This is a genomic window from Antrihabitans auranticaus (genome assembly GCF_016481275.1).
GTDB lineage: Bacteria > Actinomycetota > Actinomycetes > Mycobacteriales > Mycobacteriaceae > Antrihabitans.
In genome coordinates, this window is sequence record NZ_JAEMNW010000007.1 from 57473 (window position 1) to 168937 (window position 111465).

Genomic DNA, 111465 nt, shown 5'->3' on the forward strand with positions numbered 1-111465 from the left:
ATCACAGAAGTCCGCAACGACGAGCTCAGCACCGAAGATCTCTGGGCCGCGCGCTTGGTCAAGGCACGAGACCGGGACGATACCGGCCGCCGACTGCTCGCGTCCTCCGCGAAGATGTCCTACGACCCCATGGTGGAAGTCGACTGGGAAGCGCCGGTCCCCACCGACAAGTACGGCATGACGCCCGAGTGGAGCAGCCTCTACGGCACGCCGCTCTGGGACACGATGACCGAAGAGCAGAAGATCACGCTCACCAAGCACGAAGCCGCCAGCATCGCCGGCACCGGGCTGTGGTTCGAAATGATCCTCATGCAGATGTTGCTGCGCGACGTCTACGACCAGGATCCGTCCAGCCCGCACGTCCAGTTCGCACTCGCCGAGATCGCCGACGAATGCCGGCACTCCACGATGTTCGCGCGCTCGGCCGAGCGGTTCGGCATCCCGTCCTACCGGCCGAAGTGGTGGGTCCACCAGGCGGCGCGCGTGTTCAAGACCGTCGCGAGCGGTTCGCTCGCCTACGGTGGCACGCTGTTCGCCGAAGAGGTTCTCGACATGATGCAGCGCGACTTCATGCGTGACGATCGCGTGCAACCGATCACCAGGACCGTGAGCAAGATTCACGTCCTCGAGGAAGCCCGCCACATCCGGTTCGCCCGCGAAGAGACGGTCCGCCGCCTCGAGGAGAGCAACCCGATCGGCCGCGCCGGTGTGCAGTTGGTCCTCGGCGTCACCGCTTACTTCATCCTGACCAGCCTCGTACACGACGACGTGTACAAGGCCGCCGGTCTCGACGTGAAGGAAGCCAAGAAGGCTGCGCGCGAGAACGAGCACTACCACCGCAAGCTCCGCGAGGGTTGCAGCAAGACCGTCGAGTTTCTCGACGCTGTCGGGCTGATCGGTGGCCCTGCCAAGTTCCTGCTGCGCCGCGCGCACGCACTCTGACGACATGGTCAACTTCCTGGCAAGCGAGTCCGCGCGTGTGCTGCGCGGGCTCGCCGGCGTGCTGGCTCCACCGGCATCGTCACAAACTCGACCGGCGGACTCGACCGAGTACCGCATCGACGATCTTGCGCGCGAGGCAGGCGTCAGCGTGCGGAATGTCCGGGTCTATCAGGACCGCGGGCTGCTGCCGCCGCCGCGCCGCGAGGGCCGCACGGGCTGGTACAGCGAGTCGCATCTCGCGCGCCTCAACCTGATCAACCGGATGCTCGACCGCGGCTACACGTTCGCGACTATCAGCGAATTGCTCACCGCGGCCCAGTACGGCATGCGTGTCGAGGAGGTTCTCGACACCGACCGACTGGACAAGGCCGCGGCGGGGCCGACCGCGGTAACCCCTGAGGAGCTCCGTGAGCTCTTCGGTGACGCCGACTTCGATGCGAACATCGTTCGTGCGCAGAAGAGTGGTTTGCTCAAGCGTGAGGGACAGGGCTACCGGATCGCGAATCCTCGCCTCGTCGAGGCGACAAAGCTGCTGACCGACGCGGGTGTGCCCATCGACCGCGTCCTCGACAACGCGGGTGTGGTTCGAATGGACCTGCGCGATGTCGCCGACCGTTTTGTGAAACTGGTCACAGATCAGTACATCCCGGCCGACGGCGAGCCCTTCACGCTGGACGAAGAGGCAATCGCGCGGCTCGCCGACCTCAGTAACAAGGGCCGTGCGCTGGTACACGACGTGGTTCACTCTTTGCTGGTCGACGTCATGGAAGAGGCAATTTCCGCCGCCGTCGAGCAGGCGGTGCAAGGACTTTCCGTACCGCGCGCCGAAGAAAAATCGCCTGCGGCAGTTAACGATCCGGCCAAGAAACCCGAATAGCTAGCGAGCAGTCGTAACGCTAAGGTGTGATGGCTGCAACACAAAGGAGTGTTAATGAGCACACAACGAAGTCGTGCGCGCGCGCTGGTCGAGTCGGGTCTGGGAACAGTCGAATCGTTCGTCAAGCGGCACGGTCCGACGGACCGCCATTGGAACGACGAGCTGCTGCGCGATGCGCAGGCGGCCGATGTGATCGATGTCGTGACCACGGACGGCGCCAAGCTTCGCGTGCACGCATACGGACCGGCCACCGCCGATCCGATTGTGCTCATCCACGGGTGGACCTGCCGCATCGAGTACTGGAACCCGCAGATCAACGTCCTTTCTTCGAAGCACCGCGTCATCGTTTTCGATCAGCGTGGGCATGGCAAGAGCGATCTCGGCAAGCGGAAGGCATCCGCGGAGGTTCTCGCCGACGACCTCGCCGCAGTGCTGCAGGCAACGATTCGCCCGCGCAAGAAGGCAGTCCTCGTCGGTCACAGCATGGGCGGCATGACGATCATGGCCTGGGCGGCCAAGTACCCCGAGCAGGTCAGCCGCTATGCGAGTGCTGCGATCCTGACCAACACCGGTGCCGACGAATTGCTGTCGAACACGACCGTGATCCCGTTCCTGTCATCGGTCAAGAACGTTCAGAAGGCCGTCGGCCGCTATGTCATCGGGGCGCCCGTGCCGCTCGCACCGGTTCGTCCGCTGACTCACTCGGTTTTCAAGGCGCGGATCATGAGCCCGACGTCGTCGCGCGAGCAAGTAGATTTCTGTCTCCGGATCGCGACCGCATGCAAGGGTCGCGCACGCGGCGCCTGGGGCATCGCGCTCGCTGATATCGACGTCGTCGCCGGCTTGCGGAACCTCGCCGTACCGACCTCGGTTGTCGGCGGTTCGGTCGACAATCTGACCCCGCCGAGCCACTCGGTCCGGCTGGCAGAGGCGCTCGATGCAGCAGGTCACTTGGACCGGCTCACGATCCTGCCCGGCATCGGCCACATGGGAAATGTCGAAGCGCCCGAAGCGTTCAACGCCGAGGTCGTCCGGATGCGCACGCTGTCGAAGCGTCGCCGCGCACGCACCACGGCAGCTGCTGCAGGATAGCTAGCTGAAGACCACGGTCTTGCCGCCGTGGACGAGGATGCGGTCTTCGAGATGCCAACGTAGACCGCGCGCCAACACCAGCTTCTCGATGTCGCGACCCTGGCGAACCATGTCGCGAATCTCGTCGGCGTGATCGACGCGAATGACGTCCTGCTCGATGATCGGTCCGGCATCGAGGTCGGCCGTGACGTAGTGGCACGTTGCGCCGATCAACTTCACCCCACGCGCGAATGCCTGGTGGTAGGGCCGTGCGCCGACGAACGACGGCAAGAAGCTGTGATGGATATTGAGGGCTCGCCCGGCCCATTGCACGCACAGTTCCGGCGGTAGCACCTGCATGAACCGTGCCAGGACGACAGCGTCAGGATTGTGCTCGTCGACGAGATCGCGCATCCGGTCGAAGGCCGGACCCCGCTCCGCTGGATCACGCGGGAACGGGACGTGGTGGAACTTCACGCCGTGCGCCTCGACCACCCCGGCGAGGTCGGCGTGGTTGCCGATGACCGCGGCGATCGTCGCGGGAAGTTCCCCACCTGCCGCCCTGCCCAGCAGGTCGTGCAAGCAGTGCGCTTCCTTGCTGACCAGTAGAACGATCTTCTTTGTCGCGCCCGAGTCGGTCAGCGCCCAGTCGGTTTCCGGACCGAACTCGGCGGCGAGCCGGGCGAAGCGTTCCCGCAGTTCGTCGACATCGCTGGTGACCGACGACGCGCGGACCGCCTGGCGCGTGAAGAACCAGCCGGTGTCCGGGTCCGCGTGGTAGCCGGCTTCGACGATCGAGCCGCCCTGTTCGGCGATGAACGTGCTGATCCGAGCCACAATGCCGACCGCGTCTGGGCAGCCGAGCGTGACGACGTAGCGACGGTCGTCTGCGGTAGTGGGCGCAACCATGCCGCCCAGTGTCTCAGGTGGTCCGACGGTCTACGACGGCCGTGCCCACGATCGTTCCCGCGTCGACGGTGTGGACACCGCGATCGGTCAGCAGCTCGATGAACTGCTCCCGCACCGCGCGGACCGTGTCCTCGTCGAGTTCGGCCAGGGGAGCACGGAGTCCGCTGCCGAGGACGAACTCCCACGCGAACTCGTCGGTCGCCGGCAGGTAGTTGGACAGCTCGGTGACACGGACGTCGGTCGTTCCGAGGCTCGTCAGCCACGCGCTCAGCTTGTCCGCGGTGTTGATGCGGTCGGCGGCATCCCGGGCCGTTTCAGCGGCACCCTCAGCAACCGCAGGCTTGCCGGGAACTGCCTGTGGCGCGACCTTGCCCAGTGCTTCGAAGAACGGGTGGGTGAAGTCGTCGAGTGCGTGCTCACGCCACACGGTCACGCCGATGCGGCCGCCGGGCCGCAAGAGACGTGTCAGGCGCGCGAACGACGAATCCATATGCGGGAGAAAGAAAACGCCGTACGAGCTGGCGAGGACGTCGTAGCCCGCCGCGGGCACAGTACTCGGGGGTTCCCACTTCGTTGCGTCGGCGGCCACGAAGTCGATGTTCTGCAACGCCCACTCGGACGCGACCAGCCGGCCCTCCTCGAGGAGGTCGTCGGCGAGGTCGATCGCATGGACTCGCCCGGCCGGGCCGACCGCCCGCGCGGCCGCGAGGGCTGAACTGCCCGCACCTGCGCAGACGTCGAGGACCACTTCGCCGGCACGTAGCTCGAGCGCGAACACCAGCGCATGACCGGCCACGTTCCAGACCCGCGGTGCGATCTTCGCGAAATCGGAGTGCGCCGCGTTGAAGGTGGTCCGGTATTCCACGGTGGTCATGTCCCGAACTTACAGCCCGTAGAACGGTGCAGCGTAGCGGAATTCCCCGACGATCGCCGAGTCGTAAGCCGCAAGCGTGCGGACTTGGAAATGGCTCGCCCACTCGGGTTCGCTCGGCGCAATGCCGACCGTGTCACCCGGCACGAACCCGAAGCGCGGGTAGTACTCGAGATGGCCGAGTAGCCCGACAAGTGGCAGGTCGAGTGCGTCGGCAGCCGCCAGGACACCGTGCATGAGCGCCGACCCGATACCCCTGCCCTGGATGTCGCTGCGTACGCCGATCGGTCCGAGGGCACCCACACGCTGCTGCCCGATCGTGGCCGCGGTGATGCACACATGCCCGACCGTCGCGCCATCGCGCACCGCGACCAACGAAAGCCGCGGCAGCCACGCCTCGCTCGCACGCAGGGCCGCTACTATCGCGACCTCACCGGGCTCTTCGCCGTCGGCCGTGGCGAATGCACTTCGGTGTACCGCTGCGATGTCCTCGACATCCCCAGGTTGTTCTCTGCACACCAACATAGGGCGAGTGTGACAGGCTCTGTCGTCATGTCCGACCGAATATTCACCCGTGCCGAAATCGCCGGAATGATCGACCACACCCTGCTCAAGCCGGAAGCCACCGGCGCAGACGTCGAGGCGCTGATCGCCGACGCTCGCGACCTCGGTGTGTACGCGGTGTGTGTGTCGCCGTCGATGCTGCCGATCGATGCCCCGGGTCTCGCGGTCGCGGCCGTCGTCGGGTTCCCATCCGGCAAGCACGACTCGTCGGTGAAAGCGGCCGAGGCCGCGCTCGCGGTGGCACGCGGCGCGGTCGAGATCGACATGGTGATCGATGTCGGTGCTGCGGTGGCGGGGCATTACGACGTCGTGCGCGACGACATCGCGGCGGTCCGCGCCGCGACGGACGGCGTTCTCAAAGTAATTCTCGAGTCAGCCGTTCTGAGCGACGACGCCATCGTCGCCGTGTGCCGCGCAGCCGAAGCGGCAGGCGCGGACTTCGTCAAAACCTCGACCGGCTTTCACCCGGCGGGTGGCGCGTCGGTCCACGCGGTTTCTCTGCTGGCCGAAACGGTCGGCGGGCGCCTCGGCGTCAAAGCGAGCGGCGGCATCCGCACCGCTGCGGCGGCACTCGACATGATCGCCGCCGGCGCGACGCGGCTCGGGCTCTCCGCGTCGCGGGCGATTCTCGACGAACTCAGCTGAGCACACCGCAGCTTTCGGTTCCGCTCGGCCGCGGCGGCATCGTGAAGTTGCCACCGGCAAGCGACATTTCGAGTCCTTCGTCGGTGACCTTCAACGACTTCGGCGTCATCCCGATCGGATAGACCTGCAGGCTGTCGGTGATCACCTTGACGACGCCGTCGACCAGCTCGGTCGGCAAGCCGATTACCAGGACCCGCGCATTCATCGTCTCGACCTCGACGCGCCCGCCTTGGATGTAGGGCCGGACCGTGAGCTCAGCGAGTGGACCGACCTCGAAGCGGAGGGTGCCGTCGGTCTTGTTCGCCGTCACGCCGGTGATCATGCCGAACAGTGGCTGGTCCTGCATCGTCGCGGTGATGCCGGCGGTCGGCCAGTCGATATCGGCGGACGAGCTGCCGATCGTGCCGCTGCTGTTCGACGAGTCCGTGATGACGATGTCGTCGACCCGAGCGTGGACCTGCATGTCCTTCGCCGGACCGAAGGCGGTGTCATCACTGTCCACCGTGATGTAGGGGACTTCCTTGTCGACGAGCTGCAAAAGCATCGGCTTGGCGCTGAGCCCGATGTCGACGTTTGTGCCCAGGTCCGTTTCGAACTGCTCCGCCATGCACTTCTTGACGGTGTGCCTGGCCAGGAACTCGCCCGCGAGGAGGGCCGCGACCAACGCCACGACCACCAGACTCGATATCAGCACCACTCGATTTCGCATTCGCCCAGTGTGCTCGATTTTTCTTAGGCGTCTCTGTGAATGGTCTGGCAGCTGCGCTGTGATGGCCGACACAAATTTGCCCGCTTCGTCGCGCCGGGGATTGTTCGCGGAGGATCGGGTTTCGTGGCATGGTTCAGAAATGGGCGAACTCGAGGACGCACCGGTCGGCATCGCACTCCCATTGAGCAGACCGGGCCGCAGCGCAACCGAGTTCGCCAAGGCTGTTCTTGCCGATGCCGTCCGTCCCTACGATGCGGACCTTTCGCAAGCGATCGAGTCGGCGCGGTCTTGGCGCTCGGAGTACATGAGTGCATTGCGCGCGATCACGGCTGTCTGTGCGTCGTCGCCCAGCGCGGCAGTCGGCATCGCGGCGGAAGGTCTGCGATCGGCGCACGCGCTGGTGCGCTTCGTCGACGGATCCGTCGAGGGACCGTTGAACAGTGAGTCGTGGCGGTCGGCACCCGACGACCCGTTCGAGACGGCTGTCGTCGAGGGCTCGAGCGAACCGCCCGACGAATTGCGGGTCCCGGTCGACGGCGTCGTGCTCAGCGGGCAAGCGCTGCGCGACAAGCTCGTCGACTGGCGCAATCGCGGCGTCGTGGAGCCGAGTTTCGTCCTCGCGCTCGAGCGCGTGATCGAGAATCCGAAATGGTTGCGGCTGCCCGGCTACCAAGCGATCGTCGTCGGCGCGAGCGAGGAACTCGGCCCGTACCGCTCGCTGGTCGAATGGGGTGCCGATGTGCTCGCGATCGATGCGGTCGGCCCGAACATGTGGCGCGACATACTCGACGTCGCCAAGCGCGGCGCGGGCACGGTCACCTATCCGACCGGCGTGCGCGGCCCGGGCGCCGACCTCGCCCACGAGTTCCCCAAGCTGCTGAAATGGATCTACGCCAACACGAGCAAACGCAAGAAACAGGTCCTCGGTACCTACACGCTCGGTGATCGCGGCGGCCACATCGAGGCCACGCTCGCTGCCGACGTCATCGCGTCCGATCTGCTCGAGAACCGGCCGAACACCACGTTGGCCTACCTCACGACGCCCACCGACTGCTTCGCTGTGAAGGCCGATGTGATGGCCGAGGCGCGGCGGCGCTGGGCGGACCGCGGCATCAAGGGTCCGCTCGAAAACGCGCTGCGATTCGCCTCGCGTTCGGCACTGTTCAAGCCCAACTACGTCGACGAGGTTGTGGACTACGAAGGCAACCACTGGGGGATGGCGAACGCGCTCATCGGGGCGCAGGGCCCCGAATTCGCGCTCGCGCGCCGGTTGCAACGATGGCGTGCCGCGCTTGCCCGCGACGCCGGCCGACCCGTGTCGTTCGGCGTGGCTCCGGCCTCGCTGACGAAGGCTGTCACGCGCAACAGACTGCTGACCTCCGCATATCACGGCGCTGGAAAACTGGGCGTCGAGGTTTTCGAGCCGGAAACGACGCGTGTGCTGATGGCCGCCAAGCTGGTCAGCGACCTGTTTGCGCCCGCCCCGGTCGACCCGCACTCGAACCCCGAAGAGCTGTTCTACGAGGGCGCCGCACACGGCGGGCTGTGGCGCCAGCCGTTCGAGCCGATGTCCGCGCTCTCGGTCGCCGTCGCGTCCGGCTACCCGTACTCGCTGTTTCGCCGGAAGTAGCCGTGCCTAGAACCACGCGTCCTGCATGTCGAGGGCGGTGCGGTCGAGGCGCGCCAGGAGGTCGAGCCCCGGACCCGTCTTCGGTAGCTCGAAGGCGAAGAAGTACCGGCCTGCTTGACGTTTGCCGTCGTAGAAGTCGCCGGTCCGGCCCTCGGTTGCGAGCATCTGCTCGAGCCAGATCCAGGCGATGACGATGTGGCCGAAGGTTTCCAGATAGACGGAACTGTTGGCGAGCGCAGCTTCGATGTCGCCCGATCCGAACATCGCCGCGGTGGTCGAGACTAGCCGTTGCCACGATGAATCCAGTTGTGCCGCAAGGTCGGACAGCTCGCCGCCGACCTCCTGGGCTGCACCGATCGTGCCGCCGATCTTTGTGCCCAGCGCGGCAAGTGACGCACCCGATTGTGCAACGACCTTCCGCCCCAACAGATCCAGGCCCTGAATGCCGTGCGTGCCTTCGTGAATCGGGTTGAGCCGGTTGTCGCGGTAGTGCTGCTCGACGTCGTACTCGCGGGTGTAGCCATAGCCGCCGTGGACCTGGATGGCGAGACTGTTCGCCTCCAGACACCATTGGGAGGGCCAGCTTTTCGCGATCGGCGTCAATATGTCGAGCAACAGGCCCTGCTGCCGGTGCTCTTCCTCGGATTCCGCGGTCTTCTCGAAATCCACCAAACGCGAGCAGTACAGCACCATCGCAAGTGCACCCTCGACATAAGACTTCTGTGCCAGCAGCATTCGCTTGACGTCCGCGTGTGCCGTGATCGGGACCTGCTGTGCCGTCGGGTCTTTGGCCAGCGGCGATCTGCCTTGCAGGCGGGTCCGCGCGTAGTCCAGGGACTTGAGATAGCCGGTGTAGCCGAGTGCTGTGGCGCACAGGCCGACTCCGAGGCGGGCCTCGTTCATCATGTGGAACATGTAGGAAAGGCCACGGTTCGCCTCGCCGATGAGGTAGCCGACCGCCCCCGGCTCGCCGTCCGGTGTGAACTGACCCTCGCCGAAATTGAGTACCGTGTTCGTCGTTCCCCGAAAGCCCATCTTGTGATTGAGACCGGCGAGGACGACGTCGTTGTGCGGACCGACGCTGCCGTCGGGTTGCACAAGGAATTTCGGCACGATGAACAGCGAAATGCCCTTGGTACCAGGCGGACTGCCCGGAATCTTTGCCAGCACGAGGTGCACGATGTTCTCGCTGAGGTCGTGCTCCCCGCCCGAGATCCACATCTTCGAGCCGAACAGCCGGTATGTGCCGTCGGTGCTCGGCTCGGCGCGGGTGGTCACGTCGGCAAGCGACGAACCCGCCTGCGTTTCCGACAGGCACATCGTGCCGAAGAACCGGCCTTCGATCATCGGCCGCACGAACGTGTCGATCTGTTCCGGCGACGCGTGTGCGAGTAGTAGATTGGCATTTCCGAGCGTGAGGAACGGATAGCCGGATGTTCCGACATTCGCAGCCTGGAACCAGGCGAAGCTCGCCGTCCCGACCGTGTGCGGCACCTGTGCGCCGCCGAATTCCTCGTCCATGGTGATACCGAGCAGATCGGCCTTCGCGAAAGCCGCCAGTGCCTGCGCGACCTCCGGAATGATCGTCACGGTCTTACCGTCGAACGTCGGCTCGTGCGCATCGTTCTTCTTGTTGTGCGTCGCGAAATAGCGCGTCGCGATCTGTTCGGCGAGGTCCAGAACGCCGTCGAAAGTCTCGCGGGAATGCTCGGCGAAGCGTGTGCGCTTCGTCAGACCCTCGACGTCGAGCCACTCGTAGAGCAGGAAGTCGAGGTCACGGCGAGACAGCAGAGTCGAGCGCATGCACGCCACCTTAGGCCTGCGGTGCGACACTGCTCCAGGGCACGGTCAGGACGCAATCGCGCATCCGGCGACGCGGATCGGCGAGACCGAGCAGTCGCAGCGTTTCGCGCCACCGCACGCGCGGCCCGAACGGTGCGTGGGTGGCCGCAGTCGCCCACGCGCGATCTGCCGCGATGAGCAGACCGTGGATGCGCTCGCCGGGAACGTTGCGATGAATCAACGCCTTCGGGAGTCGTTCGGCGATGTCGGACGGTCGGGCCGTCGTGAAGGGATCCCAGGCAAGGGTCAGCGACAGTGGTCCGTCGGCGTCCAGCACGATCCACGCGCAGCGGCGGCCCAGTTCGTCGCATGTGCCGTCCACGATCAGCCCGGACGGCCCCAGGGCGGCCTGCATCGTCGACCACGCCGTGCCTACCGCGTCTTCGGGGTATTGCCGCAGCACGTTGAAAGCGCGCACCAGCACCGGCCGCAGACCTGCCAACTCGAAGCCGCCCCTGGCAAAACTCACACCGTCGCGACCCTCGACCACGCGGGCTGGGTCGATTTCCAGTCCGACCACGCGAGTGTCGGGCCGAACGGTCCGTAGGCGTGCGGCCAGCTCCAGCGTGGTCACGGGAAGCGCGCCGTAGCCGAGGTCGACGACCAGCGGATCGACAGCACCGAGCAACACCGTTCGGACCTGCTCGTTGTGGACGAGCCAGCGGTCACTGCGCCTGAGCCGGTTGATTCCGGTCGTGCCGCGGGTGATGACTCCCTGCGGCGTCAGCCTGCTGTTAGCTTGTCCAGCCACCGGACGGTGACCTCGGCCTCGCCGCGGAAGAGATCGATCAGGTTGACGAGCATCATCTGCTCGAGCTTGGGCCCGACACCCGGGATGTAGACCTTTGCCTCGGACGAGGTCCGCAGCGTGCAGCCGGTATCGGTGCTGAACAGGCGCATGGTTCCGGTCAGGCTGCCCGGGCCTGCGGGGACCGAAGCCTCGTACTTGCCGGTCACCTCTTCACCGAACGGGCCGAAGCTCTGCTTACGGGTGATGACCATGTCTTTGCGCATGACGACCTGCGCGATCTCAGGCAGCATCTCCCGCGGCAGGATGTGGTGGAACACCAATTCGACGCCGGACTCGTCGGCTTTGAAGCTCTCGATGTGGTTCGGGGAGAACTTGCGCATCTCCTCGACGATCTCTTCCCAGTACGCCCGCTGCATGAGGGCGGAATACACCTGCTCTGGGGTGTACCGGTACCGGGCGGAGTAGTCGATTCGACGGGCCATGGCTGTGTACGTTACCGGTCGACGCCACTCGAGCTGAACAAGCGTCTAGGAATGTGCCGCCGTCCAGGCCTCGGTGAAATCGTCTTCCTTGCGCATCAATCGCTTCAGCTGCTCCACGATTGCCTCCTCGATGCGCCCGCCGAAAAGGGGCACGCTGACCGAGACGTCGCCGTCGACGGTCAGCACCGAGCCCGAACCGGAGGCCGCGAGGGTGAGCGAGCCGGAGATCTTTCCCGGGGCACCGCTGACGTCGACCGTGAAGCTGCCCGTTGCTCTGTTGTCGATCAGTGGACCCCAGGCTTCGGTTCTGTTGATCTTCAAGTCGCCTCGCCTGATTCGGGAAACCAGCGGCGGCAGGTACTTCTCGGCGACGACCTGGATCATCTCGACCCGGAACTGCCCATCGACTGTCTCGACCTTCCGCAGTTCCGCACCCGGACCGCCGATTTCTGCGAGCCGGTCGGTCCAGTAATTCTTGGCTGTGAACGCCGAGTGCACCGCGACAACAGCTTTCGAGTGCTGTGCCGAATGGTCGATTCTGTGTCCCATGTGCGGCACGCTACCGTTTGCAATCGTGCTGCTTCCACAGGTCCGCGACGAGTTGGAACGATCCGGCGCGCAACTGCGCGCGAACGTGTCACTTGCCGGACTGACAACGCTTCGCGTCGGCGGACCGGCGCGTGTTCTCGCCGAATGCACGACGACAGACGCTCTGGTCGGCACGGTCCGTGCACTCGACGCCGCCGGGGTGCCCACGTTGGTGGTTGCCGGCGGTTCGAACCTGCTGATCGCCGATGCGGGATTCGACGGTGTGGTCGTCCGGGTCGCCACCACGGACGTGCGGATCGACGGCAGCCTGGTCACTGCGCAGGCGGGTGCGGAATGGGACGCGGTTGTCGCCCAGTCGATCGCCGCCGGTCTCGGCGGCATCGAATGCCTGTCCGGGATTCCTGGCTCGGCCGGTGCGACGCCCGTGCAGAACGTCGGCGCGTACGGCGTCGAGATCTCGTCGGTCCTGCGCAGCGTCGATCTGCTGGACCGGACGACGGGCGAGGTCCGCCGTGTGGCGCCTGCCGAACTTGGCCTGGGCTACCGCACCAGCGTCCTCAAGCATTCCGATCGCGCACTGGTGCTGGCTGCCGAGTTCGAGCTGCGACGCGACGGGTCGAGTGCGCCGATCGCCTATCGCGAGTTGGCCGGGGTACTCGGGGTGGAGCAGGGCGACTCGCTTGCCCCCGAGAAGGTCCGCGAGGCGGTTCTGCGGCTGCGGCGCGGTAAAGGCATGGTCCTTGCCGCCGACGACAACGACACCTGGAGCGCGGGCTCGTTCTTCACGAATCCGATCGTCACGCAGGACCACCTTCCCGGGGTTCTCGAGGCGATCGCGGCCAAGGTGGGCGATGTCACGGTGCCGCAATATCCGGCTGCCGGTGGCGTGAAACTGTCGGCAGGCTGGCTCATCGAGCGAGCCGGGTACGAGAAGGGATTTCCCGGGGTCGATGCGCCCGCTCGCCTGTCCACAAAACACACTCTGGCCTTGACGAACAGGGGCAATGCAAGCGCCGGTGACATCGTTGCGCTTGCGCAGACCGTACGCGACGGAGTGCGCGCCGTATTCGGGGTCACGCTCGAACCGGAACCGGTTGCCGTCGGCGTGACCGTGTAGCTCGTTCGGGGTGCCGGGCGGTCGCGCGCAGGTACCGTGGAGCGGGTGTATATCCGAAAAGCTTGGCATGCAACGTTTGCCGCGCTGGTCGCCCTACTGGCTGCGATCACGCTCGTTGCTGGCTGCTCGGACGGCGGAATCGGCGGTACGTCGGAGGGCCCGCCGGACCCGGAGATCACCTTCACTCCGGCCGACGAGGCCGAGGACGTCAGCCCGGTCGCACCGATCTCCGTGCAGGTGGAAGACGGCACGATCGCGCAGGTCGAGCTGACCAACCCGTCCGGCAAGGCGGTCAAGGGCGCGCTGAATGCCGACAAGACCAAGTGGACGGTCGGCGAGCCGCTCGGCTACGGCATCACCTATACGTGGTCGGGCAACGCGGTCGGCGCCGAGAACAAGACCGTCACCATCGAAGGCAGTTTCACGACCGTGTCGCCGGATTCGACGACGTCGGCCCAGGTGCAGCTTGCCGACGGGCAGGAGGTCGGCATCGCGGCGCCGATCATCATCCAGTTCGACGCCCACGTCGAGGACAAGGCCGCCGTCGAACGGGCGCTGAAGGTCACGACGACCCCGCAGACCGAAGGATCGTGGGCGTGGTTGCCCGACGACAACGGTTCACGCGTCCACTGGCGGCCGAAGGAGTACTGGACGCCTGGCACCAAGGTGAACCTGGACGCGAAGCTCTATGGCGTGGATTACGGCGACGGCGCCTACGGCGATTCCGACGTCACCCTGGACTTCACCATCGGCCGCAGCCAGATCGTCAAGGCGAACGCGCCGAGCCATCGGATGCAGGTGATTCGCGACGGGCAGACGGTGTTCGACTTCGCCGTCAGCTACGGCGAAGGCAACGAAGCTCGCAACGTCACCCGCAGCGGGACACACGTGGTGTCGGAAAAACACGAAGACTTCCTGATGTCGAACCCACCGTTCTACGAGAACGTGCGCGAACGCTGGGCGGTCCGCATCTCGAACAACGGTGAATTCATCCATGCGAACCCGGAGACGACCGGCGCGCAGGGCTCGGCGAACGTCACCAACGGGTGTATCAACCTCGCACCCGAGGATGCCCAGGCCTATTTCCCGACTGCGCTGTACGGCGACCCGGTAGAGGTGACCGGAACGTCGATCGATCTCTCCGCGGCTGATGGCGACATCTTCGACTGGACGATGGACTGGGAGACCTGGAAGTCCTACTCCGCACTGGCCGAGGACCCGGGCCAATCGCTCACCGCAACTCCGCGCAAGCCGGAACCGGCCGGCGGAAACTAGGTCCGTCGGTTGAACCGGCCCGATTCGGCCTGATCGCGCGGCTTGACGACGATCTGATCGAGGTTCACGTGCGGCGGTCGTGACGCGACGAATCCGACGATCTCGGCGATGTCGGAGGCCACTAACGGATCGATGCCCTTGTAGACGGCGGCGGCCCGCTCCGCGTCACCCTCGAAGCGCACGAGTGAGAACTCGGTTTCGACGGCTCCGGGTGCGATCTCGGTGAGCCGAACGGGCTGGCCGAGCAATTCGCCGCGCAAGGTCCGGTGCAGCAGTGCCTGCGCGTGTTTGGCAGAGGTGTAACCGGCGCCGTTGTCGTATGAGCCGAGCGCCGCGACCGAGGTGATCGTGACGATCAGACCGTCGCCGGATTCGATGAGCTTCGGCAGCAGTGCTTTCGTGATCCGAAGCGTGCCCATGACGTTCGTTTCCCACATCCAGCGCCAGTCGTCCAGGTCGGCTTCGGCGACCGGGGCCAAACCCTTTGCCCCACCGGCGTTGTTGACCAAAACGTCGACACGGGGAATGACTGCGGTGAAGGCCGCCACGGAATCCTCGTCGGTGACATCGAGTTGCAGCGCCGTTCCGCCGATCTCGGCGGCCAGTTCCTCGAGACGGTCGACCCGCCGCGCACCCACGACGACATGAAACCCCTGGGCGGCCAGCGTCCGAGCCGTCGCTGCGCCGATTCCAGAACTGGCACCGGTCACGACAGCTGTGCGGTTCGTAGTCATGCAGCGATCGTAGAGGGCACAGCACAGGGTGTGCTGGGTCACGCCGCAACGCCCTGGCTTGGCGTCACGCTCCACGTTTGCTAACTTTGCGACATGTCTTCCGGCGTATCGACCGCGCTGCGGGTCACCTATGTGACGTCCGCATTGGGTTCGCGCCTGCCTTTTGCTCGGGAACTGTGTTGTTCCTGCTGTTGTCTCTGAGGCTGATTCACGTTCTCTGAACGACCTCATTTCGACGCAGCTTCGGATGCCGTCAGCACGACATTTCCCCCCGATTCGTGGGGTCTCGAGCAAGGAATTTCATGTCTACGCCTACTCTCGCATCGCCGGCACTGGTCACTCGACTGGGCGCTACCGGCCGACCTGCCGCGCGAATCCAGTTGGTACCACCGGACTTTCGGATCGCTGACAACCCCACCGCCGCGGTTCTGCGCGCCGCATCCGCGCACGGACCCATCTCGCGCGATGCCGCAGCCAGGGCAACGGGGTTGAGTATTGCAACGGTGAACCGGCAAGTCGCGGGGCTGCTCGGAGCAAACCTGCTCCGCGAGCGCGCCGACCTCACGGCGGCCGGCGCCATCGGCCGGCCACGGGTGCCGTTCGAGGTGAACCACGAGCCGTACCTGACGGTCGGCATCCACATCGGTGCCGTGGTCACGAGCATCATTGCCAGCGACTTGCGCGGCCGCATTCTCGGCGGTGTCGAAATCCCGACACCGCGCACGGGTCAGGACGCCGCACTCGCCGTCATTGCCCGCAGCGCAAAGACATTCACCGCCCGCTGGCACCGGCGCCGTCCGCTGTGGGTGGGCGTCGCACTCGGCGGCCGCGTCGATTCGGCGACCGGCACAGCTGACCACCCCCGCCTCGGTTGGCGCCGCGCCCGAATCAGCGCGATCGTCGGCGAATCGCTCGGCCTGCCAGTCTCGGTATCGGCGCACGTCGAAGCGATGGCCGCCGCCGAACTGCTGCTCGCCCCGAAGACCGCCGAAGAGCGGACGCCCGGCGCGGCCTCGCTCTACTTCTATGCACGTGAAACGGCGGGAATCGCGCTCACCATCGACGATCGGGTCCACACCCCGAACAACGGTCCGGGCTCGATCGTGCACCTACCGACCGGCTCCGACGCCGTGTGCGAATGCGGCAAGCGCGGCTGCCTCGAGGCGACCGTCAGTGACCGGGCGGTGCTCGACAAAGCGCGCAGCCTCGGCATCCTGACCGGCGACTCGCGGCCTGCGATCAGTGCGCTCTACGAAGCGGCGCGCGGAGGTTCCCTTGCGGCGCACAGGCTTCTGGTCGAGCGTGCCGAAGTGCTCGGCCGGACGGTCGCAATGCTCCGCGACCTCTTCAACCCCGACCGCGTAGTTCTCGGCGGGCAGGCGTTCACCGAATACCCGTCGGTGATTCCTCATGTCGCGGAAGCATTTGCCGGGGCTTCGACGTTGGCGCACAAAGATATTCGCATCAGCGGCTTCGGTAACCGGGTCCAGGAGTTCGCCGCGAGCGTGACGTCGCTGAGTGCGATCTATGCGGATCCACTCACCTCGATGCGACGCGCGGTGTCGTAGGCCCCGCGCTTCGGGCGCAACGGCTTTCACGCTCGCGGTTTGGTGTCCCGCTCGCGTAATAACGCGAGCGGGCCGCAAGAAGGCGAGCGCGGTGGTGCGCCCCTAGGCAACAGGCGGAGCTGCCGCGGGATCGGTACTCGCGCGACGCTCATGTTCCTCCCGGGCGCGCTCGAAACCGCCGTATTCCAGTGCGGCGATAGTTGATTCGCCACTCCACGAGATCTCGGCACGCCGCCGCAGCGTCACGTGCATTCGGGCGCCGAGGTGGACGATCGCGGCGGGTGCGTTCTTCTCGTCGTCGAGGGATGGCGCGGGCAACACGAACGCCGCGTCGAGGGGTGAACTACCTTCGATCTCGATGCCGGACATCGGACTTCGACCGTGCAGCGAGAACTTCTCTTCGTCGACGTGTGCTCGGACGTGGGAGGTGCGCGGACCGCCGAACCGCAGTACGGCGCCGTTCGGGAGTCGGATGACGACGAGGGTCGTCTCGATTCGCATCCTGCCGGAAGTGAAGGCGCCACCGGCGAAGGAGACGCAAGTGCCGTCGTCGAAACCCTGCGCCTGACCGCACCACCATTTCTCGGGGAAAGCGCCTGACCCCCAGCGCTTTTCGGCGTAGACCTCGGCGCCCGTGAGGTCCCATGTCTCGCCTCCGACGACGGCGGTCCCTTCGACCTTTCCGCCGAACAACCACGGGTGCCAGCGGTGCGCGACGCCGGGGATCGACTGGAAGAAGCTGGCGCCGCCGAATGCGCGCCGTGGCCATTCGATCCGGTCGGTGATACGAACGTCGAGTTGCGCGTCCGGCCCGAGATCGACCTGCACGCCGTCGACGTCAGCCCTCAGTACTTTCCCGGCTTCGGCGCCCAGGCGATGCGGGTCGGCAACGCCTTCGGGTACTGCCGCTGTGCGGACGAACCCGTTCGGGTGGGCCGCGAAACTCACAGTCGACCAGGGGCCGTCGGCGCCGCGGTTCACCCCGACGAAGACGGTCAGCGAGCGCCCGGTGCCCGGCTGGCTGAACCGCCAGAAGTAGCCCTCCGACGCAACGCCGTGGGCGGGCAGCGGATCGCCGAACGGCAGATCCGCGCCGGTGGACCGGAAACGGTCGAGAAGACTCGGCATGTACGACAGGCTAACCACCCGAACCTATCTCGGGGTGAGCACGGCCTGGGATTGCGTCGCCCGGGCGACTGCGCCCATGGTGTCGGCGAGGGTCATGATCGCGCCACCGTGCATACCACCGCCGGTCCTCGTGAGGGGTTCGGCCCGGCATCGTCGAGATACGTCTGCGAGGTTCATGACCTCGAAGGATGGCCAGAAAAGTAAACGAGGGTTCGCATTCCGGCGACGGGCTGATACGGTGCGGAAATGACATCGAAGTCGGATCAGCTCAACGGTCGTGTCGTCGCCATCACCGGCGGCGCACGGGGTATCGGCAAGGCCACCGCGGAGGCGCTGGTGGCTGCAGGCGCCAAGGTCGTGATCGGCGATCTCGACGCCGACCTGGTTGCGGCGTCGGCCGCGGAGATCGGCGGCGGAACTGTCGGTTTGCCGCTCGACGTGACCGATCGGGAATCCTTCGAGCAGTTCTTCGACGCTGCCGAAGCTGCCTCGGGCACGATCGACGTCTTGATCAACAACGCGGGCATCATGCCGGTCGGGCGGTTCTTGGAAGAGGACGACGCCACGGCTCGCAGGCAGATCGACGTCAACGTCCACGGCGTCCTGTTCGGTATGAAGATCGCGCTGCCACGGTTCGTCGAGCGCGGCAACGGCCACCTGATCAATATCGCTTCTGCGGCCGGCAAGGGCGGCTTCCCCGGCGTCGCGACCTATTCCGGAACCAAACACTTCGTGGTCGGCGTGAGCGAAGCGGCACGGCTCGAGTTGCGTGGTTCCGGCGTCGACATCTCGTGTGTGATGCCGAACATCGTCAACACCGACCTCGGTTCCGGCATCGGTCAGGCGCGGTTCGTGCCCAAGAGCGAGCCGCAGGACGTGGCGAACGCGATCGTCGCGACCATCAAGAAGCCGCATTTCGACGTGTACGTCCCGGCGTTCCTCGGCCCGCTCGCGCAGGTCGTGAACACGTTGCCGCGGTCCGGTCGCGAAGGACTCATGCGGTTCCTGAAGGCTGACACCGTGATCCTCGACGGCGACTGGGACGCGCGGAAGTCCTACGAGGATCGCGCATCGAAGTCGGATCCGAAGCACGAAAAGCTCTAGTGCCGATCGCGGAGGTCCTGTCCGGTGACGGGACACCCATCGTCTATCACGTGAGCGGTCCCGTCGACGGCCGGCCCATCGTGCTCCTGCACGGGTGGGCGGCATCGATGCGGTGCTGGGGCGACGACGTCGTCGGCCCGCTCACGGACCGCTATCGCGTCATCACGGTCGACCTGCGGGGGCATGGCTACTCGGGCGCTCCGGAGGCGGGTTACGACGACCCGGAGAACTGGGCGTCCGATGTCGCCGCAGTCCTGGCCGCCGAGCAGATCACGACCGGCGCGGTGCTTCTCGGTTGGTCCTACGGCGGCCTCGTCGTCTCCGACTACCTTGCCCGCCGCGGCACGTCCGCGGTCGCTGGGATCGTTCTCGTCAGTGCGATCACGGCCATCGGACGTGGTCGATCGGGCGGTCGGGTCGGCTCAGCCATGCGCGCGGCAATACCCGACGTCTACTCGGAGAAACCGGGCCACGCGCTGCGCGGATTCATGAAGTTCGGCGACGCGAACACGGGTTCGGCCACCGACAAGGGTGCGACCGCCCAGTTGCTCTTCGGGATCAGTTTGAGCACGCCGCCGCGGGTTCGCCAAGCCCTGTTCGACCGGACGGCGGGCAACGACGACCTGCTTCGGAGTCTCGACGTGCCGGTCCTGGTAGTGCATGGAACGGCCGACCCCGTCGTCGAGATCAGTGCGGGGGAGTACGCCGCAGCGACGATTCCGAACGCGCGGATATCGGTCTGGGACGGCGCCAAACATGCGCCGTTCGTCGAAGATCCAGCGCGGTTCGTCGCCGATGTCACCGGGTTCGTCGACTCGTTGGTTCAGCGATTCCACTGACAGTGCACTATGGAGTGGTGAGTTCGTTGCCAAGCAGCCGGTGCAAGCGAGTTGCGGTGCTTTCGGTACACACCTCACCACTTGCGCAACCAGGCACCGGCGACGCGGGTGGCATGAATGTCTACGTGCTCCAGACCGCCATTCAAATGGCGCGCCGGGGCGTCGAAGTGGAGATCTTCACGAGAGCGACATCGTCGACGGATCCCGCGGTGGTCGAAGCTGTGCCCGGCGTTCTGGTTCGAAACGTCGTCGCCGGACCGTTCGAGGGACTCGACAAGCATGACCTGCCGACCCAGCTGTGTGCGTTCGCCGCCGGGGTGCTGCGCGAAGAAGCGCGCCACGAGGTCGGTCACTACGACATGATCCACTCGCACTACTGGCTGTCGGGGCAGGTCGGCTGGCTCGCGCGCGACCGCTGGGGTGTCCCGCTCGTCCATACTGCGCACACGCTGGCCGCGGTCAAGAACGCGGCGCTCGCCGAGGGCGATACACCGGAGCCCGCGGCCCGTGAGATCGGCGAGCGGCAGGTCGTCGTCGAAGCGGATCGCCTGATCGCGAATACCGACGAAGAAGCAAAGCAGCTGATCGAGACATACTCGGCACCACCCGACAAGATCGATGTGGTCGCCCCCGGTGCCGATCTGACGCGGTACAGCCCCGGTGACCGTCTCGCCGCGCGGAAACGCTTCGGGATCAGGCCGGACGAATCGGTGGTTACCTTCGTCGGCCGGATTCAGCCGTTGAAGGCACCGGACGTGCTGTTGCGCGCCGCTGCCCATTTGCTGACGAAGAAATCGAACAGCACGTTGCGTGTGCTGGTCGTGGGCGGGCCGTCGGGTACCGGGCTCGCACGACCGGATTCGCTGATCGACCTGGCTCGATCGCTCGGAATCACCGATCACGTAACGTTCCTGCCGCCACAACAGCCCGAGCAGCTTGTCGAGATCTACCGCGCGTCCGATCTTGTTGCGGTACCCAGCTATTCGGAGTCCTTCGGCTTGGTGGCGATCGAGGCGCAGGCCTGCGGAACGCCGGTTGTCGCGGCCGATGTCGGCGGCCTCGGTACCGCTGTGAAGAATCGCGAGACCGGGCTCCTGGTGCAGGGCCACCGGACCGACGACTGGGCCGCAGCCATTGGCTGGCTACTTGCCGATCGAGAGGAATTGACGCGAATGGGGGAACGCGCGCATCGGCACGCATCGAACTTTTCCTGGGAGCGGACCGCCGAGGGTCTGCTCGCGAGCTACGCCAAAACCAGCGAGACCTATCACGGACCCGCCCGCCAGCAGACCACGTCGAAGGCCGACACCGCGCCGCGCATGGCGTGGTTGACGAAGCTGCGACGTGGAGTGCGCACATGACGGACACCCTGAACGACGTCGTCGATACAACGCTGCGCGATCGGGAACTCGAGTTCTCCCGGCCTGGCGCAGACACGTTCGTCGTCGAACTGCCTGGCGAGAAGAAGCTCAAGACGACCTGCATGCTGACGCTCGGGAATCACGGGCTGCGCATCGAAGCGTTCGTGTGCCGGCGGCCGGACGAGAACGACGGTGCAGTGCACCGCTACCTGCTGCGGCGAAATCGGCGCCTGTACGGCGTCGCGTACACGATCGACCGGATCGGCGACATCTACCTGGTCGGGCGGGTCGCGGCACACGCCGTGACGCCCGAGGAACTCGACCGCATACTGGGCCAGGTCCTCGAGGCGGCGGACGGTGACTTCAACACGCTGCTCGAGCTCGGGTTTGCGGAATCGATTCGCCGCGAATGGAAATGGCGCGTGTCGCGCGGTGAGTCGCTGGCGAATCTGAAAGCCTTCGAGCACCTCGTGGACGATGCGCAAGACGGGCACAACAACGGCATGCCAGGATAAAGGTCATGACTGGCACTCTTGTGTTGCTGCGCCACGGCGAAAGCGAATGGAACGCGCTGAACCTGTTCACCGGCTGGGTGGACGTCCACCTCACGGACAAGGGAATCGGCGAGGGCAAGCGCGCCGGGAATCTCATGAAGGACCAGGGCGTCCTTCCCGACATCGTCTACACGTCGGTGCTGCGCCGTGCGATCAACACGGCGAACATCGCGCTCGATGCCGCGGACCGGCACTGGATTCCCGTGGTTCGCGACTGGCGTCTGAACGAGCGCCACTACGGCAAGCTCCAGGGCCTCAACAAGGCGCAGATCCGGGACGAGTACGGCGACGAGCAGTTCATGCTGTGGCGCCGCAGCTACGACACGCCGCCACCGCCGATCGAGCCCGGCACGGAGTACGCACAGGACGGCGACCCGCGCTACGACGGCATCCCGGTCCCCGAGACCGAGTGCCTGAAGGATGTCGTCGCACGCATGATCCCGTACTGGGAGGAGACGATCTCGCAGGACCTGCTCGCGGGGAAGAACGTTCTCGTCGCCGCCCACGGCAACTCGTTGCGTGCGCTCGTCAAGCATCTCGACGGCATCTCCGACGACGACATCGCGGGTCTGAACATCCCCACCGGCATTCCGCTGCGCTACGACCTCGACGAGAACTTGACGCCGCTGAACCCGGGCGGCACCTACCTCGATCCGGAAGCCGCGGCGGCAGGCGCGGCCGCGGTCGCCAACCAGGGCGCGAAGTAGCAGCCGCCGAGCAATTCACCGGTTGTCGGCCCGTTCGCCCTGAGCTTGGCCAACAACCGGTGAACGCGGGGCGAATATTGGCGATCAACCATGTGACCTGGGCCAAAATGGCTGCACCCTGCGTTTGTGGGCTCGCAATCGAACGTACGATTCTGTCGTGAGTGTCGTTCAAGCGGTGTTGCTGGCGTTGGTCGTCGGTGCCGTCGGCGTCGCTGCAGGAGCCCTCATCGCCCCGCGTTTTTCCAGCAAACAATCGGAGAAGCGGCAGGCGCAGTCCGGACTGACGATGTCGCAGGTGCTGGACCTCATCGTGCTGGCCTCCGAGAGCGGCATCGCAGTCGTCGACAAGCATCGCGACGTAGTCCTCTTCAATCCCCGTGCCGAAGAACTCGGGATGGTGCGGAACCGGTTGATCGACGAACGGGCCTGGCTCGCTGCGCAGCGTGTGCTGCAGACCGGCAATCCCGCCGAAGCCGATCTGAGCACGAAGAACAGGTCCGGACGCGAGCGAATCGCGGTCCGCTGTGTCGCTCGGATGCTGAGCCGGGAAGAGACGAGTTTCGTGGTGCTTTTCGCCGACGACGACTCCGAGCAGGTACGCATGGAGGCGACGCGCCGCGACTTCGTCGCGAACGTCAGCCACGAACTCAAGACGCCGGTCGGGGCAATGGGGTTGTTGGCCGAGGCTTTGCTGGAGTCTGCCGACGACCCCGATTCGGTCCGGCATTTCGGCCAGCGCGTCCTCGCGGAATCCATTCGGTTGGGCAGCATGGTCAACGAACTCATTGCCCTCTCCCGACTGCAGGGCGCGGAGAAGTTGCCCGACCTGGACGTCGTCGATGTCGATCAGGTCGTTGCCGAAGCGGTGGACCGGTCGCGAACCACAGCCGAGGCCGCCGATATAACGGTCAACACCGATCACCCGAGTGGGCTCGAAGTACTGGGCGATCAGACCCTCCTCGTGACCGCGCTGTCGAACCTTGTCGAGAACGCAATTGCCTACTCGCCCAAGGGTTCCTTCGTGTCGGTCAGCCGGTCGATCCGGGCCGGGAAAGTTGCGATCGCCGTCACGGACCGTGGCATCGGCATCGCGAAGGAAGATCAGGAGCGCGTGTTCGAGCGCTTCTTCCGAGTCGACAAGGCGCGATCGCGCGCGACCGGCGGCACCGGCCTCGGACTGGCGATCGCCAAACATGTAGCGGCCAACCACAACGGCGAGATCACGCTGTGGAGCAAGCTCGGGACCGGGTCCACGTTCACCCTGCGCATCCCAGCGCATCTCGAGGAAGACCACGACGAGCACGAACCTGTGCGAGCTGTAGAGAAGAGAGACGTGATGTCACAAGCGCGCGGTAACACGATGAACAAGAGTGCGGAGGCGAACAGATGACTTCCGAAGGCGACGTAGTAGTGAGCATCGCAGCGCGGAACGAGCGCGGCCCGCAGCGACGAGGAGCCGGGAAATGACATCGGTTTTGATCGTGGAAGACGAAGAGTCGCTGGCAGATCCGCTGGCGTTTCTGCTCAAGAAGGAAGGCTTCGAGGTAACGGTCGTCGCCGACGGGCCGTCGGCCCTCGCCGAATTCGACCGGTCCGGTGCCGACATCGTCCTGCTCGACCTGATGCTGCCCGGCATGAGCGGCACCGATGTGTGCAAGCAGCTTCGGACCAGGTCCGGGGTTCCGGTCATCATGGTGACCGCGCGGGACAGCGAGATCGACAAGGTCGTCGGGCTCGAACTGGGTGCCGACGACTACGTCACCAAGCCGTACTCCGCGCGTGAACTCATCGCGCGGATCAGGGCAGTGCTGCGGCGCGGTACCGACAACGACCTCGACGGCGGTAGCGATACCGGTGTGCTCGAGGCGGGCCCGGTGCGGATGGACGTCGAGCGGCACATCGTGCTGGTCGGCGGTCAGCAGGTTACGTTGCCGCTCAAGGAGTTCGACCTCCTCGAGTACCTCCTGCGTAATTCGGGCAGGGTGCTGACGCGCGGTCAGCTGATCGACCGGGTCTGGGGCGCGGACTACGTCGGCGACACCAAGACGCTCGATGTCCACGTCAAGCGCCTGCGCTCCAAGATCGAGGCGGATCCAGCCAAGCCGGAGCATCTCGTGACGGTCCGCGGGCTGGGGTACAAGCTCGAGGCGTAGCGTCCTCGAGGTGTAGCGTGCTCAGTGCCGCTGGGCGTGGACTGTCGCCGGGTGAATAGCGATGAGCCCCAAGCCTTCACGCCGTTTGCAGAGGCGCGCGAGCTCCTTGTAGGCGGCCTTGCCGATGAGTTCGGTGAGTTCGGGCCCGTACGACTGCCAGACGGGTCTGGTGCCGACGTGTGCGTCGGGTGAGCCGCTGCAGTACCAGTTCAGGTCGGCGCCCCCCTCGCCCCAACCGCGTCGGTCGTACTCGGAAATCGTGGTGCGCAGAATGTCGACGCCGTCGGGGCGGGTGACCCAGTTCTGGGTTCGCCGAATCGGCAACTGCCAGCACACCTCTGGCTTCACCTCGAGCGGTTCGATGCCTTTCCGCATCGCCATGATGTGCAGCGAGCAACCGAGTCCGCCCTCGAACCCCGGGCGATTGAGGAAGATGCACGCGCCGTCGTAGCGGCGCGTCCTGTCGGCGGGTTCGTCTTCGAGTTCGTCCTGCTCGACGTAGCCCTTTTTGCCGAGGCCCTTGTCCATGAACTGCCAGTCGTCGCGTGTGAGCATCTTCACTGCGCGATCGAGCTTCGCGCGATCCTCGTCGTCGGACAGAAACGCGCCGTGGCTGCAGCAGCCGTCGTCGGGTCGGCCGGCGATGATTCCTTGACACGCGGGTGTGCCGAAGACGCAGGTCCAGCGCGAAAGCAGCCAGGTCATGTCGGCTGCGATGAGATGTTCGTCGTTGTCGGGATCCAGGAACTCGATCCACTCACGCGGGAAGTCCTGGTCGACCTCGGGCGTGGGAGTCATCTTGCGTGAACCCTGACCTGCACCTGCTGTCACAGTGCCCGACCGTAGACCCAGTACCGTAGCTGTGTGCGCCTAGGGGTACTCGACGTCGGAAGTAACACCGTTCACCTGCTTGTGGTGGACGCGCATCGTGGTGGGCACCCACTGCCGATGAGTTCCACGAAGGCCACCCTTCGCCTTTCCGAGAGCCTCGATGACGAGGGCCGAATCACCCGCGATGGCGCCGACAGGCTCATCGCAACGGTCGACGAGTTCGCGAGCATCGCGAAGACATCCGGCTGCGGCGAGTTGATGGCATTTGCCACCTCGGCGGTCCGTGACGCGGACAACTCGGAGGCCGTCCTTGCGAAGCTGCGTGACAAGACGGGGGTCGACCTGCAGGTGCTCGCGGGTACCGACGAAGCGCGACTCACCTTCCTCGCCGTGCGCCGCTGGTACGGCTGGAGCGCCGGGCGGATTCTGAATCTCGATATCGGCGGCGGCTCGCTCGAATTGAGCACGGGCGGCGACGAAGACCCGGATGTCGCTTTCTCACTGCAACTCGGCGCAGGCCGGTTGACGCGGGACTGGCTGCAGGCCGATCCGCCCGGCAAGCGCCGCGTCAACGTTCTGCGCGACTGGCTGGATGCCGAACTGGTCGAGCCCGTCAGGGAACTGAGGGCAGCCGGCGCACCGGACCTCGCGGTCGGTACGTCCAAGACCTTCCGATCATTGGCCCGGCTTACGGGTGCAGCGCCGTCGGGGGCGGGTCCGCGGGTGAAGCGGACGCTGACCAGCAACGGGCTGCGGCAACTTATTGCGTTCATATCCCGGATGACGTCGGCGGACCGTGCAGAATTGGAAGGCGTCAGCGTCGACAGGTCGCAACAGTTGGTGGCAGGCGCGCTGATAGCGGAGGCCAGTATGCGTGCGCTTGCCCTGGATTCGATCGATATCTGTCCGTGGGCACTTCGTGAAGGATTGATTCTGCGCAAGCTTGATACCGAGCCGAGCGACGAGCTTTTGGTGGCTGTCGAATGACGGGGCGCGAGACCGGGAAGGGAACTGTGACAGGCGAGGGCGCAGAAGCCGATACAGGACAGATATCCGTCGCTGAATTGTTGGCGCGGAACGGGCAGAAGGCAGCAACGCCGCCGGGAGGTCGCCGTCGACGCGGATCGCCGGGCGGCATTTCGGTTGCCGAGCTGACGGGCGATATCCCGATCGTTCGGGATACGAGCCACGCAATCGCCGAAGTCGCAGAACCCGAGGTCGTTGCCGAGCCGGCCCCGAAGCGTAAGGATCGCCGGGCGGAAGAACCCGTGCCATCGGTGCTGAAGCCGGAGATCAAGGAACCCGAAGCGCCCGCGGCCGAGGCCGTCGAAGCGAAGCCGGAACCTGCGGCGGAACCATTAGCCGAACCTGCGAAGGAACCGCAGCGCGAGCAGCCGGCGGCGTGGTCGTCGAACGAACGCGAGCCGCAGCTCCTGTCGGGTTCGACGGTCGCCGGTGATCTCATGCGCAAGGGCGCCCAGGACCGCGACGAGGCTGCTGAAAAGGCGGCTGAACAGGCCGCTGCACCGGCGCCTGCAACAGCGCCTGTTGCCGAGCGAGCGACGCGGTCGTCGCGCAAAGCGAAGGACAAGGACGCGGCGAAGGCCGAACGAAGCGCCGCACACCAGTGGTTGACGCTCGGCGCTCAGGCGGTCGTCGCAATTGTGGCTGGTGCGTTGATGTTCAAGGGCTTCGAGCGGCTGTGGGACATGATGCCCTGGGTGGCACTGGCCTTGTCGTTCATCGTGATCATCGGGCTCGTTGCCGTGGTGCGCGTACTCCGCAAAACCGACGACATGCTCAGCACAGTGATCGCAATTGTGGTGGGCTTGTTCGTGACGTTAGGTCCGCTCGCGTTCATGTTGAGTACTAGTTGAGGCAGGTGCAATGACTGGGCAGCCCCGGCGGCGCGAGGTTCTCGTGGGCTTGTCCACAGCGTCCGTCTATCCGCAGAACACAGAGGCGGCGTTCAGATACGCGGCCGAACTCGGATACGACGGCGTCGAACTCATGGTGTGGGCGGAGTCGGTCAGCCAGGACATCAACGAAGTCCGCGCGCTGGTCCGCAAGTACGCGGTACCGGTCCAGGCGGTCCATGCGCCGTGCCTGTTGATCTCGCAGCGCGTCTGGGGTGCTGATCCGGTCGCGAAGCTGGAGCGGTCGGTGCGCACAGCCGAAGCGCTCGGCGCGGGCACTGTCGTCGTCCATCCGCCGTTTCGGTGGCAACGGCGTTACGCCGAGGGGTTCGCCGCTCAGGTCGAGGAACTCGAAGCCGGCAGTGACGTCGTCGTCGCCGTGGAGAACATGTTCCCGATGCGGGCGGACAGCTTCTTCGGCCGCCGTGAAGCCGCGGTGGAACGGCTCAAGCGCCGCGGCGGTCCGGGGCTGGGACTGTCCGCGTTCAGCCCGTCCTACGACCCGACCGACTCCGATCATCAGCACTACACGCTCGACCTCTCGCACACCGCGACCGCGGGGATGGACGCCATGGCGTTGGCGGCCCGTATGGGAGGTCGGCTGGTGCACCTGCACCTCGCCGACGGTCGCGGCGCCGCGTACGACGAGCACCTGATTCCCGGCCATGGCACCCAACCCTGCGTCGAAGTCTGCGATTACCTGGTCAAGCGCGGTTTCGAGGGGCAAGCGGTCGTCGAGATCAATACGCAGAATGCCAGGACCACAGCCGAGCGGGCCTCGATGCTGCATCAGGCCCTGACGTTCGCGCGTATTCACCTGAACGGGCACACCCACCTCGCGATGTCACAGGTCGCCGATGCCAGCGACGAGGACGGAAACTCCTGACAGCACCAGCCCTGCTGTCAGGGCTGCGGCGCCGACCCAGATCATGGCGACCGACTTGTTCGGACGTTGTGGGTCGCTGCCGAGGACCGACAGGAAGAATCCGGCCGGTATGAAGATGGCGGCGGACAGCACCGTGATGGTCCCGGCGGCGGCCCAGGCGGCCGAGACGCCGGCAGCGCTCGTCAGCAGTCCGACTGCCACACCGAGCGTGACGAGCACGCCCGCATGTGCGTGACCGGCGCGGAAGAACGTCTTCTGCAGTTCGTTCGCGGGCTGACTGCCGGTCACGACGCGCAGCATGAACGTTCCGCCGAAGGCTATGCCGACCACGGTGAGAAGAGTCGCTCCGAGTACGACGGAGAGGAAGGGCGACATCAGGCCTCCTGCGAGAGATACGATCGGATAGTGCTACTCTCCAATAATGGATAGTGCAGGTATCCAATGTCAAGGGAGCTAACGTGCGGGTGTCCGAGCTGGTCGCGCAGACCGGTGTGCCGCTGGCGACCGTCAAGTATTACTTGCGTGAGGGCCTGCTCATGGCTGGCGACGCGACGAGCGCGACCCGAGCCGAGTACGGCGAGCGGCACGTGCACAGGCTCGTTCTGATCAAGGCCCTGTCGGGGTTGGGCCTGCCGATACCCAAGATCCGCGTTGTGCTGCAGTTGATCGATCACCCGCAGGATTCGCTCTTCGACACCCTGGGCGCGGCGATCGCCGCGCTGCCCCCGTACGTCGACGCGAATGCGGCCGAATTTCCCCGCGCAAAGTCGGTTCTCGATCGGCTGGGTCAGATCTACGACCCACAGTTCGTTGCCGTCGCGCAACTGGAAAGCGCCCTCGCCGCTGCAGAGGGCATCGGCATGCCGATGACCGGCGAACGAATCGATGCGTACGGTCGGCATATCCGCGGGATCGCAGAGGCCGACCTGGCACCGATCCCGCCGTCGACGGAAAGTGCGATCGAGTACGCAGTGCTCGGCACGGCGATCTACGAGCCGGTCATCGCGGCGATGCGCCGGCTCGCCCACCAGGACCTGATGTCGAAGATGCTCGATCCGAACCGAAAGGCGCCAACCTCGTGACCGCTGAGCTGAGTGTGGAGACCAAGAACGACGCTGCGCCGTTTCGGACGCTGTGCACGCTTACCGACCTCGACGGCGGCTACGGTGCCGTCATAGATCCGATCTGGACGATCGGCAGCAAGGTCCACGGCGGCGCCATGCTCGCCGTGTGCGCAGCCGCCGCACGCAGGAAGCTGCGCGAAAGCGACGGACCCGCCGCGGCGCTGCAGCCGATCTCCGTCAGCGTCGACTATCTGGGCGCGCCGGATCCGGGCGAGGTCACCCTGACGGTCGCGGTGCGGAAGATGGGCCGCCAGATCTGTCTCGCCGACGTGGACCTGATCCAGAACGGCCGTACAGCGGTCCGCGCGGTCGTGACACTCGGCAACCTCGACATCGATCCACCCGTCCATCAGCTGGAGGCGTTGACCGACATGCCACCGGAACCGCCGCACGACGCGTTCCGCTACGACGGGGACAGCCCACTCGGCAAGGTGGTGAATATCGCCAAGGGGTGTGAGCTTCGGCTCGATCCGACGTCTGCGCCCTTCATCAAGGGCAAGATCGGCGAACCGACGCTGCGGCTCTGGGTGCGTCCCTTCGCCGACGACGAGGCCGATCCCGACATCGTTGCGCTGTTCGCGATGATGACCGGCGACATCAGTCCGCCGGTGGTATTCAATCTCGGAATGTTCGGGTGGGCGCCCACAATTCAGCTCACGACCTACCTGCAACGCCGGCCTGCGCCGGGCTGGCTGCGGGTCTTGTCGAGCAGCAAATCCATCGGCTCACGCATGTTCGACGAAGATCACCTGATTCTCGATTCGACCGGGGCGGTCGTCGTCCAGAGCCGTCAACTCGCGTTGGCTCCCGCGGCACCCACCCGCCGGTAGGGCGGCTACGCTCCCCACCCATGACGAGAATCGCAGTAGTCGGTGGGGGCAAGATCGGTGAGGCATTGCTCGCGGGTCTGCTCGAGGCGGGGACCGCAACCAAGGATCTTGTTGTCGCCGAGCCGATGGCGGCACGCGCGGAGGAACTCGCGCGGCTGTTCGGGATTCGGGTCACGACGGTCGCCGATGCGGCCGAGGGTGCGGACATCATCGTCGTCGCGGTGAAGCCCAGCGATGTGGACTCGGTGCTTGCCGACCTCTCCAGCGTCGACCTCGACAGCGAGCGCGAGCAACTCCTCGTGTCGCTCGCAGCGGGTGTGCCGACGAGCAAGTTCGAGCCGAAGCTGCCCGCCGGCTTCCCGGTCATTCGCGCGATGCCGAACACGCCGATGCTCGTCGGCGAGGGCATGACTGTGATCGCGCCCGGCCGGTATGCGAAGGATTCGCATCTGGCGCTGGTGCGAGACGTGATGAGCTCGGTCGGCAAGGTCGTCGTTGTCGCCGAGCATCAAATGGATGCCGTGACGGCGGTATCCGGGTCCGGTCCGGCGTACTTCTTCCTGATCGTCGAGGCCATGATCGACGCCGCGGTAAGCCTCGGATTGACCCGGAAAACGGCCGGTGAATTGGTTGTTCAGACCCTGATCGGGTCCGCTGCGATGCTCGACCGGTCCGATGAGAGCCCGCAGGACCTCCGGGCGGCGGTAACTTCGCCCGCTGGCACAACGGCGGCGGCTCTGCGAGAATTCGAGCGAAACGGCCTCCGATCAGGCTTTATGGAGGCAATGCACGCTGCGCGCGACCGATCGGCCCAGCAGGGCGCGCAATCTGATTGAGATCTTTTCCCCACACCCGTCGCAGTAACCCCACTAGTCCCGCTAAGCTCCATACAGCACGTGCGTGTCTGTTCCGTCGGTGGGGAAGCCGATGGCGCGAGACGTGCCGGAGGTATGTGACTTAATGGCGCCTGTAAACAAGCCGCCGCAGGGCCCGGGTTCGTCTTCGGACGGACAATCGGGTCTGGGCGCAACGCAGTTCTTGACCGTCGCAGAAGTGGCAAGCCTTATGCGGGTTTCCAAGATGACGGTCTACCGACTCGTACACGGTGGTGAACTTCCGGCAGTGCGTGTCGGTCGGTCATTCCGCGTGCACGCTAAGGCGGTGCACGACTACTTGGAAACCTCGTACTTCGACGCCGGCTGATCCACCTCGGTTTCGTTTCGCGACCGATGCCCCGGTACGATGAACTCTCGTCGTGGCGCCGGTCGATTCAGTCCGCGCTAAGCAGTAAGCACGTGTGCGCGGATCGGCGTACGCAGCCAGGCCAACAGAGAACGTGAGGGTTGCCCACCATGGGTTCAGTGATCAAGAAGCGCCGCAAGCGCATGTCGAAGAAGAAGCACCGCAAGCTGCTTCGTCGCACACGCGTTCAGCGTAGGAAACTCGGTAAGTAGCCCGAGTGACTTCGATGCCCGTTGCCGATCACGGCAGCGGGCATCGGCGCTTGTTGGTCGTCTGCCCAATTTTTGGACACGATTCTCATGATGTGGACCGCGCACATTAACTCTTCGTTAGAACTCGGTTAAGACCTGTCGACACCGGATTCCAATGGCTAGGCTCTATGCGGTAACGACAGCAAGGGGAATGAGTGACTACGAACGAACGGGGTGTGCACACACCCAAGGTCGTGCTTGTCACTGGAGCCAGCCGCTACATTGCGGGCTATCTCGTGTCGAAACTCGCGCAGAACCCATCGATCGACCGGGTCATCGCCGTCGACATGAAGTCGCCGAGCAAAGACCTGCTCCGCAAGATGGGCCGGGCGGAATTCGTTCGCGCCGATATTCGCAATCCCCTTATCAGCAAGGTGATTTCGACGAACCTGGTCGATACGGTCGTGCATGCGTCGATGCTGACGCACCCCCCCAAAGCCGGCAGTCGCGCGGCAATGAAGGACCAGAACGTCCTCGGTGCGATGCAGCTCTTCGCGGCCTGCCAGAAGGCGCCGAGCGTCCGCAAGGTCGTCCTCAAATCGTCCAGCGCGGTCTACGGCTGCAGTGCCAAGGACCCGATCAAATTCTCCGAACAGATGAGTGCGCGCAAGCCACCTCGTGGCGGCTTTGCCCTCGACACCATCGAAGTCGAAGCTTTCGCGCGCGGGCTGGGGCGGCGCCGTCCCGAAATTGCGGTGTCGACGTTGCGGCTGAGCCCACTCGTCGGGCCACGGTTGAACTCCGCGGTCTCGCGGTACTTCGCGTCGCCGGTCGTTCCCACAATTCTCGGCCGCGACGCCCGAATGCAGCTGTTGCACGAGGAAGACGCGCTGGCGGTGCTCGAACACGGAACTGTGTCGGGACCCGCAGGTACCTTCAACGTCGCAGGTGACGGCGTGATCATGATGTCGCAAGGGGTCAGGAGGGCTGGACGTGTCGAGGCACCGATGCCGTTCTTTCTCTTCAAGAGTGCCGGGCGCGCATTGATGGGTCCGATCATGCGCGAGTTCTCGAAAGAACAGCTCGACTACTTCAACTTCGGCTGTGGTCTGGATACGACCAGAATGCGGACCGAGTTGGGTTTCGAACCGCGCTGGACGACGCTCCAGGCGTTCGACGACTTCGTCAAGGGCGCATCGCTGCGACCGGTGATCAAACCCGAATGGATCGATTCGGCTCAGGACAAACTTTTGGAGCTCGTAGGAGCTCCCGTGGGAGCACAGCGATGAACGAAGTAGCAAAAGTAATTCAGCTGCGTACCGACGCAGCCGAGTCGCCACCGCGCGCGCGTCGACGCAGTTCGCTCGAACGTGTGGACGTCCTGCGCGAGGTCACGTCCATCACCGAGCGCATCGAAGAGGCGAATCCGCCGCAGACGCTCGGCGAGGCCGCGCGCCGCAGACTGACGCGGACCATCACGGGCACCGCTGATTTCCTGCGCCGCCGCATCACCGGTGACTACCACGTCGACGAGTTCGGCTTCGATCAGCACTGGCTCGAATCGGTGCTGCTGCCGGTCGTCCGGCCCATCTACGACGCCTGGTTCCGGGTCGAGGTGCGCGGCATCGAGAACCTGCCGGTGCGTGGCGCCGGCCTCGTCGTGGCGAACCATGCCGGTGTCGTTCCGCTCGACGGCCTGATGATGTCTGTCGCGGTGCACGACAACCATCCCGTGCACCGCGCGCTGCGCCTCCTCGCGGCGGACCTCATCTTCGAGACGCCTGTCGTAGGCACGATCGCCCGCAAGGCCGGGCACACGCTGGCATGCACCGCAGACGCCGAGCGTCTGCTCCGCAGCGGCGAATTGACCGGCGTCTTTCCAGAAGGCTTCAAGGGTGTCGGCAAGCCCTACAGCGAGCGCTACAAGCTGCAGCGGTTCGGCCGTGGTGGCTTCGTGTCGGCCGCCATCAAGACCGGTGCGCCGATCATCCCGTGCTCGATCGTCGGATCCGAGGAGACGTACCCGAAGCTCGGCGATCTCGCGCCGTTGGCGCGCTTGCTGGGGCTGCCCTACTTCCCGGTCACCCCGCTGTTCCCGCACCTTGGTCCGCTGGGCATGATCCCGATGCCGTCGAAGTGGTACATCGAGTTCGGCGAGCCGATCCCGACCGACTCCTACGACCCGTCCGACGCTGACGACCCGATGGTGACCTTCGAGGTCACCGACCAGGTGCGGGAGACGATCCAGCAGACGCTCTACCGCCAATTGGCAAAGCGCCGCAGCGTCTTCCTGGGCTGATCAGCTCGCGATCGGTACTTTCCGCCGTGTGATCACGGCGGCAAGTGCGCCGCCGGCGGCACCGAGGACCAGGGCGGTCGGCACGCCGACCTTGGCGGCCTTGCGTGCGGTCCGGAAGTCACGGATTTCCCAACCGCGATTCTTGGCCAGTTCGCGCAGGTCCGAATCAGGGTTGATGGCGACCGCGGTGCCGCACAGCGAAAGCATCGGTACGTCGTTGTGGCTGTCGGAATACGCGGTACAGCGCTTGAGGTTCAGGCCTTCCCTGATCGCCAGCGTGCGGACCGCGTGGGCCTTGCCGAGGCCGTGCAGAATGTCGCCAACGAGCCGACCGGTGAAGAGTCCGTTCTCGCTTTCGGCAACTGTGCCGAGAGCACCCGTGAGGCCGAGTCGTTTGGCGATCACCTGCGCGAGTTCGACCGGTGTGGCGGTGACGAGCCAGACCTGCTGGCCCGCGTCGAGATGCATCTGCGCCAGCGCGCGCGTGCCAGGCCAGATCTTGTCGGCGATGATCTCGTCGTAGATCTCCTCGCCGAGCCGGGCAAGCTCCGCGGTGGACCTGCCCCGGATGAACGACAGCGCCTTCTCGCGGCCGCTCGCCACGTCGGTGCTGCTCTCCTTGCCGGTCACACGGAACTTGACCTGCTTCCACGCGAAGTCCACGAGGTCTGCGGTGTTGAGGTATTTGCGCGCCGCAAGTCCGCGGGCGAAGTGCACGATCGACGCGCCCTGCACCATCGTGTTGTCGACGTCGAAGAAGGCTGCCGCTGTGAGGTCGCGGGGGACTGCGGTCTCATCGGCTGCGGGCTCGGCAGGTGTGATACTGCTCTCGAGTTCGTGCAGCGCAAGGGCGGCGTCCGCACTCGCCTCACCGGCGAGGTTCGCGCGCACCTCGGCCTCGGTAGGACCCAGCGGGTTGCGGTTGCGGCGCCGGCCACCGTCGAACACGCCGACCACCGACACCCCGAACACAGTCACACGTAACAGCGTGGCCATTGGCCCCGTATGCCCCGGCACTCGCACCTCCCGTTAGCAACCCAAGACAACAGTAGCCCGGTTCACAGACGGTGATGGCAGAGTGATCGCCATGAGTCCGGCCACACATTCCGTCGTTCTTCTGACCCGTGCTGGTTGCAGCCTTTGCGACAAGGCAGCGGTGACTTTGCAGGCGATTTGCGACGACTTCGGGATCGCGGTCGAGAGCATCGACATCGATGCAATTGCACAGGTAAAGCCGCAATTGCGCGCAGAATACGGCGATCGTGTTCCCGTCGTGTTGCTCGACGGTGCAGAGCACAGCTATTGGGAAGTCGACGAACCGCGCTTGCGAAGCGACCTTCGCAGCTGACGGTATCTGCGCAATCTTGCGTCGCGAATCCGGTCCGCGAGCGCCCTTGCAGGTGGGAATGTAGATCGGCAGGAAATCCGCCGACTTTGGGAATGGCTTCACAAGCAGTTACCGTGGTGTGAACGATTCCCCGGATCAGCGTTGTCTCCGGCGAAAAACCTCCCGGACGAGGAGCTACAAACGTGACAGAAGAGCACCAGACGCCTCGGACTCGTGGCATGTCTGGAGCACTGCACGACAGCAAGGACATACCGCCGGCGACTGTGTCCCGGCTCGCGACCTACCTTCGTGTGCTCGGCGTCATGGTCGACGCTGGAACCCTCATCGTATCGAGTGAGGAACTGGCTGCCGCAGCGGGTGTCGGCTCGGCGAAGTTACGTAAAGATCTCTCTTTTCTGGGACCCAACGGTGTTCGCGGCGTCGGCTACGACGTTGCTCGGCTGCGCTCGCGGATCGAACGCGCGCTCGGCCTCGAGCAGGGCCACCGCGTGATCCTCGTCGGTGTCGGCAACCTCGGCCGCGCGCTCGCGGGATACGGCGGTTTCGCCCGGCGCGGCTTCACGATGGTCGGCCTCTTCGACACTGCTCCTGAACTGATCGGTACCTCCGTCGGTGAGCTGCCGGTCCGCGACGTCGCAGACCTCATGCCCGCGTGCGTCGAACTCGAACCGACAATCGCCGTCGTCGCGGTTCCCGACGAAGCCGCACAGCTCACCTGCGATCGATTGGTCGAAGCGGGTGTGCGTTGCGTGCTCAGCTTCTCACCGCTCGCGTTGGATGTGCCCGGCCACGTCGAGGTTCGCAGGGTCGACCTGGCGGTCGAGATGCAGATGTTGTCTTTCAGCAATACCCGGAATGGGCTGGCAGCGAGCATGGGGGCTTCGCGCCTCGCGCATCGCCGCGGCCTGAGTGAGGGATCGGTGGTATCGCAATGAGTGTTCTGCTCGTCGGGATCTCGCATCGGAGCGCCCCCGTCGCAGTGCTGGAGCGCGTCGCGATCACCGACACGGACCGGCCGAAGATGACGGAGAAGATGCTGGCCTCGAGCCACATCTCGGAGGTCATGATCGTTTCGACCTGCAACCGCGTGGAGATCTACGCGGTGGTCGACGCCTTCCACGGTGCACTTGCGGAGGTCGGCGAACTGCTGGCCAAGCATTCGGGCATGCCGCTCGCGGACCTCACCAAGCACGCTTATGTGCGTTACAGCGAGGCCGCGGCGGAACATCTGTTCGCAGTGGCGAGCGGCCTCGATTCGATGGTGATCGGCGAGCAGCAGGTCCTCGGTCAGATTCGCGCCGCGTACGCGTCTTCGGATGCGCAGCAGGCGGCGGGACGGGTACTGCACGAGCTCGCGCAGCAGGCGCTTCGCGTCGGTAAGCGAGTGCACTCGGAGACCGGTATCGATTCGGCGGGTGCGTCGGTCGTTTCGGTCGCGCTCGAACGCGCGTCGGCGCAGCTGGCAGTGACCGGTGGTAGCGACCTTGTCGGTCGGACCGGTGTCGTCGTCGGTGCCGGTGCCATGGGCGGCCTGGCGGTCGCCCACCTGATTCGCGCGGGCATCGGCGAGATCGTGGTCGTCAACCGCACACAGGACCGTGGCCAGCGGCTCGCGGACACGGCAAGTGCGCAGGGCGTTACCGCCCGCGCCGTCGCGCTCGACCACCTGACCGAAGCGATGTCGAACGCCGACGTGCTGATCACCTGTACCGGCGCGGTCGGTGCGGTTGTGACGCTCGCCGATGCGCATCGCGCGCTGGCAAAGCGTGACTGTGCCGACCGCCTGATGGTGATCTGTGACCTCGGTCTGCCGCGCGATGTCGAGCACGCGGTAGCGGGTCTGCCGGGAATCTTCGTCATCGACATGGAGACGCTGCAGCACGATCCTGCTGCCGGCGCTGCTGCGGCGGATGCGGAGGCAGCGCGCGAGATCGTCGCCGGTGAGCTCGCGCAGTACCTCGCCAGCCAGCGCCTCGCGGAGGTCACACCGACTGTCACCGCGCTGCGCCAGCGCGCGGCGGAGGTCGTCGAGGCCGAACTCATGCGGCTCGAGACGCGCCTGCCGGGCCTGGACAATCCGCAGCGTGACGAGGTCGCACGGACCGTGCGCCGCGTCGTCGACAAGTTGCTGCACGCGCCGACGGTCCGCATCAAGCAGCTGGCCTCGTCGCCCGGTGGCGATACCTACGCGGAAGCCCTGCGTGAACTCTTCGAACTGAAACCCGGTGCGGCCCAAGCAGTTGCGACGCCGATGGAGATCAGCGCGGTCGAGCTGGCCGACGATTTCACCATCGCCCGGGAACAGCTCTTCGGTGATATCTCCGGTCTCGATCGGGGGGCTCTGTGAGTATTGCTCCCGACACCGCCGACGTGGCCGTCTCGGAGCGTCCCGTGTGGCGTATCGGCACGCGTGGCAGCCTGCTCGCGACCACCCAGGCCGGGACTGTGCGTGACGCATTGATCGCCGCCGGGCACAGCGCGGAGTTGGTCATCGTCAAGACCGCCGGTGACGAGTCGAGCGAACCCGTCGCGACGATCGGCGTCGGCGTCTTCACGACCGCCCTGCGCGATCAGCTCGCCGCAGACGCTGTCGACATCGCCGTGCACTCGTACAAAGACCTGCCCACAGCGCCGGACGAGCGATTCGAGATCGCCGCCATCCCGCAGCGGGAAGATCCGCGCGACGCGCTCGTCGCGCGCGACGGTCTCGTCCTCGGTGAACTGCCCGCCGGCTCGAAGGTCGGCACGTCCGCACCGCGGCGTATCGCGCAACTGCTCGCACTCGGCCTCGGGCTCGAGCTCGTTCCGCTTCGCGGCAACCTGGACACTCGACTGCGGAAGGTCGCCGACGGCGAACTCGATGCCGTCGTCGTCGCTCGCGCGGGCCTTTCGCGGATCGGCCGCCTCGACGCAGTCACCGAAGCGCTCGAACCCGTCCAGATGCTGCCTGCGCCTGCGCAGGGCGCGCTCGCGGTCGAATGCCGAGTCGCGGACACAGACCTCGTCGCCGCGCTGTCGGCACTCGACGATGCGCCGACGCGGGCTGCGGTCGTCGCAGAGCGCGCCGTTCTTGCCGAGCTCGAAGCCGGTTGTACCGCGCCCGTCGGTGCACTGGCAGAGGTAGTCGAATCGTTGGACGACGACGGTCGGATCTTCGACGAGCTGTCACTGCGCGCGTGCGTCGCAGCCGTCGACGGGTCCGATGCGATCCGCGCGTCCATCGTCGGTGCACCCGACGACGCCGAACAGTTGGGCCGGGCCCTGGCCCGGGAATTGCTGGACCTGGGAGCACGTGACCTGATGGTCGGGGGTGGGGGAGTTGCCTGATCCGGTGCCCCGAATAGCCGACGGCGCTAAACCGGACCGCCCAGTGGGCGGACCCCCGATCCCGAAGAATGCTCGAGAAACAAAAGCACTGGAGAACAATCGATGAGCCGAGCCCGTAAGAACACCCCTGGACGGATCCTGTTCGTAGGATCCGGCCCAGGCGATCCGGCCCTGCTCACCGTACGAGCACGGGAAGTGCTCGTCGGCGCGGAGCTGGCTTTCACCGATCCTGATGTCGACAGCGGGGTTGTCGCACTTATCGGCGCCGCGGCGCCCGAGGATGCGCCCGCCGAGGTGCGGCCCGCCCTGGGTGACCCGGGTGAGGTCGCCAAGACACTTGTCACCGAGGCGCGCAACGGCCACGACGTGGTCCGCGTTGTTTCCGGCGACCCGCTGACCACCGATTCGGTGATCGCCGAGGTCACCGCCGTGGCCCGCACGAACGTGCATTTCGAGGTCCTCCCGGGTCTGCCGGGCGGGTCGGCTGTGCCGAGCTACGCGGGCATGGCGCTCGGTTCGACGCATACCGAAGCGGATGTCCGCGGCGAGGTCGATTGGGCCGCGCTCGCGTCGGCTCCCGGTCCGCTCGTCCTGCACGCAACGTCGGGTCACCTCGCAGAGACGGCAAGCGCGCTCGTCGAGCACGGCCTTGCACCACAGACTCCGGCGGCGATCACCGTTCGCGGTACGACGCGGCAGCAGCGGACCATCGAGGCGACGCTCGCGACGCTGAACGATTCCGGTGCCGAGCTGGTCGGTCCGCTGGTCGTCACGGTCGGCAAGATCGTGACGCAGCGCGCCAAGATGTCGTGGTGGGAGTCGCGCGCGCTCTATGGCTGGACCGTCCTCGTGCCGCGCACGAAGGATCAGGCCGGCGAAATGAGCGAGCGTCTCGTGACGCACGGTGCCGTGCCGATCGAGGTTCCGACCATCGCGGTCGAGCCGCCGCGCAGTCCCGCGCAGATGGAACGCGCGGTCAAGGGCCTGGTCGACGGCCGCTACCAGTGGGTCGTCTTCACGTCGACCAACGCGGTCCGCGCCGTGTGGGAGAAGTTTGCCGAGTTCGGCCTGGACGCCCGCGCGTTCTCGGGCGTCAAGATCGCGTGCGTCGGGGAAGCGACCGCGGACAAGGTGCGCTCGTTCGGCATCAATCCGGAACTCGTGCCGAAGGGTGAGCAGAGCTCGCTCGGTCTGCTCGAGGAGTTCGCCGAGTACGACGAGGTCTTCGACCCGGTCAACCGGGTCCTGCTGCCGCGCGCCGACATTGCGACGGAAACGCTCGCCGAAGGACTGCGGGAACGCGGCTGGGAGATCGACGACGTCACCGCCTACCGCACGGTCCGGGCTGCTCCGCCGCCGGCGCAGACGCGCGAGATGATCAAGGCCGGCGGGTTCGACGCCGTTCTGTTCACCTCGTCGTCCACGGTCCGGAATCTGGTCGGCATCGCGGGCAAGCCGCATGCGCGGACGCTCGTCGCGTGTATCGGCCCGAAGACCGCCGAGACCGCGATCGAGTTCGGTCTGCGCGTCGATGTCCAGCCCGAGCTTGCTCAGGTCGGACCGCTCGTCGAGGCGCTCGCCGAGCACGCTGCGCGACTGCGCGCCGAGGGTGCGCTGCCGCCGCCGCGTAAGAAGAGCCGCAGGCGGTAAGCGCTCTGTTCCCCCTGGACCGCCCGCGGCGACTTCGCCGGACACCTGCACTGCGGCGCCTCGTCGCCGAGACGTCAGTGGAGCCGAGGCATCTTGTGCTCCCGATGTTCGTCGCCGACGGCATCGACGAGCCACGCGCAATTTCGTCGATGCCGGGTGTCGTGCAGCACACTCTCGATTCGCTGACGAAGGCCGCCACCGATGCAGTGTCGGCTGGTGTCGGTGGGCTGATGCTGTTCGGCGTTCCGACACCCGCGGACAAGGACGCAGACGGCTCCGCCGCGTCGGATCCCGACGGGATTCTGAATCGCGGACTCCGTACCTTGCGTGACGAGCTCGGGGACTCGACGGTCTTGATGGCCGACACCTGTCTCGACGAGTTCACCGATCACGGACATTGCGGTGTGCTCGCCGCGGACGGGTCGGTCGACAACGACGCGACTCTGCGCCGGTATGTCGACATGGCGCTCGCGCAAGCCGACGCCGGTGCGCACCTGCTCGGCACGAGCGGGATGATGGACGGCCAGGTCGGTGCGATTCGTGAAGCGCTCGATTCTTCCGGGCGCTCGGGTACGGGGATCATCGCGTACGCAGCGAAGTACGCGTCGGCGTTCTACGGACCGTTCCGCGAAGCCGTCGGGTCGTCGTTGCAAGGTGACCGCCGAACCTATCAGCAGGACGCGGCGAATCGACGCGAATCCTGGCGAGAGGTCGATCTGGACCTCGCCGAGGGTGCTGACATCGTCATGGTGAAACCCGCGATGAGCTACCTCGACGTCCTGCGAGAGGTCGCGGACCGATCGTCGGTTCCTGTTGCCGCATATCAGATTTCGGGCGAGTACGCGATGATCACCGCCGCCGCAGAGCGCGGCTGGATCGATCGCGATGCAGCGATTCTCGAATCGTTGACGAGTATCCGCCGTGCCGGCGCAGACATCGTCCTCACCTATTGGGCGGCGGAAGCTGCTCGCTGGCTGGGTAATTCGAGGTCGTAGTGGAAGTGCGGAAAGACGTTCGCGACGAACGGCCGGTGCCGGTCGACGTTACGACCGCGGCTCAACTCTGGTGGGGAGTAATAGCTTTCGGTGTCGTCAGTATGGCTGCGGGTGTCGTCGAGGGATACGGTCACCGCGCGGACCTTGCCGGTGCGAACGGGTCGACCCGGTTGGTCGTCATGATGCTCGGTGTATCGGTTGTGCTCGGCCTGCTCTTGTCGGCAGCGTTTCTTCTCGTACTCCGCAAATTGCAGCGAGCGCGCAATTGGGCGCGCATGATCGTCACGCTCGTCGGCGGGATTCTTGTGCTGGGTGCGCTGTTCAATGTGGTCGGTCTGGTTTCGCCCGACGGCCCTGTGTCCCTGGTGATCGGTGCGGCGGGGATCATTCAGGGCGTACTCGCGGCAGGGGCGATCTTTTTGTTGCACCGGGGTGAATCGAACTCGTATTTCCTGCGATTTCCGCCGTCGCAATAGGTTGCGGGCGCGCGGCCCGATTGGCTGCATCGAGCGGGCGCATGTAGTGTGAGAGGTATCACAAGGTTCGGTATTGGGCCAGGTACGCGACACGGAGTTGGTTATTGTCGCACGGTGGCCATGCTGGCCACGACGCGAAAGGGTGAGGTATGCGGGTTGTGATCCAGCAGCATCAGAGTCTGCGACGCGAGTTGCTGATCATCGGCCTTATCGTGTTGATAGGCATTTTGACAGTCGTATTGCTGATTGCCCCCGGGATGTTCGCCTGACCCTAGGTCGGCCGTATGTCGTTCGATACAGCAAGATTGACGCGTGACCACCCCTTCCGACAGTCGTCCGAAACTCGTTTCAATTGCCTATTGGCTCTGGCTCGTTGCCGCAATTGCCCTGTTTTTGTTCGGCATTCTTGCTGCCAGCGCGAACGGTGATTCGATTCGTGAGCGTTTGGCCGATCTCGACTACAGCACCGAAACCGCCGACGCATTTGTGCTGATGCTTCGCGTGACCGGCGGCATGTCGGTCGTCGTCGGATTGGCAATCGGATTCATGGCCGGACCGGTCCGTAATGGGCATTACCGCTTTCGGAGAGCCCTAGTCGCACTTTCTGCCATATTCGCGCTTTTTCAAGCGGGCGCGGTGCTGACAGGGATTAGCCCGGTGATCCTGTTGGTAGTTCCGGTGCTACTCGTCGCGGCGTCGGTTCTCGTTTATCGGCCCGGTGCGAAGGAATGGTTCGTGGATGAAACCTGAACCTCCCGTGCGATACCGCGAACCCGGCGCGAGGTGGCGTTCGGTCGCCTACGGCCCAGTCTTCTGCGCGGTAATACTCGTGATCGAAATTTCTTTCGGTGCGCCTGTGCACTGGTTCGGGTTGATTGCGTTTGCGGCACTCCTGGCGGGATTTGTCGCGCTGCAGGTGGTGGCCGGCAAGAAACACGTCAGTGTCGAACTCACGGACACGACGTTGCGGCAGGGCACCGAGGTGATTTCGCTGGCCGACATCGCGTATCTCTATCCCGAGGCCGACGACTATCGGCGACGGGAAGAGCCGTGGGAGGAAGCTCGTGCGTTGGGCGAGCTTTCGGATGTTCCGCGGGGTCGCACCGCGATCGGAGTGAAAATGCGCGGGGACATCATGGTCCGCGCGTGGGCGCGTAACGACGAGCGGTTGCGCGAGCATTTGACGAGCGCGCTGGAGCGCTTGCGTAAGGAGTCGTCGTGAAGCGGATCGTGATCGATGTCGTGGCCTGTGTGGTGCTCGTCGGGCTCGGTGTCTGGTGCTGGAACATCGGCGTCCAAACCACGCCGTTGTCCCCTGAGTTCGTCGGTGCATCGGGCGCAGACGGCACGTACTACTCCGGCGGCTGGATCGCCCTCGCTGCATGCCTGGTTGCGGCCGGCGGAGCGTTCCTCGTGGACGCGGTCGGGCGGCTGGTTCGACCCTCGCCTTAAGTACCTAAGGGGGGTATGGTAGTGCCATGAATTCGTACTCCCCCGAGAAGGACGAGCTGCTCAAGCGGCTGCGCCGAATCGAAGGGCAAGTTGCCGGCATCTCGCGCATGGTTGCCGACGATCGCTACTGCATCGACGTCCTGACGCAGGTCGCGGCGGCCACCTCGGCGCTGCAGTCGGTGTCGCTCAAGCTTCTGGACGCCCACATGGCGGGCTGCGTGGTCGAGGCGGCGAAGCGCGGTGGACCCGAGGCGGACGCAAAGATCAAGGAAGCGTCCGACGCGATTGCCCGGCTGGTGCGCTCGTAGCCGAGTAGCGTTGGCGTGATGAAGGCGCTTCCGTTCGTGGCTGTCGTAATTGCGAGTTTCGGGCTGGTCGCGTGCAGTTCCAGCGACGACGACGGTTCGGCCGCAATGAGTTCCGCCGTCGAGCGACCCGGCGCGCCGACTGCGGAGGACGCAACCACCATCGACGCGTGCGGCCTGCTCACCAGTGCCGATATCCAGAAATACATCGATGTCGACGTCGCAGGCAATCCGAACACAAGCGTTCCGGAAGCGCCGGGGTGTGTCTGGGAAAACCCTGACACCTACACATCGGTGACGGTCGACATCGGCGCGCCGGACACCGCCATCAACGGCACCCTGCCCGACCCGGAACCCGGTTTCGAGGGAAGGCCAGCTCCGGACGGAATGCGCTATTTCGCGACCGGCGTCGTCGACTTCGCTGCCGACAAGCGCGCCAACTCGGTTCAGGTCGCGAACCCGAACCTGTCGGCGGACGAAAGCGACGCGGCGGCGTTGGAACTGGCTCGCAAGGTTCAGGAACGACTTCAGCAGTAGCCGGGCTACTTCATCGAGCCTTCCGAGGTCCAGCCCGCGTCTCTGCGCCGATTTCCGCGCCGCGACGGCAACACCACAACCCGCAGCGCCGCCCGCAGACTCTCGTGGGTGTTGGCCCATGCCTCGGCCTCGTGTTCGCATGCGGCGGCTTCTTCGGCGTCGAGTGCGTCGCTCGCCGACCGTCGCCAGGAGATCTCCTGCTCCGAGCAGATCAGTAGGTATTCGAGGATCGAGTCGCGGTCGTTGTCGCAGATCGCCGCGACCTCGGACGCGTCCAGCTGATCGAGATGCAGGAGGCACTGCAGTGCCGCCGGCAAGCTTTGCGCCACATTGTCGACCTCGAGCTCGGAAGCAATGACCGGCGCGCCTTCGCGCATGAAGTGGATCCACTTCGCGAATGCAGATTCGAGGTTCTTCGCCACGAACACGGTCGCTTCGAGGCGCAGGACGCCGACCACCGCGTCGTCGACGATCCGCAGGTTCACGTCCGGCCACACCTGGCTGTGCTCCTCGAGTACGGCGGCCGCGTTGGTGGCGTCGCCGAGCACCGCATAGAACGCGATCGTGGGCTCGTCCACCCGCACGCACAGCAGTGACGACATGTCGCCGATCGTCAGCGGGATGTCCCCGTCTTCGTCACGCAGCACCGGTTCGCTCACGAGATCGCTCACGACCGCGGCAGCCAACTCCTGCAGATGGTCGCGGCCCCGCGGGGCAACTGCCACGATCGGCTCCGGCTCAGCCGGACCGCCCTCGGTCAAGAACGCGGGGTGAGGCACTTCCCACATGTCCCGAACGACGACGACGGCCAGCGCAGCGAGCTTGTCCGAGTACCGCCGGCCGAACTCGAGAACGACGCGCCCGTCCTTGCGTTGTTTCCACCCAGCCTCGAACATTGCGTCGAGGTCGGCGGTTTCCATGAATCGCAGCCGCGGGCCGGCGGGAATCTCGCACCGCACGCGGTTGGCCCCGGTGACAGTGAAAACTACCTCGGGCAGCGGGTAGATCACGTCGTAGCTGCAGGTCAGAACTATTTTTTCGCCCTTCGGCAGAGCAGCGAGGCGGTCGGCAAGGCAAGTGCGGAAGTCGGTCCATGCGGCGACGACAGTGGTATCGAAGTGTTCGAAGTCGGACTCGTTGAAATTGGACACGGGCACTCCTTGCACTAGGGACGCGGGGGAGCTGACCCAGGCTCCGACCCGCACCTACAACGTAGCGGGATGGTCCGACATATGCGCGGCACAGGTTTGCGCGACGGCCAGCCGGTGAATCCATAGGCGAAAGGTGGCGACCATGTCCCAAGAGACCAGTGATACCGATAAAGGCTCCCGTGCGGCGGATGCTGTCCAGCACCCGTGGTTCGAGAAGCTCGCGCGCGCCGGGCACGTCGTCAACGGCGTCCTGCACATCCTGATCGGCTACATCGCGATCCGGTTGGCGTTCGGCAAGGGCGGGAACGCCGACCAGTCCGGCGCGCTCGGCGAGCTGGCGTCGAAACCGGGCGGAGCCGTCGCCCTGTGGGTGGCCGTGGCCGCATTCGTCATGCTCGCACTCTGGCGGCTTGTCGAAACGGTCGGCGGCAAGGCGTCCGAATCCGATTCCGGCGATGCATTCGACAAGGTAAAGGCGCTTTCGCTGGCCGTCGTGTACTTCGCGTTCGCTTGGACCGCGTTCACGTTCGCGCGCGGATCCGGCAAGTCGAGCAGCGAGCAGAACGTCGGCCTCACTGCGCGCCTGATGGAGAACGGGTTCGGAAAGTTTGTCCTGATCGTCGCGGGTGGAGTAGTCATCGGCGTCGGTGGATACTTCGCCTACAAGGGCGCGACGAAGAAGTTTTTGAAAGATCTGTTGCCGACACGCAGTCGGTACGCCGAGCCTATCGGATTCGTCGGTTACATCGCCAAGGGTGCGGCGCTGCTCGGCGTCGGGACTTTGATCATCACGGCCGTCGTCACCGCAGATCCGGCCAAAGCCAAGGGCCTCGATGGCGCCATCAAGATCCTCGGTGAGCAGGCGTTCGGGACGGCACTGCTCGTCATCGCGGGTCTGGGTATCGCGGTCTACGGCGTCTACTCCTTCGTCATGGCGAAGGACGCGAGAATGTAGCCTTCTTGCATGCCCCGTTACGAATACCGATGCCGGAGCTGCGGCGACACGTTCGAAGTGACCCGCTCGATGTCCGAGTCCTCGATCGATACGCCGTGCCCGCAGGGGCACGACGACACGGTCAAGCTGCTGACCACCTTGGGACTGGCCGGCAAGTCGGCACCCGCGCCACAGCCGCAGGGCGGCGGTGGGTGCTGTGGCGGCGGTTGCTGTTCCTAGACCCGGACGGCCTTGCCGAAGCTCGCGTCGATACTGAACTTGCCTGCACCGGTGACGGCGATCAGCAGCGCGCCCACACCCAGGGCGACGACGAGCTCGTAGCCACCACCGCTGACGAAGACGCCGTTCTCGATGTGTACAAATGCGAATGCGCCGAGCATGTTCGCGAACAGGAGCAGGCCGGCGATCGAGGTCAGCACACCCGCGATCAACGCGATGCCGCCACCGAGTTCGACTGCTGCGGCGAAGATCGCCGATGCGCGCGGGGCGGGGATGTCCATGCCCCGAAAGCCTGTCGTCACGTTGTCCAGGCCAGTGGTGAAGAACTTCTGCCAGCCGTGCGCGACGAACACCACGCCGAGGCCTACGCGGGCGATCAGCAGGGCCAGGTCACGTTGTGTAGACGAATTCATGCACCAAGGGTGTCAAAATCTAATTCAATCCTCAACTAAAGTGCCCGGCCTCACTCGCTCTAGCGCCTGCGGGCCAGAGATTCGAGCAGCTCGATCGGCATCGGCAACAACAGCTGTCCGTCGGCGAAGTCGGACTCCGCTTTGGCGGCCGCGAACTCTTCGTGCAGCCGTTCCATCTTGACGTCCAACTTGTTGGCTGCCTCGGCCGCTTCCGTCAGCTCTTCGAGCAACGACGGCGGAATGTTGCCGCCGTACTTGTAGTAGATCTTGTGCTCGAGGCTCGCCCAGAAGTCCATGGCGATGGTCCGGATCTGCAGTTCGACGGGCACCTGCTGGACCCGATCGCTCATGAACACAGGAATCTCGGCCAGGATGTGCAGGCTCTTGTAGCCGTTGGGCTTGGGTGCGGCGATGTAATCGCGCACTTCGGTGACGGTGATGTCGTTCTGGCCGGTCAGCATGTCCGCGATGCGGTAGGTGTCCTTGATGAAGCTGCACGTGATGCGGACGCCTGCGATGTCGACGATCTGCTTTGCGAGGTCGTCGAACGTGATCGGGCAATTCTTGCGGTAGGCCTTCTGCAGGAGGCTCTCCGGCGATTTCAGGCGAGAGGCTACGTGCTCGATCGGGCTGTAGTGATGGATGTGGGTGAACTCGTCCTTGAGGATGTTCACCTTCGTCATCATCTCCGCGATGCCGAATTGGTACGGCATCATGAAGCGCGTGAACTCGGCGCGGTAGTGCGCCAGATCCTCCGCCCACACGCCGTCCAGAGATTCGGTCACGTTTATCGCCCGCCCTAAGTTGTCCGTTTTGTCGCAGTACAGTCTTTCATGTCAAGCTGAGACGGCACTGAGATCAGAAACGCACAGCCGCTGTCGGGCTACGGCTCCAGCATTGCGGCGTTGAGCAGATTATCGGGAACGCCGAGGCCGTCGACCAGTGACCGAGCGCGCGGGCGCAGCGTTCGGCACCGCTCGTTGATGGCCCGTCCGACAGCCTTCGACCGCTCGACCGAGATCAGGCGATGCTCCATGAACCAGGCTTTGTCCTCCTCGATGACCGACAGTGCGTACAGGTCACAGAGGTCCTCGAGCAGCTCCTTTGCCGCCTTGTCCTTGCACGCTTCGATGCCCGCGATGAACGCCTCCAGCGTCACTCGATCGATGTGTGCGCGCGCGGTGTGCATGACGTGGTCCTGCACGAAGTTGAACGCGTCGAACGGATCCTTCTCGCGTTTGGACGCACCCTGTAGACGCCGGGCGGCGGTCGAGATCAGGTATTCCTCACGATCCTCGAACATTCCGAGCTGGGTGCCGCGATTGAAGAGGCTGCCGTCTTCCTCGTTGTCCTGCCGCGTGTCGAGGAGCGTCTGAATGATCTGGAGTGCGGCGGTCCGGGTCTTGACGACGTCGCTGACCGTGACCGTCGCAAACTTCATCCACTCGACCGGGCTCATCCCGCGGACCTCGTCGGCGTAGGACGTCAGCAGTTCCTTCGCGACGAGCTGAGTCAGAACGTGGTTGTCGCCCTCGAACGTCGTGAACACGTCGGTGTCCGCCTTGAGCTGCACCAGACGGTTCTCCGTCAGATAGCCTGCGCCGCCGCATGCCTCGCGGCATTCCTGGATCGCACGCGTGGCGAATGCGGTGTTGGCGACCTTGAGCCCCGCCGCGCGGCTTTCCAGCTCGCGTTGGTCCTGCGGATCGGGCTCCTCGTCACTGCCTTGCAGGTCCTGCAGCTTGGCGATCAGCTCGTTCTGCGCGAAGCCGAGCGCATACGAGCGCGCGATCAACGGCAGCAGCCGGCGCTGGTGCACGAGGTAGTCCATGATGGGCACCTCGTCGTCGCTCTTCGGTGCACTGAACTGCCTGCGCTGCAACGCATATCGCGTCGCGATCGTCAACGCGACCTTCGCCGCAGCGGCAGCCGAACCGCCGACCGTGACGCGGCCGCGCACAAGCGTGCCGACCATCGTGAAGAACCGGCGGTTCGAACTTTCGATGGGAGAGCTGTAGACGCCGTCCGCGTCTACGTCGCCGTAGCGATTGAGCAGGTTGTCGCGCGGGATCCGGACATGGTCGAACATGATCCGGCCGTTGTCGACGCCGGTGAGCCCGCCCTTGTAGCCGCAGTCCGACGTCGTCACCCCTGGCAGATCGTTTCCGTGCTCGTCCCTGATCGGGACGACGAGACAGTGCACCCCATGGTTCTCGCCGGCCACGATGAGCTGCGCGAACACTGCTGCGACGGTGGCGTGCAGTGCCGCGCCGCCGATGTAGTCCTTGCGTGCGGAGGGCGTCGGCGAATGGATGACGAACTCGCCCTTCGCGGCGTCGTAGGTGGCCGTGGTCTCGAGTTCCTGGACGTCGCTGCCGTGACCCGTTTCGGTCATCGCGAAACAGCCGAGCAGTCCGAGGTTGATGGTGGGTTTCACATACAGCTCGTGGTGGCGCGCGGTGCCGAGATTCTCGATCGCGCCGCCCCAGAGACCCCACTGCACGCCGGCCTTCACCATCAGTGAAAGGTCCGCCATGGCAAGCATTTCGATGCTCGTGACGGCAGCGCCCGCGTCGCCGGTGCCGCCGTGTTCGGTCCGGAACCCGTTTGCCGCGTAACCGTCGCCCGCGAGCAGTTGCATCTGTTCGAGCGCGTGGGCGCGCGCTTCTTCGAGATCGGGAATGAAGCGCGGCGTGAACTGCTCGCGGCTCAGATCCACGCGTACCTTTTCGCGGGTGTCGTGGAACGGTCCGTCGAGCGTGATGCGCAAATGATCCGCGGTGATGGCCATGCCATGCACGTTACCGACGGATACGCTCAGTGGGCCGGAGTTCTCTGTGAATTCAGCCTCGATACGGCGGCGCGACGCCCCAGCCCCACCGTGGGACGGGCGCATGTGCGACGACGGCCGCGCCCTTCTGCGAGTTCTCCAGCGCGAGCCGGGTGCCCCACTCGACATACGCCATGAACGCGGAGCGAAATTCAGGGTCGGCGGGGAGGTCGGCGTCGTCGGCGGCGAGGCTCATCGTCGTGGCGAAGCGGTGCCGCTGCTGCGGGGTGATCCCGAGGTCGATGTGGTGAGCCAGCATGCGCTCGTAGCCGCCGAGCTCGTCGGTGTACCGCGGCGGACCGCCGAAAACCTCGCCCCACCACAACGTCACGTGCGCGCGATGGTCTTCGCTGACGCCGCCTGGAAACAGAGCGGAGAGAAGGTCGTCCTGCTCGACGCGGTCGTAGAAGGCGTCGATCAGCCGCCGGAAGGCGTCCCCGCCGCCGGCCCACTCGTAGAGGCTCGGATCTTCGTCAGCCACGGGATCGAGAGTATCGCCTACTCCGTAGGGTGGCTGCGTGACTTCTGGACTTGATCAGGATTCGTTTCCCCGCCAGTACGCGCGCACCGTTCGGTACACGGTCGGCGCGCCGCGTTCGTTCGCGGTTGCGGGCACCAAGGTCGTATTTCTGCGGTCGCGGTCGGGCAGCGACCGGGCGAACATGCTGTGGACTCTCGATACGGTTTCCGGGAAGGAACGCATCGCCGCCGACCCCGCGGTGCTGCTGCACGGCGGCGCGGAAGAACTCTCCGCGGCCGAGCAGGCCAGGCGGGAACGCAGCCGTGAAACGTCGGCGGGGATTGTCGGATTCGCGCTCGACGACGCCGGACGCCAGGCAGTGTTCGCGTTGTCCGGGCGATTGTTCGTGACCGATCTGGACAAGCGGGCCACGTCGGAGCTGCGTGTGCCGGGCCCGCTCGTCGATCCTCGCCTGTCGCCGGACGGCGCCTACGTCGCGTATGCGACTGTCGACGGCGAATTGCGGGTCATCGGCACGGACGGGTCGGGCGACGCGGCGCTCGGGCGTCCTGAACATCCCGGAGTCGTATGGGGCCAAGCCGAATTCATCGCCCAGGAGGAGATGGGCCGCAGCCGTGGCTACTGGTGGTCGCCCGACAGCGACAGGCTCCTCGCCGAGCGCTCCGACGACACTCCGGTCCGGCGCTGGTGGATTGCCGACCCCGCCAATCCCGAGCGCAGGCCCGCTGAGGTTGCCTATCCGGCTGCCGGGACTCCCAACGCCGACGTCGACCTGTGGTTATTCGATCTCGCTGGTTCGCGAACCGAAATAACCTGGGACAAAGCCGAATTCCCGTATCTGGCCCATGTGCACTGGTCCATCGGCGGACCTCCCCTGCTGCTCGTCCAGGCCCGGGATCAACGCAGTCAGCGCGTGCTGACCGTCGATATCGATTCGGGTGCAACGGATGTGGTGCTCGAAGAGAGTGACGACACCTGGCTCGATCTGTTTCCGGGCGTGCCGGCGTGGACGCCGGGCGGGGACGTGGTCCGCATCTCGGACGCGACAGGGGTGCGTTGCCTGGTGGTCGGGGACAGGGCGTTGACGGGTCCGGAGCTACATGTGCGGTCTGTTGTTGCGACGACAGAATCGACCGTCTACTTCACCGCATCGGGCGGAGTCGAGGAGACGGGGCCACGGCCCGGCTGGGTCGGTGTGGCGCGAATCGGTCTGGACGGTTCGGGCTTCGAGTGGGTGTCGACGACCGACGGCGTGTCGACCGCAGTGGTCGGCGACGGGATCACCGTCGTCTCGACGGCCCGCGTGGATAGGCCGGGCACGCAGGTGCGGGTGCTCGAAAGTGGTGCGACGATTGCGTCCCACGCCGAGCAGCCGATACTCGTCGCCCGGCCGCAGTTCCGATTTGCCGGCGCGCGCCGGATCCCGTCGGCGGTTTTCCTGCCGAGTGATTACGACGGTTCGGCGCTTTTGCCCGTCCTCATGGACCCCTACGGCGGGCCGCACGGGCAGCGTGTAGCGGCGGCCCACAATCCCCACCTGACGTCTCAGTGGTTCGCTGACCAGGGCTTTGCGGTGGTTGTCGCGGATGGGCGCGGTACGCCGGGGCGCAGTCCGGAGTGGGAGAAATCGATCGCGTTCGATTTTGCGGGTGCAACTCTCGACGATCAGGTCGAGGCGTTGCACGCGCTGGCGGAAGAGTTCCCGCTGGACCTCGGACGCGTCGGAATTCGGGGGTGGTCCTACGGCGGCTACCTGGCTGCGCTCGCGGTGCTGCGGCGTCCGGACGTGTTCCATGTCGGGGTCGCCGGCGCGCCGGTCACAGACTGGTCCCTGTACGACACGCACTACACGGAGCGCTACCTCGGGATGCCGGACAGCAAGGTCTACCCGGCCAATTCGCTCATCGACTATGCCCCCGAACTGGAACGGCCGTTGCTGCTCATTCACGGTCTTGCCGACGACAACGTGGTCGTCGCACATACCCTTCGCCTCTCGTCGGCGTTGCTGGCGGCAGGGCGGCCGTATTCGGTGCTGCCGCTTTCGGGGGTCACGCACATGGCCTCTCAGGAGGACATCGCGGAGAATCTGTTGAAGCTGCAGGTCGATTTCATCAAGAAGGGGCTCGGGTAACAGCCCTGGTCAGAGGGTCGTTCTTCTGATAGTGTAGAACGTATGTTCGAGCAGGGGGATTGGGGATCTGCTGCCGACTGGGCCGTCGCCCCGGTGGATCATTCGCGTCTGAAGCATCCGGTGCAGGCGCTGACGGCGATGGTGCTCGTCGCGCGGCAGGAGAATGCCGCGGCAGCGCAGAAGGTGTTCACTGCCGTCTGCGCCTACAGAATGGGAATCGCCGAAGACTTCGACCGCCTCGGTGAACAGGCCGCCGACTGGCTGGGGGTCGGCGCGGAAATGGAAGTCGCGCTCGTCCTCGGGGTCTCTGTGGGTACGGCCAGGAAGCTGATTTCCGTCGGCGTGACTCTCGACACGCGACTGCCGCTGGTGAAGGCGGCGTTCGTCGCGGGTGAGCTGGATTTCTCCAGGGTTCGGACGATTGTCGACGCGGTCGACGGTGTTTCGGAAGCGACCGTTTCCGCCGTCGAGGCGGCGATTGTCGACGCCGCTCTGCAGCGACCGCCGCGCGCGCTGGCAAACGAGATTGCGCGGCTGCTGATCGCAGCAAATCCCGACGACGCCGCAGAATCGCGCAAGAAGCGCGAAAAGCACTCACGCACTGTGAAAATTACGCCCGACTCGCACGGCATGGCCGCCCTGTTCGCAACCATGACAGCCGCGGAAGGTGTCGTGGTGTCGACCCGAATCGACGAGATGGCCGCGACCGTATGCCGACGGGATCCGCGCACGCCTGCAACGCTCCGCACGGATGCATTCGTCGCGCTTATCAATTGCGAAACGCATCTGGCGTGCAGATGTGAGACTGCGGACTGCCCATTCGCCCATCTGCCCGCGGCCGAACCCGCGACCGTCCACCTGCACGTGCATGTCGACGTGGAGACTCTGCTCGGCTTCGCGGACAATCCGGCGAACCTCGAAGGTCACGGCCCGATCGACCCGGACCTCGCCCGACGCTTCGCGCAGGACGCGACGTGGCAGGCAATCGTTGAAGAGACGCGTTCGCGGTGCCCGGCCAAAGCTCATCCGGCAGGCTTTGTGCCCACCGCGACAAAGCTTCTTCCACCGCCCGTACCGAGCGGAATCGGCGGCGCGATCGCCGACATCAAGGCGGCAATCGATGCGGACCCGAAGGTCCTCGACGGTGAGTTTCCCGACGGCCACGGCGGACTCGACGAACCACCACCCGGTGCGCTGTCGTATCGACCGCGCAAGGAGGTCAAAGACAAGGTCTACGCCAAGTATTCGACGTGCACCTTCCCGAATTGCTATGTGCCGGTCCGGAAATGCCAGTTCGATCACATCGAACCGTTCGACCACTCGGATCCTGAGCGCGGCGGTTGGACTATCGAATCGAACGGACATCCCGCGTGTCCGTACCACCACCAGGCCAAGACCGACGGGATCTTTCGCGTCGTCAGGATGGCGGGCGACGCCATCGTCTGGGTGTCGCGGAACGGCGCAGTCGGAATCACAATCCCGGAGGAGCTGGGCGGTAGCCACGAGCCCGAAGCGCGCAAGCCCGTCAAGCTGACTCGACCAGCGCCGGCCGAAGATCCGCCCGACGACGCCATCTACGACCCCACCTGGTGGGAGCAGCACATGCAGTCCGGCGACCGACCTCCGACACTGGCGGATATGGCGCAACTCACCGACCGGCGGCTGGCGGTTATCTATCGGGAACTCGGAACCCACTACGAAGAACACCTGGCGATACTCGCCGCGCGTGATCGCCATATGCCGCCGCCGTACTGATCCCAACTCTCTGAGAGACTGGACCCCGTGACTGTCTCTTCCGCCGCCTCTGCTCAATTGTTCGAGCGTGCGTCCGCGGTCATCCCTGGCGGCGTGAATTCGCCGGTCCGGGCCTTTCAATCGGTCGGCGGAACACCCCGCTTCATCAGCAAAGCTTCCGGTTACACGCTGACCGACGCGGACGGCAACGACTACGTCGACCTGATCTGTTCGTGGGGTCCGATGATCCTCGGCCACGCCCACCCGGCTGTGGTCGAAGCAGTGCAGAAGGCGGCATCGAGCGGGCTCTCGTTCGGCGCACCGACCGAGGCCGAGATCGAACTCGCCGAGGAGATCGTGGGCCGCGTCGAGCCGGTCGAGCAGGTTCGTCTCGTCAACTCCGGAACCGAAGCGACGATGAGCGCTGTGCGCCTCGCTCGCGGGTTCACCGGAAAAACCAAGATCATCAAGTTTGCCGGCTGCTACCACGGCCACGTCGACGCGCTTCTCGCCGACGCGGGGTCCGGCGTCGCGACCCTCGGCCTGCCGACCTCCCCAGGCGTCACCGGCGCGCAGGCGGCGGACACAATTGTCTTGCCCTACAACAACCTTGACGCGGTCGCGGACGCATTCGCGACGAACCAGGGCGAAATCGCGTGCATCATCACCGAAGCCGCCGCGGGCAACATGGGTGCGGTCGCACCGGCTGCCGGTTTCAACGAAGGGCTCCGGCGCCTCGCGAACGCTCACGACGCCCTGCTCATCATGGACGAGGTTATGACCGGTTTCCGGGTCAGCCCGTCGGGTTGGTACGGCCTCGAAGGCGTCGCGGGCGACCTGTACACGTTCGGCAAAGTGATGTCGGGTGGACTTCCCGCAGCAGCATTCGGCGGTCGTGCAGACGTGATGAGCCGCCTCGCGCCGGTGGGACCGGTCTATCAGGCAGGCACGTTGTCGGGTAACCCCGTGGCGGTCGCGGCTGGTTTGGCAACCCTGCGGGCAGCTGATCAGGAGGTCTACGCGGCCCTCGACCGCAACGCTGCGCGACTCGGGCAGCTGATCGGCGATTCGCTGACCGCGGAGGGCGTCGAGCACGTCGTCCAATTCGCGGGCAACATGGTGAGCGTGTTCTTCGCCGCCGACCCGGTCACCGACTACGCCGCCGCCAAGGCCAGCCAGACCTGGCGGTTCCCAGCCTTCTTCCATGCCCTGCTCGAACGCGGCGTGTACCCGCCGCCCAGCGCGTACGAGGCGTGGTTCGTTTCCGCGGCAATCGACGACCGCGCATTGGGCATCATCGAAGACGCACTACCTGCTGCCGCCAAGGCAGCCGCACAAGCGACAAAAGAGGGATCTACGACGTGACGTCACTCGACCAGCCAGCCATCAAGACGATCGTGCACGTTCTGCGGCACGGCGAGGTCCATAACCCGGACGGGATTCTGTACGGCCGGATCCCCGGCTTCCAGCTGTCCGACAACGGCCGCGCTCAGGCCGAGGCAGTTGCGAAAGTGCTTGCCAACCACGACATCACGCTGGTCGTAGCGTCACCGCTGCAGCGCGCCCAGGAAACGGCGGCGCCGATCGCGGCCGCCCACGGCCTGGAGATCCAGACCGACGACAACCTCATCGAAGCCGGGAACGCGTTCGAAGGTCTGCGTGTCGCTGTCGGCGACGGTGCCCTGAGCCGCCCTCGGCACTGGTGGAAGTTGCGCAACCCGTTCACGCCGTCGTGGGGCGAGCCGTACCTGCACATTGCGCATCGCATGCTCGCCGCGATCAACAAGGCGCGCGTGGACGGTGCCGGGCACGAGGTCGTGTGTGTGTCGCACCAACTCCCCGTGTGGACGCTGCGCAGGTTCCTGCAGGGCGAGCGCCTATGGCACGACCCCCGCCACAGGCAGTGCGGACTGGCCTCGTTGACGTCGTTGGTCTACAAAGGCGACACGCTTGTCGACATCATCTACTCCGAACCTGCGGGCGCATCGGATCCGAGGGTGACCGGCGCATGAAGCGGTTGCGGGCCGCGTGTTGCCTGCTCCTGATCGGGCTGGCCACGGCCGGCTGCGCTGGGACCGACGCGGTCGCGCAAGGCGGCACGTTCGACTTCGTTGCGCCGGGCGGCAAGACCGAGATCTTCTACGACCCGCCGGCGGACCGTGGCACGGTCGGCAAGCTGTCGGGTCCGGACCTCATGGTCGACGACAAGACGACGGCGCTCTCGGACTTCGCCGGTGAGGTCGTGGTGATCAATCTGTGGGGTCAGTGGTGCGGTCCGTGCCGGGGTGAGGCCGACGATCTCGAGCAGGTCGCCGAAGCGACGCGCAATCTCGGCGTGGCGTTCCTCGGCATCAACGTCCGCGACTATGCGAAGGACAAGGCGCAGGACTTCGTCAAGGACCGCGGCGTCAGCTACCCCTCGATCTACGACCCCGAGATGCGGACCGTCCTCGCGCTCGGTGGTGTGCCGACGACGACCCTGCCGACCACGCTGGTCCTCGACCGCCAGCACCGCGTCGCCGCTGTGTTCCTGAAGGAACTGCTCGCCGAAGATCTGCAGCCGGTCGTCGAGCGGATCGCGGGGGAGACCTCGTGAACCTCGCGAGCATCGGCGACACCTTCGAGTCCACCGCGTCCAGCGGTCCGTTGCTGCTCGCCCTCGGTGCCTGCGCGTTGGCCGGTCTCGTGTCCTTCGCTTCGCCCTGTGTGGTTCCGCTCGTCCCCGGTTACCTCTCCTACCTGGCGGGACTGGTCGGCGCGGACGCTCCGCCGGTGACTGCCGCCGAAGCTGTCGCGACCAAAACACGGACCGGACGCGCTCGGGTTGTCGGCGCATCCGCCCTGTTCGTCGCAGGGTTCACGGTGGTCTTCGTTCTCGCGTCGGTCACCGTCTTCGGGGTCGTCGAAACTCTTGTCATCAATCGTGAAGTGCTGCAACGCGTCGGCGGCGTGATCACGATCATCCTGGGCCTCGTGTTCGTCGGCCTGATACCTGCGCTGCAGCGGGACGTCCGATTCGAGCCACGCCGCGTCGGCAGTCTCGTCGGTGCGCCGTTGCTCGGCGCCGTGTTCGCACTCGGCTGGACGCCCTGCCTGGGCCCCACCCTGGGCGGCGTCATGTCTGTCGCGTCGGGAACCGAAGGCACTACCGCGGCGCGCGGAGTCGTGCTCATCATCGCGTACTGCGCGGGCCTGGGACTGCCGTTCGTGATCCTCGCCTTCGGGTCTGCGGGAGCGCTGCGCGGCGTCGGCTGGCTGCGCCGCCATGCACGCACTATCCAGATCTTCGGCGGGATCCTGCTGATCGCCGTCGGGATCGCCCTGGTGACGGGCCTGTGGGACCAGTTCGTCACATGGGTGAGGGATGCCTTCGTCTCGGATGCTGTTCTGCCGATATGACGACCACACAACTGCGGCCCGCAGCGCCGACCCCACCCCGCAAGCAATCCGCCTTCGGACGTGCCATCGCCCTGATCCGCAACACTTGGCGCGCGCTCACGAGCATGCGGACAGCGTTGATGCTGCTCTTCCTGCTCGCACTCGCAGCGATCCCTGGCGCTCTACTGCCCCAACGGAGCCTCAACCTCGGCAAGGTCGACGAATACATCGCCGATCGCCCGACCCTCGGTCCTTGGCTGGACCGCCTCGAACTGTTCGATGTCTTCTCGAGTTTCTGGTTCACGAGCATCTATGTGCTGCTGTTCATTTCGCTCGTCGGCTGCATCGTCCCGCGTTGCTTCGACCACGCGAAAGCCCTGCGGACGCAGCCCGTGCCGGCGCCCCGCAATCTCGGCCGGCTCCCGCACCATCACCGGACTGTCCTCGACGAGTCTCCCGAAGTTGTTGCAGAGCACATCCGTTCGGGCTTGCGCGGCTGGCGGGTCACGGTGCGGTCCAGCGAGACGGAGACGACGGTCTCGGCGGAGAAGGGCTACCTGCGCGAACTCGGCAACCTCGTCTTCCATCTCTCGCTGGTCGGTCTGCTGGTGGCGATCGCGGTCGGGAAGCTGTTCTCGTACGAGGGCAACGTCATCGTCATTGCCGACGGCGGTCCGGGGTTCTGCACGACGACGCCTGCGGTGTTCGACTCCTTCCGGGCGGGCAATATCGAGGACGGCACCGGACTGACCCCGATCTGTATCCGCGTCAAGAACTTCCACGCCGACTATCTCGACAACGGTCAGGCCGAGCAGTTCACGTCCGATATCAGCTACCAGGCCGGCGCGGACCTCGAGAACAACACCTGGCGCGATCAGACGCTGCAGGTGAACCATCCGCTTCGCGTTGCCGGCGACCGTGTCTACCTGCAGGGCCACGGCTATGCGCCGACGTTCACGGTCACGTTCCCGAAGGGTGAGACCCGCACCGAGACATTGCAGTGGCGGCCCGACGACGCGCGGACCTTCCTGAGCAGCGGCGCCATGCGGTTCGACCCGCCCGGCGGTCTGTATCCGAGCGAAGAAGAGCGGCGGAAGAACCAGATCGCGATCGAGGGCCTGTTCGCGCCGACCGCCGTCCTGCATGGTGAGCTGCTCTCGTCAGGTTTCCCCGAGATGATTCGACCTGCTGTCGCCATCGACATCTATCGCGGCGACACCGGCCTCGATACCGGGCTTCCGCAGTCGCTGTTCTCGCTGAACAAGGAACTGATCAACCAGGGCCGGCTCACCAAAGAGGCCCGCAAGAATCTCGAGCCCGGCCAGAGCGTCACCCTGAACGACGGCAAGACGACGGTCCGTTTCGACGGTGCGAAGGAGTTCGTCAACCTGCAGGTGTCCCACGACCCCGCGCAGCAGTGGGTACTGGTATCGGCGATCACGATGATGCTCGGTCTGCTCGTGTCGCTCGTCATCAAGAGACGCAGGGTCTGGGCGCGGATCCACATCGGCGAAGCCGTTGACGACGAGTCGAAACGACGTACTGTAGTAGAGCTTGGTGGGCTGGCCCGAACAGATCAGGCCGGTTGGGGCGACGAGTTCGATCGATTGTGCACACGCCTTTTGCCCACCACATCGTCTGGAAAAGCAGGAGACTGAACTGATGCCGATCAACGAGAACCTTGCCGCGTTCAGCGACCTCGCGTTTCGGACCGCCTTTCTGATCTACTTCCTCGCCTTCTGCCTGCTGATCGGTCAGTACGCGACGTCGCGGGTGAACAAGGTCGAAGCACGCGAACTGGTCGGCGTAGGCGCGGGTTCCGCTGTCCCGGGCCGCGTGATCGAAGCGCCTGCCAAGTCGTTGTCGGAGCGCCTCGGCAATATGAGCGTCTCGGTTCTGGTTGTCGGTTTCGCCTCGCACATTGCGTCGATCGTGCTGCGCGGATTCGCGACCGAACGGTTCCCGCTCGGCAACATGTACGAGTTCGTAACGATGGCCTGCGCTGCCGCCGTCGCTGTCGGACTGGTGATCATGCGCGGTCAGAAGTACCGCTCGATGTGGGTGTTCCTGCTCCCGCCGGTGATGATCCTGATGTTCCTCGCGGCGACCGTGCTCTATGCGGATGCCGCTCCGGTCGTGCCTGCCCTGCGGTCGTACTGGCTCCCGATCCACGTGACGATCGTGAGTGTCGGCAGCGGTGTGTTCATGGTCGCAGGCGTGGCGAGTGCGCTGTACCTGCTGCGCATGCGACAGCCCGCAGGGTCCGAAGCCGACGGGTTCGTCGGCAAGATTGCCCGCCGACTGCCCGATGCGCAGACCCTCGACCGCCTTGCCTACAAAACGACCATCATCGGCTTCCCGCTGTTCGGCGCCGGCGTCATCCTGGGTGCGATCTGGGCCGAGTCCGCGTGGGGCCGGTTCTGGGGTTGGGATCCCAAGGAGACGATGGCGTTCATCGCCTGGGTGATCTACGCGGCGTACCTCCACGCGCGCGCGACCTCCGGTTGGCGAGACACCAAAGCCGCGTGGATCAACGTGGCAGGATTCGTCGCGATGATCTTCAATCTCTTCGTGATCAACATGGTGGTGCAGGGGCTGCACTCGTACGCAGGACTGACCTAGGAGACTCGCCTTGGCGCTCGCGGATTTTCAGAACGAAATCTACTTCCAGGGCCTGGGCGGCGTAAGACCGGAGTTCCCAACAGATCTCACGAAACTGGAGGCGCTCGCCGAGCGGAAGTTGCCGCCCGAGGCGTTCGGTTACATCGCTGGATCAGCAGGTACGGAGTCGACCGCGCGCGCGAACCGCGAGGCATTCGACAAGGTCAAAATCGTGCCGCGAATGCTGCGCGACGTCGGTGTCCGGGACCTGAGCGTCGAGTTGTTCGGCCAGAAGCTGCCGGCGCCCGTCCTGCTTGCGCCGATCGGTGTGCTGTCGATTCTGCATCCCGAGGGCGAGTTGGCCGTCGCGAAAGCTGCCGCTTCCACGGGCGTGCCCATGATCCTCAGCACGGCCGCGTCGAACACGATGGAGGATGTCGCCGAAGCGAACGGCGACGGCTTGCGCTGGTACCAGCTGTACTGGCCGAAGGATCGCGAGCTTGCCGCCAGCTTCATGGCGCGAGCCAGAGCTGCGGGCTATACCGCGCTGGTTGTCACCCTGGACACTGTGAGCCTGGCTTGGCGTCCGCGTGATCTCGACCAGGCCTACCTGCCGTTCCTGCAGGGAATCGGCGTTGCGAACTACTTCGCCGATCCCGTGTTTCAGAAGGCCATCGGTGGACCCGTCACCGCAACGAATCGGCCGCAGGCGTTGCTGCACTGGATCGCGAATTTCAGCGACCCGACCAACACGTGGGACGACCTCGCGTTCATCCGCGAGCACTGGGATGGACCGGTCGTCCTCAAAGGCGTCCAGCACCCCGACGACGCGCGCCGAGCGGTCGATGCAGGCATGGACGGCGTGATCGTCTCCAACCACGGCGGACGTCAGGTGGACGGCGCGGTCGGGTCGCTCGAGATGCTCCCGGAAGTTGTCGCTGCGGTCGGCGATCAGACGACTGTGCTGTTCGACAGCGGAATCAGGTCCGGCTCCGACGTCGTCAAGGCGCTTGCAATCGGCGCACGGGCGGTGCTGCTCGCACGGCCCTACGGGTACGGCCTCGCGCTCGGGGGTGAGGCAGGTGTCCGCCACGTTGTCCGGTGTCTGCTCGCCGAGTTGGAACTGGCCATGACGCTGACCGGCGTCAAAGACATCGGCGAGCTGACGCCCGAAATTTTGCGGTCCTAGTTCACCGGATCGTTCGGCCCGGCTTCCGGTGTGTCCTTACCCGATCGCCGGGACTCGCGGTTCAAGCGCCACAGAAACTCGGGGTCGTCGTCCGGTCCCAGCGTGCGTCGCTGGTCGGCCGGCCTTATGTCCGGCCCGAATGCCTTCCAGAACAGCACCACGACTGTCACCAGTCCGACGGCTGCCAAAAGATAGATCACGACGCTTCACCTCCTTGACATGAGGGTAGTCGCGAACTGCTCAGTCGGCATCCAGCTGTTGAACGCCGAGTGGACTAGTGCCGCGCCTCGGTCGTCAGCGAGGCCAGAAGTTCCATGACTTCGGACTCACGGAACCGGCGGTGGCCACCGGGAGTGCGGAGCGAACCGAGCCGGCCTGCGTGCGCCCAACGGGTAACCGTCTTCGGATCGACGTGGAAGAGGGTAGCTACTTGACCAGGGGTCAAGAGTGCTTCGGAGCCTCGGTTGATTGCGGGTGCACTCATGGGACGGTCCTCCTGTGCTGACTGTTCTGCTCAGACACGCCCATATTGTCACCGGGACCCCTAGGTACTCGAACGATCTAAAGTTAGTAAAGGGGAGGTAATTCGCAAATCGGATAAGTGCGACAGGTCGAAATCAGGCGTTCGCGACGTATGTAACCTGATCGCGTGAGCGATGCGACCCCTGATCGAACCGCCCCAGCGTCGGCGGGAAGCAAACTTTTTCGCGACCTGGCGATCTTCACAGCCGCGCGGCTGCTTCTTGTGGCGGCCATCGCGGGGATCATCCTCGGCATCGGCAAGATCGTCGACGTCGAAATTCCGGGCCTCGTAGCCCTGATCTTTGCGATCGTCATCGCGCTGCCGTTGTCGATGGTCCTGTTCGCTGGGCTGCGCCGGAGGGTGAACGAGAGCATCGCGGCCGTCGACGAACGCCGAAGGCGCGACAAGGCCGATCTGCGCGCCAAGCTTCGTGGCGAAGACCGGACGGCCGAAGAGTGAACGTCTGCGACCGCAGTGGCCCCCGCGAGTGGGTGGACAACGCGGTCCGGCTCATCGACGCCGATACGCAACGCAGTGCGGACACGCACCTGCTCCGTTATCCGCTGCCGATCGATTGGAACGTGCAGCTTTACCTCAAAGACGAATCCACGCACATCACGGGCAGTCTGAAGCATCGGCTCGCGCGATCGCTGTTTCTGTACGCGATCTGCAACGGCTGGGTGAAGGAAGACACGACGGTCGTCGAGGCGTCGTCCGGATCGACCGCGGTCAGCGAGGCGTACTTCGCGAAGCTCCTCGGCCTGGACTTCGTCGCGGTGATGCCGGCGACTACCAGCCCGCAGAAGGTCGCGTTGATCGAAGCCCAGGGCGGCAGATGCCATTTCGCCAAGAATCCGGCGAAGCTGTACGAAGAGGCGGCCGACCTCGCCGCCGAGCACGGCGGTCACTACATGGACCAGTTCACGCACGCCGAGCGCGCAACGGACTGGCGGGGCAACAACAACATCGCCGAGTCGATCTTCCAGCAGATGCAACTGGAACGGCATCCGATACCCGATTGGATCGTGGTCGGCGCCGGGACCGGTGGCACAAGCGCGACGATCGGTCGCTACATCCGCTATCGCCGCCACGAGACCCGGCTGGCCGTTGTCGACCCGGAGAACTCCGCATTCTTCGGCGGCTACGAGGCGGGTAATGCGCGGTTCGAAACGGGAATGTCCTCACGCATCGAGGGAATCGGGCGACCACGTGTGGAGCCGTCCTTCGTCGGTCAGGTGGTGGACCGGATGATCCGGGTGCCCGACGCCGCATCGATCGCGACGGCCCGCCGCGCAAGCGAGGTGCTCGGCAAGCGGGTCGGCGGGTCGACGGGGACGAATCTGTGGGGTGCGTTCGGTGTGGTCGCCGAGATGCTCGCCGCAGGCCGCGGCGGCAGCGTCGTCACGTTGCTGTGCGATGGCGGTGACCGTTATGCGGGAACGTATTTCGACGACAGCTGGGTGGCGGCGCAGGGGATGGACCTGACCGTGCCGACGGCTGCGCTACTGGAGTTCGAAGCCACCGGTACCTGGGGCTGACGCCGACCGAAGGGTGTCAACCTGCCTTGACAACTCGTCGTTGTCAACCTAAATTGACAGCATGACCGAAGCGACAACTCTTGCGGCAGCCGCCGGCAGTCCCGATCCGCAGGTGGGCTTGCGCGCCGTTCTCGCCTTGCGCCGCCTGCTCGAACGGCTCGAAGCCATTCAGGTTGCCAACGCGCGCAACCAGGGCTGGTCGTGGCAGGCGATCGCGGACTCGCTCGAGGTCAGCAGGCAGGCAGTCCACCAGAAGCACAACAGGAGACGCTGATGTTCGAAAAGTTCAGCAGACCAGCACGAGTCGCTGTCGTCATCGCGCAAGAAGAAGCGCGGCAACTGGATTCGCCACAGATCGGGGTGGAGCACGTGCTGCTCGGCGTGCTCTACCAACCGGATGCACCCCTCCGTGCACTGCTGCGCGACGTCGGCCTCACGCTCGACGACGCCCGCGCACACTTGCGTACCCAACGCGCCGCAGAACCTTTCGGCGAGGAAGATGCCGAGGCGCTCAAGTCGATCGGTATCGACCTCGACGCGATCCGGGCGAGCCTCGAGGCCAGCTTCGGCGAGAACGCGCTCGACCGGGAAGCGCCCGGTGAGAAACGGGGATGGTTCGGCCGCGTCGGGTCGGGTCACATCCCCTTCACGCGCGAGGCGAAGAAGACTCTCGAACTCGCTCTGCGGGAAGCTCTGCTGCACAAGGACAGTCGCATCGGCTCCGAGCATGTCCTGCTCGGGATCCTCCGAGCGCCCAGCCCCGCGGCGCGCACGATCATCGAGGCACGCATTCCGTTGGCGGACTTGCGTGATCGGGTGGAGCAGTTGCTGGATCGAGCTGCTTGAACCGCGATGTTTGTGCCACCATTGACGCATGGTCCATCTGGTTCGGTTGGCAATCACCGCCTTTGCGATTTGGCTTGCGGCCCAATGGGTCAACGGCATCGACATCAAGGTTCCCGAAGATGCGGAGACGATTCAGAAGATAGCGGTCGTCGTCGGCATCGCCATCGTCTTCACGATCGTGAATGCGCTGGTCAAGCCGATAGTTCAGCTGCTGTCGCTCCCGCTCGTCATCCTCACCCTCGGTCTCTTCCTGCTGGTGATCAACGCACTGATGCTGCTGCTGACAGCGAGCATCACCGATGCGATCGGTAGGGACTACGGGCTCGACGTCGACGGATTCTGGACCGCAGTCTGGGGCGCGATCATCATCGCCCTCGTCAACTGGGTTCTTGGCGTACTCGTTCCGGATGAGGACAGACGTAGCCGTTGACTCGGTAGCCGCGCGGGCGGACATTGGTGAGCATGAGAAATCTGCTGAGCGCGTAGCCCTCGTCACCGGCGCAACCGGCGGGATCGGTCCGGACATTGCACGTGCGCTCGCCGCGCAGGGAGTGCATCTTGCGATCTCGGGTCGCCGCGAAGACGTGCTCGAAACGCTCGCGAAACAGTTGCGCGCCACGGGTGTTCGGGTCGCTCCGATACCAGCGGACCTCGCCGACTTCGATCAGATCGACCCGCTGGTCGACCGGTCCGAGGACGCGCTCGGGCCGATCGACATTCTCGTGAACAATGCGGGCGTCGAGAACGTCGCCCGGTACGCGGATCTGACTCGGGCCGAACTGCAAGCGATGATCGACATCAACCTGACGTCACCGATGCTGCTGACGCATCGGGTGTTGCCGGGGATGGAACGGCGCGGGGACGGCCACGTCGTCTTCGTCGGTTCGCTCAACGGCAAGCGCGGGCTCGCGTACACGGGTCCGTACGCGGCAACGAAAGCCGGACTGTCGCTGCTCACCCAATCGCTGCGCGACGAGTACCGCCAGACGCAGATCGGTTTCTCGGCGGTCTGCCCGGGTTTCGTGCTCGGGGGTGGCATGTACCAGCGGCTGCTCGACCAGGGTCTGCGGGCGCCGGGGATGCTCGGCAGCACGACGACCGAACGGGTCGCAGCAAAGGTCGTGAAGGTGATCAAGCGAGATTTGCCGGAGGGCTACGTCAACACGCCGCCGATGCGGCCGACCCTCGTGCTGGCCGAGATGGCGCCCAAGTTCGTCGAACGGCTGCTGCCGATCTTCGGCGGTGGCGAGTTCTTCCGGCAGGTCGGAGCGAAACGGCAGGCCGACGCCGACGTCGTCAGCTGATCAGCCGAGCCACAGCGCGAGGCCGGTCGTCGCCGCCCACACCAGCATGGCGAGGCCGGAGTCCCGTAGCGCCGGAATGAGTTCCATACCGCCGCGGCCGTTGCGCACGGGCGCGTTCGCCCGGACGGCGAACGGCAGCGCGAGGAGTCCGACAAGAGCCCACGGCGTCCGCGCCACCAGCACGGCGCTGGCGAAGAACGGAACCACCAGCAACGTGAGATGCAACGCGCGGGTGCGGGTATCGCCGATCCGAACCGCGAGTGTCAGCTTGCCCGAATCGGTGTCGGTGGGAATATCGCGCAAGTTGTTGGCGACGAGCACCGCGCTCGAGAAACAACCCACCGCCACCGCGCAGACCACGCCGACCCAGTCGACACGCTCGGCTTGCACGAACTGGGTGCCGGTCACGGCGATCAGGCCGAAGAACACGAAGACCGCGACCTCACCGAGCCCGCTGTAGCCGTACGGTTTCGAGCCTCCGGTGTAGTACCAGGCTCCAGCAATGCAGAGGGCACCGACGAGGACGAGCCACCACGCGGACGTCAGCGACACAACGAGACCTGCCGCTGCTGCTACACCAAGACTGACGGCCGCAGCGTTGCGAACGGCCGCAGGCGACGCCAGCTTCGAGCCGACGAGCCGAATGGGCCCGACCCGTTCGTCGTCGGTGCCGCGGATGCCGTCGGAATAGTCGTTCGCGTAATTCACTCCGATGATCAGGGCGAGGGAAACCACGAGCGCGAGCAGGGCCTTCCACCACACAAAACCATCGAGTGACGCTGCCGCGCCGCTGCCTGCGAGCACCGGTGCGATCGCGTTCGGCAGTGTCCGTGGACGGGCACCTTCGATCCATTGAGCAACTGAAGCCATATGGGGAAGCTAGCCCATGTCATCGCGAGTGAATACGATCGGATACCGGTGCATCCAGAATTGAGCGTCCCCAATTCGCTGACGCCCGCAGGCCAATCAGTGATTGTGGCTCTGCTGGGCGAGGTTTCCACGCGCCGTGACGGTGCGCTGGTCGTCTTGCCGGGTGCACGAGCCCGCAGCCTGCTGGTTGCGCTGGCGGAGCAGCCTGGCCGGAGCCGGACCGCGCAGGCACTGATCGACGACGTCTGGGGCGAGGAGCCGCCACGCTCGCCGATGAACGCGCTGCACACCCAGGTGTCCCGTTTGCGCGCAGCTCTGCCGGAGGGCGTTCTCGAAGCCGGGCCGGGCGGGTACCGGCTTGCGCTGACCAAATCGCAGGTGGACGTGACCCTCGCGCGGTTGCTCGAGCAGCGGGCGCAGCAGCGGCATGCAGAAGGCGACCACCGCGGTTGCCTCGACGTGGTCGACCAGGCGAAGGCACTGTGGCGCGGCGACCCGGGTGCGGACCTCGCGGACGGCCCGCTGGCACGCCAACTCCGTGCGGAGGCCGATGCGCGGCGGGCTGCGCTGGACGCGGTCGAGGTGGCGGCTCTACTTGCGCTCGGCGAGTTCGGTGCGGCACTGCCCACCGCACGGGCACGCGCAGCGCACGATCCACTCGACGAGGCTGCGCACTCCGAACTGATGCAGGTGCTCGTCGGAATGGGTTGCGAGGGGGACGCTCTCGAAGTTTTCGCGACGTTCCGGACCCGGCTTGCCGACGAATTGGGCGCGGACCCGTCGAAGTCGCTTGTCGAACTGAACACCGCAATCTTGCGCGGCGAGAACGCAACCCGCCCGCCGGTGCGCGCCATCCCCAGTGCAATCGGTCTCCGCGCGGCCCCGAATGCGCTCCTGGGACGTGCTGTCGACATCGCTGCCATCGAAGAACTGCTCGCCTCTGCTCGCGTCACGACCGTTCTCGGACCGGGCGGTACCGGAAAGACGCGTATCGCCAACGAAATAGGTACGCGTTCAGCCAAGCGCAAGTCGGTCGTGCTGGTCGAACTCGCATCTGTGCGCAGTGGAAACGACGTCGTCGCGGCGATCAGCGCAACACTCGGTGTCAGCGAAGTCGTCGTCGAACCCGGAAGCTTGACGCGAGCGCGGGTCCACACGATCCGGGAACGCCTGCGCGAGGCCGTATCCGCGCGGCCGATGGTGCTGATTCTCGACAACTGCGAGCACGTGATCGACGACGTCGCGGAGGTCGTCGCCGACCTCGTGTCCGTCAGCACCGGACTCACCGTCCTGACAACCAGCCGAGCACCGCTGATGATCACCGCGGAAGCGGTGTACCCGCTGCCGCCGTTGCAGATTGCCGAATCCGGATCGCCGGCAACCGATCTGTTTCGGGCCCGCGCCAAAGCGGTGCGCCCCAACGCGCGGCTTGACCCCGCAGAGGTGACTCGGCTCTGCCGCACCCTGGACGGCTTACCGCTCGCGATCGAACTGGCGGCCGCACGCGTCCGGACGATGAGCGTCGAGGACATCAACGTCGGCCTCGGTAATCGATTCGCGTTGCTCCGCAGCGGCGATCGCAGTTCGCCCGAGCGGCATCGCACGTTGCATGCCGTGATCGATTGGAGCTGGAATCTTCTCGACGCTGCTGAGCGTGCGGCGTTACGTCGATTGTGCCGATTCCCAGCGGGATTCACGCTCGACGCCGCCATCGCGACCGCAGAGTGGGGCGAGGTCGACGACGTCCACGCATCGCTGGACGGTCTCGTCAATCAGTCGATGCTCGCATTGACCGAACACGACGATCCGGTCGGCGTCCGCTATCACATGCTGGAAACCGTCCGCGAGTTCGGCGAGGAGCAACTCGTCGAAGCCGACGAAGTGATGGCGCGAATGTCCTCCTGGGCGCAGGATTTCGCAATCGGCATGGCAGGTGCCGTCCATTCGAACCGGCAGGTCGCAGCGGCGCTGCTCGTCGAGGCGGAGCACGACAACCTGCTCGCCGTCCTCCGGCACGCACTCGAGGTCGAGGATGCGCGAACCGTCTACACGGTCTTCGCCGCGCTCGGCGTGTTGTGGGCTGTGCGTGGCGCGCACTCGGAGGTTTTCACCTGGGCGCCAAGGATTCTCGCGATCGATCTGCGAGGCGCGGACGAAGCAGCAGTTCCAGCGAGCATGCTCGTCGCAAGCTACATGCTCGCCGGGATGCACCTGCTGCTCGGCGGCAACGTGCGGGCGGTCGCTCTGGCGCGCACGCGAATCCGGCGCAGCCGGCAACGTACCGACATGGACAGCGTGACTCGCCTGCACGCCGACCTCCTTCTGAGCCCCGTGAGTGGAAAGGGCGTCGCGCGGACGCTCGCCGTCGCAGTGCGGTCCGCGGACGAGTGGACCAGGACTACCGCCCTCGGGGCGAGGGCCAACATTCGGGAGAACATCGGCGACGTTCGCGGCTCCATCCGCGACGCAGAGATGGTGCTGAAGCTGGCGACCGCTCGCGGAGACCGCTGGACCGCGTCGATGATCTGCCAGCATCTCGGCAGCGTGTACGGCCAGTCGGCACGGTACGCGGAGTCGGTCACCTACTACCGGCACGCTGTCGAGGCGCTGTACGACCTGCATGCCTGGAACGAAATCGCGCAGGTCCGGGCGTTCATCGGCGCCTCGCTGGTCGGCGTCGGCAAGGTCGAGGAGGCTCGTCGCGAACTGCAGGACCTACTCGGCGCCGACGGCGAGCCCACTGGTACCGATTGGTCCTCGCTGGGCGCCGGCAACCCGCATCTCGCGGGGATCACAGGCAGCCTGGCCGAGGCAGACCTCGCCGAGGGCGACATCGACAGCGGCCTGGCAAGGTATCTGACGGCGCTCGCCTATGCGGAATGGCCGGCGAACGAACTCACGCCGGGTCCGCTTTCGATACTGCTCGCGAGTGCGGCCGTGTCGGCACACGTGGTGCACGGTCGCGCGGCTGCGGTCGGCGATCTTGCGCGGGAATTGGGCGAGGCCGCGTCGGCAAGGCTGCGAAAGTTTCCCGACCTACCGCAACTCGGCTGTGTGGCAAGCGCACTCGGCAGCTATCGCATTGCGGCAGGCCAAGATCCCGAACTCGGTATGGAATTGCTTGCGCTCGCCCGCCGAATCGGCGCGCGGCAGGACTATCCGTCGATGCGGCTTGCCGGACACCTCGAGGCGGCCCGGTCAGTTCTCGGCGACGAAACCGTCAACCGGGAACTGAACCGAACCGCCAAGGTGCCGAGGACGACTGCGACGGCGAGGATCCTCGAGAACGTACGGATCTAGGCCTTGCGCATGTACATCCGCACGGTCAGCGGTGCCATCACCGCGATGATCGCGGCGGCGCCGACGAGTGACCACAGGACGTGGATGCCGAAGTGGCCGTCGTTCATCAATTCTCTTGCAGCACTGACGAGATGGCTGATCGGGTTGATGTTGACGAAGCTCTGCAGCCAGCCCGGCAGAGTCTCGACCTTGACGAAGGCATTGGACATGAACGTCAGCGGGAACAGGATGAGCATCGAAATGCCCTGCACCGATGATGCTTTCCGCATCGTGACGCCCATGAACGCCCAGATCCAGCTGACTGCGAACGAGCAGACGATCACGAGCAGGCAGGCTGCGACTATGCCGACCGGTCCGCCTTCTGGACGGAAGCCCATCGCGAAGCCGACGACGAGCGTGATGGTCGTCGCGATGACGTATCGGATGACGTCAGCGAGCAGCGCTCCGGCAAGCGGCGAAATGCGCGCTATGGGAAGGGATTTGAATCGGTCGAACACGCCCTTGTCCATGTCCTCGCGCAGTTGGGTACCGGTCACGATGGACGTGGTGATCACGGTCTGCACGAGAATGCCGGGAATGATGATCGGCAGGTAACTCTTCACGTCGCCGGAAATCGCGCCGCCGAAGAGGTAGGTGAACATCAGCGTGAAGATGATCGGCTGGAGGGTGACGTCGAACAGTTGCTCGGGATTGTGCTTGATCTTCACGACACCGCGGTAGGCCATCGTGAACGAATTGGCAACGGCCTGTTTGATACTGACGCTGCTTGCGGCCGCAATCACGTCCGGCAGGTCGGTGCGCACGGTGGGCGCGGGGTCTTTCAAGACGGTGGTCATGCGGCGCTCTCTTCTTCGGAGTCTGTGGTGTGGCTGTCTGCGGTGTGGCCGGTGATGGTGAGGAAGACCTCGTCGAGGCTCGGCTTGCTGACGGTGATCTCGTCGACGCCGATGCCGTTGTCGCGCAATCGGATCAGCAGTTCGGGTGTGACGCTCGAGTCGGTCATGGGTGCGGTGACGCGGCCGGTCTCCGGCGTCACGGCCACTTCGGTGCGGAGGAATTCGGCGACGAGCGTGCGCGCACGTTCGACGTGGGTCTTGTCGACGAGGGTCAGGTGCAGCGACGACACCCCGACCGAGGCCTTGAGTTCGTCGGCGGTGCCGTCGGCGATGACCTGGCCGCGATCGATGACGGCGATGCGGTCGGCGAGTTGGTCGGCTTCGTCGAGATACTGCGTCGTGAGAAGCACCGTCGAGCCTTCGCGGACAAGTCGGCGAATCGTCTCCCACATCTGCGCGCGCGTGCGCGGATCGAGGCCGGTGGTCGGCTCGTCGAGGAACAGCAGCGGTGGGGCGGCGATGAGGCTCGCGGCTAGGTCGAGGCGGCGCCGCATGCCGCCGGAGAAGTTCTTGAGCGGCTTGCTCGCGGCTTCGGTGAGATCGAATTCTTCGAGCAGCTCGTTCGACTTGCGCCGGGCGTCGGCGCGGCTCAGCCCGAGCAGCCGGGAGAAGATGACAAGGTTTTCGGTTGCCGTCATGTCCTCGTCGACCGATGCGTACTGACCGGTCACGCCCACCAGGGAACGGACCGCGGTCGGCTCCGTGACGACGTCGTGGCCGAAGATGCGGGCACTACCGCTGTCGGGTCGCAACAGCGTCGCGAGCATACGGATGGTTGTGGTCTTGCCGGCGCCGTTGGGGCCGAGCACGCCGTAGACAGAGCCGCGGGGGACCACGAGGCTGACGCCGTCGACGGCCCGTTGCTGACCGAACAGCTTGACGAGGCCTTCGGCTTCGACCGCGGGTGTGTTTCCAGAGAAGTTCATGGCTACACCTTGAAGGCGAGCACTTGCACGGACCTTGCACCGTTCTTGCGTGCGCTTGCAGCCGGTAGGCTGAGCTGACTATGAGCACCACGGCAGCGCCCACCAGACCGAGCCCGATTCAGTACGTCAAGTACAGCTACTGGGCAAAGCTGCCGGACTCCATGCAGGACTGGGTACGCCACGACCTCGCGGGCAAGGGTGCCGGCAGGCGAATGATCGTCCGGGCCACCATTCCCTGCGTGCTCTTGCTATTGCCATTGGTGTTCATCCCGACGACGTGGGACGTCCGCGCCAGCATGACGCTGCCGATTCTGATTCCGTTCGTCTATTTCTCGGTCGCACTCAGCAAGATCTACCGTCGGCACCGCCTCGAGCAGCACGGCCTGCCGGGTGACCTCGTCGACGAGCGCGAAAAGGTGCGGGACGCGGACATCCACCGCGCCTACCGCGAGCGGCACGGTCGCTAGAAGAGCTCTCGTAGCGCGCGCTTGTCCACTTTGCCCGGGCCGCGTAGCGGCAACTCGTCGAGCAGTCTGATCTCGCGTGGCGCTGCCGTCGGATCGAGCTCGGCTTCGACGTGTCTGCGCAGGTCGGCGACCGTCAGTGCCGGGTCGCGGCTGACCACTGCCGCGACGACGCGTTCGCCCAACCGTTCGTCGGGTACGCCGAACACCGCACATTGGCGCACGTCAGGATGAGTGCCGAGCACCGCCTCGACCACCTGCGGAATCACAGTCAGGCCACCGGTGGAAATTCCCTCGTCCAGGCGGCCGTGGACGGTCAGCACGCCGTCGGTGACAGACCCCGCGTCGTCGGTCCGAAACCAGCCGGGTTCGGCGAACGCGGGGTGTTCGGGCATACCGCGATAGCCGGAGGCGAGCATGCTCCCGCCCAGCAGAACCCTGCCCTCGTCGATGCGCAGGGTTGCGCCGTCGAGCGGCACGCCGTCGTACACGCAGCCGCCGCAGGTCTCGCTCATGCCGTAGGTCCGGACGATCGTGATGCCTGCCGATTGCGCTTGCGTGAGAAGGCTCTTGGGGATCGCGGCACCGCCGATCATCACGGCGTCGAGGGTCGCGAGTGCAGCCGTCGCATCGTCGTGATCGAGAGTCTTGATCAGTTGCGTCGGGACGAGCGAGGTGTAGCGGCGCGGGCCGGGCATGGCGCTGACGGCAGCAATGAGGTCGGCGGGGTCGAATCCGTCGCTGACGTCGAGCACTGTCGGGAACGTTTCGGCGAGGATGCTGCGCAGCAAGATCTGTAGGCCCGCGACGTGCTGTGCGGGGAGGGCGAGCAGCCAGCTGCCGGGGCCACCCAAGCGCGCATGCGTTGCGTTCCCACTGGCTCGGAGAGCCGCTGCCGACAGTTGCGCGCCCTTCGGAGTGCCTGTCGTGCCCGAAGTGGCGACGACAATCGCGACGCCGTCCGCGATCGGTTCGCCCGCGCCGAGTGCTGTGGTCAGCCGGGCGGTCTCACGGGCGTCCTGGGCCGGAACGGGCAGGAGTGCGGGGCCCTTATCGGCCAAAGCGTCCCGAAGGTGGTCGAGAATGTCCAGCACCGATGGTCCGGCGGGGACCGGCAACGCGCGGAGCGTGCTCGTCATCCTCGTGCATCGGGGTCGTGGGACCAGCCGCCGAAGACGAGGTTGGCGCGGACGCGGTCGACATCGGTTTCACTGGGCAGTTCGTTGGTGACCTTGGTGATCATCACCTGGATGTCCGTCTTGGCGATCGGCAGATCGCCGAGATCGATCAGTTCGGTCGCAATCTGGTGGACCTCTTCATCGGAGAGTCGGCGGCGCAGAAGTGCAAGCAGCGGAATGTAATCCGATTCTGGAACACCGTCTGGGTAGCCGGCGCGAAGCCAACCGATGATGTTGTTCAAGATGGGTGGTAGCGCCATGGGTCGATCCGGTCAGTCTTCCGCCGAAGCCACGACCGGCCAACCGCCGGCGGCCAATTGCGCCGCCACCCGTTCGACATCGTTCTCGCCCGGCTGTTCCTTGGCGAGCCGGGCGATGGCTGCTTCGATCTCTTCGCGATCGATCTGACCGCCCTCTTCTTCACGCTCGGCGATGAGCTCGTCGACGACCTGCCGGACCTCGGTTTCGGTGAGCCTGCGGTGCAACACCGCGAACAGAGCGACGTAGTCTTCGCGCGGCACGCCGTTCGGGTATCCAGCTCTGAGCCATCCGACTGCCGATCGGAGGGAAAAGGATCTGGGTGCATTGGTCACGCGGTGTGTGCCCTTTCGAGGTGGGCCAGGAGAGCTGGGCTAGAAGATGTGAATGCCGAAGTCGTGCGCAAGGAAGTTCTTCATGATGAACAGAATGCCGACGACGATGGCCGCAATCACTGCAGAGAAGCAGCATATCGCGCCGACAGTGTGTGCAAGGCTGCGCTTTTCGACGGTCGCACCCGCGCCCTCGGCCGAAAGAAGCCGGACGCCGAACGCGAATATCGTCGGCAGCCCCGCCCCGAGCAGAACGCCGACCGCAAGGATCTGCCAGAGCGAATTCAGTGTGTGGGTGAACGTTTCCATCGAATTCTCAGATCTGTGCCGAGTGGCGCAGGTCGTTGTCGGAATCCGAGTCGTCGTTGCTGGGTTCCCAGGCCTCGTTGACGTTGCTGGTGTCGACGGGGTTGCGCCGCGACCGAATGAACATGTACAGCGACGAGCCGATGAGGATCGCGGACACGACCAGCACGCCGGGCAGACCGCCGATCAGGTGGGCGATCAGCCAACAGAGTGCGCCCGCGGCAGCGGCGAAGGGCAGGGTGCACAGCCATGCGACGGCCAGGCGGCCTGCGACGCTCCAGCGCACCTCCGCGCCTTTGCCGAGTCCGGAACCCAGGATCGACCCGGTGGCGGTCTGTGTGGTCGACAGCGGAAGGCCGAAATGGCTCGACGTGAGAATGATCGTCGCGGACGACGTATCCGCCGCCAGGCCCTGGGGCGCTGCGATCTCGACGAGGCCCTTGCCCAGCGTCCTGATGATGCGCCAGCCACCGAGGTAGGTCCCGAGTGCGATGGCGAGCGCGCAGGTCAACTTCACCCAGAACGGCATGGGCGCGTCGGTCGTGATCGTGCCGTGCGCGACGAGGGCCAGGAAGATGATGCCCATCGTCTTCTGCGCGTCGTTGGTGCCGTGCGCGAGGGAGATCAGGGAAGCGGAGCCGATCTGGCCCCACCGGAAGCCCTTCTCCTTCGTTTCCTCGGGCACCTTGCGCGTCACCCGATAGACGGACCAGGTACCGATCGCGGCGACGAAAGCCGCAACGATGGGAGCAAGGACGGCGGGAATGGCGATTTTGCTGAGCACCCCGGACCACACGACGCCGTTCATACCCAGCGCAGCGATCGTTGCACCGATCAAGCCGCCGAAAAGTGCATGCGAAGAGCTGGACGGAATACCGAAAAGCCAGGTCGCAAGGTTCCACAGGATGCCGCCGACCAGTCCTGCGAACACGACGATCAGCAGGTCCTGCCCGCCGACGCCACTGAGATTCACGATGCCCTTGGCAACGGTCGCCGCAACTTCGACAGAAAGGAACGCACCTGCGAGATTCAGAACCGCGGACAGGGCAACCGCGACGCGGGGGCGCAATGCGCCGGTTGCGATAGATGTCGCCATCGCATTCGCGGTGTCGTGAAATCCGTTGGTGAAGTCGAAGACGAGTGCAGTGACGACAACGATGACCAGAACGACTAAGTCTGCGCTCACGCGATCAGTGTGCTTTACCCACTCGGCATAAATCCAATCGGACCCGCCATCGAACGCGATTCTGTCAGGATCGGCTGTCCCTGCGGAGGGGGTGATCGTCGGGCACCTGGACGACCACGATCTTTACGCCGTCGGGATCGGTGATCCACAGTTCGTGCAGCCCCCACGACTCCCGTTTCGCCTCGCGGTCGATGCGGACGCCCTTCGCGGCAAGCTCGCTCTGCGCCTTAGCGATGTCCTTGACCTGCAGCCAGAGTGCACCCTCGAAGGTGTTCGAGGACCCGGAACCGCCGTGGTCGGCAACTTCGATCAGGCCCTGACCCGCGAAGAAGACTGTGCCACTTGCATATTCGCGGGAGATCGCCAGGCCGAGCACGTCTTTGTAGAAGGACAGCGTCGCCCGGTAGTTGGCAGGGCGAAGGATGATTCGACTACTCAATACCTGCACCGAAGGCCTCCTTGCCTGGATGTACTACCGACCCTGTCAGAAATACCACGGATAGGGCGACCAGTCCGGTTTGCGTTTCTCCAGGAAGCTGTCCCTGCCCTCGACCGCTTCATCGGTCATATAGGCCATGCGTGTCGCTTCTCCCGCGAACAACTGCTGCCCGACCAGCCCGTCGTCGGCAAGGTTGAACGCGTACTTCAGCATGCGTTGCGCCTGCGGCGACTTGCCGTTGATGTCTGCGGCCCATTCGAGGGCGACGTCTTCGAGTTCGGCGTGGTCGACAACCTTGTTGACCGCGCCCATCGCGTGCATCTCTTCGGCCGTGTAGGGCCGGCCGAGGAAGAAGATCTCGCGTGCGAACTTCTGCCCCACCAGCTTTGCGAGGTAGGCGCTGCCGTAACCGCCGTCGAAGCTGCCCACGTCTGCGTCGGTCTGCTTGAACCGGGCGTGTTCACGACTGGCCAGCGTGAGGTCGCAGACCACGTGCAAGCTGTGCCCGCCACCGGCTGCCCAGCCGTTGACAAGGGCAATTACGACCTTCGGCATGAAGCGGATCAGGCGCTGCACCTCGAGGATGTGCAGTCGGCCGGCGCGAGCCTTGTCGACTGTGTCCGCGGTGTCGCCGCTCGCGTACTGGTAACCGCTGCGTCCACGAATGCGCTGGTCGCCGCCGGAGCAGAACGCCCACCCGCCGTCTTTGGGGCTGGGACCGTTTCCGGTCAGCAGCACCGCGCCGACGTCGGAAGTCATCCGCGCGTGGTCGAGGACGTTGTGGAGCTCGTCGACCGTATGCGGCCGGAACGCGTTCCGTACCTCCGGGCGGTCGAACGCGACGCGCACGGTGCCCTGCTCGATGTGCCGGTGATACGTGATGTCGGTGAGGTTTTCGAATCCGGGTACCGGGTGCCACAAGTTGGGATTGAAGGTCACGCCGATCACCCTACGGGGCCCGAAATCAGACAGCGTAAAACGTCGCAGGCTACGGTGCAGGTATGAGTGAGCAACGCAGCGAGGCCGCGCCCGAGGTCGAGGAAGACGACCTGCGCAGCGACTTTCCCCGGATCCGCTCGGAGAAGGCCGGACCGTCGTTCGGGCCGTTCGTCGAGGCGTTGCGTCGCGTCCAGGACCTCGCGGTCTCCATCAAGGCTCCCGACGATGTCATCGACCAGGCTTTGCTGCAGGCCGAGGAACTCACCAAGCTCCTCGCGCCGTACGCGGCGGCCGAGGGGGTTTCGACGGCCGGGCGCGCGATCGAACTGCCCGGTCGCGGCAGCCTGTTGCTCCTACCGTGGACGATCGACCTGTTCGGTCCCGACGGCGTGCGCAGCCGCGGCGAATTCAGCCGCTACCACGTCGGCGGCAACAGTGCGGTCCACGGCGGCGTCCTGCCGCTGCTGTTCGACGACCTCTGCGGCATGATCACCTTCGCCGCGGGCCGCGCGATCAGCCGCACCGGATACCTGCACGTCAACTACCGCAAAGTGACGCCGATCAACAAGCCGTTGCTCGTCGAAGGCCGAGTGGATCGGGTCGACGGCCGCAAGACCTTCATCACCTGCGAACTGCGCGACGAATCCGGCGCTGTGCTCGCCGATTGCGAAGCGCTGATGATCAAGTTGCTGCCCGGCCAGCCGTAGTCTCGAAAGCGTGCCCTCTCTGCCGCCGCTCGCCGATGTGCTGGCCGACGCGCACGTAGTCAGCTTGCCGATGCGAGTGCGGTTCCGTGGCATCACTACTCGTGAGGTGATGCTGATCCGCGGTCCGTCGGGATGGGGCGAGTTCGGGCCGTTTCCCGAGTACGGCGACGACGAGGCCGCGCATTGGCTGCGCAGCGCGATCGAGGCGGCATGGATCGGTCCGCCGCCCGCGGTACGGACCGCCGTGCCGATCAACGCGACCGTCCCCGCCATCGGACCTGACCTCGTGGCCGGGGTGCTCGCACGGTTCCCCGGTGCCACGACCGCCAAGGTGAAGGTCGCCGAACGGGGGCAGGCGCCGGCCGACGACATCGCACGAGTCGCGGCGGTTCGCGAGCACATCGGCAACGTCAGGGTCGACGCCAACGGTGGCTGGACGGTCGACGAAGCGTGTGTCGCACTGCAGGCGCTGACCGTAGACGGACCACTCGAATACGCCGAGCAACCGTGCGCGAGCGTGGAGGAACTGGTGCAAGTGCGCCGCCGGCTACCGCACATTCGGATCGCGGCCGACGAAAGCATCAGACGGGCAGAGGATCCCCTGCGAGTTGCGCGGCTGGGCGGCCTCGACGTCGCCGTCGTCAAGGTCGCGCCGCTGGGCGGAACGCGCAGACTGCTTGCGCTCGCCAGGGAATTGGGGGAGTTCGGCATACCCCTTGTCGTATCGAGCGCGCTCGACTCTGCAGTCGGAATGAATGCGGGCCTGGCAGCAGCAGGCGCGCTGCCCGAACTCGAACTCGCATGCGGCCTCGGTACCAGCGGGTTCTTCGCGCAGGACGTCGCACCGGCTCGCGAGATGGTCGACGGTCGATATTCGACCGTCGCAGTCGACCCGGAACCCGAGCGGCTGCAACGTCTTGTCAGCCCGCCGGACCGGTCCCGCTGGTGGTTCGACAGGCTCGCCCGGTGCTACGCGAGACTCGCCGACACAATCTAGCGAAAGCCGTATAGTGTCGGTCGGCAGACGTCGAACCAAAGTCGGGAGGACTTGAAAGTGGTTGCAGCACTAAAGGAAACCTTGTTGGACGAGTCGCGTGCGGCAACGGTGATCGCAGAAGCGCGGGACCTGATCGATGCCGAGGTCGCGGACAAGAAGGGTGCGTCGGGGCTCGCGGTCAAGGGTGGCTACGCAACCGTGAAGAAGGTCAATCCGACGATCGTGACGGAGGCGCTGGAGCGTTTGCTGCCCGAGTTCTTCGTTCGCCTGCAGCCGTACTGGCAGGACTTCTCGGTGGCGGGTGGCCGCTTCGCCGACTACCTCGTCGCGCGTGCGGACGACGTTTCGGACGCGCTGCTGACCGTCACCGACGAGCGCGTGGAGGCTTCCAGTCGCCAGGCCGCGAAGAAGGTCTACAAGTCGATGCGGCCGTCCGCGAAGAAGAACGTCATCGAGGCTCTGCCGCGACTGGGTGACTTGGTGCAGAAGCACGCGGAGTGATTACCGTGCGCGGTTGGAGAGTCTCCGGACTCCCCAACCGCGCACAGGTTTTCAGCCCGCTGCGCGACCCTGCTTCCAGTAGCCGGTGAAGTTCACATGAGACTTCGGGACGTGCTTGTCGTTGACGAGGAAGCGGCGCATCCCCTTCGCGAGTTCGCTTTCCCCTGCGATGAACGCGTAGCACTGGCCGTCGGGAAGTGTTGCGGTGCGGACGGTTTCGGCGACGAGCGCACCCGGCTTCGCGTCGTGATCGGTCCGCACGACCCAGTGGATGTTCGCACCTTCGGGGGCGTCGAACGTCTGCTTGTCGTCGGCGTCGGGGATCTCGATGAAGACCTCGGCGCGCAAGTCGCGCGGCGCGGAGTTCAAGATTCCGATGATGGCCGGCAGCGCGCTCTCTTCGCCGACCAGCAGCGTCCATTCCGCATCGTCGGGTGCCGCGTAGGTGATGCCCTCGTCGAGAAGCGCGACCTCGTCTCCGGGGGAGACGGCCGTGATCCACGGATAGATGATTCCGATGTCGCCATGTACCGCGAAGTCGATGTCGAGTTCCGGCGTATCGCCGAACTCGCCTTTGCCGGCTGAACGGAAATCGCGGACCGTGTAGTTGCGAACGCCCGGCCTGGAGTCCTTCGACATCAGCAGATACTGGGCGTACCAGAGGTTGCTCGCCTTGGTCGGGAGCCGCAGTTCGCTCTGGTCCTTCTTCGGGAAGAACATGCGGAACCACTGGTCGTAACCCATGGGCGTGAAGTTGTCGAGGCCCTCGCCGCCGAGCGTCAACCGAACGAAACTAGGGCTGACCTGCTTCGATGCGACGACGACCGCGCTCAGGATCTGTCGTTCTGCAGGTTTGACGTACTTTGACATGCCGGTAGGTTAGCATCACCTAACTTGCTGTGCGCGCTCGTGGTGAGCGACGCGACAGCGCCGTGAGCCGCGTCATCTGACAATCTGAACGAGTGAACCCGTCCACTGCGCAGGCCACGGTTGTCGTCGACGAACTGATTCGTGGCGGCGTCGAGGACGTCGTTCTGTGCCCGGGTTCGCGGAATGCACCGCTCGCATTCGCACTGCAGGCGGCCGACGCCGCGGGCAGGGTCCGCCTCCATATGCGTATCGACGAACGCACCGCGGGCTTTCTGGCAATCGGTCTTGCGGTCGCGAGCAGGCGACCCGTTCCGGTCGTGATGACGTCCGGAACAGCGGTCGCCAACCTCGGGCCTGCCGTACTGGAAGCCAACTACGCACGGGTGCCGCTCGTCGTCCTCAGCGCAAACCGGCCGTACGAAATGCTCGGCACCGGGGCGAATCAAACGATCGAGCAGCTCGGGCTGTTCGGGACGCAGGTTCGCGCGACGGTCAGCCTCGGCCTCGCCGAGGACGGGTTGGCGCAGAACAGTCAGTGGCGGTCCGCGGTGTGCCGGGTGCTCGCGGCGGCCCGCGGTACGCGGTCCGGGAACGCCGGACCCGTGCATTTCGACATCCCGCTGCGCGAGCCCCTCGTGCCAGATCATCATCCGCAGGCGGCGACTCCGGCCGGTCGCGCGGACGGTGCTGCGTGGACGACGACGCAGAACGCCACGCTCGACGTACCGATCGACATCGACCTCACGCCCGACACCGTCGTGATCTCCGGCCACGGCGCCGGGCATCGTCCCGAACTCGCACATCTACCGACGGTCGCCGAGCCGACGGCACCCCTGCACGGTCCGGCGTTGCATCCGCTGTGCCTGCCCCTGCTCGAACCGCGCCAAGCGATCATCACCGGACGCCCCACGCTGCACCGCCCGGTTGCAAAGCTGCTCGCGGACCCTGCCGTTGCCGTATTCGCGTTGACGACCGGGCCGCGGTGGCCCGATGTTTCGGGCAACGTGGTCGGCACCGGGACTCGCGCGGTCGTATCGGGAGCGCCCCGCGATGCCTGGCTCGCGCGCTGTGAGAAATTGACCAAAGGTGCCGATTCCGCTGTGCGCGAACAGCTTTCGCTGCATCCGAAGCCGACCGGACTGCATGTCGCCGCAGTCGTCACCGATGCACTGCGGCCCGGCGACCAGTTGCTGCTCGGCGCGTCGAATCCGGTCCGCGACGCCGCGCTCGTGAGTTATCCGAAAGCCGATGTGCGGGTTCTGTCGAATCGCGGAGTCGCGGGAATCGACGGGACCGTCTCGACCGCCGTCGGCGCGGCACTCAAGCACGATGGCCGCACGATTTCGCTGATCGGCGACCTCACCTTCCTGCACGACGCTTCGGGCCTGCTCATGGGTTCGGGAGAGCCGCGCCCCGAGGACCTCACGATCGTCGTCGCCAACGACGACGGCGGCGGCATCTTCGAACTGCTAGAGCAGGGCGACCCGCAATACGCGGGGGTGTTCGAGCGCGTCTTCGGCACACCGCACGGCATGGACCTCGCCGCGCTGTGCGGCGCCTACCGGATTCCGCATCGCTGCGTGGATCTCGACGGCCTGGCAGCGGCATTGGCCGCCCCGAACCACGGGGTCCGGGTCCTCGAGGTCACAACCGAGCGGTCGGGGCTGCGTGAGCTTCACGCAGCCGTCCGTGCGCGGCTGTGACTCGTCCGTGCGCGGCTAAGACGGGTCCGTGCGCGGCTATGACTCGGACTGCTGGCTGATCCACTTTTCGACGTAGTCGCGCTTGCCGTTGAAGCCGCGCTTGATCATGTTCTCCACCATCGACTCGAGCATGCCGCCGATGATCCGCACCTTGACCTCGGTCAGGCCCGCGACCTCGAGGATCGAACCCTCGCCTTCGGGGCGCAGGAGCATCGTGCCCTCGATGCGGCCGCTCATGTTCGTCGACCCGCCGTCGAATGTGCCCTTCGCGCGCTCGCCGTCGAAGGGTGACCAGCGATCGGTATGGGTCAGAACGAGGTCGCCCTTCATGGCTTTGCGGACCGGTCCGGGGAGCGCAGCGCGGCCGACATGCTCGACCATCGCGACCGTCAACGTGCCCGGTCCGTCCGACGATGTCTCGACGGAAGCGTTCTCCGCGCCTTCGAAGATGGAGTGCCAGAACCGATCGGTCGTCAACGCCTCGTGAACGACCGCCGGGGGTGAGGGATACGACACAGTGAACTCGAACGATCTGGACATGTTGGGTGACGGTACCCGAGTGATCGCGGACCGGCGCAGCAGCAACGGTAGCCTTCGTTCGTGACCACCCGACGTGAAACCGCCTTGCGCCGGATTCGCGTCGGTATCTATGCGACCGCGATCAGCGTGTCGATCCTTGCCGTGCTTCTGGTGTTCGCGGCGTGGCGAAACGACCACACCATCACTGCAGACAAGGGCGTGGTGACCGCTGAAGTGCTGTCGTCCGGCCGGTTGCGGTCTGCGGTGAGCTTCGTGACCCCGGATGGGCGGACCCGGACGCCGAAGCTCGGCGTGCTGTACCCCGGCAACCTCACAGTCGGGCAGCACATCGACGTCGAATACGCCAAGAGCGACCCCGATCTGGTCCGTGTGTCGGGTCGCGATGCGAGTGTCGCTCTCGTCCCGGTGGGCTCGGTGATCGTGATCGTATGGCTCATCGCGCTGCCCTCACTTGCGGTCGTCCGGCGCATGCGCCGCGAGTCCGAATCGCTTGTCTGAACTTCAGCGCTTGTCTGAACTTCAGCGTTCGTCTGAACTTCGCCTGGGCGTCACGCCGTCGTGGCCGACTCGCGGAGCAGCCCCGAAACACTGAGCTCATGCGAGTAGCCATAGTCGCAGAATCCTTTCTGCCGAACATGAACGGTGTTACCAACTCCGTCCTCCGCGTGCTCGACCACTTCAAGAAGAACGGTCACCAGGCCTTGGTGGTGGCGCCGGACACGATCCGCGGCGTCGCCCCCGCGGCAACCGAATACGACGGTTTCCCGGTCTTCCGTGTGCCCGCGGTGATGGTCCCGAAGGTGAGTTCGTTGCCGGTGGGACTGCCGCAGCCTCGGATAACGTCGGTTCTGCGCGACTTCGACCCGGACGTCGTCCACCTCGCGTCGCCGTTCCTGCTGGGTGCGGGCGGTCTCGGCGCGGCCCTGCGCTTGGACATTCCGGCCGTCGCGATCTACCAGACCGACGTAGCGGGCTTCGCCAAGAGCTACGGACTCGGTCTCACGAGCCGCGCTGCATGGGCCTGGACCGCTCGGATCCACCGGCGCTCGGCACGGACGCTTGCGCCGTCCACTGCAGCGGTCGAGGACCTCGTCCGGCACGACATCCCGCGCGTGCACCGGTGGAGCCGGGGCTGCGACATCGAACGGTTTGCGCCGAGTGCCCGTCGCGAAGAGCTGCGAGCATCCTGGGGTGCGGGCAACAAGCTGATCGTCGGCTTCGTGGGCCGGCTGGCTCCGGAAAAGCACGTCGAGCGCCTGGCGTCGCTCGCGGGTAATCCGAACATTCAGCTGGTCATCGTGGGTGACGGGCCGGACCGGCCCGCGTTGGAAAAGCTTCTTCCCGGCGCGGTTTTCATGGGTCAATTGGGCGGATCCGCGCTGGCACAGGCCTATGCGAGCCTGGACGTCTTCGTCCACCCCGGTGAGCACGAGACGTTCTGCCAGGCGGTCCAGGAAGCGCTGGCGAGCGGCGTTCCGGTGATCGGTCCGGACGCAGGCGGCCCACGCGACCTCATCTCTCATTGCCGCAACGGCTACCTGCTGCCGGTGGACCGATTCGGTGAACTGCTGCCGAGTGCGGTCGCCGCCTTCGCGGACCGCACGGTCCGGGCGCGGTTCGGGGATGCCGCCCGTCGTTCGGTCCTGCAGCGGACCTGGCCCGCGATCTGCGGCGAGCTGGTCGACCACTACAGCGACGTCATCCATGGCGGTCACGCAACGGCCTTGTCGGTGACCGCGTAACCTCGCCGGGTACCGTCGGAGCGTGGCTAAAAACTCCGGTTCGCGGGCGTCGCTCGAGAAGGACCCGCACGATGTAGCGGCGATGTTCGACGGCGTGGCCCGTCGCTACGACATCACCAATACCGTGATCTCGCTCGGGCAGGACAAGATCTGGCGCCGTGCAACGCGAAAAGCGCTGGCGCCCAAGGCGGGTGAGCGGGTGCTCGACCTTGCGGCCGGAACCGGTGTCTCGACGGTCGAGCTGGAGAAGTCCGGAGCCTGGTGTGTCGCAGCGGATTTCTCGCTGGGCATGCTCAAGGCGGGCCTCTCGCGCAACGTTCCGATGGTCGCAGGCGATGCGATGCATCTACCCTTCGCCGACCAGGTCTTCGACGCTGCGACGATCTCGTTCGGACTGCGCAATGTGTCGGATTTCGATGCGGGCCTTCGCGAGATCGCACGCGTCACGCGCCCGGGCGGGCGGCTTGTCGTATGCGAATTCTCGACACCGGTGTTCAAGCCGATGCGCATCGCGTACATGGAGTACCTGATGAAGGCGCTGCCACGGGTCGCGCGGTCGGTCAGCAGCAACCCGGACGCGTATGTCTATCTCGCGGAGTCGATTCGCGCCTGGCCGGCCCAGTTCGAGCTGGCCAAGCGCATCGAGGCAGCTGGCTGGCGGGACGTGACGGTCCGCAACCTCAGCGGCGGAATCGTCGCGCTCCACAGCGCCGTACGGGTCTAGTGCCGTACGGGTCCGGCTACTTGAAGTCGTCGGGTGAGTACGGCTTGTTCTCGACGATGACCAGCCAGTTGCCCGAGTTGTCGCGGATGATCGCCTCGACGCCGTAGGGTCGATCCGACGGTTCCTGAACGAACTCGACTCCCTTCGCGCTGAGTTCCTCGAAGGTTTTGCGACAGTCGTCGGTACGCAATCCGAGGCCGCCCATCGACCCGTTCGCGAGCGAACGCCGGACCGCCTCGGCCATTTCCTCGCTCATCGGCGGACCCGGAATCATCAGTGTAACTTCGAGTTCCGGATGATCGGGCTGTGCAACCGTGACCCAGCGGAAGCCCTCACCCATCGAGACATCCGCTCGCTCGACGAAGCCGAGCTTGTCGATGTAGTACTTCTTTGCCTCGTCCTGGTCGGTGACGTAGACGGTGACTAGCGAGACGTTTGTGATCATGCGACCAACCTATTGCGTCTCGGTGCCGCCTGGCTTCTCCGAAATTGCTCTGTTGCGCGCCGTGTCGCTGAGGCCGTGCATGAAGACGTAGCAACCCGGAATGTGCGGCGCACCGGCGGCGAACTTTGCCTGATATGCAGTCGGCGACACCCCGACGAGCTGGCGAAACTTGCTGCTGAAGGACCCCAGACTGCTATACCCGACAAGGTCGCAGATCTCGGTCACCGTCAGGTTCGTGGCACGCAACAGGTCCTGAGCGCGTTCGATCCGCCGCTCGGCGAGATACGCGGCAGGAGTCTTCCCATAGGTGGCTGCGAAGCAGCGCAGGAAGTGGTACTTGGAAACGCCTGCGGCAGAAGCGAGTTCGTCGAGGTCCAACGGGTCGGCGTAGCGCCGGTCGGCGAGGTCGCGTGCTCGTCGCAGATGGGGGAGAAGCTCGAGCGGGACCTGCCGCGGACGAGTCACGCGAAAGGTTGCCGACGATCCAGCCGCAGCGACGCCCGACCCGAACCGCGCCACGCACGCGCGGTCATGTCTTCGTCCTCTTCGGTGACCAGATTGCCCATGACGCGAATTGCAATGCGCATCAGGGCTTTCGACCGCAGTACAGGAGGTCCGCCGGCGCGGACCGTGCCAGGCACGGTCGCAAGGCCCGCCAGCCGTCGCGCGATCGAGAACGCGCGACCGTAACGATCACGAAGCAGTGCCGGCCAAATATGTGTGAGGTCCGGCTCGTCGAGGAGGTCGACGACGAGGCGGCCACCTTCGAGTCCATAGTCGATGCCCTCGCCGTTGAGCGGGTTCACGCAGCCCGCGGCGTCACCGATCAGCGCCCAGTTCGGACCCGCGACACCGGACACCGATCCGCCCATCGGCAGCAAGGCCGAGGACACCGCGCGAATCGGACCCTCGAACTGCCACTCTTCGCGGCGGTTCGCCGCATACAGCTCGAGCAGCGGTCGCAGCGCTACGTTCGCGGGTCGTTTCACCGTCGCCAGCGAGCCGACGCCGATGTTCACCTCGCCGGTCGAGAGGGGAAACACCCAGCCGTAGCCGGGCTGCAGCTTGCCGGTCGAGTCGCGCAGTTCCAGGTGCGACGTGATCCACGGATCGTCACTTCGACCCGACGTCACGTATGCACGAGCGGCGACGCCGTAGGCAGTTTCGCGATGCCAGGTGCGGCCGAGTTCCTTGCCGAGGGTCGACCGGACGCCGTCGGCAACGATCAACCTGTTGCAGTCGATCGACTCGATACCGTGTGCGGTTTTGACGGTCACCGCCGACACCTTGCCGCCGTCCTTCGTGACGCCGACGGCCTTCGCGCCCTCGACCATGCGCGCACCGGATTCGACGGCGGTGCGGCGCAGGCGGTCGTCGAGTTCGGTTCTGGGAACGGCACTTCCGACCGAAGGCAGCGAACCGCCCGGCCACGGCAACTCGACCTCGCGGCCGAATCCGGCGAGCCGCAAACCCTTGTTGACCGCGCGCTCGCGGACCCAGTCACCGAGGCCGAGATGATCCAGTTCCGCGATCGCGCGCGGGGTAAGTCCATCGCCACACGTCTTGTCCCGCGGGAACGTCGCAGCATCCAGCAAAATCACGTCCCGCCCCGACCTGGCAGCCCACGCTGCCGCAGCCGACCCCGCAGGTCCGGCACCGACGACGAGGACGTCCGTCGCTTTCGGCGTCGGCGGACTGTCGGCGGGGGGAACGTGGCGCATGGGTCAAGGTTAGAGGGTGGGTGTGATATTCGACCGGATCGGCCGTCGTTGTAACGACCGACCGCGCCTCCCCACGCCCCTACCGCTAGGTTGATTACCCAAGGGCGCGTGCCGTCACCACAAGTAAGGAATGAGCACCAGGATTGTGAGCGTAGAGAACACGGTCGTCGCAGGCGTCGACCTTCTCGACGTCGAGCTGGCCGCCAAGGTTCAGGACGGCCTCGACCGCGTCGAGAAGTTGCTCGTCAGCGAGCTGTCCGACGGGGAGGATTTTCTGACCGAAGCTGCTCTGCACCTGACTCGCGCAGGTGGGAAGCGGTTCCGGCCATTGTTCACGATTCTTACCGCCCAACTGGGACCGAAGCCTTACGACCCGGGCATCGTGACCGCCGCGACGGTCGTCGAGCTGGTCCACCTGGCGACGCTCTACCACGACGACGTCATGGACGAGGCGCCGATGCGCCGCGGAGCGCCGAGCGCCAACGCGCGGTGGGGCAACAACGTCGCGATTCTGGCGGGCGACTACCTGTTCGCCCACGCGTCGCGGCTCGTGTCCACCCTCGGGCCCGAAGCGGTCCGGATCATCGCGGAGACGTTTGCCGAACTCGTCACCGGTCAGATGCGCGAAACCATCGGCGTCAAAGAGATGCAGGATCCGGTCGAGCACTACCTGCGGGTCGTGTGGGAGAAGACCGGTTCGCTCATCGCCGCGTCGGGCCGGTTCGGTGGCACGTTCTCGGGCGCGGGCGTCGAACACATCGCGCGTCTCGAGCGACTCGGTGACGCCGTCGGAACCGCGTTTCAGATTTCGGACGACATCATCGACATCGCGTCCGTGTCCGAGCAGTCGGGCAAGACTCCCGGCACGGACCTGCGCGAGGGCGTGCACACGCTCCCGGTTCTGTTCGCGTTGCGTGAGGAAGGTTCCGAGGGCGACCGCCTGCGGCAGCTTCTCTCCGGACCCGTCGAAACCGACGAGGACCTCGACGAAGCGCTCGACCTGCTGCGCAAATCCCGCGGCATGGTGCTCGCGAAGGAGAAGCTGTCCGGCTACGCCGATCTGGCGCGCGCCGAACTCGCGCTGCTGCCGCAGTGCCCGGGGAACGAGGCGCTCAAACGTCTCGTCGACTACACGATCGAACGGGTCGGCTGAACCGACCTCGCGAGTATCGTTTTGGCAGTCCGGGAACTGTCCGACCCGGCGACTTCGTTGACTGGTGCGGGGGCTGGCGAAGAGAAGAGGCACCGTGGCTGGCTATGCAAACGGCCTGAAGACGTTCGCGCTGCTGGTTGGCATGTCCGCACTGATCGTGTTTGCCGGTGCGATGTTCCGCAGTCCGACGATTCTGCTGATCGCGATCGTTTTCGCGGTCGGCATGAACGCGTATGTGTACTTCAACAGCGACAAGCTGGCGTTGCGCGCAATGCGTGCCCAGCCGGTCACGGAGGTCGAGGCGCCGGTCATGTACCGGATCGTCCGGGAGCTCGCCAACATCGCCCGCCAGCCGATGCCGCGGCTCTACATCAGCCCGACCAACGCGCCCAACGCGTTCGCCACCGGTAGGAGTCCTCGGCACGCCGCCGTGTGCTGTACAAGCGGCATTCTGCAGATACTCGACGAGCGCGAACTACGCGCAGTCCTCGGGCACGAGCTCTCCCACGTCTACAACCGCGACATCCTCATTTCGTCGGTTGCCGGCGCCCTGGCTGCCGTGATTTCGGGTCTCGCAAACTTCGCGATGTTCGCGTCGGTCTTCGGCGGGCGTGGCAACGGCGGCCAGAACTTTCTCGGGATCATGCTCGTCTCGTTGCTCGGCCCGATCGCGGCCACGGTCGTCAAACTCGCGGTCTCACGGTCCCGCGAATACCAGGCGGATCAGTCAGGCGCCGAGCTCACGGGCGATCCGCTCGCCCTGGCGTCTGCACTGCGCAAGCTCGAACAGGGTGTGGCGGCCGCTCCGCTGCCCCCAGAGCCGCGCTTGGCCGCTCAGTCGCACCTGATGATCGCAAACCCGTTCCGTGGCGGTGAGCGGGTCGCGCGCCTGTTCTCGACCCACCCGCCCATGGCAGACCGCATTCAGCGTCTCGAAGCCATGGCACGGGGCGGTCACGACCACTGATCCGCTGGCGGCGCGCGCCGCGCGCGGTTTTGTTTCGCGCTCGCCCAATTGTGCGAGCGGGGCACAAAACCGAGAGCGTGGCGATGCCTGGGCGGCAATCAGCGATAGTTCACGAACTGCAGCGCAATCCCGAAGTCTTCGCCTTTGAGGAGCGAGATGACGGCCTGGAGGTCATCGCGCTTCTTGCTGCTGACGCGTAGTTCCTCACCCTGGATCTGTGCCTTGACGCCTTTGGGGCCTTCGTCGCGGATCTTCTTGGAGATCTTCTTCGCGTTCTCCGTGGTGATGCCCTGGACGAGGCTCCCGGTGATCTTGTAAATCTTGCCGGATTGCTGGGGTTCGCCGGCGTCGAAGGCTTTGAGCGAGATGTCGCGACGGATCAGTTTCTCTTTGAAGACGTCGAGCGCTGCCTTGACCCGCTCCTCGGCTTCGGCTGTGAGCACTATCGCTTCTTCGCCCGACCACTCGATGGTCGCGCCGGTCCCGCGGAAGTCGTAGCGGGTGGACAGTTCCTTGGATGCCTGATGCAGCGCATTGTCCACCTCCTGGCGGTCGACTTTGCTGACGACGTCGAATGACGAATCGGCCACTTCACGCTCCTCGAGTTGTGTCGGTAACAGCTGCTTTGCCGCAACGCTATCGGTTGATTCAGGCCAGCTGCCACCCGGTTTGGCAAACGGGTGATGGTTCGTTGTATTCTGCTCTGCGCGCGGAAAACGTCGGACGCAGGTCTGGCAAGCGTGCACGGCAGATTGCCCGAGCGGCCAATGGGAGCGGACTGTAAATCCGTCGGCTTATGCCTACGTAGGTTCGAATCCTACATCTGCCACACCAAACAAAATGCTCCGTGAACTGCGTTGACGCGGTTCACGGAGCATTTTGCTTGCCGGGGTTGTCAGCTCGGACGTGAACGCCTTCCGAAACCGCTGTGAACACACGGTTTGGTGCGCGGCGCCGGAACTGTGTAACCTCTTGAAGGCTTCGCCGCACCTCGGAGAGCCGGGTAAGATTGGACCTTCTGTGGTGCGGTTGTCGTCATGCCCCCTTAGCTCAGTCGGCAGAGCGTTTCCATGGTAAGGAAAAGGTCAACGGTTCGATTCCGTTAGGGGGCTCGCTGGATTGAGGTGTTGTGCCTCGGCATAACACCCGAGACCAAGGCGGTGTAGCTCAGTCGGTAGAGCAAACGACTCATAATCGTTGTGTCGCCGGTTCAAGTCCGGCCATCGCTACAAAGACAAGGCAAGACTGATCGGCGCCCCGATCAGCCTGATCGGAACGATCAGAACCGAACCTGAAAGAAGGCAGACCGTGGCCGCGAAGTCCACCGATGTCCGGCCCAAGATCACCTTGGCCTGTGTGGAGTGCAAGCACCGCAATTACATCACCAAGAAGAATCGTCGTAACGACCCCGACCGTCTCGAGCTGAAGAAATTCTGCCCGAACTGCGGAACTCACCGGGCACACCGCGAATCTCGCTAGGTTCACCTCGTCGGACAGTCCGTACGTGGGGTTACCGACATGCCCTACCGCGTGGCGTCCTGGGCAGATAGGTAGATTCTTCACGTGACTAACATCGAGGTTTCAGACGACCTTGACGCCGAACCGTTCGATGCGGCCGCTCACGCGGAAGCGATGGTCGGCCATCATTATCGCGTCGACGACTATTACGAGGTCGGGCGTGAGAAGGTCCGTGAGTACGCTCGCGCGGTCCAGGACTACCACCCTGTCCACTGGGATGAGAACGTCGCGGAGGAGTTCGGGTACGACGGGCTCCTCGCGCCGCTCACGTTTATCTCGCTGGTGGGCATTCTGGCGCAGGATCGGTTGTTCAAGACCGTCGTGACGGGTTACGACCCAAGCCAGATCATGCAGACCGATCAGGTCCTGGAGTTCCACAAGCCGATCAAGGTCGGCGACCAGCTCGTCTGCGACGTGTACCTGGATTCGTTCCGGCGTGCGCCACGTGGCGCCGACATCATCGTGACGAAGAACATCGTCACCGATCAGAACGACGAGCTCGTGCAGACCACGTGGACGACTTTGGTCGGCCGCAGTGGTGCCGAGATCGACGAGAACATCGATCACGCAGTCAAAGACGTGATCATGCACGGCCTCCATGAGGAATCGCCGAAGCATTTTCCGAGCCAGCGGTTGGTCGTCAACAAGCCGGTCGACGCGATCGCTCCGGAGCCGCTGCCCCGCAGCAAGTTCGCTGTGAGCTTCGATTCGGTGGCCGTCGGCGACGAACTTCCGCCTCGTGTGGTGCGCCTGACTCGCGGTGACCTGGTCAACTATGCCGGCGTTTCCGGCGATGCCAATCCGATCCACTGGAGCGATAGCGTCTCCGAGCTGGTCGGCCTGGACAACGTCGTTGCACACGGCATGCTGACGATGGGCTTGGGCGCGGGTTTGATCACGTCCTGGCTCGGTGATCCAGGTGCGGTCAAGGATTACAGCGTCCGCTTCACCAGCCCGGTTTACGTCGATCCGCACAAGGCTGCGGAGATCGAATACACGGGCAAGATCAAGTCGATCGACGAGGAAACCCGCACGGCAGTCGTCGCGATGACGGCGAAGTTCGAGGGTAAGCGAATCTTCGGTCGTGCGACGGCGACGGTGCAGCTTGCCTGACCGGCGATTTCAGTCGGGCGACGGCAGTAACGTACACTGAGATTTCTGGGTTTACTCAGCGCTGCGCGCTGCCCTTCGGAGGGTGGCGCGCAAGTTATGTGGAACCCAGGCGGCCGGATACGGGCTATGCGAGTCAGTCCATTTCCGGCCAGAGGGGCGTAGCTCAACTGGCAGAGCAGCGGTCTCCAAAACCGCAGGTTGCAGGTTCAAGTCCTGTCGCCCCTGCCCCCGGATGTAGCGACTGAGAGGATCGACGGTGAGCGACGAGCGCAAGTTGCGCGACGGCGGCGACACGGAGGAGACCACCTCCGACGCTGAGCCGACTGCGGCTGACGCGACCGAGCAGACCGAAGGCTCGGAGAGTCGGCCCAGTGGCAAGCGGTCGAATCGACGAACTCGTGCGACCTCGACTGCCACCGCGAGCGCAGCCGCCACAACCAGAGGAACCCGTGGTTCGGGGCGGACCGCTGTTGCTGATCGGCAGAAGCCGGACAACATCTTCAAGCGTCTGAGAAAATTCTTACGCGAGGTCATTGCCGAACTTCGCAAGGTGATCTGGCCGAACCGCAAGCAGATGATCACCTACACGAGCGTTGTGCTGGTGTTCGTGGTTTTCATGGTGGCCTTCATCAGCGGTTTGGATGTGGCGTTCATCAAGGGCGTCAGCTGGCTGTTCGGCTAGACAGAAGCGGAGCCAGCATCGAGATTGCTGCCGGCGCCCAGAGATGAACGTGACGATTAAGGAAGCGAGTGCCCAAGTGAGCACCCCGGAGAACGGCGTAACACAGCAGGAAGACGACGAGGCTTTGTTCGTCGACGACCAGGCCGCCGACGCAGCTGTTGACGAGCAGGTTGTCGACGAGGCTGACCAGGGAACCGAGGCCGTCGCTGATCCCGAAGACGCGGCTGATCCCGAAGACGCGGCTGACCCCGAAGCTACGGCCGAGCCCGAAGAGCCGGCCGACCCCGTTGCCGAGATGAAGGCTGCGCTGCGGCGCGCCCCCGGCGACTGGTACGTCATCCACTCGTATGCGGGTTACGAGAACAAGGTCAAGGCAAACCTCGAGACTCGTGTGCAGAACCTCGACGTCGGCGACTACATCTTCCAGGTCGAGGTTCCGACCGAAGAGGTCACCGAGATCAAGAACGGCCAGCGCAAGCAGGTGAACCGCAAGGTTCTGCCCGGCTACATCCTGGTGCGAATGGACCTCAACGACGAGTCCTGGGGCGCGGTGCGCAACACGCCGGGCGTCACCGGCTTCGTCGGCGCCACGTCGCGCCCGTCGCCGTTGTCGATCAACGACGTCGTCAAGTTCCTGATGCCGCAGGGTACGCAGCAGAAGAAGGCCGCTGCCACCGCTGGTTCCGGCGCGGAATCGACGACTGCCACCGCGACCAAGTCGGTCATCGAAGTCGACTTCGAGGTCGGCGAGTCGGTCACGGTCATGGACGGTCCGTTCGCCACGTTGCCGGCGAGCATCAGCGAGGTCAACGCCGAGCAGCAGAAGCTCAAGGTCCTCGTATCGATCTTCGGCCGCGAAACGCCGGTCGAGTTGGGCTTCACGCAGGTCGCGAAGATCTGAGCCCGACAAACAGAAGACTTGCACTCCACGAGCGCAAGACACGGAGCTAGACACCCAGTAACAAGGAACAAGACAGATGCCCCCCAAGAAGAAAAAGAAGCTCGCCGGGATCATCAAGCTTCAGATCCAGGCCGGCATGGCGAACCCAGCTCCTCCGGTGGGTCCCGCGCTCGGTCAGCACGGCGTCAACATCATGGAGTTCTGCAAGGCGTACAACGCAGCGACCGAGTCGCAGCGTGGCAACGTCGTGCCGGTCGAGATCTCGGTCTACGAAGACCGGACCTTCGATTTCAAGCTCAAGACTCCGCCTGCCGCCAAGCTGCTGCTGAAGGCAGCCGGTGTGCAGAAGGGTTCGGGAGAGCCGCACAAGACCAAGGTCGCCAAGGTGACCATGGACCAGGTGCGCGAAATCGCGAAGACCAAGGCTGAAGACCTCAACTCGAACGACATCGAAGCGGCCGCCAAGATCATTGCCGGCACGGCCCGCTCCATGGGAATCACCGTCGTCGACGCGTAAGTAAAGAAAAGCAACACCGTGGGAGAGCCGGCCAGGCTCGTCAACCACGACTGACCAATCAGATAGAGGCAGGACAACATGGCAAAACGAAGCAAGGCTTATACAGAGGCGGCCGCGAAGGTCGACCACGACAACCTCTACGCACCCTTGGCGGCTGCGCGGCTGGCGAAGGAAACGTCCTCCACGAAGATGGACGCGACTGTCGAGGTCGCGATGCGACTCGGCGTCGATCCCCGCAAGGCGGACCAGATGGTTCGCGGCACCGTCAACCTGCCGCACGGCACGGGTAAGACGGCGCGCGTGATCGTGTTCGCCGCCGGCGAGAAGGCCGCTGAGGCCGAGGCAGCCGGTGCGGACGAGGTCGGCGCCGAGGAACTCATCGCGAAGATTCAGGGTGGCTGGCTCGAGTTCGACGCCGCGATCGCTACTCCGGATCAGATGGCCAAGGTCGGCCGTATCGCCCGTGTCCTCGGTCCGCGTGGTTTGATGCCGAACCCGAAGACCGGCACGGTCACCACCGATGTCACGAAGGCTGTCAACGACATCAAGGGCGGAAAGATCAACTTCCGCGTCGACAAGCAGGCCAACCTGCACTTCGTCATCGGCAAGGCTTCGTTCGACGCTGCGAAGCTGGTCGAGAACTACGGTGCCGCGCTGGACGAGGTCCTGCGTGCGAAGCCGACGACCGCCAAGGGCCGCTACGTCAAGAAGGTCACGATCTCGACGACCACCGGACCGGGCATCCCGGTGGACCCGAACCGGGTTCGCAACCTCCTGGACGAAGCTGCGGAGTAACCAGCTCGTCTGAAACGACTCGAAAGCGGCCCGTACGGATCTCCGTACCGGCCGCTTTCGTATGTCCGCGGCAGGGTCGTCGGCCCAGTACTGTGCTGCCATGGGTCTATTCGAGATTGCGACTTTTCCGGTGCGCGCTCTGGTCGCTTTCGGGGAAGCAAGTATCGGTGTCGCGAAGTTGGTCAGCCCGGAAGGACCCGTCCGCCTCGCTGGAAAACTGTCGGATCTCACCGCAGAGGATCGGCCGCTCGGTAAAGCCCTCGCACCCGGTGGTGTCGTGGACCGAGTACTGGAGGAAGACGGCGTCGTCGCTCGGCTGACCGCGCCTGGTGGGCCGTTGGATCGGCTGATGGAGCCCGGCGGCGCTATCGACAGAATTACGGCACCCGGTGGTCCGATGGATCGGTTCCTCGCGCGCGAGGGTGCGATCGACCGGATTCTCGAAGAGGGTGGAATCCTTGATCGGCTCTTGGCCGAGGAGGGGTTGGTCGAGCAACTGGTCGAGCAGGGCGGCATCATCGACCGGCTCGCTGAAGCATTGGAACAGATTTCCAAGATCGGTCCGCTGATCGAGTCGCTGGACCGGCCGATCCGTGCGGTCGACGAGTCGGCCCAGGTCCTGCAGCTGGCTGTCGAACCACTGCGCGATTTCGCCGGCCGCATCCCCGGGTTTGCGCGGCGTGCGACGACCACGACACCGCGGACCGTGAAAAGTGAGCGCAGCGACGTCACCCTCGAGGCCGAGGTGATCGACGTCGAGGACGGTTCGCCGAACTAGCCGCGCGCGCGGACGAAGTTCTCGGTCAGGACGGCTGCGAGGCGTGCGTGCAGCTGCGGGGGCAGGTCGTGGCCCATGCCGTCGATGATGTGCAACTTCGCGCCGGGAATCGCCTTCGCCACCGCCTTTCCGCCGGCGGGCCTGATCAGCGGGTCGGCGGACCCGTGCACGACGACCGTCGGCCTGTCGATGCGCTTCGTGTATTCCAGCAGGCTGCCGGTACCGGTCACGGCGGCGAATTGGCGCACGATGCCCGCGGGGTAGTAGCTGCGGTCGTAGTCGCGCTCGGCGTTGGCGCGCAGCGCGGCGTCCGACTGGCGGTACTTGGGGCTGGCGAGAGTCTTTCGCGCCCGCACGGCGACATCGATGGCGGCGGCGCGACTGGAATCTTTGGGACCGGTGATGAGGGACTGCAGGGCAGCGAACGCCGGTGGCGGCAGGAAAGCCTGATTCGTCGTCGAGAAGATGATGCCGAGCGTGCGGACACGCTCGGGATACTTGGCCGCGAAGATCTGTGCGATCATGCCGCCCATCGATGCGCCCACGACGTGCGCGGATTCGATTCCGAGCTCGTCGAGGAGACCCCGGGTGTCGTCGGCCAGATCGGGCAGCGTGTACGGAACCGCGGACGGCTTGCCTATCGCCGACCGTCCCATGCGCAGCCACATGTTGCCGTCGACGCGGGCTCCGCTCATCTTGGTCGAAAGCCCGATGTCCCGATTGTCGAAGCGAATGACCCGGAACCCTTGTGCGGCAAGCAGTTCGCAGAACTCAGCGGGCCACTGGGTGAGTTGCGAGGCGAGCCCCATGATGAGCAGAATCGGTGGATCGTCGGCGTTGCCGAACTCTTCGTAGACGATCTCGAGGCCGTTCGCGGCCGCAACACCGGACCTTGCAGCTGACGTCATCGGCGCTCCCCGTATTCGTTCCGCGGCCGCGTTTTGGCAGTTCGACCTCGTATGACGTACCCTAAACGACGGCCTTCGAGTACTTCGATTGCCACCCAATCACGTTCTACCCAAGACCGTTGGTCACCGGTTCGGCTGCGCAAGCAATCGAGTCGGTTGAAGGTCCGGAAGCGTCCGGCGACCCACGCAGGTGATCGAGGTAGGGAGCGTCGACGCACTAGCGTTCGATTGTTCCTGTTACGCCCCGTGTGCCCTGCACCGGGGCGTTTTGCATTTCTGTGCCTTGCCGACCTCGGCGGTAGAACGAGGGTCCCGAGAAAGACTGACCGTACGAGAGGAGGCGAAGTATGGCAAAGGCTGAGAAGGTCACCGCGGTCGCGGAGATCGCCGAGCAGTTCAAGGGTTCGACCGCCACGGTTGTTACGGAATACCGTGGACTTTCCGTCGGCAAGTTGACCGATCTGCGACGCGCACTCGGTCCGAACGCTAGCTACTCCGTCGCCAAGAACACCCTGGTCAAGCGTGCGGCCGCTGAGGCGGGCGTCGAGGGCCTCGATGAGTTGTTCGTCGGTCCGACTGCCATTGCATTCATCAACGGCGAGCCGGTAGACGCGGCGAAGGCAATCAAGGCCTTCGCGAAGGACAACAAGGCCTTGATCATCAAGGGCGGCTACATGGACGGCCATGCGCTGTCCGTGGACGAGGTCAACAGGATCGCGGAGCTCGAATCCCGCGAGGTTCTGTTGGCGAAGCTTGCCGGCGCTATGAAGGGCAACTTGGCAAAGGCCGCTGGCCTGTTCAATGCTCCCGCATCGCAGGTGGCCCGTTTGGCTGCCGCGCTGCAGGAGAAGAAGGCAGCAGAAGAAGGCGCAGCAGGAGCGGAAGCACCTGCCGAGCCGGTGGCTGCCGAAAGCTGATCCGCATCCGGAGCGGAAACTGCGCGGCGGCACGTTCGTCGCGCAATCGATAACCAACCCCGGTCGCGGATCGTCGACAGGGAATTACAGGAAGGACCGCCACCATGGCGAAGCTCAGCAACGACGAGCTGCTCGACGCGTTCAAGGAAATGACGCTTCTCGAGCTGTCGGCGTTCGTCAAGTCGTTCGAGGAGACCTTCGAGGTCACCGCAGCTGCTCCGGTCGCCGTCGCGGCTGCCGGTGCTGCCCCGGCTGCCGCCGAGGCCGCTGAGGAGCAGGACGAGTTCGACGTCATCCTCGAGGGTGCCGGCGACAAGAAGATCCAGGTCATCAAGGTCGTCCGCGAGATCGTTTCGGGCCTCGGCCTGAAGGAAGCCAAGGACCTCGTCGAGAGCGCCCCGAAGGCGATCCTCGAGAAGGTTGCCAAGGACGCCGCAGAGGCTGCCAAGGCGAAGCTCGAAGGCGCCGGCGCCAAGGTTTCCGTCAAGTAGGAGTTTCTCTTACGACGAATCCTCGTCAGCACGAAGCGGGCGGTCCGATACGGACCGCCCGCTTTCGCTTTTGTTGCGGTTGGGCAGGACTGTCACGGAGCGAACACCCATGCGATACAGTGGCCCAACGCACAGTGGGTTGTGCGGTATCGAGTGTGCCTGGCCGATTGTGGAGGTTGATGTGGGCGTCGAAGTAAGAACTGAAAGCATTACCAAGTCCTTCGGTCGACAGAACATCTGGCAGAACGTGACTCTGACCCTCCCGCCAGGGGAGATCAGCCTCATGGTCGGGCCGTCGGGTACCGGTAAGTCGGTGTTCCTGAAGTCGCTCATCGGTCTGCTGAAGCCCGAGAAGGGCAACATCTACATCGATGGCACAGACATCACCACATGCTCCAACAAGGAGCTGTACGAGATCCGCAAACTGTTCGGCGTGCTGTTCCAGGACGGCGCCCTGTTCGGCTCGATGAGCCTCTTCGACAACGTGGCCTTCCCGCTGCGTGAGCACACGAAGAAGTCCGAGTCCGACATCAAGAAGATCGTCATGGAGAAGATGGACCTCGTCGGTCTGACCGGTGCGGAGCACAAGCTCCCCGGTGAGATCTCGGGCGGTATGCGCAAGCGCGCCGGCCTCGCCCGTGCGCTGGTTCTGGATCCGCAGATCATCCTCGTCGACGAGCCGGACTCCGGCCTCGACCCTGTTCGTACGACCTACATTTCGCAGTTGTTCCTCGACATCAATGCGCAGATCGACGCGACGTTCCTGATCGTGTCGCACAACATCAACCTCGCTCGTACGGTGCCGGACAACATCGGCATGCTGTTCCGTCGCAACTTGGTCATGTTCGGACCGCGTGAAGTGCTCCTGACCTCGGACGAGCCGGTGGTGCGGCAGTTCCTGAACGGCCGGATGATCGGTCCGATCGGTATGTCGGAAGAAAAAGACGAAGCGCAGATGGCGCAGGAGCAGGCACTCGTAGACGCCGGCCACAGCGCCGGTGGTGTCGAAGAGGTCGGCGGCATCGTTCCGCAGATGGTTGCCACACCGGGCATGCCGGAACGTACGGCTATCGGTCGCCGCCAGGCCCGTGTCCGCGAGATCATGCACACGCTGCCGCACACGGCGCAGGTCGCCATCCAGGAAGAGCTCGACAGCACCAGTAACACCCAGCAGATGTCGAACTATGACGACCGCAGAGGTGCGCACGACGCGGAGTACGAAGACGGGGGCTACGAAGAACAGCCCACCGTCAAGCATCTCCGGTAACAGGAATGGCTGGCGCCGCAAGGTCCAGATCGTTCAGGGCGGTCGAAGGCGCGTTCGCCCAAGCCGGCAATATCGTTTCGCTCTTCCTCGATGTAGTCAGGAAGACGTTCAAACGCCCGTTCCACTGGCGTGAGTTCATCGAGCAATCGTGGTTCATTGCGAGTGTCTCGATCCTTCCCGCTGCGCTGGTGTCGATCCCATTCGGCGCGGTGGTCGCGCTGCAGGCCGGATCGCTGATCAAGCAGCTCGGTGCTGAATCCTTCACGGGCGCGACTAGCGTGCTCGCGACAGTCCAGCAGGCTGCGCCCGTCGTTACGGCGTTGTTGATCGCGGGTGCGGCCGGAGCCGCCGTCGCGGCAGATCTAGGGTCCCGCACCATCCGCGAGGAAATCGATGCCATGGAGGTCCTCGGCGTCGATCCGATTCAGCGTCTGGTCGTTCCCCGTGTGCTCGGCATGGTGCTGGTCGCGATCCTGCTCAACGGACTCGTGTCGGTCGTCGGTATCGCGGGTGGTTACTTCTTCAACGTCCTGCTCCAGGGCGGCACGCCAGGCGCCTACCTCGCCTCGTTCTCGGCACTGGCCCAGTTACCCGACCTCTGGGTCGGCGAAATCAAAGCGGCAATTTTCGGTGTCATCGCCGGTGTCATCGCGGCCTACAAGGGCCTGCACCCCAAGGGCGGCCCCAAAGGCGTCGGCGAAGCCGTGAATCAGTCGGTTGTCATCACGTTCCTCGTCCTCTTCTTCGCCAACCTCGTCATCACGCTCATCTACTTGCAGATCGTTCCTGCGAAGGGCGCGTGAGAGATGGTCATCGCCAAGCAGCCTGTGGAACGCGGGTTCGACCACGCGAAGCGAGTTGCGCGCGTACCGCTGAACATGATCGACCGCGCGGGCGAGCAGATGTCCTTCTACGCCCGCACGATCGCGTGGACGCCTCGCACACTGCATCGTTACCGCAAGGAACTACTGCGGGTGCTCGCAGAGGTGACCTTCGGTAGCGGTGCGCTCGCGATCATCGGCGGCACTGTCGGGGTCATCGTGCTGATGTCCGGTTCGGTCGGCGTGGTTGTCGGTCTGCAAGGTTTCGCCGCTCTTGACCAGCTCGGTAGCTCGGTGCTCACCGGCTTTCTGACCGCCTATATCAACACCCGCGAAATCGCACCGCTGGTCGCGGCACTCGCGTTGTCCGCGACTGTCGGCTGTGGATTCACGGCCCAGCTCGGCGCGATGCGGATCTCCGAAGAAATCGACGCTCTCGAAGTCATGGCTGTTCCGGGGGTGCCGTTCCTGGTCACGACCCGCATGATCGCCGGTTTCATCGCGGTCATCCCGCTCTACATCGTCGGATTGCTCTCGGCCTTCCTGGCCTCGCGGTTCATCACGACGACCTTCAACGGTCAGTCGACGGGGTCCTACGACCATTACTTCAACCTGTTCCTACCACCGCAAGACGTGTTGTATTCGTTCGTGAAGGTGCTGATATTCGCCTTCGTGATCATCCTCATCCACTGTTACTACGGTTTTCACGCGACCGGCGGACCCGCCGGTGTCGGTGTGGCTGTCGGCCGCGCGGTCCGGGCGTCGATCGTGACCGTGAACATCCTCGACTTCTTCCTCAGCCTCGCGATCTGGGGTACGACGACGACAGTGCGGGTAACGGGATGATTCACACACCGTCCAACCTGCGAAAGCGCATTCTGGGTGTGGCGTTCTTCGCGGTGCTGGCGCTGTTCGTGTGGACGACGATCGCTATCTACAACAAGACGTTCACCAAGGTCGTGAAGGTCGAACTGGTCACGGATTCCGTCGGCAACGCACTGCCGGAGCACGCCGACGTGAAGGTGCGAGGCATCCTCGTCGGTGAGGTCAGGTCGACCGATCCTGACGGTGACAAGGTCACGGCGACTCTGGCTCTCGACCCGAGCAAGGCCGATGAACTGCCGGCCAACGTGACTGCGCGGCTGCTTCCGAAGACGCTCTTCGGTGAGCGGTACGTTTCGCTGATCATTCCGGAGGAGCGCAGCGCGACGACGTTGCAGAGCGGCGACATCATCCAGCAGGACACCAGCGGTAACGCCGTCGAACTGAATCGGCTGCTCGACAGCCTCTTGCCGCTGCTGCAAGCCATTCCGCCGGAGAAGCTTTCGGCGACCTTGGGTGCGCTGGCACAAGCACTCGACGGCAGAGGCGAAGAACTCGGCACGACGCTCGACAGGCTGGACACGGTCTTCACCGACATCAACGTCGAGATGCCGGACCTCCAGCAGGGCCTACGCGGGCTCGCGACCTTCTCCGAAACCTATTCCGATGCGGCGCCGCAGCTCGTCAATGCCCTCGACAACTTGCGCACGACGAACGCGACGATCGTCGAGGAACGTTCCCAGGTCGATGAGCTGCTCGCCTCGCTGACCGCGACCGGTGGTAGTGCAACCGACTTCCTCGCGACCAACCGGGACAACGTGGTGACGATCGCCGCGGATTCCCGCGAAGCGCTCGAGCTCCTCGCGACATACTCGCCGACCTTCGAGTGCGCGCTGCGCAACTTCGCCGTGATCAAGCCGCGCACCGACGTGATCCTCGGCAAGGGCACCGCAAATCCGGGCACCCGGGTGACCATCGAGCTCGTCAACACCCGCGGGCGTTACCTGCCGAATCAGGACGAGCCGCGCTTCCTCGATCCGAGGGGACCTGCGTGCGCGCCGGAGACGCTCGGGGTCGATATGGGCCAGTATCCGGGTGGCGCTTCGAACAACGACGGGTCCTACCAGCCGCCGACCAGGAACCCGGGCGGTGACATTCCGACGTTCGCGGTGCCGCAGTTCTCGGTCATGCCGAGCGCCGTCTCGCAAACCGACCCACATGCGCTCGGCCTGATCTACTCCGCGTCGACCGGCATTGCGCCGCAAGACATTCCGTCGTGGGCAACGGCCATCGGTTCGCCCGCATTCCACGGGACGGAGGTGCGGATCAAGTGAGAGGTCTGGCCGGTCCGCTGATCAAGTTGGCGATCTTCGCTGCCGTGACGATTTTTGCGACCGCGATGCTTGCGCTGACGATTGCCAATTCGGGCGGTAGCGGTGGCACCACGTTCAAGGCTCAGTTCGAAGACGTCACGTCGCTGAACAAGGGCGACGAGGTGCGTATTGCAGGCGTTCGCGTCGGCTCGGTGGAGAAGATTTCGATCGTAGACCGCCGGACCGCCGAGGTCGAGTTCACGCTGACCGACCGCGACTGGCTCCCCGCGAATGTCCACGCGACCATCCGCTTCCGCAATCTCGTCGGCCAGCGGTACATCGCGTTGACTCAGGGGGAGGGTGGCGACGGCGAGAAGCTGAGTGCCGGTGGCACGATCGAGCTCGGGAACACCCAGCCCGCGGTCAACCTCACCGAGCTGTTCAACGGCTTCCGCCCACTGTTCCAGACGCTCAGCGCAGACGACGTGAACCAGTTGTCGTTCGAGATCATCCAGGTCTTTCAAGGTGAGTCCGGCACCATCGCCAATCTCGTGTCGAACACCGCCAAGCTGACGAACAAGATTGCCGACAAGGACGCCGTCATCGGAGAACTGGTCGACAACCTCACCGGTGTCCTCGACACCGTCAATCAGCGTGACGACGAGCTCAACGACATGCTGATCAAGACTCAGCAACTGGTCAGCGGTCTGGCCGCCGAGCGCGGGACGATCGGCCAATCGGTGCAATCCCTCGCCGACCTCACGGACGCGACCGCGGACCTCCTGCAGCCGACCAGGCCGTCGCTGCAGGGCTCGATTGCAGGTTTGAGTCAGGTCGCGTACGAGCTCGCGAGCAGGGAGGACGAGGTGAACGAGGCCCTCGTGAACCTGCCGTTGAAGATGGAACGACTCGGTAGGGTCGGCAGCTACGGTTCCTGGTTCCAGTTCTATCTCTGCGGCATCGATATCGTCGCCGGACCGGGCGCGGTCGACGCCCCGCAACTGAACCTGCCGGCCGGATTGCCGACATTGAACCAGCCGCTGTACACGAATGCCGCGAAGCGTTGCCACGCGGAGGGCACGCCATGACGCGCCGCGGGCGGGGGCGAAGTGCAGCGATGACCGGCGCGCTCGGCATCGCCGTCGTGCTGCTCGTGACGATGTCGGCGTTCTTTCTGGATTCGCTGCCGATCATCGGGGCCGGCACGAAGTACACGGCCGAGTTCACCGAAGCGGCAGGCTTGAAGGACGGCAACGAGGTGCGCATCGCCGGCGTCAAGGTCGGCAAGGTGGCGGACGTGCGGCTCGACGGGGACCGTGTGCTCGTCGACTTCCGGACCAAGGACGCGTGGATCGGCAACGAGACGACGGCGTCGATCCAGATCAAAACGCTGCTGGGGCAGAAGTATCTCGCGCTGGACCCGCAGGGCTCGGAAACTCTTGACCCGCGAGATCGTATTCCCTTGTCGCGCACGGTATCTCCGTACGACGTCATCGATGCCTTCAGCGACGCTGCCGAGACCCTCGACGAGATCGACAAGAACCAGCTTGCCGACAGCATGCGCGTCCTGACCGATGCCTTCTCCGGGACGCAGCCCGAGATTCGCGCGTCGATCGACGGCATCGGGCGCCTGTCCGAAACGCTCGCCAAGCGCGACCAGCAACTGCAGAAGCTGTTCGCGGCGACGAAGCAGACGACCAAGATCCTGGCCGATCGCAACGCGGAGTTCGAGCAACTGATCTCCGCCGGCGGCGAGTTGTTGGCTGAGTTGAACAGCCGCCAGCAGGCGATCTCGCAGCTGCTCACCGCAACACAAGCCGTGTCGCAGGAGCTGTCGGGATTCGTTGCCGACAACGAGGAGCAGATCGGTCCGGCGCTGCTGAACCTGGAGAGCGTCGTCGGCATCCTGAACAACAACCTGGCGAACCTGAACAAGACCCTGGAGTTGGCGGCGCCGTTCTACGGCATCTACGCCAACGTGCTGGGTACGGGCCGCTGGTTCGACGCCGTGATCGTGAATCTCATTCCACCGGGACTGCCCGAGATTCCGGGCTATCGCGAGCCGATCCGTACCTTCGGGGGTGGCAACTGATGGCCACGCAGACACGCTCCGGATCCCGGCGGTGGGTGCCGATCGCGCTGATCGCTGTTGCCGCCGTTGTGATCGCCGGGTTCGGTTGGTGGTTGTTCCAGAAGATGACCACAACCAAGATCACCGCCTACTTTGACAGTTCGATCGGTATCTACGAGGGTTCCGACGTCCGCATTCTGGGCGTGCGAGTCGGTGCGGTCGATTCGGTCGAGCCGATGGGCGACCAGGTCAAGGTCGTCATGTCGGTCGACCGCAGTTACGACGTACCGGCGGACGCGCATGCCGCGCAGATCACGCCGTCGATCGTGGCGGACCGGTTCATTCAGCTCACCCCGGCCTACGAATCGGGCCCGAAGATGGAGCGCGACGCGGTCATTCCGCGCGACCGCACGGCAACGCCCGTCGAAGTCGACCGCCTGTACAAGAGCATCACGGAGTTGTCGAACGCACTCGGACCGCAGGGTGCGAACGCGGACGGCGCGGTGACCGATCTGGTCCGGACGACCGCCGACAATCTCAGGGGCAACGGCGAAGCGCTGAGCAACAGCATCACCCAGTTGTCGCTTGCGGCGCGGTACCTGTCGGACACGCGCGGGGACATTTTCGACACGATCAAGTCGCTGCAATCGTTCGTGAGCATGCTCGCCGTCAACGACGGTCAGGTGCGGCAGTTCAATGCGCAGCTCGCCGATCTGAGCAGCTTCCTGGCGGGTGAGCGGACCGACCTCGGCGCCGCACTGAATCTGCTGTCGGTGGCGCTCGGTGACGTCGCGCGATTCGTGGACGACAACCGGCAGCTCATCGAGAGCAATGCGTCCGGGCTCGTGTCGCTGACACAGACCTTGGCGGACCGCCGTGACGACATCGCGAAAGCGCTGCCGGTCATGCCCGTCGCGCTGAGCAACTTGGTGAACGTGCACAACGCCGAGTCGGGCACGCTCGACATGCGCGCCGATTTCACGGACCTCCAGGCGCCGTTCAACGTTATCTGCAAGACGCTGGACCTCTCCAAGCTGCGCGCGGGTGATCCGCAGTTCGAAGCGCTCGGCCGGCAGATGCAGCCACTGCTCGACAACTGCAACCACATCGCCGACCAGATCACGGCGGGCGTGAAGACACCCTCGCTGATCCTGCCGTTCGGGATTCTGAGCAACGACAACCAACAGGTTGCGCCGGTTCCCGGTACGGTCCCGGGCATTCCGTCGCCGGGCCTGCAGAACGAGGAGGGCGGTCGATGATCCGTCCTCGGGTGGCCGCCGGTGTTGCGGGTCTCTGCGTGTCGGTCGCGATGGTGACCGCGTGCGGTCAGGGGATCTACGACGTACCGCTGCCCGGTGGCGCTGACGTCGGATCCGACCCGATGAAGATCGACATTCAGTTCACCGACGTCCTCGACCTCGTGCGGCAGTCGGCGGTCAAGGTCGACGGTGTGCCGGTCGGCCGCGTGGACAAGATCGACGTCGGATCGGACGGCTGGTCGGCGGTCGTCACCGTTGTTGTGAACAACTCGGTGCAGCTGCCCGAGAACGCGCATGCAGAGGTCCGGCAGTCCAATCTGCTCGGCGAGAAGTTCATCGAACTGTCAGCGCCGAAAGACGAGGCACCGGCCCCGGAGCGGCTGATTTCCGGCGATGTGATCCCCGTCGCGAATACGTCGCACGCGACCGAGATCGAGCAGGTGCTCGGCGCTCTGTCGCTGTTGCTCAACGGCGGCGGCGTCGCGCAGCTCGATCCGATCGTCACCGAGCTCAACAAGGCCATCGGACCGCGGACGCCGGAGGTGCGGTCGCTGCTCGAGCAGGCGGACACACTGATCGGCGGGCTCGAGGAGCAGGTCGACGACATCACGCGGGCGCTGGACGGACTCGACACGCTGGCTGTCCGCGTGAATCAGCAGACCGACCAGATCGGCAAGATTCTCGACGAATTGCCCAAGGGCATCACGATTCTCGAAGAACAGCGACCGCAGATCGTCACGCTGCTCAGCCAGCTGGACCGGCTCGGACAGGTTGGCTACGACGTGATCGAGACGTCGAAGAACGACCTCATCCGCGATCTGCGCGCCCTCCGCCCGACGTTGCAGTCGCTGGGCGCAGCGGCGCCGGACCTCGTCACCGCGTTCCCGTTGATCCCGACCTACCCGTTCCCGGACTCCACGCTCGAGAGCACGTTCGGCGGTCAGGTCAACACGTTCCTGTCGGTCGATCTCCAGATCGGCACGTTGCTGTCCAACCTCGGCGTCGGCAAACCCGATCCGGTGTACGTGCCGCCCGCGGGGCCGCCGGTGCCGGTCAATCCGACCAATCCGTATTACAACGGCAACGGTCCGCGACCGGGTTGGCCGACCATTTCCCTGCTGCCGATCGCGCCGATCGTTCCGCGTCCCGCGCTCGGTGTTCCCGGGCTGCCGACGGACCCGTTCGCCGCACTACTGGAGCAATTGGGGGGTGCACCGCGATGACAGGTCGTGTCGTGAAGTACCAGCTGATCGCGTTCATCGTCATCGCCGTCGTGGGCATCGTGTTCGTCGGCGCCAAATACGTGCGGCTGGACAATCTGCTCGGTTTCGGGCAGTACGAGGTCGACGCGAAATTCCCGCACGGGTCGGGCATCTACCCGGACGCCGAAGTGACGTACCGAGGTGTGTCGGTCGGACGGGTCGGCGGGATGTCGCTGACCGAGGACGGCGTGTCGGTGACGCTGTTGATCAACTCCGACGCGCCTGATATTCCCGCATCGACGCGGGCTGTCATCGCTGATCGCTCGGCTATCGGGGAGCAGTACGTCGACCTGTTGCCCGAGAACAGCGACGGCCCGTACCTCCACGACGGCTCGGTGATCGAGCAGACCCCGGATTCGACTCCGGTCCCCGTCGAGGATCTCCTGGCAAGCGTCGACCGGTTCGCGCAGTCGGTCCCGCTGACAGATTTGACGACGGTCGTCGACGAACTCGGTACCGCGTTCGGCGGCAAGGGTGACGACCTGCAGGTGCTCGTCGACTCGTTGAACGATTTCACCGAATCTGCGCACGAGGCGTTGCCGTCGATCACCGCGTTGATCCGCGACGGTCGAACGGTCCTCGACACTCAGTCCGACCAGGCCGACGCCGTACGCACCTTCAGCGACGGCCTGGAGAAACTGACGATGCAACTGCAGGCAAGCGACCCCGACGTGCGCAGGCTCATCGGTACCGGCCTCTACGCGAGCGACCAGGCCGGTGCGCTGCTTGCCGAGAGTGGACCTGCGCTCACCGAAGATCTGACCAATCTGCGCGAGCTGGTCGAGACTCTGGCGCCGACAACCTTCGCGCTCAGACCCTTGCTGCAGTTGCTTCCTACGCTCTCGATCGGTGCCTCGGCGACCGCCCCGGGCGACGGCACGACACACTTCGGGCTCGTACTCGAGACGAACAATCCGCCGGCGTGCACCCGCGGCTACGAGGGCACCTACGCGATTCTCGAGCAGATGAAGGCGCAGAACCCGAACTTCGATGACACGGTCGACGAATTCCCGTTCAACAAGGACGCGACCTGCACTGTGCCGCAAGGTAATCCAACGGCAGTGCGCGGCGCCGAGCGCGCCCAGTTCGCCGATCCGTCGATCGTTCAGCCTTGGGATTCCAACCCGAAGACAGATCCTGACAAACTCAACTTGACCCCGATCGCGGTGCAACTCGCGACGTTGATGGGAATCACACCGAAGCGGTAGTGCAATTGCGTCGACACGTATGTTGAAGAAGATGAAAAGTTCGCGGCTCGCGGCCGCCCCTAGGTGGTTGCTGCCTGGCACCGCTGCTCTCGCGGCGGCGGTGGCGCTCGTTGCTCTCGTCCTCGCGGTGTGGTTCGGGCAGAGCTGGTGGCATGCCCGATTCTCGGAACGCCCCGCCGCGCAGGCCCGGGAAGAAGTGCTCGACGCTGCCCGGCAGACTGCGGTGAACATCAGCTCCTACGACTCCGCGAATCTGGACGCGAGCTTCGCGAACATCGACTCATCGGTGATGGGCGACCTCGCTCAGCAGTTCAAGGACAACAGGGAAGCGCTGTCGCAAGCTCTCGCGCAACAGCAGGCGAGCAGTCACGCCACGGTCGCTTCGGCGGCGGTCGTCGAACTCAATCGTGACGAGGGAACGGCGAAGGCTGTCGTCGTCATGCGGCAGGTCACGACCCGACCGGGTCAGCCGGATACGACGGCACTGCTCACCTCACTGCTCACGCTCGAAGAGGTCGACGGAGTCTGGAAGGCATCGGAGGCGCAGCCGCTCGGCAATACGTCGCTGGACCCGCCGCCGCAGCAGGCCCCAGATCAGCCTGCAGTGCCAGAACAGCCTGCAGTGCCAGAACAAGGGGGCAACTGATGCCACCCAACCGTCGAGTGAACAAGCCGACGCCGACCCGACGCCGTCCGAAGGTGGCCGGTACGGACCGTCCCCGCCCGGAGATCACCGCCGAAGCGCCGGCGCCGCAGGCCGCGACTCCGCGTCCGGTAGACCTCTCCAAACCCGCAGCCGGCACCGGGCGCACGCGGCTGTCCTGGACGCTGGTCGCTGTTCTGGGCATCGTGGCGATCGCCCTGGGTGCGTTCGCGTTTGTCGCATACGAGAAGCCGGGGGCGTCCGTCGACAACCTGGCGTTCGTCGACAATTCCGACACCCAGCAGGTCAGGGCCCAGGTCGATGCGGCCGTCGCGACGCTGTACACCTACGACCCTGCGCAGATGGAGGGTTACCCCGACACCGTCCGGCCGCTGCTGACCGACAAGATGCGTTGCTTCTTCGATGCGACTCTCGATTCCACGAAGCAGTTCGTCGCGCAGACGCAGGCGAAGTCGGACATTCATGTCGACGCGATCGGCGTCAGCTTCCTCGACGACGATCGCGCGGAGGCAATTGTCAGCGTCACATCGAGTTGGAGCGGACCGGGTCAGGAGCCGGGCAGCGAGCAGCGGCAGATGGTTGTGTCAGTGGAGAAGTCGGGCGACGACTGGCTCGTGTCCGACATCACAGATCTGCGCGAAGCTCCGCATTCGGGCGATTGTCCCAGCTCAAATTGATCAAAACGCCGTCAGAAGCCTTGACGACGGCGCGGTGACGCGTCACTCTAATGGCGAGAACATGCGAGAGATCGCGGGTCTGCGGCTGTTTGCGGAGGCGGGTTTTCTACTACCCCGTCGCCCCTGCGGCCAGCGGTGTAGCCGCAGGGCCGCCAGCTCGGATGTATATTTCGCTGCGCCACTCGACAGCTGTGTCGATTTGGTGTAAGTTTGGACGTTGCGCTGGCTGCCTCCTGTCCACCTCACCACCTCTACCGCTGAAAGCGACACATTCTCGTGCCGCTTCCTGTCTGCCGTGGGCGAGTTAAGTCGGGTTGTATCCAGCACTCGCCCGACAGAACAAGCAGAAACAGCGAAAGTCGCGCGTTCACGCGCGACTCGCGTGAGGTGCTGGAAGGACGCATCTTGGCAGTCTCTAGCCAGACCAAGGCCAATACCGGGATTCCCGGAGCCCCTAAGAGGGTTTCTTTCGCAAAGATTCGTGAGCCCCTGGAAGTTCCAGGATTGCTCGATCTTCAAACAGATTCGTTCGAATGGTTGGTCGGTTCGCCCGCCTGGCGTGAGCGTGCAATCGCTCGCGGCGACGCGGGACTTGCCGGTGGCTTGGAAGAAATTCTCACCGAACTGTCGCCTATCGAGGACTTTTCGGGATCCATGTCGTTGTCGTTCTCGGATCCGCGCTTCGACGAGGTCAAGGCCTCCGTCGACGAGTGCAAAGACAAGGACATGACCTACGCGGCGCCGTTGTTCGTCACCGCGGAGTTCATCAACAACAACACTGGTGAGATCAAGAGCCAGACGGTCTTCATGGGTGATTTCCCGATGATGACCGACAAGGGCACCTTCATCATCAACGGCACCGAGCGCGTTGTCGTCAGCCAGCTCGTCCGCTCCCCGGGTGTCTACTTCGACCACACCGTGGACAAGGCGACCGAGAAGGACCTGCACAGCGTCCGCGTGATCCCGGGCCGCGGTGCATGGCTCGAGTTCGACGTCGACAAGCGCGACACCGTCGGTGTGCGTATCGACCGCAAGCGCCGTCAGCCGGTCACCGTACTGCTGAAGGCACTGGGTTGGTCGACCGAGCAGATCACCGAGCGTTTCGGATTCTCCGAGATCCTCATGGCGACGCTCGAGAAGGACAACACGGCCGGCACCGACGAGGCGCTGCTCGACATCTACCGCAAGCTGCGTCCGGGCGAGCCCCCGACGAAGGAGAGCGCGCAGACGCTCCTGGAGAACCTGTTCTTCAAGGAGAAGCGTTACGACCTCGCCCGCGTCGGCCGGTACAAGATCAACAAGAAGCTCGGCATCCACACGGGTGAGCCGATCACCTCCTCGGTCCTGACCGAAGAAGACATCGTCACCACGATCGAATACCTCGTGCGTTTGCACGGCGGCGATCAGTCGATGACGGCACCGGGTGGCGTCGAGGTTCCCGTCGAGGTCGACGACATCGACCACTTCGGTAACCGTCGTCTGCGCACCGTGGGCGAGCTGATCCAGAACCAGATTCGCGTCGGCCTGTCTCGTATGGAACGCGTCGTCCGCGAGCGTATGACGACTCAGGACGTCGAGGCGATCACGCCGCAGACCCTGATCAACATCCGCCCGGTCGTTGCAGCGATCAAGGAGTTCTTCGGAACTTCGCAGCTGTCGCAGTTCATGGACCAGAACAACCCGCTGTCGGGCCTGACCCACAAGCGTCGTCTTTCGGCGCTGGGCCCCGGCGGTCTGTCCCGTGAGCGTGCCGGCCTCGAGGTGCGCGACGTGCACGCGAGCCACTACGGCCGCATGTGCCCGATCGAGACCCCGGAAGGCCCGAACATCGGCCTGATCGGTTCGCTGTCGGTGTACGCGCGGGTCAACCCGTTCGGCTTCATCGAGACGCCGTACCGCAAGGTCGTGGACGGTCGGGTCACCGACGAGATCCACTACCTGACGGCCGACGAAGAGGACCGCCACGTCAAGGCGCAGGCGAACGCCAAGATCGACGCCGAAGGCAACTTCCTCGAGGACCGCGTCCTCGTCCGGAAGAAGGGCGGCGAGGTCGAGCTGATCCTGCCGCGCGACGTCGACTACATGGACATCTCGCCGCGTCAGATGGTTTCTGTCGCGACCGCGATGATTCCGTTCCTCGAGCACGACGATGCCAACCGTGCCCTCATGGGTGCGAACATGCAGCGTCAGGCAGTGCCGCTCGTGCGTTCCGAGGCGCCGCTCGTCGGCACCGGTATGGAACTGCGCGCCGCGGTCGACGCCGGCGATGTCGTCGTCACCGAGAAGAGCGGTGTCGTCGAAGAGGTCTCGGCCGACTACGTCACCGTGATGGCGGACGACGGCACTCGCAAGAGCTACCGGATGCGCAAGTTCGCCCGCTCCAACCAGGGCACCTGCGCGAACCAGCGGCCGATCGTCGACGAGGGTGACCGCGTCGAGACCGGTCAGGTCCTCGCCGACGGTCCATGCACCGAGAACGGTGAAATGGCGCTCGGCAAGAACCTGCTCGTGGCGATCATGCCGTGGGAAGGCCACAACTACGAGGACGCGATCATCCTGTCGCAGCGCCTCGTGGAAGAGGACGTTCTCACGTCGATCCACATCGAGGAGCACGAGATCGATGCCCGCGACACCAAGCTGGGTGCCGAGGAAATCACTCGTGACATCCCGAACGTCTCCGACGAGGTCCTCGCCGACCTCGACGAGCGCGGCATCGTGCGAATCGGTGCCGAGGTTCGTGACGGCGACGTGCTGGTCGGCAAGGTCACCCCGAAGGGTGAAACCGAGCTGACACCGGAAGAGCGCCTGCTGCGCGCGATCTTCGGTGAGAAGGCCCGCGAGGTTCGTGACACGTCGCTCAAGGTTCCGCACGGTGAGTCCGGCAAGGTCATCGGCATCCGCGTCTTCTCGCGTGATGACGACGACGATCTGCCTCCGGGCGTCAACGAGCTGGTCCGCGTGTACGTCGCTCAGAAGCGCAAGATTCAGGACGGCGACAAGCTGGCCGGCCGCCACGGCAACAAGGGCGTCATCGGCAAGATCCTCCCGCAAGAGGACATGCCGTTCCTGCCCGACGGCACTCCGGTCGACATCATCCTGAACACCCACGGTGTTCCGCGTCGTATGAACATCGGCCAGATCTTGGAGACCCACCTCGGGTGGATCGGCAAGACCGGCTGGAACATCAACGTCGCGAGCGACGGCACAAGGCCCGACTGGGCTGCCACGCTGCC

At 65.0% G+C, this 111465-nt stretch carries 123 protein-coding genes and 4 tRNA genes (2 of these 127 only partly in view); 90 read left to right on the forward strand and 37 right to left on the reverse strand.

Features of this window, described 5'->3' with window-relative positions; genetic code table 11:
• The 3 genes in view from JGU72_RS24440 to JGU72_RS24450 are tightly spaced (at most 54 nt apart) and all read left to right on the forward strand, a layout consistent with a single transcriptional unit that may run on beyond the window.
• On the forward strand, window positions 1-942 hold the 3' portion of the coding sequence (locus JGU72_RS24440) for an AurF N-oxygenase family protein (RefSeq protein ID WP_199686710.1). The gene continues 6 nt to the left of window position 1, outside the view; 942 of the gene's 948 nt are visible here — the last part of the coding sequence; the start codon falls outside the window, past its left edge; it ends in the stop codon at window positions 940-942.
• A 4-nt stretch (window positions 943-946) separates the two neighbouring features.
• On the forward strand, window positions 947-1819 hold the full coding sequence (locus JGU72_RS24445) for a MerR family transcriptional regulator (protein ID WP_199686711.1): 873 nt from the start codon (window positions 947-949) through the stop codon (window positions 1817-1819).
• A 54-nt stretch (window positions 1820-1873) separates the two neighbouring features.
• Entirely contained in the window at window positions 1874-2911 is a 1038-nt protein-coding gene (locus JGU72_RS24450) for an alpha/beta fold hydrolase (protein WP_199686712.1), read from the forward strand.
• Here the strand turns inward: JGU72_RS24450 and purU are convergent, their stop codons facing one another.
• The 3 genes from purU to JGU72_RS24465 are packed head-to-tail and all read right to left on the reverse strand — an operon-like array spanning window position 2912 to window position 5195.
• On the reverse strand, window positions 2912-3799 hold the full coding sequence (gene purU / locus JGU72_RS24455; protein WP_199686713.1) for a formyltetrahydrofolate deformylase: 888 nt from the start codon (window positions 3797-3799) through the stop codon (window positions 2912-2914).
• Between the two features lie 13 nt (window positions 3800-3812).
• Window positions 3813-4673: a class I SAM-dependent methyltransferase gene (locus JGU72_RS24460; protein ID WP_199686714.1), complete on the reverse strand. Its 861-nt coding sequence runs from the start codon at window positions 4671-4673 to the stop codon at window positions 3813-3815.
• A gap of 9 nt (window positions 4674-4682) precedes the next feature.
• Entirely contained in the window at window positions 4683-5195 is a 513-nt protein-coding gene (locus tag JGU72_RS24465; RefSeq protein WP_199686715.1) for a GNAT family N-acetyltransferase, read from the reverse strand.
• A 27-nt stretch (window positions 5196-5222) separates the two neighbouring features.
• On the opposite strand from JGU72_RS24465, the gene deoC reads away from it, so the two are divergent.
• Complete coding sequence (gene deoC / locus JGU72_RS24470; protein WP_199686716.1) at window positions 5223-5879, forward strand: deoxyribose-phosphate aldolase; 657 nt, start codon at window positions 5223-5225, stop codon at window positions 5877-5879.
• Here deoC and JGU72_RS24475 read toward each other — a convergent pair.
• Window positions 5872-6588, reverse strand: a complete 717-nt coding sequence (locus JGU72_RS24475) for an LmeA family phospholipid-binding protein (protein ID WP_199686717.1) — start codon at window positions 6586-6588, stop codon at window positions 5872-5874. The genes deoC and JGU72_RS24475 overlap by 8 nt on opposite strands.
• 139 nt (window positions 6589-6727) lie before the next feature.
• Here JGU72_RS24475 and JGU72_RS24480 point away from each other — a divergent pair, with 139 nt between their 5' ends.
• Complete coding sequence (locus JGU72_RS24480) at window positions 6728-8218, forward strand: hypothetical protein (RefSeq protein WP_199686718.1); 1491 nt, start codon at window positions 6728-6730, stop codon at window positions 8216-8218.
• A gap of 6 nt (window positions 8219-8224) precedes the next feature.
• On the opposite strand, the gene JGU72_RS24485 is transcribed toward JGU72_RS24480, so the two are convergent.
• From JGU72_RS24485 to JGU72_RS24500, 4 genes are read right to left on the reverse strand one after another with little or no spacing between them, the layout of a single operon-like run.
• Entirely contained in the window at window positions 8225-10021 is a 1797-nt protein-coding gene (locus JGU72_RS24485) for an acyl-CoA dehydrogenase (protein WP_199686719.1), read from the reverse strand.
• A gap of 10 nt (window positions 10022-10031) precedes the next feature.
• The gene (locus JGU72_RS24490) at window positions 10032-10811 is read right to left on the reverse strand and encodes a class I SAM-dependent methyltransferase (protein ID WP_199686720.1); all 780 of its coding nucleotides are present in this window, start codon (window positions 10809-10811) and stop codon (window positions 10032-10034) included.
• On the reverse strand, window positions 10784-11293 hold the full coding sequence (locus JGU72_RS24495; protein ID WP_199686721.1) for a DUF2505 domain-containing protein: 510 nt from the start codon (window positions 11291-11293) through the stop codon (window positions 10784-10786). Before JGU72_RS24495 ends, JGU72_RS24490 begins: the two co-directional genes overlap by 28 nt.
• 45 nt (window positions 11294-11338) lie before the next feature.
• Entirely contained in the window at window positions 11339-11842 is a 504-nt protein-coding gene (locus JGU72_RS24500) for a DUF2505 domain-containing protein (protein ID WP_199686722.1), read from the reverse strand.
• On the opposite strand from JGU72_RS24500, the gene JGU72_RS24505 reads away from it, so the two are divergent.
• Both JGU72_RS24505 and JGU72_RS24510 read left to right on the forward strand, forming a co-directional pair.
• Window positions 11841-12959, forward strand: coding sequence for a UDP-N-acetylmuramate dehydrogenase (locus JGU72_RS24505; protein WP_199686723.1), 1119 nt, complete (start codon window positions 11841-11843; stop codon window positions 12957-12959). The two genes, JGU72_RS24500 and JGU72_RS24505, sit on opposite strands and share 2 nt — an antisense overlap.
• 45 nt (window positions 12960-13004) lie before the next feature.
• Window positions 13005-14234, forward strand: a complete 1230-nt coding sequence (locus JGU72_RS24510; RefSeq protein ID WP_307828590.1) for a L,D-transpeptidase — start codon at window positions 13005-13007, stop codon at window positions 14232-14234.
• Here JGU72_RS24510 and JGU72_RS24515 read toward each other — a convergent pair.
• The gene (locus JGU72_RS24515; RefSeq protein ID WP_199686725.1) at window positions 14231-14968 is read right to left on the reverse strand and encodes an SDR family NAD(P)-dependent oxidoreductase; all 738 of its coding nucleotides are present in this window, start codon (window positions 14966-14968) and stop codon (window positions 14231-14233) included. The two genes, JGU72_RS24510 and JGU72_RS24515, sit on opposite strands and share 4 nt — an antisense overlap.
• Window positions 14969-15270: 302 nt before the next feature.
• Here JGU72_RS24515 and JGU72_RS24520 point away from each other — a divergent pair, with 302 nt between their 5' ends.
• Window positions 15271-16536: an ROK family transcriptional regulator gene (locus tag JGU72_RS24520; RefSeq protein ID WP_199686726.1), complete on the forward strand. Its 1266-nt coding sequence runs from the start codon at window positions 15271-15273 to the stop codon at window positions 16534-16536.
• A 102-nt stretch (window positions 16537-16638) separates the two neighbouring features.
• Here the strand turns inward: JGU72_RS24520 and JGU72_RS24525 are convergent, their stop codons facing one another.
• A complete protein-coding gene (locus tag JGU72_RS24525; RefSeq protein ID WP_199686727.1) occupies window positions 16639-17664 on the reverse strand; it encodes a tocopherol cyclase family protein in 1026 nt (341 codons plus the stop codon).
• Window positions 17665-17910: 246 nt separating this feature from the next.
• Between JGU72_RS24525 and JGU72_RS24530 the strand changes: the two genes are divergently transcribed.
• The 7 genes from JGU72_RS24530 (at window position 17911) to JGU72_RS24560 (ending at window position 24382) form a co-directional block, all read left to right on the forward strand.
• Window positions 17911-18768, forward strand: coding sequence for an SDR family oxidoreductase (locus JGU72_RS24530; RefSeq protein ID WP_199686728.1), 858 nt, complete (start codon window positions 17911-17913; stop codon window positions 18766-18768).
• Between the two features lie 50 nt (window positions 18769-18818).
• The gene (locus JGU72_RS24535; protein WP_199686729.1) at window positions 18819-19607 is read left to right on the forward strand and encodes an alpha/beta fold hydrolase; all 789 of its coding nucleotides are present in this window, start codon (window positions 18819-18821) and stop codon (window positions 19605-19607) included.
• Window positions 19604-20968 carry a D-inositol-3-phosphate glycosyltransferase gene (gene mshA / locus JGU72_RS24540; protein WP_199686901.1) on the forward strand — a complete coding sequence of 455 codons (1365 nt, stop codon included), beginning with the start codon at window positions 19604-19606 and terminating at the stop codon, window positions 20966-20968. The genes JGU72_RS24535 and mshA overlap by 4 nt, the downstream gene beginning before the upstream one ends.
• Complete coding sequence (locus JGU72_RS24545) at window positions 20965-21483, forward strand: type III secretion system chaperone family protein (RefSeq protein ID WP_199686730.1); 519 nt, start codon at window positions 20965-20967, stop codon at window positions 21481-21483. Before mshA ends, JGU72_RS24545 begins: the two co-directional genes overlap by 4 nt.
• A gap of 5 nt (window positions 21484-21488) precedes the next feature.
• Window positions 21489-22229, forward strand: a complete 741-nt coding sequence (locus JGU72_RS24550) for a phosphoglyceromutase (protein ID WP_199686731.1) — start codon at window positions 21489-21491, stop codon at window positions 22227-22229.
• A gap of 157 nt (window positions 22230-22386) precedes the next feature.
• Window positions 22387-23619: a sensor histidine kinase gene (locus tag JGU72_RS24555; RefSeq protein WP_199686732.1), complete on the forward strand. Its 1233-nt coding sequence runs from the start codon at window positions 22387-22389 to the stop codon at window positions 23617-23619.
• 73 nt (window positions 23620-23692) lie between these two features.
• Window positions 23693-24382 carry a response regulator transcription factor gene (locus tag JGU72_RS24560; protein ID WP_199686733.1) on the forward strand — a complete coding sequence of 230 codons (690 nt, stop codon included), beginning with the start codon at window positions 23693-23695 and terminating at the stop codon, window positions 24380-24382.
• A gap of 21 nt (window positions 24383-24403) precedes the next feature.
• Here the strand turns inward: JGU72_RS24560 and JGU72_RS24565 are convergent, their stop codons facing one another.
• Window positions 24404-25180, reverse strand: a complete 777-nt coding sequence (locus JGU72_RS24565; protein WP_199686902.1) for a hypothetical protein — start codon at window positions 25178-25180, stop codon at window positions 24404-24406.
• 66 nt (window positions 25181-25246) lie between these two features.
• Here JGU72_RS24565 and JGU72_RS24570 point away from each other — a divergent pair, with 66 nt between their 5' ends.
• From JGU72_RS24570 to JGU72_RS24580, 3 genes are read left to right on the forward strand one after another with little or no spacing between them, the layout of a single operon-like run.
• Window positions 25247-26200 carry a Ppx/GppA family phosphatase gene (locus tag JGU72_RS24570; protein ID WP_199686734.1) on the forward strand — a complete coding sequence of 318 codons (954 nt, stop codon included), beginning with the start codon at window positions 25247-25249 and terminating at the stop codon, window positions 26198-26200.
• Window positions 26197-27090, forward strand: coding sequence for a hypothetical protein (locus JGU72_RS24575; RefSeq protein ID WP_199686735.1), 894 nt, complete (start codon window positions 26197-26199; stop codon window positions 27088-27090). The genes JGU72_RS24570 and JGU72_RS24575 overlap by 4 nt, the downstream gene beginning before the upstream one ends.
• 10 nt (window positions 27091-27100) lie before the next feature.
• Window positions 27101-28015 (forward strand): sugar phosphate isomerase/epimerase family protein, encoded by a 915-nt coding sequence (locus JGU72_RS24580; RefSeq protein ID WP_199686736.1) that lies wholly within the window; start codon window positions 27101-27103, stop codon window positions 28013-28015.
• Here the strand turns inward: JGU72_RS24580 and JGU72_RS24585 are convergent.
• Complete coding sequence (locus tag JGU72_RS24585; protein WP_199686737.1) at window positions 27974-28390, reverse strand: hypothetical protein; 417 nt, start codon at window positions 28388-28390, stop codon at window positions 27974-27976. The genes JGU72_RS24580 and JGU72_RS24585 overlap by 42 nt on opposite strands.
• Window positions 28391-28473: 83 nt before the next feature.
• Here JGU72_RS24585 and JGU72_RS24590 point away from each other — a divergent pair, with 83 nt between their 5' ends.
• The 7 genes from JGU72_RS24590 to JGU72_RS24620 all read left to right on the forward strand — a co-directional run bounded on the left by JGU72_RS24590 (window position 28474) and on the right by JGU72_RS24620 (window position 33701).
• Window positions 28474-29097 (forward strand): MerR family transcriptional regulator, encoded by a 624-nt coding sequence (locus tag JGU72_RS24590; RefSeq protein WP_199686738.1) that lies wholly within the window; start codon window positions 28474-28476, stop codon window positions 29095-29097.
• Window positions 29094-29969 (forward strand): thioesterase family protein, encoded by an 876-nt coding sequence (locus JGU72_RS24595; RefSeq protein ID WP_199686739.1) that lies wholly within the window; start codon window positions 29094-29096, stop codon window positions 29967-29969. Before JGU72_RS24590 ends, JGU72_RS24595 begins: the two co-directional genes overlap by 4 nt.
• A 20-nt stretch (window positions 29970-29989) precedes the next feature.
• Window positions 29990-30805: a pyrroline-5-carboxylate reductase gene (gene proC / locus JGU72_RS24600; RefSeq protein WP_199686740.1), complete on the forward strand. Its 816-nt coding sequence runs from the start codon at window positions 29990-29992 to the stop codon at window positions 30803-30805.
• A 124-nt stretch (window positions 30806-30929) separates the two neighbouring features.
• On the forward strand, window positions 30930-31172 hold the full coding sequence (locus tag JGU72_RS24605) for a helix-turn-helix domain-containing protein (RefSeq protein ID WP_199686741.1): 243 nt from the start codon (window positions 30930-30932) through the stop codon (window positions 31170-31172).
• Window positions 31173-31321: 149 nt separating this feature from the next.
• Entirely contained in the window at window positions 31322-31423 is a 102-nt protein-coding gene (locus tag JGU72_RS24610) for a 30S ribosomal protein bS22 (protein ID WP_003402602.1), read from the forward strand.
• A gap of 194 nt (window positions 31424-31617) precedes the next feature.
• Window positions 31618-32691, forward strand: coding sequence for an NAD-dependent epimerase/dehydratase family protein (locus JGU72_RS24615; protein ID WP_307828591.1), 1074 nt, complete (start codon window positions 31618-31620; stop codon window positions 32689-32691).
• A complete protein-coding gene (locus tag JGU72_RS24620) occupies window positions 32688-33701 on the forward strand; it encodes a lysophospholipid acyltransferase family protein (RefSeq protein WP_199686742.1) in 1014 nt (337 codons plus the stop codon). The genes JGU72_RS24615 and JGU72_RS24620 overlap by 4 nt, the downstream gene beginning before the upstream one ends.
• Here JGU72_RS24620 and JGU72_RS24625 read toward each other — a convergent pair whose 3' ends face one another.
• Entirely contained in the window at window positions 33702-34697 is a 996-nt protein-coding gene (locus JGU72_RS24625; RefSeq protein WP_199686743.1) for an HAD family hydrolase, read from the reverse strand.
• A 91-nt stretch (window positions 34698-34788) separates the two neighbouring features.
• On the opposite strand from JGU72_RS24625, the gene JGU72_RS24630 reads away from it, so the two are divergent.
• From JGU72_RS24630 to JGU72_RS24685, 12 genes are all read left to right on the forward strand, one after another.
• Window positions 34789-35049: a glutaredoxin family protein gene (locus tag JGU72_RS24630; RefSeq protein ID WP_199686744.1), complete on the forward strand. Its 261-nt coding sequence runs from the start codon at window positions 34789-34791 to the stop codon at window positions 35047-35049.
• A 218-nt stretch (window positions 35050-35267) separates the two neighbouring features.
• Complete coding sequence (locus JGU72_RS24635; RefSeq protein WP_199686745.1) at window positions 35268-35984, forward strand: redox-sensing transcriptional repressor Rex; 717 nt, start codon at window positions 35268-35270, stop codon at window positions 35982-35984.
• Window positions 35981-37396, forward strand: a complete 1416-nt coding sequence (locus JGU72_RS24640) for a glutamyl-tRNA reductase (RefSeq protein WP_199686746.1) — start codon at window positions 35981-35983, stop codon at window positions 37394-37396. Before JGU72_RS24635 ends, JGU72_RS24640 begins: the two co-directional genes overlap by 4 nt.
• Before the next feature lie 23 nt (window positions 37397-37419).
• Complete coding sequence (hemC, locus tag JGU72_RS24645; RefSeq protein WP_199686904.1) at window positions 37420-38376, forward strand: hydroxymethylbilane synthase; 957 nt, start codon at window positions 37420-37422, stop codon at window positions 38374-38376.
• 102 nt (window positions 38377-38478) lie between these two features.
• Window positions 38479-40026 carry a bifunctional uroporphyrinogen-III C-methyltransferase/uroporphyrinogen-III synthase gene (locus tag JGU72_RS24650; RefSeq protein WP_199686747.1) on the forward strand — a complete coding sequence of 516 codons (1548 nt, stop codon included), beginning with the start codon at window positions 38479-38481 and terminating at the stop codon, window positions 40024-40026.
• Between the two features lie 5 nt (window positions 40027-40031).
• Window positions 40032-41021, forward strand: coding sequence for a porphobilinogen synthase (gene hemB, locus JGU72_RS24655; protein WP_199686905.1), 990 nt, complete (start codon window positions 40032-40034; stop codon window positions 41019-41021).
• Between the two features lie 5 nt (window positions 41022-41026).
• Window positions 41027-41497: a hypothetical protein gene (locus JGU72_RS24660; protein WP_199686748.1), complete on the forward strand. Its 471-nt coding sequence runs from the start codon at window positions 41027-41029 to the stop codon at window positions 41495-41497.
• Window positions 41498-41809: 312 nt separating this feature from the next.
• On the forward strand, window positions 41810-42247 hold the full coding sequence (locus JGU72_RS24665) for a hypothetical protein (protein ID WP_199686749.1): 438 nt from the start codon (window positions 41810-41812) through the stop codon (window positions 42245-42247).
• Window positions 42237-42719 carry a hypothetical protein gene (locus JGU72_RS24670; protein WP_199686750.1) on the forward strand — a complete coding sequence of 161 codons (483 nt, stop codon included), beginning with the start codon at window positions 42237-42239 and terminating at the stop codon, window positions 42717-42719. The genes JGU72_RS24665 and JGU72_RS24670 overlap by 11 nt, the downstream gene beginning before the upstream one ends.
• Window positions 42716-42949: a hypothetical protein gene (locus tag JGU72_RS24675; protein ID WP_199686751.1), complete on the forward strand. Its 234-nt coding sequence runs from the start codon at window positions 42716-42718 to the stop codon at window positions 42947-42949. The genes JGU72_RS24670 and JGU72_RS24675 overlap by 4 nt, the downstream gene beginning before the upstream one ends.
• A gap of 26 nt (window positions 42950-42975) precedes the next feature.
• A complete protein-coding gene (locus JGU72_RS24680) occupies window positions 42976-43257 on the forward strand; it encodes a metal-sensitive transcriptional regulator (protein WP_199686752.1) in 282 nt (93 codons plus the stop codon).
• An 18-nt stretch (window positions 43258-43275) separates the two neighbouring features.
• Window positions 43276-43791, forward strand: coding sequence for a hypothetical protein (locus JGU72_RS24685; protein WP_199686753.1), 516 nt, complete (start codon window positions 43276-43278; stop codon window positions 43789-43791).
• A gap of 5 nt (window positions 43792-43796) precedes the next feature.
• On the opposite strand, the gene JGU72_RS24690 is transcribed toward JGU72_RS24685, so the two are convergent.
• The gene (locus tag JGU72_RS24690; protein WP_199686754.1) at window positions 43797-44942 is read right to left on the reverse strand and encodes a TY-Chap domain-containing protein; all 1146 of its coding nucleotides are present in this window, start codon (window positions 44940-44942) and stop codon (window positions 43797-43799) included.
• A gap of 142 nt (window positions 44943-45084) precedes the next feature.
• Between JGU72_RS24690 and JGU72_RS24695 the strand changes: the two genes are divergently transcribed.
• Window positions 45085-45897: a DUF1206 domain-containing protein gene (locus JGU72_RS24695; protein ID WP_199686755.1), complete on the forward strand. Its 813-nt coding sequence runs from the start codon at window positions 45085-45087 to the stop codon at window positions 45895-45897.
• 9 nt (window positions 45898-45906) lie between these two features.
• On the forward strand, window positions 45907-46116 hold the full coding sequence (locus tag JGU72_RS24700; protein WP_199686756.1) for an FmdB family zinc ribbon protein: 210 nt from the start codon (window positions 45907-45909) through the stop codon (window positions 46114-46116).
• Here the strand turns inward: JGU72_RS24700 and JGU72_RS24705 are convergent.
• The 4 genes from JGU72_RS24705 to JGU72_RS24720 form a co-directional block, all read right to left on the reverse strand.
• Complete coding sequence (locus JGU72_RS24705) at window positions 46113-46529, reverse strand: DoxX family protein (RefSeq protein WP_199686757.1); 417 nt, start codon at window positions 46527-46529, stop codon at window positions 46113-46115. The genes JGU72_RS24700 and JGU72_RS24705 overlap by 4 nt on opposite strands.
• A 59-nt stretch (window positions 46530-46588) precedes the next feature.
• Window positions 46589-47245 (reverse strand): GTP pyrophosphokinase, encoded by a 657-nt coding sequence (locus JGU72_RS24710; protein ID WP_199686906.1) that lies wholly within the window; start codon window positions 47243-47245, stop codon window positions 46589-46591.
• Window positions 47246-47412: 167 nt separating this feature from the next.
• Entirely contained in the window at window positions 47413-49320 is a 1908-nt protein-coding gene (locus tag JGU72_RS24715; RefSeq protein WP_199686758.1) for an acyl-CoA dehydrogenase family protein, read from the reverse strand.
• Window positions 49321-49372: 52 nt separating this feature from the next.
• Entirely contained in the window at window positions 49373-49840 is a 468-nt protein-coding gene (locus JGU72_RS24720) for a group II truncated hemoglobin (RefSeq protein WP_199686759.1), read from the reverse strand.
• A gap of 37 nt (window positions 49841-49877) precedes the next feature.
• On the opposite strand from JGU72_RS24720, the gene JGU72_RS24725 reads away from it, so the two are divergent.
• From JGU72_RS24725 to JGU72_RS24765, 9 genes are read left to right on the forward strand one after another with little or no spacing between them, the layout of a single operon-like run.
• Window positions 49878-51971 carry a S9 family peptidase gene (locus JGU72_RS24725; RefSeq protein WP_199686760.1) on the forward strand — a complete coding sequence of 698 codons (2094 nt, stop codon included), beginning with the start codon at window positions 49878-49880 and terminating at the stop codon, window positions 51969-51971.
• 42 nt (window positions 51972-52013) lie between these two features.
• Entirely contained in the window at window positions 52014-53726 is a 1713-nt protein-coding gene (locus tag JGU72_RS24730) for an HNH endonuclease signature motif containing protein (protein ID WP_199686761.1), read from the forward strand.
• Window positions 53727-53744: 18 nt separating this feature from the next.
• The gene (hemL, locus tag JGU72_RS24735; protein WP_199686907.1) at window positions 53745-55070 is read left to right on the forward strand and encodes a glutamate-1-semialdehyde 2,1-aminomutase; all 1326 of its coding nucleotides are present in this window, start codon (window positions 53745-53747) and stop codon (window positions 55068-55070) included.
• A complete protein-coding gene (locus JGU72_RS24740) occupies window positions 55067-55717 on the forward strand; it encodes a histidine phosphatase family protein (RefSeq protein ID WP_307828594.1) in 651 nt (216 codons plus the stop codon). Before hemL ends, JGU72_RS24740 begins: the two co-directional genes overlap by 4 nt.
• Entirely contained in the window at window positions 55714-56301 is a 588-nt protein-coding gene (locus JGU72_RS24745) for a TlpA disulfide reductase family protein (protein WP_199686762.1), read from the forward strand. Before JGU72_RS24740 ends, JGU72_RS24745 begins: the two co-directional genes overlap by 4 nt.
• Complete coding sequence (locus tag JGU72_RS24750) at window positions 56298-57104, forward strand: cytochrome c biogenesis CcdA family protein (protein ID WP_199686763.1); 807 nt, start codon at window positions 56298-56300, stop codon at window positions 57102-57104. Before JGU72_RS24745 ends, JGU72_RS24750 begins: the two co-directional genes overlap by 4 nt.
• Window positions 57101-58741, forward strand: coding sequence for a cytochrome c biogenesis protein ResB (gene resB / locus JGU72_RS24755; RefSeq protein ID WP_199686764.1), 1641 nt, complete (start codon window positions 57101-57103; stop codon window positions 58739-58741). Before JGU72_RS24750 ends, resB begins: the two co-directional genes overlap by 4 nt.
• A gap of 4 nt (window positions 58742-58745) precedes the next feature.
• On the forward strand, window positions 58746-59705 hold the full coding sequence (ccsB, locus tag JGU72_RS24760) for a c-type cytochrome biogenesis protein CcsB (protein WP_199686765.1): 960 nt from the start codon (window positions 58746-58748) through the stop codon (window positions 59703-59705).
• 10 nt (window positions 59706-59715) lie between these two features.
• Complete coding sequence (locus JGU72_RS24765; RefSeq protein ID WP_199686766.1) at window positions 59716-60873, forward strand: lactate 2-monooxygenase; 1158 nt, start codon at window positions 59716-59718, stop codon at window positions 60871-60873.
• Here JGU72_RS24765 and JGU72_RS24770 read toward each other — a convergent pair.
• Window positions 60870-61073: a hypothetical protein gene (locus JGU72_RS24770; protein WP_199686767.1), complete on the reverse strand. Its 204-nt coding sequence runs from the start codon at window positions 61071-61073 to the stop codon at window positions 60870-60872. The two genes, JGU72_RS24765 and JGU72_RS24770, sit on opposite strands and share 4 nt — an antisense overlap.
• Window positions 61074-61147: 74 nt before the next feature.
• Entirely contained in the window at window positions 61148-61357 is a 210-nt protein-coding gene (locus JGU72_RS24775; RefSeq protein ID WP_199686768.1) for a BldC family transcriptional regulator, read from the reverse strand.
• Between the two features lie 165 nt (window positions 61358-61522).
• Between JGU72_RS24775 and JGU72_RS24780 the strand changes: the two genes are divergently transcribed.
• The 6 genes from JGU72_RS24780 (at window position 61523) to JGU72_RS24805 (ending at window position 65084) form a co-directional block, all read left to right on the forward strand.
• The gene (locus tag JGU72_RS24780; protein WP_199686769.1) at window positions 61523-61855 is read left to right on the forward strand and encodes a DUF4229 domain-containing protein; all 333 of its coding nucleotides are present in this window, start codon (window positions 61523-61525) and stop codon (window positions 61853-61855) included.
• Complete coding sequence (cds1, locus tag JGU72_RS24785) at window positions 61852-62934, forward strand: L-cysteine desulfhydrase Cds1 (protein WP_199686770.1); 1083 nt, start codon at window positions 61852-61854, stop codon at window positions 62932-62934. The genes JGU72_RS24780 and cds1 overlap by 4 nt, the downstream gene beginning before the upstream one ends.
• 61 nt (window positions 62935-62995) lie before the next feature.
• Window positions 62996-63208 (forward strand): helix-turn-helix domain-containing protein, encoded by a 213-nt coding sequence (locus tag JGU72_RS24790; RefSeq protein ID WP_199686771.1) that lies wholly within the window; start codon window positions 62996-62998, stop codon window positions 63206-63208.
• Entirely contained in the window at window positions 63208-63780 is a 573-nt protein-coding gene (locus JGU72_RS24795; RefSeq protein ID WP_199686772.1) for a Clp protease N-terminal domain-containing protein, read from the forward strand. The genes JGU72_RS24790 and JGU72_RS24795 overlap by 1 nt, the downstream gene beginning before the upstream one ends.
• A gap of 28 nt (window positions 63781-63808) precedes the next feature.
• On the forward strand, window positions 63809-64210 hold the full coding sequence (locus tag JGU72_RS24800; RefSeq protein ID WP_199686773.1) for a phage holin family protein: 402 nt from the start codon (window positions 63809-63811) through the stop codon (window positions 64208-64210).
• Complete coding sequence (locus JGU72_RS24805; protein ID WP_199686774.1) at window positions 64188-65084, forward strand: SDR family NAD(P)-dependent oxidoreductase; 897 nt, start codon at window positions 64188-64190, stop codon at window positions 65082-65084. Before JGU72_RS24800 ends, JGU72_RS24805 begins: the two co-directional genes overlap by 23 nt.
• On the opposite strand, the gene JGU72_RS24810 is transcribed toward JGU72_RS24805, so the two are convergent.
• Window positions 65085-65954 (reverse strand): 1,4-dihydroxy-2-naphthoate polyprenyltransferase, encoded by an 870-nt coding sequence (locus JGU72_RS24810; RefSeq protein ID WP_199686775.1) that lies wholly within the window; start codon window positions 65952-65954, stop codon window positions 65085-65087.
• A gap of 48 nt (window positions 65955-66002) precedes the next feature.
• Between JGU72_RS24810 and JGU72_RS24815 the strand changes: the two genes are divergently transcribed.
• Window positions 66003-69254 carry an AfsR/SARP family transcriptional regulator gene (locus JGU72_RS24815; RefSeq protein WP_307828595.1) on the forward strand — a complete coding sequence of 1084 codons (3252 nt, stop codon included), beginning with the start codon at window positions 66003-66005 and terminating at the stop codon, window positions 69252-69254.
• On the opposite strand, the gene JGU72_RS24820 is transcribed toward JGU72_RS24815, so the two are convergent.
• Window positions 69251-70090 carry an ABC transporter permease gene (locus JGU72_RS24820; protein WP_199686776.1) on the reverse strand — a complete coding sequence of 280 codons (840 nt, stop codon included), beginning with the start codon at window positions 70088-70090 and terminating at the stop codon, window positions 69251-69253. The two genes, JGU72_RS24815 and JGU72_RS24820, sit on opposite strands and share 4 nt — an antisense overlap.
• A complete protein-coding gene (locus JGU72_RS24825) occupies window positions 70087-71076 on the reverse strand; it encodes an ATP-binding cassette domain-containing protein (protein ID WP_199686777.1) in 990 nt (329 codons plus the stop codon). Before JGU72_RS24825 ends, JGU72_RS24820 begins: the two co-directional genes overlap by 4 nt.
• Before the next feature lie 80 nt (window positions 71077-71156).
• Here JGU72_RS24825 and JGU72_RS24830 point away from each other — a divergent pair, with 80 nt between their 5' ends.
• The gene (locus JGU72_RS24830) at window positions 71157-71543 is read left to right on the forward strand and encodes a DUF5313 domain-containing protein (RefSeq protein WP_199686778.1); all 387 of its coding nucleotides are present in this window, start codon (window positions 71157-71159) and stop codon (window positions 71541-71543) included.
• Here the strand turns inward: JGU72_RS24830 and menE are convergent.
• The 7 genes from menE to JGU72_RS24860 form a co-directional block, all read right to left on the reverse strand.
• Window positions 71540-72679 carry an o-succinylbenzoate--CoA ligase gene (gene menE / locus JGU72_RS24835; RefSeq protein WP_199686779.1) on the reverse strand — a complete coding sequence of 380 codons (1140 nt, stop codon included), beginning with the start codon at window positions 72677-72679 and terminating at the stop codon, window positions 71540-71542. The two genes, JGU72_RS24830 and menE, sit on opposite strands and share 4 nt — an antisense overlap.
• Complete coding sequence (locus JGU72_RS30840; RefSeq protein ID WP_233532960.1) at window positions 72676-72978, reverse strand: DUF3349 domain-containing protein; 303 nt, start codon at window positions 72976-72978, stop codon at window positions 72676-72678. The genes menE and JGU72_RS30840 overlap by 4 nt, the downstream gene beginning before the upstream one ends.
• 12 nt (window positions 72979-72990) lie before the next feature.
• A complete protein-coding gene (locus tag JGU72_RS30845) occupies window positions 72991-73311 on the reverse strand; it encodes a DUF3349 domain-containing protein (RefSeq protein WP_307828596.1) in 321 nt (106 codons plus the stop codon).
• A 39-nt stretch (window positions 73312-73350) separates the two neighbouring features.
• Window positions 73351-73617, reverse strand: coding sequence for a hypothetical protein (locus JGU72_RS24845; protein WP_199686780.1), 267 nt, complete (start codon window positions 73615-73617; stop codon window positions 73351-73353).
• A 7-nt stretch (window positions 73618-73624) separates the two neighbouring features.
• Window positions 73625-74800: an inorganic phosphate transporter gene (locus tag JGU72_RS24850; RefSeq protein ID WP_199686781.1), complete on the reverse strand. Its 1176-nt coding sequence runs from the start codon at window positions 74798-74800 to the stop codon at window positions 73625-73627.
• 64 nt (window positions 74801-74864) lie between these two features.
• Window positions 74865-75248: a VOC family protein gene (locus JGU72_RS24855; RefSeq protein ID WP_199686782.1), complete on the reverse strand. Its 384-nt coding sequence runs from the start codon at window positions 75246-75248 to the stop codon at window positions 74865-74867.
• A 36-nt stretch (window positions 75249-75284) separates the two neighbouring features.
• Window positions 75285-76178 carry a 1,4-dihydroxy-2-naphthoyl-CoA synthase gene (locus JGU72_RS24860; protein WP_199686783.1) on the reverse strand — a complete coding sequence of 298 codons (894 nt, stop codon included), beginning with the start codon at window positions 76176-76178 and terminating at the stop codon, window positions 75285-75287.
• Window positions 76179-76240: 62 nt separating this feature from the next.
• Between JGU72_RS24860 and JGU72_RS24865 the strand changes: the two genes are divergently transcribed.
• From JGU72_RS24865 to JGU72_RS24875, 3 genes are all read left to right on the forward strand, one after another.
• Window positions 76241-76885 carry a PaaI family thioesterase gene (locus JGU72_RS24865; RefSeq protein ID WP_199686784.1) on the forward strand — a complete coding sequence of 215 codons (645 nt, stop codon included), beginning with the start codon at window positions 76241-76243 and terminating at the stop codon, window positions 76883-76885.
• A 70-nt stretch (window positions 76886-76955) separates the two neighbouring features.
• Window positions 76956-77882: an o-succinylbenzoate synthase gene (locus JGU72_RS24870; RefSeq protein WP_233533004.1), complete on the forward strand. Its 927-nt coding sequence runs from the start codon at window positions 76956-76958 to the stop codon at window positions 77880-77882.
• A 57-nt stretch (window positions 77883-77939) separates the two neighbouring features.
• A complete protein-coding gene (locus JGU72_RS24875) occupies window positions 77940-78383 on the forward strand; it encodes a DUF6918 family protein (protein WP_199686786.1) in 444 nt (147 codons plus the stop codon).
• 51 nt (window positions 78384-78434) lie between these two features.
• Here the strand turns inward: JGU72_RS24875 and JGU72_RS24880 are convergent, their stop codons facing one another.
• Complete coding sequence (locus JGU72_RS24880) at window positions 78435-79253, reverse strand: siderophore-interacting protein (RefSeq protein ID WP_199686787.1); 819 nt, start codon at window positions 79251-79253, stop codon at window positions 78435-78437.
• Between the two features lie 92 nt (window positions 79254-79345).
• On the opposite strand from JGU72_RS24880, the gene menD reads away from it, so the two are divergent.
• Window positions 79346-80956: a 2-succinyl-5-enolpyruvyl-6-hydroxy-3-cyclohexene-1-carboxylic-acid synthase gene (menD, locus tag JGU72_RS24885; protein WP_199686788.1), complete on the forward strand. Its 1611-nt coding sequence runs from the start codon at window positions 79346-79348 to the stop codon at window positions 80954-80956.
• 36 nt (window positions 80957-80992) lie between these two features.
• On the opposite strand, the gene JGU72_RS24890 is transcribed toward menD, so the two are convergent.
• Window positions 80993-81496 carry a DUF2505 domain-containing protein gene (locus JGU72_RS24890; RefSeq protein WP_199686789.1) on the reverse strand — a complete coding sequence of 168 codons (504 nt, stop codon included), beginning with the start codon at window positions 81494-81496 and terminating at the stop codon, window positions 80993-80995.
• Window positions 81497-81556: 60 nt separating this feature from the next.
• Between JGU72_RS24890 and JGU72_RS24895 the strand changes: the two genes are divergently transcribed.
• From JGU72_RS24895 to JGU72_RS24905, 3 genes are all read left to right on the forward strand, one after another.
• Complete coding sequence (locus tag JGU72_RS24895) at window positions 81557-81994, forward strand: DUF3592 domain-containing protein (protein ID WP_307828597.1); 438 nt, start codon at window positions 81557-81559, stop codon at window positions 81992-81994.
• Between the two features lie 98 nt (window positions 81995-82092).
• The gene (locus JGU72_RS24900; protein WP_199686790.1) at window positions 82093-83238 is read left to right on the forward strand and encodes a glycosyltransferase family 4 protein; all 1146 of its coding nucleotides are present in this window, start codon (window positions 82093-82095) and stop codon (window positions 83236-83238) included.
• A 22-nt stretch (window positions 83239-83260) separates the two neighbouring features.
• A complete protein-coding gene (locus JGU72_RS24905) occupies window positions 83261-83962 on the forward strand; it encodes a demethylmenaquinone methyltransferase (protein WP_199686791.1) in 702 nt (233 codons plus the stop codon).
• Window positions 83963-83978: 16 nt separating this feature from the next.
• On the opposite strand, the gene JGU72_RS24910 is transcribed toward JGU72_RS24905, so the two are convergent.
• From JGU72_RS24910 to JGU72_RS24920, 3 genes are read right to left on the reverse strand one after another with little or no spacing between them, the layout of a single operon-like run.
• On the reverse strand, window positions 83979-84407 hold the full coding sequence (locus JGU72_RS24910) for a VOC family protein (RefSeq protein WP_199686792.1): 429 nt from the start codon (window positions 84405-84407) through the stop codon (window positions 83979-83981).
• Window positions 84408-84416: 9 nt separating this feature from the next.
• Window positions 84417-84872, reverse strand: a complete 456-nt coding sequence (locus tag JGU72_RS24915; protein ID WP_199686793.1) for a helix-turn-helix transcriptional regulator — start codon at window positions 84870-84872, stop codon at window positions 84417-84419.
• Window positions 84869-86128 (reverse strand): geranylgeranyl reductase family protein, encoded by a 1260-nt coding sequence (locus tag JGU72_RS24920; protein ID WP_199686794.1) that lies wholly within the window; start codon window positions 86126-86128, stop codon window positions 84869-84871. The genes JGU72_RS24915 and JGU72_RS24920 overlap by 4 nt, the downstream gene beginning before the upstream one ends.
• 130 nt (window positions 86129-86258) lie before the next feature.
• Here JGU72_RS24920 and JGU72_RS24925 point away from each other — a divergent pair, with 130 nt between their 5' ends.
• Both JGU72_RS24925 and htpX read left to right on the forward strand, forming a co-directional pair.
• Entirely contained in the window at window positions 86259-87281 is a 1023-nt protein-coding gene (locus JGU72_RS24925; protein ID WP_199686795.1) for a polyprenyl synthetase family protein, read from the forward strand.
• Between the two features lie 94 nt (window positions 87282-87375).
• Window positions 87376-88248, forward strand: coding sequence for a zinc metalloprotease HtpX (htpX, locus tag JGU72_RS24930; protein ID WP_199686796.1), 873 nt, complete (start codon window positions 87376-87378; stop codon window positions 88246-88248).
• A 98-nt stretch (window positions 88249-88346) separates the two neighbouring features.
• Here htpX and JGU72_RS24935 read toward each other — a convergent pair whose 3' ends face one another.
• Window positions 88347-88838: a YajQ family cyclic di-GMP-binding protein gene (locus JGU72_RS24935; protein WP_199686797.1), complete on the reverse strand. Its 492-nt coding sequence runs from the start codon at window positions 88836-88838 to the stop codon at window positions 88347-88349.
• 156 nt (window positions 88839-88994) lie between these two features.
• On the opposite strand from JGU72_RS24935, the gene JGU72_RS24940 reads away from it, so the two are divergent.
• The 11 genes from JGU72_RS24940 (at window position 88995) to JGU72_RS24990 (ending at window position 94552) form a co-directional block, all read left to right on the forward strand.
• Window positions 88995-89077, forward strand: a tRNA-Tyr gene (locus JGU72_RS24940).
• A gap of 210 nt (window positions 89078-89287) precedes the next feature.
• A tRNA-Thr gene (locus tag JGU72_RS24945) sits at window positions 89288-89360 on the forward strand.
• A 44-nt stretch (window positions 89361-89404) separates the two neighbouring features.
• Window positions 89405-89477 (forward strand) — tRNA-Met (locus JGU72_RS24950).
• Window positions 89478-89556: 79 nt separating this feature from the next.
• Complete coding sequence (rpmG, locus tag JGU72_RS31145) at window positions 89557-89727, forward strand: 50S ribosomal protein L33 (RefSeq protein WP_199686798.1); 171 nt, start codon at window positions 89557-89559, stop codon at window positions 89725-89727.
• Between the two features lie 153 nt (window positions 89728-89880).
• The gene (locus JGU72_RS24960; protein WP_199686911.1) at window positions 89881-90879 is read left to right on the forward strand and encodes a fused (3R)-hydroxyacyl-ACP dehydratase subunits HadA/HadB; all 999 of its coding nucleotides are present in this window, start codon (window positions 89881-89883) and stop codon (window positions 90877-90879) included.
• A 152-nt stretch (window positions 90880-91031) separates the two neighbouring features.
• Window positions 91032-91104: transfer RNA gene (locus tag JGU72_RS24965), tRNA-Trp, on the forward strand.
• Between the two features lie 31 nt (window positions 91105-91135).
• Window positions 91136-91561, forward strand: coding sequence for a preprotein translocase subunit SecE (gene secE / locus JGU72_RS24970; protein WP_199686799.1), 426 nt, complete (start codon window positions 91136-91138; stop codon window positions 91559-91561).
• Window positions 91562-91637: 76 nt separating this feature from the next.
• Window positions 91638-92462 carry a transcription termination/antitermination protein NusG gene (gene nusG, locus JGU72_RS24975; RefSeq protein WP_199686800.1) on the forward strand — a complete coding sequence of 275 codons (825 nt, stop codon included), beginning with the start codon at window positions 91638-91640 and terminating at the stop codon, window positions 92460-92462.
• Between the two features lie 76 nt (window positions 92463-92538).
• The gene (gene rplK, locus JGU72_RS24980; protein WP_199686801.1) at window positions 92539-92979 is read left to right on the forward strand and encodes a 50S ribosomal protein L11; all 441 of its coding nucleotides are present in this window, start codon (window positions 92539-92541) and stop codon (window positions 92977-92979) included.
• Between the two features lie 78 nt (window positions 92980-93057).
• Window positions 93058-93774 carry a 50S ribosomal protein L1 gene (gene rplA, locus JGU72_RS24985; RefSeq protein ID WP_199686802.1) on the forward strand — a complete coding sequence of 239 codons (717 nt, stop codon included), beginning with the start codon at window positions 93058-93060 and terminating at the stop codon, window positions 93772-93774.
• 100 nt (window positions 93775-93874) lie between these two features.
• Window positions 93875-94552 carry a hypothetical protein gene (locus tag JGU72_RS24990; RefSeq protein ID WP_199686803.1) on the forward strand — a complete coding sequence of 226 codons (678 nt, stop codon included), beginning with the start codon at window positions 93875-93877 and terminating at the stop codon, window positions 94550-94552.
• Here the strand turns inward: JGU72_RS24990 and JGU72_RS24995 are convergent.
• Complete coding sequence (locus tag JGU72_RS24995; RefSeq protein WP_199686804.1) at window positions 94549-95460, reverse strand: alpha/beta fold hydrolase; 912 nt, start codon at window positions 95458-95460, stop codon at window positions 94549-94551. The two genes, JGU72_RS24990 and JGU72_RS24995, sit on opposite strands and share 4 nt — an antisense overlap.
• Window positions 95461-95807: 347 nt before the next feature.
• Here JGU72_RS24995 and rplJ point away from each other — a divergent pair, with 347 nt between their 5' ends.
• From rplJ to rpoB, 14 genes are all read left to right on the forward strand, one after another.
• Complete coding sequence (gene rplJ / locus JGU72_RS25000; protein ID WP_199686805.1) at window positions 95808-96377, forward strand: 50S ribosomal protein L10; 570 nt, start codon at window positions 95808-95810, stop codon at window positions 96375-96377.
• 104 nt (window positions 96378-96481) lie between these two features.
• The gene (rplL, locus tag JGU72_RS25005; RefSeq protein ID WP_199686806.1) at window positions 96482-96868 is read left to right on the forward strand and encodes a 50S ribosomal protein L7/L12; all 387 of its coding nucleotides are present in this window, start codon (window positions 96482-96484) and stop codon (window positions 96866-96868) included.
• Window positions 96869-97049: 181 nt separating this feature from the next.
• Window positions 97050-98135, forward strand: a complete 1086-nt coding sequence (locus JGU72_RS25010; RefSeq protein WP_199686807.1) for an ABC transporter ATP-binding protein — start codon at window positions 97050-97052, stop codon at window positions 98133-98135.
• A 5-nt stretch (window positions 98136-98140) separates the two neighbouring features.
• Window positions 98141-98938, forward strand: coding sequence for an MlaE family ABC transporter permease (locus JGU72_RS25015; RefSeq protein WP_199686808.1), 798 nt, complete (start codon window positions 98141-98143; stop codon window positions 98936-98938).
• Between the two features lie 3 nt (window positions 98939-98941).
• Window positions 98942-99802, forward strand: a complete 861-nt coding sequence (locus tag JGU72_RS25020; RefSeq protein ID WP_199686809.1) for an MlaE family ABC transporter permease — start codon at window positions 98942-98944, stop codon at window positions 99800-99802.
• Window positions 99799-101112 carry an MCE family protein gene (locus tag JGU72_RS25025; protein ID WP_199686810.1) on the forward strand — a complete coding sequence of 438 codons (1314 nt, stop codon included), beginning with the start codon at window positions 99799-99801 and terminating at the stop codon, window positions 101110-101112. Before JGU72_RS25020 ends, JGU72_RS25025 begins: the two co-directional genes overlap by 4 nt.
• A complete protein-coding gene (locus JGU72_RS25030) occupies window positions 101109-102179 on the forward strand; it encodes an MCE family protein (RefSeq protein WP_199686811.1) in 1071 nt (356 codons plus the stop codon). The genes JGU72_RS25025 and JGU72_RS25030 overlap by 4 nt, the downstream gene beginning before the upstream one ends.
• A complete protein-coding gene (locus tag JGU72_RS25035) occupies window positions 102176-103183 on the forward strand; it encodes an MCE family protein (RefSeq protein WP_199686812.1) in 1008 nt (335 codons plus the stop codon). The genes JGU72_RS25030 and JGU72_RS25035 overlap by 4 nt, the downstream gene beginning before the upstream one ends.
• On the forward strand, window positions 103183-104421 hold the full coding sequence (locus JGU72_RS25040; protein WP_199686813.1) for an MCE family protein: 1239 nt from the start codon (window positions 103183-103185) through the stop codon (window positions 104419-104421). Before JGU72_RS25035 ends, JGU72_RS25040 begins: the two co-directional genes overlap by 1 nt.
• The gene (locus JGU72_RS25045; protein ID WP_199686814.1) at window positions 104418-105644 is read left to right on the forward strand and encodes an MCE family protein; all 1227 of its coding nucleotides are present in this window, start codon (window positions 104418-104420) and stop codon (window positions 105642-105644) included. Before JGU72_RS25040 ends, JGU72_RS25045 begins: the two co-directional genes overlap by 4 nt.
• On the forward strand, window positions 105641-106891 hold the full coding sequence (locus JGU72_RS25050) for an MCE family protein (protein ID WP_199686815.1): 1251 nt from the start codon (window positions 105641-105643) through the stop codon (window positions 106889-106891). Before JGU72_RS25045 ends, JGU72_RS25050 begins: the two co-directional genes overlap by 4 nt.
• A 31-nt stretch (window positions 106892-106922) precedes the next feature.
• Window positions 106923-107537: a mammalian cell entry protein gene (locus JGU72_RS25055; protein ID WP_199686816.1), complete on the forward strand. Its 615-nt coding sequence runs from the start codon at window positions 106923-106925 to the stop codon at window positions 107535-107537.
• A complete protein-coding gene (locus JGU72_RS25060; RefSeq protein ID WP_199686817.1) occupies window positions 107537-108232 on the forward strand; it encodes a mammalian cell entry protein in 696 nt (231 codons plus the stop codon). Before JGU72_RS25055 ends, JGU72_RS25060 begins: the two co-directional genes overlap by 1 nt.
• A gap of 387 nt (window positions 108233-108619) precedes the next feature.
• A protein-coding gene (rpoB, locus tag JGU72_RS25065; RefSeq protein ID WP_199686818.1) for a DNA-directed RNA polymerase subunit beta crosses the window boundary here: on the forward strand, window positions 108620-111465 show its 5' portion. Its footprint extends 661 nt past the window's final position; only the first 2846 of its 3507 coding nucleotides appear in the window; its start codon is at window positions 108620-108622; the stop codon falls past the right edge of the window.

What these genes read in the sequence shown, in the direction of transcription:
- JGU72_RS24445 (WP_199686711.1), top strand. Translation starts at nt 947, where the DNA reads ATGGTCAACTTCCTGGCAAGCGAGTCCGCGCGTGTGCTGCGCGGGCTC.
- JGU72_RS24450 (WP_199686712.1), top strand. Translation starts at nt 1,874, where the DNA reads ATGAGCACACAACGAAGTCGTGCGCGCGCGCTGGTCGAGTCGGGTCTG.
- purU (WP_199686713.1), bottom strand. Translation starts at nt 3,799, where the DNA reads ATGGTTGCGCCCACTACCGCAGACGACCGTCGCTACGTCGTCACGCTC.
- JGU72_RS24460 (WP_199686714.1), bottom strand. Translation starts at nt 4,673, where the DNA reads ATGACCACCGTGGAATACCGGACCACCTTCAACGCGGCGCACTCCGAT.
- JGU72_RS24465 (WP_199686715.1), bottom strand. Translation starts at nt 5,195, where the DNA reads ATGTTGGTGTGCAGAGAACAACCTGGGGATGTCGAGGACATCGCAGCG.
- deoC (WP_199686716.1), top strand. Translation starts at nt 5,223, where the DNA reads ATGTCCGACCGAATATTCACCCGTGCCGAAATCGCCGGAATGATCGAC.
- JGU72_RS24475 (WP_199686717.1), bottom strand. Translation starts at nt 6,588, where the DNA reads ATGCGAAATCGAGTGGTGCTGATATCGAGTCTGGTGGTCGTGGCGTTG.
- JGU72_RS24480 (WP_199686718.1), top strand. Translation starts at nt 6,728, where the DNA reads ATGGGCGAACTCGAGGACGCACCGGTCGGCATCGCACTCCCATTGAGC.
- JGU72_RS24485 (WP_199686719.1), bottom strand. Translation starts at nt 10,021, where the DNA reads ATGCGCTCGACTCTGCTGTCTCGCCGTGACCTCGACTTCCTGCTCTAC.
- JGU72_RS24495 (WP_199686721.1), bottom strand. Translation starts at nt 11,293, where the DNA reads ATGGCCCGTCGAATCGACTACTCCGCCCGGTACCGGTACACCCCAGAG.
- JGU72_RS24505 (WP_199686723.1), top strand. Translation starts at nt 11,841, where the DNA reads ATGTGCGGCACGCTACCGTTTGCAATCGTGCTGCTTCCACAGGTCCGC.
- JGU72_RS24500 (WP_199686722.1), bottom strand. Translation starts at nt 11,842, where the DNA reads ATGGGACACAGAATCGACCATTCGGCACAGCACTCGAAAGCTGTTGTC.
- JGU72_RS24515 (WP_199686725.1), bottom strand. Translation starts at nt 14,968, where the DNA reads ATGACTACGAACCGCACAGCTGTCGTGACCGGTGCCAGTTCTGGAATC.
- JGU72_RS24520 (WP_199686726.1), top strand. Translation starts at nt 15,271, where the DNA reads ATGTCTACGCCTACTCTCGCATCGCCGGCACTGGTCACTCGACTGGGC.
- JGU72_RS24525 (WP_199686727.1), bottom strand. Translation starts at nt 17,664, where the DNA reads ATGCCGAGTCTTCTCGACCGTTTCCGGTCCACCGGCGCGGATCTGCCG.
- JGU72_RS24530 (WP_199686728.1), top strand. Translation starts at nt 17,911, where the DNA reads ATGACATCGAAGTCGGATCAGCTCAACGGTCGTGTCGTCGCCATCACC.
- JGU72_RS24545 (WP_199686730.1), top strand. Translation starts at nt 20,965, where the DNA reads ATGACGGACACCCTGAACGACGTCGTCGATACAACGCTGCGCGATCGG.
- JGU72_RS24550 (WP_199686731.1), top strand. Translation starts at nt 21,489, where the DNA reads ATGACTGGCACTCTTGTGTTGCTGCGCCACGGCGAAAGCGAATGGAAC.
- JGU72_RS24560 (WP_199686733.1), top strand. Translation starts at nt 23,693, where the DNA reads ATGACATCGGTTTTGATCGTGGAAGACGAAGAGTCGCTGGCAGATCCG.
- JGU72_RS24565 (WP_199686902.1), bottom strand. Translation starts at nt 25,180, where the DNA reads ATGACTCCCACGCCCGAGGTCGACCAGGACTTCCCGCGTGAGTGGATC.
- JGU72_RS24575 (WP_199686735.1), top strand. Translation starts at nt 26,197, where the DNA reads ATGACGGGGCGCGAGACCGGGAAGGGAACTGTGACAGGCGAGGGCGCA.
- JGU72_RS24580 (WP_199686736.1), top strand. Translation starts at nt 27,101, where the DNA reads ATGACTGGGCAGCCCCGGCGGCGCGAGGTTCTCGTGGGCTTGTCCACA.
- JGU72_RS24585 (WP_199686737.1), bottom strand. Translation starts at nt 28,390, where the DNA reads ATGTCGCCCTTCCTCTCCGTCGTACTCGGAGCGACTCTTCTCACCGTG.
- proC (WP_199686740.1), top strand. Translation starts at nt 29,990, where the DNA reads ATGACGAGAATCGCAGTAGTCGGTGGGGGCAAGATCGGTGAGGCATTG.
- JGU72_RS24605 (WP_199686741.1), top strand. Translation starts at nt 30,930, where the DNA reads ATGGCGCCTGTAAACAAGCCGCCGCAGGGCCCGGGTTCGTCTTCGGAC.
- JGU72_RS24610 (WP_003402602.1), top strand. Translation starts at nt 31,322, where the DNA reads ATGGGTTCAGTGATCAAGAAGCGCCGCAAGCGCATGTCGAAGAAGAAG.
- JGU72_RS24620 (WP_199686742.1), top strand. Translation starts at nt 32,688, where the DNA reads ATGAACGAAGTAGCAAAAGTAATTCAGCTGCGTACCGACGCAGCCGAG.
- JGU72_RS24625 (WP_199686743.1), bottom strand. Translation starts at nt 34,697, where the DNA reads ATGGCCACGCTGTTACGTGTGACTGTGTTCGGGGTGTCGGTGGTCGGC.
- JGU72_RS24630 (WP_199686744.1), top strand. Translation starts at nt 34,789, where the DNA reads ATGAGTCCGGCCACACATTCCGTCGTTCTTCTGACCCGTGCTGGTTGC.
- JGU72_RS24635 (WP_199686745.1), top strand. Translation starts at nt 35,268, where the DNA reads ATGTCTGGAGCACTGCACGACAGCAAGGACATACCGCCGGCGACTGTG.
- JGU72_RS24640 (WP_199686746.1), top strand. Translation starts at nt 35,981, where the DNA reads ATGAGTGTTCTGCTCGTCGGGATCTCGCATCGGAGCGCCCCCGTCGCA.
- JGU72_RS24650 (WP_199686747.1), top strand. Translation starts at nt 38,479, where the DNA reads ATGAGCCGAGCCCGTAAGAACACCCCTGGACGGATCCTGTTCGTAGGA.
- JGU72_RS24670 (WP_199686750.1), top strand. Translation starts at nt 42,237, where the DNA reads ATGAAACCTGAACCTCCCGTGCGATACCGCGAACCCGGCGCGAGGTGG.
- JGU72_RS24680 (WP_199686752.1), top strand. Translation starts at nt 42,976, where the DNA reads ATGAATTCGTACTCCCCCGAGAAGGACGAGCTGCTCAAGCGGCTGCGC.
- JGU72_RS24685 (WP_199686753.1), top strand. Translation starts at nt 43,276, where the DNA reads ATGAAGGCGCTTCCGTTCGTGGCTGTCGTAATTGCGAGTTTCGGGCTG.
- JGU72_RS24695 (WP_199686755.1), top strand. Translation starts at nt 45,085, where the DNA reads ATGTCCCAAGAGACCAGTGATACCGATAAAGGCTCCCGTGCGGCGGAT.
- JGU72_RS24700 (WP_199686756.1), top strand. Translation starts at nt 45,907, where the DNA reads ATGCCCCGTTACGAATACCGATGCCGGAGCTGCGGCGACACGTTCGAA.
- JGU72_RS24705 (WP_199686757.1), bottom strand. Translation starts at nt 46,529, where the DNA reads ATGAATTCGTCTACACAACGTGACCTGGCCCTGCTGATCGCCCGCGTA.
- JGU72_RS24710 (WP_199686906.1), bottom strand. Translation starts at nt 47,245, where the DNA reads ATGATGCCGTACCAATTCGGCATCGCGGAGATGATGACGAAGGTGAAC.
- JGU72_RS24715 (WP_199686758.1), bottom strand. Translation starts at nt 49,320, where the DNA reads ATGGCCATCACCGCGGATCATTTGCGCATCACGCTCGACGGACCGTTC.
- JGU72_RS24730 (WP_199686761.1), top strand. Translation starts at nt 52,014, where the DNA reads ATGTTCGAGCAGGGGGATTGGGGATCTGCTGCCGACTGGGCCGTCGCC.
- JGU72_RS24745 (WP_199686762.1), top strand. Translation starts at nt 55,714, where the DNA reads ATGAAGCGGTTGCGGGCCGCGTGTTGCCTGCTCCTGATCGGGCTGGCC.
- resB (WP_199686764.1), top strand. Translation starts at nt 57,101, where the DNA reads ATGACGACCACACAACTGCGGCCCGCAGCGCCGACCCCACCCCGCAAG.
- ccsB (WP_199686765.1), top strand. Translation starts at nt 58,746, where the DNA reads ATGCCGATCAACGAGAACCTTGCCGCGTTCAGCGACCTCGCGTTTCGG.
- JGU72_RS24775 (WP_199686768.1), bottom strand. Translation starts at nt 61,357, where the DNA reads ATGAGTGCACCCGCAATCAACCGAGGCTCCGAAGCACTCTTGACCCCT.
- JGU72_RS24790 (WP_199686771.1), top strand. Translation starts at nt 62,996, where the DNA reads ATGACCGAAGCGACAACTCTTGCGGCAGCCGCCGGCAGTCCCGATCCG.
- JGU72_RS24795 (WP_199686772.1), top strand. Translation starts at nt 63,208, where the DNA reads ATGTTCGAAAAGTTCAGCAGACCAGCACGAGTCGCTGTCGTCATCGCG.
- JGU72_RS24800 (WP_199686773.1), top strand. Translation starts at nt 63,809, where the DNA reads ATGGTCCATCTGGTTCGGTTGGCAATCACCGCCTTTGCGATTTGGCTT.
- JGU72_RS24805 (WP_199686774.1), top strand. Translation starts at nt 64,188, where the DNA reads ATGAGGACAGACGTAGCCGTTGACTCGGTAGCCGCGCGGGCGGACATT.
- JGU72_RS24810 (WP_199686775.1), bottom strand. Translation starts at nt 65,954, where the DNA reads ATGGCTTCAGTTGCTCAATGGATCGAAGGTGCCCGTCCACGGACACTG.
- JGU72_RS24820 (WP_199686776.1), bottom strand. Translation starts at nt 70,090, where the DNA reads ATGACCACCGTCTTGAAAGACCCCGCGCCCACCGTGCGCACCGACCTG.
- JGU72_RS24825 (WP_199686777.1), bottom strand. Translation starts at nt 71,076, where the DNA reads ATGAACTTCTCTGGAAACACACCCGCGGTCGAAGCCGAAGGCCTCGTC.
- JGU72_RS24830 (WP_199686778.1), top strand. Translation starts at nt 71,157, where the DNA reads ATGAGCACCACGGCAGCGCCCACCAGACCGAGCCCGATTCAGTACGTC.
- menE (WP_199686779.1), bottom strand. Translation starts at nt 72,679, where the DNA reads ATGACGAGCACGCTCCGCGCGTTGCCGGTCCCCGCCGGACCATCGGTG.
- JGU72_RS30840 (WP_233532960.1), bottom strand. Translation starts at nt 72,978, where the DNA reads ATGGCGCTACCACCCATCTTGAACAACATCATCGGTTGGCTTCGCGCC.
- JGU72_RS24845 (WP_199686780.1), bottom strand. Translation starts at nt 73,617, where the DNA reads ATGGAAACGTTCACCCACACACTGAATTCGCTCTGGCAGATCCTTGCG.
- JGU72_RS24865 (WP_199686784.1), top strand. Translation starts at nt 76,241, where the DNA reads ATGAGTGAGCAACGCAGCGAGGCCGCGCCCGAGGTCGAGGAAGACGAC.
- JGU72_RS24870 (WP_233533004.1), top strand. Translation starts at nt 76,956, where the DNA reads ATGCGAGTGCGGTTCCGTGGCATCACTACTCGTGAGGTGATGCTGATC.
- JGU72_RS24880 (WP_199686787.1), bottom strand. Translation starts at nt 79,253, where the DNA reads ATGTCAAAGTACGTCAAACCTGCAGAACGACAGATCCTGAGCGCGGTC.
- JGU72_RS24890 (WP_199686789.1), bottom strand. Translation starts at nt 81,496, where the DNA reads ATGTCCAGATCGTTCGAGTTCACTGTGTCGTATCCCTCACCCCCGGCG.
- JGU72_RS24900 (WP_199686790.1), top strand. Translation starts at nt 82,093, where the DNA reads ATGCGAGTAGCCATAGTCGCAGAATCCTTTCTGCCGAACATGAACGGT.
- JGU72_RS24910 (WP_199686792.1), bottom strand. Translation starts at nt 84,407, where the DNA reads ATGATCACAAACGTCTCGCTAGTCACCGTCTACGTCACCGACCAGGAC.
- JGU72_RS24920 (WP_199686794.1), bottom strand. Translation starts at nt 86,128, where the DNA reads ATGCGCCACGTTCCCCCCGCCGACAGTCCGCCGACGCCGAAAGCGACG.
- JGU72_RS24925 (WP_199686795.1), top strand. Translation starts at nt 86,259, where the DNA reads ATGAGCACCAGGATTGTGAGCGTAGAGAACACGGTCGTCGCAGGCGTC.
- JGU72_RS24960 (WP_199686911.1), top strand. Translation starts at nt 89,881, where the DNA reads ATGGTCGGCCATCATTATCGCGTCGACGACTATTACGAGGTCGGGCGT.
- rplK (WP_199686801.1), top strand. Translation starts at nt 92,539, where the DNA reads ATGCCCCCCAAGAAGAAAAAGAAGCTCGCCGGGATCATCAAGCTTCAG.
- rplA (WP_199686802.1), top strand. Translation starts at nt 93,058, where the DNA reads ATGGCAAAACGAAGCAAGGCTTATACAGAGGCGGCCGCGAAGGTCGAC.
- JGU72_RS24990 (WP_199686803.1), top strand. Translation starts at nt 93,875, where the DNA reads ATGGGTCTATTCGAGATTGCGACTTTTCCGGTGCGCGCTCTGGTCGCT.
- JGU72_RS24995 (WP_199686804.1), bottom strand. Translation starts at nt 95,460, where the DNA reads ATGACGTCAGCTGCAAGGTCCGGTGTTGCGGCCGCGAACGGCCTCGAG.
- rplJ (WP_199686805.1), top strand. Translation starts at nt 95,808, where the DNA reads ATGGCAAAGGCTGAGAAGGTCACCGCGGTCGCGGAGATCGCCGAGCAG.
- rplL (WP_199686806.1), top strand. Translation starts at nt 96,482, where the DNA reads ATGGCGAAGCTCAGCAACGACGAGCTGCTCGACGCGTTCAAGGAAATG.
- JGU72_RS25015 (WP_199686808.1), top strand. Translation starts at nt 98,141, where the DNA reads ATGGCTGGCGCCGCAAGGTCCAGATCGTTCAGGGCGGTCGAAGGCGCG.
- JGU72_RS25020 (WP_199686809.1), top strand. Translation starts at nt 98,942, where the DNA reads ATGGTCATCGCCAAGCAGCCTGTGGAACGCGGGTTCGACCACGCGAAG.
- JGU72_RS25025 (WP_199686810.1), top strand. Translation starts at nt 99,799, where the DNA reads ATGATTCACACACCGTCCAACCTGCGAAAGCGCATTCTGGGTGTGGCG.
- JGU72_RS25035 (WP_199686812.1), top strand. Translation starts at nt 102,176, where the DNA reads ATGACGCGCCGCGGGCGGGGGCGAAGTGCAGCGATGACCGGCGCGCTC.
- JGU72_RS25040 (WP_199686813.1), top strand. Translation starts at nt 103,183, where the DNA reads ATGGCCACGCAGACACGCTCCGGATCCCGGCGGTGGGTGCCGATCGCG.
- JGU72_RS25045 (WP_199686814.1), top strand. Translation starts at nt 104,418, where the DNA reads ATGATCCGTCCTCGGGTGGCCGCCGGTGTTGCGGGTCTCTGCGTGTCG.
- JGU72_RS25050 (WP_199686815.1), top strand. Translation starts at nt 105,641, where the DNA reads ATGACAGGTCGTGTCGTGAAGTACCAGCTGATCGCGTTCATCGTCATC.
- JGU72_RS25055 (WP_199686816.1), top strand. Translation starts at nt 106,923, where the DNA reads ATGAAAAGTTCGCGGCTCGCGGCCGCCCCTAGGTGGTTGCTGCCTGGC.
- JGU72_RS25060 (WP_199686817.1), top strand. Translation starts at nt 107,537, where the DNA reads ATGCCACCCAACCGTCGAGTGAACAAGCCGACGCCGACCCGACGCCGT.